At 72.8% G+C, this 112770-nt stretch carries 97 protein-coding genes, 1 tRNA gene and 2 pseudogenes (2 of these 100 cut by a window edge); 47 read left to right on the plus strand and 53 right to left on the minus strand.

All coding sequences use genetic code 11. The features are described 5' to 3' along the window. The 4 genes in view from whiA to uvrC are tightly spaced (each overlapping or abutting the next) and all read right to left on the minus strand, a layout consistent with a single transcriptional unit that may run on beyond the window. Positions 1-919 carry the 5' portion of a DNA-binding protein WhiA gene (gene whiA / locus ACIGAN_RS21115; RefSeq protein ID WP_365089487.1) on the minus strand. The gene continues 71 nt to the left of window position 1, outside the view, so 919 of the gene's 990 nt are visible here — the first part of the coding sequence; its start codon is at positions 917-919; its stop codon lies beyond the left edge, outside the window. Then, complete coding sequence (gene yvcK / locus ACIGAN_RS21120; protein ID WP_365089486.1) at positions 910-1989, minus strand: gluconeogenesis factor YvcK family protein; 1080 nt, start codon at positions 1987-1989, stop codon at positions 910-912. The genes whiA and yvcK overlap by 10 nt, the downstream gene beginning before the upstream one ends. After that, entirely contained in the window at positions 1986-2945 is a 960-nt protein-coding gene (rapZ, locus tag ACIGAN_RS21125; protein ID WP_365089484.1) for an RNase adapter RapZ, read from the minus strand. Before rapZ ends, yvcK begins: the two co-directional genes overlap by 4 nt. Then, positions 2942-5122 carry an excinuclease ABC subunit UvrC gene (gene uvrC / locus ACIGAN_RS21130; protein WP_399859478.1) on the minus strand — a complete coding sequence of 727 codons (2181 nt, stop codon included), beginning with the start codon at positions 5120-5122 and terminating at the stop codon, positions 2942-2944. Before uvrC ends, rapZ begins: the two co-directional genes overlap by 4 nt. A gap of 254 nt (positions 5123-5376) precedes the next feature. On the opposite strand from uvrC, the gene ACIGAN_RS21135 reads away from it, so the two are divergent. The 4 genes from ACIGAN_RS21135 (at position 5377) to ACIGAN_RS21150 (ending at position 8958) form a co-directional block, all read left to right on the plus strand. Continuing rightward, on the plus strand, positions 5377-5538 hold the full coding sequence (locus ACIGAN_RS21135) for a hypothetical protein (RefSeq protein ID WP_365089480.1): 162 nt from the start codon (positions 5377-5379) through the stop codon (positions 5536-5538). Between the two features lie 257 nt (positions 5539-5795). After that, on the plus strand, positions 5796-6752 hold the full coding sequence (locus tag ACIGAN_RS21140) for a hypothetical protein (protein ID WP_365737566.1): 957 nt from the start codon (positions 5796-5798) through the stop codon (positions 6750-6752). 263 nt (positions 6753-7015) lie between these two features. Then, a complete protein-coding gene (locus ACIGAN_RS21145; RefSeq protein WP_399859481.1) occupies positions 7016-8053 on the plus strand; it encodes a LacI family DNA-binding transcriptional regulator in 1038 nt (345 codons plus the stop codon). Then, on the plus strand, positions 8050-8958 hold the full coding sequence (locus ACIGAN_RS21150) for a carbohydrate kinase (RefSeq protein WP_399859484.1): 909 nt from the start codon (positions 8050-8052) through the stop codon (positions 8956-8958). The genes ACIGAN_RS21145 and ACIGAN_RS21150 overlap by 4 nt, the downstream gene beginning before the upstream one ends. A 24-nt stretch (positions 8959-8982) precedes the next feature. Here the strand turns inward: ACIGAN_RS21150 and ACIGAN_RS21155 are convergent, their stop codons facing one another. Next, positions 8983-9846 (minus strand): helix-turn-helix domain-containing protein, encoded by an 864-nt coding sequence (locus tag ACIGAN_RS21155; RefSeq protein WP_365089472.1) that lies wholly within the window; start codon positions 9844-9846, stop codon positions 8983-8985. Positions 9847-9948: 102 nt separating this feature from the next. Here ACIGAN_RS21155 and ACIGAN_RS21160 point away from each other — a divergent pair, with 102 nt between their 5' ends. Then, entirely contained in the window at positions 9949-10500 is a 552-nt protein-coding gene (locus ACIGAN_RS21160; protein ID WP_399859486.1) for a YceI family protein, read from the plus strand. Positions 10501-10640: 140 nt separating this feature from the next. Here the strand turns inward: ACIGAN_RS21160 and uvrA are convergent, their stop codons facing one another. Next, positions 10641-13682, minus strand: a complete 3042-nt coding sequence (uvrA, locus tag ACIGAN_RS21165) for an excinuclease ABC subunit UvrA (protein ID WP_399859488.1) — start codon at positions 13680-13682, stop codon at positions 10641-10643. A 222-nt stretch (positions 13683-13904) separates the two neighbouring features. On the opposite strand from uvrA, the gene ACIGAN_RS21170 reads away from it, so the two are divergent. The 5 genes from ACIGAN_RS21170 to ACIGAN_RS21190 all read left to right on the plus strand — a co-directional run bounded on the left by ACIGAN_RS21170 (position 13905) and on the right by ACIGAN_RS21190 (position 18005). Next, entirely contained in the window at positions 13905-14594 is a 690-nt protein-coding gene (locus ACIGAN_RS21170; RefSeq protein ID WP_399859491.1) for a maleylpyruvate isomerase family mycothiol-dependent enzyme, read from the plus strand. Positions 14595-14630: 36 nt separating this feature from the next. Further along, complete coding sequence (locus ACIGAN_RS21175; protein WP_365737556.1) at positions 14631-15287, plus strand: MBL fold metallo-hydrolase; 657 nt, start codon at positions 14631-14633, stop codon at positions 15285-15287. A gap of 209 nt (positions 15288-15496) precedes the next feature. After that, positions 15497-16369, plus strand: coding sequence for an ABC transporter substrate-binding protein (locus tag ACIGAN_RS21180; RefSeq protein ID WP_399859494.1), 873 nt, complete (start codon positions 15497-15499; stop codon positions 16367-16369). Continuing rightward, on the plus strand, positions 16366-17256 hold the full coding sequence (locus ACIGAN_RS21185; RefSeq protein WP_365737552.1) for an amino acid ABC transporter permease: 891 nt from the start codon (positions 16366-16368) through the stop codon (positions 17254-17256). The genes ACIGAN_RS21180 and ACIGAN_RS21185 overlap by 4 nt, the downstream gene beginning before the upstream one ends. Further along, positions 17253-18005 (plus strand): amino acid ABC transporter ATP-binding protein, encoded by a 753-nt coding sequence (locus tag ACIGAN_RS21190; protein ID WP_365089459.1) that lies wholly within the window; start codon positions 17253-17255, stop codon positions 18003-18005. Before ACIGAN_RS21185 ends, ACIGAN_RS21190 begins: the two co-directional genes overlap by 4 nt. Positions 18006-18031: 26 nt before the next feature. Here the strand turns inward: ACIGAN_RS21190 and aroQ are convergent, their stop codons facing one another. Beyond that, positions 18032-18505, minus strand: coding sequence for a type II 3-dehydroquinate dehydratase (gene aroQ, locus ACIGAN_RS21195; protein WP_365089457.1), 474 nt, complete (start codon positions 18503-18505; stop codon positions 18032-18034). 103 nt (positions 18506-18608) lie between these two features. On the opposite strand from aroQ, the gene ACIGAN_RS21200 reads away from it, so the two are divergent. Beyond that, the gene (locus ACIGAN_RS21200) at positions 18609-19655 is read left to right on the plus strand and encodes a S66 peptidase family protein (protein WP_399859497.1); all 1047 of its coding nucleotides are present in this window, start codon (positions 18609-18611) and stop codon (positions 19653-19655) included. Positions 19656-19757: 102 nt separating this feature from the next. Further along, the gene (locus ACIGAN_RS21205) at positions 19758-21029 is read left to right on the plus strand and encodes an MFS transporter (RefSeq protein ID WP_399859500.1); all 1272 of its coding nucleotides are present in this window, start codon (positions 19758-19760) and stop codon (positions 21027-21029) included. Between the two features lie 212 nt (positions 21030-21241). On the opposite strand, the gene ACIGAN_RS21210 is transcribed toward ACIGAN_RS21205, so the two are convergent. The 7 genes from ACIGAN_RS21210 to ACIGAN_RS21240 all read right to left on the minus strand — a co-directional run bounded on the left by ACIGAN_RS21210 (position 21242) and on the right by ACIGAN_RS21240 (position 29990). After that, complete coding sequence (locus tag ACIGAN_RS21210) at positions 21242-22342, minus strand: calcium:proton antiporter (protein ID WP_399859502.1); 1101 nt, start codon at positions 22340-22342, stop codon at positions 21242-21244. 71 nt (positions 22343-22413) lie between these two features. Next, entirely contained in the window at positions 22414-22716 is a 303-nt protein-coding gene (locus ACIGAN_RS21215) for a hypothetical protein (protein ID WP_399859505.1), read from the minus strand. A gap of 129 nt (positions 22717-22845) precedes the next feature. After that, the gene (locus tag ACIGAN_RS21220; RefSeq protein ID WP_365737540.1) at positions 22846-23847 is read right to left on the minus strand and encodes a TerC family protein; all 1002 of its coding nucleotides are present in this window, start codon (positions 23845-23847) and stop codon (positions 22846-22848) included. 237 nt (positions 23848-24084) lie between these two features. After that, entirely contained in the window at positions 24085-26133 is a 2049-nt protein-coding gene (locus ACIGAN_RS21225) for a TerD family protein (RefSeq protein ID WP_399859507.1), read from the minus strand. An 82-nt stretch (positions 26134-26215) separates the two neighbouring features. Beyond that, positions 26216-26794 (minus strand): TerD family protein, encoded by a 579-nt coding sequence (locus tag ACIGAN_RS21230; RefSeq protein WP_104779480.1) that lies wholly within the window; start codon positions 26792-26794, stop codon positions 26216-26218. A 138-nt stretch (positions 26795-26932) separates the two neighbouring features. After that, positions 26933-29077: an excinuclease ABC subunit UvrB gene (gene uvrB / locus ACIGAN_RS21235; protein ID WP_365737536.1), complete on the minus strand. Its 2145-nt coding sequence runs from the start codon at positions 29075-29077 to the stop codon at positions 26933-26935. A 40-nt stretch (positions 29078-29117) separates the two neighbouring features. Beyond that, on the minus strand, positions 29118-29990 hold the full coding sequence (locus ACIGAN_RS21240) for an MHYT domain-containing protein (RefSeq protein WP_399859510.1): 873 nt from the start codon (positions 29988-29990) through the stop codon (positions 29118-29120). Positions 29991-30281: 291 nt separating this feature from the next. Between ACIGAN_RS21240 and ACIGAN_RS21245 the strand changes: the two genes are divergently transcribed. Both ACIGAN_RS21245 and ACIGAN_RS21250 read left to right on the plus strand, forming a co-directional pair. Then, a complete protein-coding gene (locus ACIGAN_RS21245; RefSeq protein ID WP_399859513.1) occupies positions 30282-31157 on the plus strand; it encodes a glycerophosphodiester phosphodiesterase in 876 nt (291 codons plus the stop codon). Between the two features lie 202 nt (positions 31158-31359). Next, the gene (locus ACIGAN_RS21250) at positions 31360-31914 is read left to right on the plus strand and encodes a methylated-DNA--[protein]-cysteine S-methyltransferase (protein ID WP_399859515.1); all 555 of its coding nucleotides are present in this window, start codon (positions 31360-31362) and stop codon (positions 31912-31914) included. A gap of 119 nt (positions 31915-32033) precedes the next feature. Here ACIGAN_RS21250 and ACIGAN_RS21255 read toward each other — a convergent pair whose 3' ends face one another. Next, positions 32034-32462, minus strand: coding sequence for a VOC family protein (locus tag ACIGAN_RS21255; protein WP_399859517.1), 429 nt, complete (start codon positions 32460-32462; stop codon positions 32034-32036). A gap of 106 nt (positions 32463-32568) precedes the next feature. Here ACIGAN_RS21255 and ACIGAN_RS21260 point away from each other — a divergent pair, with 106 nt between their 5' ends. Next, the gene (locus ACIGAN_RS21260) at positions 32569-33477 is read left to right on the plus strand and encodes a pseudouridine-5'-phosphate glycosidase (RefSeq protein ID WP_399859520.1); all 909 of its coding nucleotides are present in this window, start codon (positions 32569-32571) and stop codon (positions 33475-33477) included. Positions 33478-33521: 44 nt separating this feature from the next. Beyond that, the gene (locus ACIGAN_RS21265; protein ID WP_399859522.1) at positions 33522-34490 is read left to right on the plus strand and encodes a carbohydrate kinase family protein; all 969 of its coding nucleotides are present in this window, start codon (positions 33522-33524) and stop codon (positions 34488-34490) included. A gap of 105 nt (positions 34491-34595) precedes the next feature. On the opposite strand, the gene ACIGAN_RS21270 is transcribed toward ACIGAN_RS21265, so the two are convergent. Next, positions 34596-35387, minus strand: a complete 792-nt coding sequence (locus tag ACIGAN_RS21270; RefSeq protein ID WP_399859525.1) for a methyltransferase — start codon at positions 35385-35387, stop codon at positions 34596-34598. Between the two features lie 405 nt (positions 35388-35792). Here ACIGAN_RS21270 and ACIGAN_RS21275 point away from each other — a divergent pair, with 405 nt between their 5' ends. After that, positions 35793-36920 (plus strand): magnesium and cobalt transport protein CorA, encoded by a 1128-nt coding sequence (locus tag ACIGAN_RS21275; protein ID WP_399859528.1) that lies wholly within the window; start codon positions 35793-35795, stop codon positions 36918-36920. Between the two features lie 33 nt (positions 36921-36953). Here ACIGAN_RS21275 and ACIGAN_RS21280 read toward each other — a convergent pair whose 3' ends face one another. Both ACIGAN_RS21280 and ACIGAN_RS21285 read right to left on the minus strand, forming a co-directional pair. After that, positions 36954-37385 carry a CBS domain-containing protein gene (locus ACIGAN_RS21280; RefSeq protein WP_399859530.1) on the minus strand — a complete coding sequence of 144 codons (432 nt, stop codon included), beginning with the start codon at positions 37383-37385 and terminating at the stop codon, positions 36954-36956. Between the two features lie 336 nt (positions 37386-37721). After that, positions 37722-38363, minus strand: coding sequence for a uridine kinase (locus ACIGAN_RS21285; protein ID WP_365089425.1), 642 nt, complete (start codon positions 38361-38363; stop codon positions 37722-37724). Positions 38364-38497: 134 nt separating this feature from the next. Here ACIGAN_RS21285 and ACIGAN_RS21290 point away from each other — a divergent pair, with 134 nt between their 5' ends. The 3 genes from ACIGAN_RS21290 to ACIGAN_RS21300 all read left to right on the plus strand — a co-directional run bounded on the left by ACIGAN_RS21290 (position 38498) and on the right by ACIGAN_RS21300 (position 41501). Beyond that, on the plus strand, positions 38498-39196 hold the full coding sequence (locus tag ACIGAN_RS21290; RefSeq protein WP_399859532.1) for a DUF2293 domain-containing protein: 699 nt from the start codon (positions 38498-38500) through the stop codon (positions 39194-39196). A gap of 154 nt (positions 39197-39350) precedes the next feature. After that, positions 39351-39830 carry an anthrone oxygenase family protein gene (locus ACIGAN_RS21295; protein ID WP_365737512.1) on the plus strand — a complete coding sequence of 160 codons (480 nt, stop codon included), beginning with the start codon at positions 39351-39353 and terminating at the stop codon, positions 39828-39830. Between the two features lie 180 nt (positions 39831-40010). After that, on the plus strand, positions 40011-41501 hold the full coding sequence (locus ACIGAN_RS21300; protein WP_399859536.1) for a glutamate synthase subunit beta: 1491 nt from the start codon (positions 40011-40013) through the stop codon (positions 41499-41501). Positions 41502-41523: 22 nt separating this feature from the next. On the opposite strand, the gene ACIGAN_RS21305 is transcribed toward ACIGAN_RS21300, so the two are convergent. Then, positions 41524-42009 (minus strand): carboxymuconolactone decarboxylase family protein, encoded by a 486-nt coding sequence (locus ACIGAN_RS21305; RefSeq protein WP_365737508.1) that lies wholly within the window; start codon positions 42007-42009, stop codon positions 41524-41526. Between the two features lie 47 nt (positions 42010-42056). On the opposite strand from ACIGAN_RS21305, the gene ACIGAN_RS21310 reads away from it, so the two are divergent. Continuing rightward, positions 42057-43469 carry a MocR-like pyridoxine biosynthesis transcription factor PdxR gene (locus tag ACIGAN_RS21310; RefSeq protein WP_399859539.1) on the plus strand — a complete coding sequence of 471 codons (1413 nt, stop codon included), beginning with the start codon at positions 42057-42059 and terminating at the stop codon, positions 43467-43469. A gap of 21 nt (positions 43470-43490) precedes the next feature. Here ACIGAN_RS21310 and ACIGAN_RS21315 read toward each other — a convergent pair whose 3' ends face one another. The 3 genes from ACIGAN_RS21315 to ACIGAN_RS21325 all read right to left on the minus strand — a co-directional run bounded on the left by ACIGAN_RS21315 (position 43491) and on the right by ACIGAN_RS21325 (position 45545). Next, entirely contained in the window at positions 43491-44303 is an 813-nt protein-coding gene (locus tag ACIGAN_RS21315) for an SAM-dependent methyltransferase (protein WP_365737504.1), read from the minus strand. Positions 44304-44429: 126 nt separating this feature from the next. Then, positions 44430-44684: a DUF397 domain-containing protein gene (locus ACIGAN_RS21320; protein WP_030246665.1), complete on the minus strand. Its 255-nt coding sequence runs from the start codon at positions 44682-44684 to the stop codon at positions 44430-44432. Continuing rightward, positions 44685-45545 (minus strand): helix-turn-helix domain-containing protein, encoded by an 861-nt coding sequence (locus ACIGAN_RS21325; protein WP_365089412.1) that lies wholly within the window; start codon positions 45543-45545, stop codon positions 44685-44687. It lies immediately after the preceding gene. 254 nt (positions 45546-45799) lie between these two features. On the opposite strand from ACIGAN_RS21325, the gene ACIGAN_RS21330 reads away from it, so the two are divergent. The 3 genes from ACIGAN_RS21330 (at position 45800) to ACIGAN_RS21340 (ending at position 49211) form a co-directional block, all read left to right on the plus strand. After that, positions 45800-46639, plus strand: a complete 840-nt coding sequence (locus tag ACIGAN_RS21330) for an ATP-binding protein (RefSeq protein WP_399859542.1) — start codon at positions 45800-45802, stop codon at positions 46637-46639. Continuing rightward, the gene (locus ACIGAN_RS21335; RefSeq protein WP_365089408.1) at positions 46636-47064 is read left to right on the plus strand and encodes a hypothetical protein; all 429 of its coding nucleotides are present in this window, start codon (positions 46636-46638) and stop codon (positions 47062-47064) included. Before ACIGAN_RS21330 ends, ACIGAN_RS21335 begins: the two co-directional genes overlap by 4 nt. Before the next feature lie 191 nt (positions 47065-47255). Beyond that, positions 47256-49211, plus strand: coding sequence for an ABC transporter ATP-binding protein (locus tag ACIGAN_RS21340; protein ID WP_399859544.1), 1956 nt, complete (start codon positions 47256-47258; stop codon positions 49209-49211). Positions 49212-49295: 84 nt separating this feature from the next. On the opposite strand, the gene ACIGAN_RS21345 is transcribed toward ACIGAN_RS21340, so the two are convergent. The 3 genes from ACIGAN_RS21345 to ACIGAN_RS21355 form a co-directional block, all read right to left on the minus strand. Further along, positions 49296-49478: a hypothetical protein gene (locus ACIGAN_RS21345; RefSeq protein WP_309096974.1), complete on the minus strand. Its 183-nt coding sequence runs from the start codon at positions 49476-49478 to the stop codon at positions 49296-49298. Positions 49479-49636: 158 nt separating this feature from the next. Further along, positions 49637-50326: a DUF899 domain-containing protein gene (locus ACIGAN_RS21350; protein ID WP_399859547.1), complete on the minus strand. Its 690-nt coding sequence runs from the start codon at positions 50324-50326 to the stop codon at positions 49637-49639. A 118-nt stretch (positions 50327-50444) separates the two neighbouring features. Next, positions 50445-51809 carry an amidohydrolase gene (locus ACIGAN_RS21355; protein ID WP_399859549.1) on the minus strand — a complete coding sequence of 455 codons (1365 nt, stop codon included), beginning with the start codon at positions 51807-51809 and terminating at the stop codon, positions 50445-50447. A 134-nt stretch (positions 51810-51943) separates the two neighbouring features. On the opposite strand from ACIGAN_RS21355, the gene ACIGAN_RS21360 reads away from it, so the two are divergent. Further along, positions 51944-52891: an endonuclease/exonuclease/phosphatase family protein gene (locus tag ACIGAN_RS21360; RefSeq protein ID WP_399859552.1), complete on the plus strand. Its 948-nt coding sequence runs from the start codon at positions 51944-51946 to the stop codon at positions 52889-52891. Between the two features lie 30 nt (positions 52892-52921). On the opposite strand, the gene ACIGAN_RS21365 is transcribed toward ACIGAN_RS21360, so the two are convergent. After that, a complete protein-coding gene (locus ACIGAN_RS21365; protein WP_399859555.1) occupies positions 52922-54838 on the minus strand; it encodes an FUSC family protein in 1917 nt (638 codons plus the stop codon). 363 nt (positions 54839-55201) lie between these two features. Here ACIGAN_RS21365 and ACIGAN_RS21370 point away from each other — a divergent pair, with 363 nt between their 5' ends. After that, positions 55202-56164: an expansin EXLX1 family cellulose-binding protein gene (locus ACIGAN_RS21370; protein ID WP_399859558.1), complete on the plus strand. Its 963-nt coding sequence runs from the start codon at positions 55202-55204 to the stop codon at positions 56162-56164. 131 nt (positions 56165-56295) lie between these two features. Beyond that, on the plus strand, positions 56296-56697 hold the full coding sequence (locus ACIGAN_RS21375) for a RidA family protein (RefSeq protein WP_399859561.1): 402 nt from the start codon (positions 56296-56298) through the stop codon (positions 56695-56697). Here ACIGAN_RS21375 and ACIGAN_RS21380 read toward each other — a convergent pair. After that, positions 56694-57617, minus strand: coding sequence for a MerR family transcriptional regulator (locus ACIGAN_RS21380; RefSeq protein WP_399859563.1), 924 nt, complete (start codon positions 57615-57617; stop codon positions 56694-56696). The genes ACIGAN_RS21375 and ACIGAN_RS21380 overlap by 4 nt on opposite strands. A gap of 77 nt (positions 57618-57694) precedes the next feature. Between ACIGAN_RS21380 and ACIGAN_RS21385 the strand changes: the two are divergent. Then, positions 57695-57804: pseudogene (locus ACIGAN_RS21385) on the plus strand (GntR family transcriptional regulator); the annotation flags it as partial. Here the strand turns inward: ACIGAN_RS21385 and ACIGAN_RS21390 are convergent. The 3 genes from ACIGAN_RS21390 to ACIGAN_RS21400 form a co-directional block, all read right to left on the minus strand. Then, positions 57801-58508 carry a uracil-DNA glycosylase gene (locus ACIGAN_RS21390; RefSeq protein ID WP_399859565.1) on the minus strand — a complete coding sequence of 236 codons (708 nt, stop codon included), beginning with the start codon at positions 58506-58508 and terminating at the stop codon, positions 57801-57803. The pseudogene ACIGAN_RS21385 and the gene ACIGAN_RS21390 overlap by 4 nt on opposite strands. Further along, positions 58508-59740, minus strand: a complete 1233-nt coding sequence (locus tag ACIGAN_RS21395) for an MFS transporter (RefSeq protein ID WP_399859567.1) — start codon at positions 59738-59740, stop codon at positions 58508-58510. The genes ACIGAN_RS21390 and ACIGAN_RS21395 overlap by 1 nt, the downstream gene beginning before the upstream one ends. A gap of 347 nt (positions 59741-60087) precedes the next feature. After that, positions 60088-60729, minus strand: a complete 642-nt coding sequence (locus ACIGAN_RS21400) for an ArsR/SmtB family transcription factor (protein WP_399859570.1) — start codon at positions 60727-60729, stop codon at positions 60088-60090. 209 nt (positions 60730-60938) lie between these two features. Here ACIGAN_RS21400 and ACIGAN_RS21405 point away from each other — a divergent pair, with 209 nt between their 5' ends. Then, positions 60939-61583 (plus strand): RNA-binding S4 domain-containing protein, encoded by a 645-nt coding sequence (locus ACIGAN_RS21405; protein WP_399859690.1) that lies wholly within the window; start codon positions 60939-60941, stop codon positions 61581-61583. 87 nt (positions 61584-61670) lie between these two features. Here ACIGAN_RS21405 and ACIGAN_RS21410 read toward each other — a convergent pair whose 3' ends face one another. From ACIGAN_RS21410 to ACIGAN_RS21420, 3 genes are all read right to left on the minus strand, one after another. Next, positions 61671-62240 carry a DoxX family protein gene (locus tag ACIGAN_RS21410; RefSeq protein WP_399859692.1) on the minus strand — a complete coding sequence of 190 codons (570 nt, stop codon included), beginning with the start codon at positions 62238-62240 and terminating at the stop codon, positions 61671-61673. Between the two features lie 122 nt (positions 62241-62362). Beyond that, positions 62363-63037 (minus strand): class I SAM-dependent methyltransferase, encoded by a 675-nt coding sequence (locus tag ACIGAN_RS21415; RefSeq protein ID WP_399859573.1) that lies wholly within the window; start codon positions 63035-63037, stop codon positions 62363-62365. 207 nt (positions 63038-63244) lie between these two features. After that, positions 63245-64156 carry an acyltransferase domain-containing protein gene (locus tag ACIGAN_RS21420; protein ID WP_365737473.1) on the minus strand — a complete coding sequence of 304 codons (912 nt, stop codon included), beginning with the start codon at positions 64154-64156 and terminating at the stop codon, positions 63245-63247. A gap of 75 nt (positions 64157-64231) precedes the next feature. Between ACIGAN_RS21420 and ACIGAN_RS21425 the strand changes: the two are divergent. Continuing rightward, positions 64232-64477: pseudogene (locus ACIGAN_RS21425) on the plus strand (DUF6343 family protein); the annotation flags it as partial. A 210-nt stretch (positions 64478-64687) separates the two neighbouring features. Here the strand turns inward: ACIGAN_RS21425 and ACIGAN_RS21430 are convergent. The 4 genes from ACIGAN_RS21430 to rpsA form a co-directional block, all read right to left on the minus strand. Beyond that, positions 64688-65068: a tetratricopeptide repeat protein gene (locus tag ACIGAN_RS21430; protein ID WP_365089381.1), complete on the minus strand. Its 381-nt coding sequence runs from the start codon at positions 65066-65068 to the stop codon at positions 64688-64690. A gap of 51 nt (positions 65069-65119) precedes the next feature. Continuing rightward, positions 65120-65740 (minus strand): dephospho-CoA kinase, encoded by a 621-nt coding sequence (gene coaE, locus ACIGAN_RS21435; RefSeq protein ID WP_399859577.1) that lies wholly within the window; start codon positions 65738-65740, stop codon positions 65120-65122. Positions 65741-65957: 217 nt separating this feature from the next. Then, on the minus strand, positions 65958-66896 hold the full coding sequence (locus tag ACIGAN_RS21440) for a PAC2 family protein (RefSeq protein ID WP_365089378.1): 939 nt from the start codon (positions 66894-66896) through the stop codon (positions 65958-65960). A gap of 184 nt (positions 66897-67080) precedes the next feature. Continuing rightward, positions 67081-68574 carry a 30S ribosomal protein S1 gene (gene rpsA / locus ACIGAN_RS21445; RefSeq protein ID WP_114251453.1) on the minus strand — a complete coding sequence of 498 codons (1494 nt, stop codon included), beginning with the start codon at positions 68572-68574 and terminating at the stop codon, positions 67081-67083. A gap of 362 nt (positions 68575-68936) precedes the next feature. On the opposite strand from rpsA, the gene ACIGAN_RS21450 reads away from it, so the two are divergent. Together ACIGAN_RS21450 and hrpB are read left to right on the plus strand one after the other, a co-directional pair. Then, positions 68937-69773, plus strand: coding sequence for a class I SAM-dependent methyltransferase (locus ACIGAN_RS21450; RefSeq protein ID WP_399859694.1), 837 nt, complete (start codon positions 68937-68939; stop codon positions 69771-69773). Between the two features lie 94 nt (positions 69774-69867). Then, positions 69868-72384, plus strand: coding sequence for an ATP-dependent helicase HrpB (gene hrpB / locus ACIGAN_RS21455; RefSeq protein WP_399859580.1), 2517 nt, complete (start codon positions 69868-69870; stop codon positions 72382-72384). A gap of 195 nt (positions 72385-72579) precedes the next feature. Here the strand turns inward: hrpB and ACIGAN_RS21460 are convergent, their stop codons facing one another. Beyond that, positions 72580-74322, minus strand: coding sequence for a lytic transglycosylase domain-containing protein (locus ACIGAN_RS21460; protein WP_399859583.1), 1743 nt, complete (start codon positions 74320-74322; stop codon positions 72580-72582). A 318-nt stretch (positions 74323-74640) separates the two neighbouring features. Here ACIGAN_RS21460 and ACIGAN_RS21465 point away from each other — a divergent pair, with 318 nt between their 5' ends. Further along, positions 74641-75495: a DUF4184 family protein gene (locus tag ACIGAN_RS21465; RefSeq protein WP_399859585.1), complete on the plus strand. Its 855-nt coding sequence runs from the start codon at positions 74641-74643 to the stop codon at positions 75493-75495. Between the two features lie 567 nt (positions 75496-76062). On the opposite strand, the gene ACIGAN_RS21470 is transcribed toward ACIGAN_RS21465, so the two are convergent. Next, positions 76063-76230, minus strand: a complete 168-nt coding sequence (locus tag ACIGAN_RS21470) for a hypothetical protein (RefSeq protein WP_399859588.1) — start codon at positions 76228-76230, stop codon at positions 76063-76065. A gap of 169 nt (positions 76231-76399) precedes the next feature. After that, on the minus strand, positions 76400-79126 hold the full coding sequence (gene polA / locus ACIGAN_RS21475; protein WP_365089370.1) for a DNA polymerase I: 2727 nt from the start codon (positions 79124-79126) through the stop codon (positions 76400-76402). Positions 79127-79445: 319 nt separating this feature from the next. Here polA and ACIGAN_RS21480 point away from each other — a divergent pair, with 319 nt between their 5' ends. The 8 genes from ACIGAN_RS21480 (at position 79446) to ACIGAN_RS21515 (ending at position 89513) form a co-directional block, all read left to right on the plus strand. After that, positions 79446-81725 carry an FdhF/YdeP family oxidoreductase gene (locus ACIGAN_RS21480; RefSeq protein ID WP_399859591.1) on the plus strand — a complete coding sequence of 760 codons (2280 nt, stop codon included), beginning with the start codon at positions 79446-79448 and terminating at the stop codon, positions 81723-81725. Between the two features lie 58 nt (positions 81726-81783). Continuing rightward, the gene (locus ACIGAN_RS21485; RefSeq protein WP_365089367.1) at positions 81784-82272 is read left to right on the plus strand and encodes a PaaI family thioesterase; all 489 of its coding nucleotides are present in this window, start codon (positions 81784-81786) and stop codon (positions 82270-82272) included. Between the two features lie 117 nt (positions 82273-82389). Further along, positions 82390-83262 carry a trypsin-like serine protease gene (locus ACIGAN_RS21490; RefSeq protein ID WP_399859594.1) on the plus strand — a complete coding sequence of 291 codons (873 nt, stop codon included), beginning with the start codon at positions 82390-82392 and terminating at the stop codon, positions 83260-83262. 554 nt (positions 83263-83816) lie between these two features. Then, positions 83817-85046: a branched-chain amino acid ABC transporter substrate-binding protein gene (locus ACIGAN_RS21495; protein WP_365089363.1), complete on the plus strand. Its 1230-nt coding sequence runs from the start codon at positions 83817-83819 to the stop codon at positions 85044-85046. 139 nt (positions 85047-85185) lie between these two features. Next, positions 85186-86115 (plus strand): branched-chain amino acid ABC transporter permease, encoded by a 930-nt coding sequence (locus ACIGAN_RS21500; protein WP_333931276.1) that lies wholly within the window; start codon positions 85186-85188, stop codon positions 86113-86115. Between the two features lie 4 nt (positions 86116-86119). Then, positions 86120-87931, plus strand: coding sequence for a branched-chain amino acid ABC transporter permease (locus ACIGAN_RS21505; RefSeq protein WP_399859596.1), 1812 nt, complete (start codon positions 86120-86122; stop codon positions 87929-87931). A gap of 5 nt (positions 87932-87936) precedes the next feature. Continuing rightward, a complete protein-coding gene (locus tag ACIGAN_RS21510; RefSeq protein ID WP_399859598.1) occupies positions 87937-88800 on the plus strand; it encodes an ABC transporter ATP-binding protein in 864 nt (287 codons plus the stop codon). Further along, positions 88797-89513 carry an ABC transporter ATP-binding protein gene (locus ACIGAN_RS21515; RefSeq protein ID WP_365089358.1) on the plus strand — a complete coding sequence of 239 codons (717 nt, stop codon included), beginning with the start codon at positions 88797-88799 and terminating at the stop codon, positions 89511-89513. Before ACIGAN_RS21510 ends, ACIGAN_RS21515 begins: the two co-directional genes overlap by 4 nt. 76 nt (positions 89514-89589) lie before the next feature. Here ACIGAN_RS21515 and ACIGAN_RS21520 read toward each other — a convergent pair whose 3' ends face one another. Beyond that, positions 89590-90246, minus strand: a complete 657-nt coding sequence (locus ACIGAN_RS21520) for an ANTAR domain-containing response regulator (RefSeq protein ID WP_309096690.1) — start codon at positions 90244-90246, stop codon at positions 89590-89592. A gap of 102 nt (positions 90247-90348) precedes the next feature. Between ACIGAN_RS21520 and ACIGAN_RS21525 the strand changes: the two genes are divergently transcribed. Beyond that, positions 90349-90432 (plus strand) — tRNA-Leu (locus ACIGAN_RS21525). An 86-nt stretch (positions 90433-90518) separates the two neighbouring features. Beyond that, positions 90519-91298: a helix-turn-helix domain-containing protein gene (locus ACIGAN_RS21530; protein WP_399859602.1), complete on the plus strand. Its 780-nt coding sequence runs from the start codon at positions 90519-90521 to the stop codon at positions 91296-91298. 10 nt (positions 91299-91308) lie between these two features. On the opposite strand, the gene pyk is transcribed toward ACIGAN_RS21530, so the two are convergent. Beyond that, the gene (gene pyk / locus ACIGAN_RS21535) at positions 91309-92742 is read right to left on the minus strand and encodes a pyruvate kinase (RefSeq protein ID WP_399859605.1); all 1434 of its coding nucleotides are present in this window, start codon (positions 92740-92742) and stop codon (positions 91309-91311) included. 167 nt (positions 92743-92909) lie between these two features. Then, on the minus strand, positions 92910-93629 hold the full coding sequence (locus ACIGAN_RS21540) for an SIMPL domain-containing protein (protein ID WP_365089353.1): 720 nt from the start codon (positions 93627-93629) through the stop codon (positions 92910-92912). Between the two features lie 165 nt (positions 93630-93794). Between ACIGAN_RS21540 and ACIGAN_RS21545 the strand changes: the two genes are divergently transcribed. Next, positions 93795-95603, plus strand: a complete 1809-nt coding sequence (locus tag ACIGAN_RS21545) for a bifunctional metallophosphatase/5'-nucleotidase (RefSeq protein ID WP_399859608.1) — start codon at positions 93795-93797, stop codon at positions 95601-95603. 12 nt (positions 95604-95615) lie between these two features. On the opposite strand, the gene ACIGAN_RS21550 is transcribed toward ACIGAN_RS21545, so the two are convergent. From ACIGAN_RS21550 to ACIGAN_RS21580, 7 genes are all read right to left on the minus strand, one after another. Then, complete coding sequence (locus tag ACIGAN_RS21550; RefSeq protein ID WP_399859611.1) at positions 95616-97028, minus strand: lysine N(6)-hydroxylase/L-ornithine N(5)-oxygenase family protein; 1413 nt, start codon at positions 97026-97028, stop codon at positions 95616-95618. Beyond that, positions 97028-98425: a pyridoxal phosphate-dependent decarboxylase family protein gene (locus tag ACIGAN_RS21555; protein ID WP_399859613.1), complete on the minus strand. Its 1398-nt coding sequence runs from the start codon at positions 98423-98425 to the stop codon at positions 97028-97030. Before ACIGAN_RS21555 ends, ACIGAN_RS21550 begins: the two co-directional genes overlap by 1 nt. Before the next feature lie 340 nt (positions 98426-98765). Beyond that, positions 98766-99599 carry an NAD(P)H-binding protein gene (locus ACIGAN_RS21560; RefSeq protein ID WP_399859615.1) on the minus strand — a complete coding sequence of 278 codons (834 nt, stop codon included), beginning with the start codon at positions 99597-99599 and terminating at the stop codon, positions 98766-98768. Positions 99600-99944: 345 nt separating this feature from the next. Then, positions 99945-102443 carry an aminopeptidase N gene (gene pepN, locus ACIGAN_RS21565; RefSeq protein WP_399859618.1) on the minus strand — a complete coding sequence of 833 codons (2499 nt, stop codon included), beginning with the start codon at positions 102441-102443 and terminating at the stop codon, positions 99945-99947. Between the two features lie 67 nt (positions 102444-102510). Then, positions 102511-103056 carry a response regulator gene (locus ACIGAN_RS21570; protein ID WP_365089342.1) on the minus strand — a complete coding sequence of 182 codons (546 nt, stop codon included), beginning with the start codon at positions 103054-103056 and terminating at the stop codon, positions 102511-102513. Between the two features lie 159 nt (positions 103057-103215). Next, positions 103216-103566 (minus strand): chorismate mutase, encoded by a 351-nt coding sequence (locus ACIGAN_RS21575; protein ID WP_365089340.1) that lies wholly within the window; start codon positions 103564-103566, stop codon positions 103216-103218. 45 nt (positions 103567-103611) lie between these two features. Further along, a complete protein-coding gene (locus ACIGAN_RS21580; RefSeq protein WP_399859621.1) occupies positions 103612-103752 on the minus strand; it encodes a hypothetical protein in 141 nt (46 codons plus the stop codon). A gap of 92 nt (positions 103753-103844) precedes the next feature. Between ACIGAN_RS21580 and ACIGAN_RS21585 the strand changes: the two genes are divergently transcribed. Continuing rightward, positions 103845-104729 carry a hypothetical protein gene (locus ACIGAN_RS21585; protein WP_399859624.1) on the plus strand — a complete coding sequence of 295 codons (885 nt, stop codon included), beginning with the start codon at positions 103845-103847 and terminating at the stop codon, positions 104727-104729. Between the two features lie 129 nt (positions 104730-104858). Here ACIGAN_RS21585 and ACIGAN_RS21590 read toward each other — a convergent pair whose 3' ends face one another. The 3 genes from ACIGAN_RS21590 to ACIGAN_RS21600 form a co-directional block, all read right to left on the minus strand. Next, positions 104859-106514 carry a cytochrome bc1 complex cytochrome b subunit gene (locus ACIGAN_RS21590; RefSeq protein WP_399859627.1) on the minus strand — a complete coding sequence of 552 codons (1656 nt, stop codon included), beginning with the start codon at positions 106512-106514 and terminating at the stop codon, positions 104859-104861. A 101-nt stretch (positions 106515-106615) separates the two neighbouring features. Then, complete coding sequence (locus ACIGAN_RS21595; RefSeq protein ID WP_399859629.1) at positions 106616-107350, minus strand: vWA domain-containing protein; 735 nt, start codon at positions 107348-107350, stop codon at positions 106616-106618. 12 nt (positions 107351-107362) lie between these two features. Further along, a complete protein-coding gene (locus ACIGAN_RS21600; RefSeq protein ID WP_365089332.1) occupies positions 107363-108094 on the minus strand; it encodes an ABC transporter ATP-binding protein in 732 nt (243 codons plus the stop codon). A 138-nt stretch (positions 108095-108232) separates the two neighbouring features. On the opposite strand from ACIGAN_RS21600, the gene ACIGAN_RS21605 reads away from it, so the two are divergent. Both ACIGAN_RS21605 and ACIGAN_RS21610 read left to right on the plus strand, forming a co-directional pair. Then, the gene (locus ACIGAN_RS21605; RefSeq protein ID WP_399859633.1) at positions 108233-111589 is read left to right on the plus strand and encodes an FtsX-like permease family protein; all 3357 of its coding nucleotides are present in this window, start codon (positions 108233-108235) and stop codon (positions 111587-111589) included. Continuing rightward, positions 111582-112770, plus strand: partial view of an ABC transporter permease gene (locus ACIGAN_RS21610; RefSeq protein WP_399859635.1) — the start only. It continues 1553 nt past the right edge of the window; the window shows 1189 of its 2742 coding nt (coding positions 1-1189); it begins with the start codon at positions 111582-111584; its stop codon lies beyond the right edge, outside the window. The genes ACIGAN_RS21605 and ACIGAN_RS21610 overlap by 8 nt, the downstream gene beginning before the upstream one ends.

A 112770-nucleotide genomic window follows, 5' to 3' on the forward strand; every position in this document is an offset into this window, starting at 1 on the left:
CGCGCTTGTCGGCCATGGCCAGCAGGCGGCGGATCCGCCCGGCGACCGCGTCCTTGGTCAGCGGCGGGTCGGCGAGCGCGCCCAGTTCCTCCAGGGAGGCCTGCTTGTGCTCCATGCGCAGCCGGCCGGCCGCGGCGAGGTGCTCGGGCACGTCCTCGCCGAGGATCTCCAGGGCGCGCTGCACCCGGGCTCCCGCGGCGACCGCCGCGCGGGCCGAGCGGCGCAGGTTGGCGTCGTCGAAGTTGGCCAGCCGGTTCGCCGTGGCGCGCACCTCGCGGCGCATCCGGCGCTCCTCCCAGGCCAGCACCGACTCGTGGGCTCCCAGGCGCGTCAGCAGCGCGCCGATCGCGTCACCGTCACGGACGACGACCCGGTCCACGCCGCGCACCTCACGGGCCTTCGCGGCGATCGACAGCCGGCGGGCGGCGCCGACCAGGGCGAGCGCCGCCTCGGGGCCCGGGCAGGTCACCTCCAGGGAGGACGAGCGGCCGGGCTCGGTGAGCGAGCCGTGCGCCAGGAACGCGCCCCGCCAGGCGGCCTCGGCGTCGCAGGTGGCCCCCGAGACCACCTGCGGGGGCAGGCCGCGGATCGGGCGGCCCCGCCCGTCGACCAGGCCGGTCTGGCGGGCCAGCTGATCGCCGCCCGCGACCACCCGCACCACGTACCGCGAGCCCCGGCGCAGTCCGCCCGGGGCCATCACGATCAGCTCGGAGCTGTGGCCGAAGATCTCCAGGATGTCCCGCTTGAGGCGGCGGGCCGCCATCGCGGTGTCCAGCTCCGCCTCGATCACGATCCGACCGCTCACCAGGTGGAGGCCGCCGGCGAACCGCAGGATGGCGGAGACCTCCGCCTTTCTGCAGCAGGTCCGGGTGACGGGGAGCCGGGAGATCTCGTCCTTCACCGCTGCCGTCATCGCCATGGGCCGATCCTTCCATGCATCCGAAAAATACGGTCGTACGCGGCGGCCAACAGCTCCGGGTCGTGCCTCGGGGTGCCGTCGGGCCGGGCCACCGGCGCCAGCTCGACCGCGGCCCCGAACCGCTTGGCGGCATCGGTCAGGGAGTCCCGGTCGGGCACGGCGGCCTCGTCGGCCAGCACCACGTCCAGGGCGAGTTTAGGGGCGTGTCGTCCCAAAACCTCCAAATGACGCTGCGGGGAGAAGCCCTCGGTTTCTCCGGGCTGCGGGGCGAGGTTCAGCGAGAGTACCCGGCGGGCCTTGGTCTGCGTGAGCGCGTCCAGCAGCTCGGGCACCAGCAGGTGCGGGATGACCGAGGAGAACCAGGAGCCGGGGCCGAGCACCACCCAGTCCGCGTCCAGGACGGCCGCGACCGCCTCGGGCACGGCCGGCGGGTCGCACGGCACCAGGTGCACGGACTGCACCTCGCCCGGGGTGAGGGCCACGGTGGCCTGGCCACGGACCGTGTCGATCTCGTCCGGGCGCTCCGGGTCGTGGCCCCTGACCAGGGCCTGGAGCTCCAGCGGCACGGCCGACATGGGCAGCACCCGGCCTTGGGCGCCGAGCAGGCGTCCGACCAGGTCGAGGGCCTGGACATGGTCGCCGAGCTGCTCCCACAGGGCGACGATCAGCAGGTTGCCGACCGCGTGCTCGTGCAGGTCGCCCTGGGACTGGAAGCGGTGCTGGATGACCCGGGCCCAGGTCTGGCCCCAGTCGTCGTCACCGCACAGCGCGGCCAGCGCCTTGCGCAGGTCGCCGGGCGGCAGCACGCCCAGCTCGTCGCGCAGCCGCCCGCTGGAGCCGCCGTCGTCGGCGACGGTGACGACGGCGGTGAGGTCGCCGGTGATCCGGCGCAGTGCGGCGAGCGAGGCGGACAGGCCCATGCCGCCGCCGAGCGCGACGACCTTGGGCTGGGTGCCGCGGCGGCGCGGGCGGGCGCCCCGGGCCTCGGCGGGCCGGGCGCTCCTGCCCGCGGTGTCGCCCTCGGGCACCACCCGGCGCAGCCGGCTCAGCCGCGGAGTACGTCGTGTCATTCGCGTCCCATGTCCCGGTGGACGACCACCGTCTCCACGCCCTCGGCGGAGAGCCGGGCGGCGAGCTTCTCCGACATGGCGACCGAGCGGTGCTTGCCGCCCGTACAGCCCACGGCGATGGTCACGTAGCGCTTGCCCTCGCGGCGGTAGCCGGTGGCGACGAGCTGGAGCAGTTCGGTGTACCGGTCGAGAAACTCCTTGGCGCCGGGCTGGTTGAAGACATAGCCCGACACCTCCTCGTTCAGGCCCGTGTACGGGCGCAGTTCCGGGACCCAGTGCGGGTTCGGCAGGAAGCGGCAGTCGACGACGAGGTCGGCGTCGACCGGCAGGCCGTACTTGTAGCCGAACGACATGACCGTGGCCCGCAGCTCCGGCTCCTCCTCGCCGGCGAACTGGGCGTCCATCTTGGCGCGCAGCTCGTGCACGTTGAGGCTGGAGGTGTCGATCACCAGGTCGGCGTCGCCGCGCAGTTCGCGCAGCAGCTCGCGCTCGGCGTCGATGCCGTCGACGATGCGGCCGTCGCCCTGGAGCGGATGCGGGCGGCGCACCGACTCGAAGCGGCGCACCAGGGCCTCGTCGGAGGACTCCAGGAAGACGATCCGCCGGGTGACGTGCTTGGCCTCCAGGTCGGCGAGGGACTCGCGGAGGTTGTCGAAGAAGCGGCGGCCGCGCACGTCGACGACGACGGCGATACGGGCCACGTTGCCCTGGGAGCGGGCGCCGAGCTCCACCATGGTGGGGATCAGCGCGGGCGGCAGGTTGTCCACGACGAACCAGCCGAGGTCCTCCAGGCACTTCGCGGCCGTCGAGCGGCCCGCCCCGGACATGCCTGAGATGATCACCAGCTCGGGGATGGCCGCGTCCGGAACCGGGGCCTTGTCGTTCGCCATGCCCGTGCTCACCTGTGCTCCCGCTGCCGTGTGTGCTTGCTGCCCGTGGTGCTCGTTCACATTCATGTCTCCTGCCCCCGTCGTTCGTCCGGTGCGCCCGTCCGTACGGGCTCGCCGCCGGAACCCGTGGTGCCGGGTTCCTCTTCCATGATCTCTCCGGTCGCGGTGTTGACGGCGGGTGCGGCCGGGGCCGAGCGGGCCAGGGCCACGACGATCGTCTCCGCCGTCTTGCGGCCTATCCCGGGGACCTCGCAGATCTGGTCGATGGTGGCGGATCGCAGTCTCTTCAACGAACCGAAGTGCTTCAGGAGTGCCTGCTTGCGCGTGTCGCCGAGGCCCGGGACGTCGTCCAGGGGGCTGGAGCGGAAGCGCTTGGACCGCTTGGCGCGCTGGTAGGTGATCGCGAAGCGGTGGGCCTCGTCACGGACCCGCTGGAGCATGTACAGGCCCTCGCTGGTGCGGGGCAGGACGACCGGGTCGTCGTCGCCGGGCAGCCAGACCTCCTCCAGGCGTTTGGCGAGGCCGCACACGGCGATGTCGTCGATGCCCAGCTCGTCCAGGGCCCGGCGGGCCGCCGCGACCTGCGGGGCGCCGCCGTCGACCACCACGAGCTGGGGCGGGTAGGCGAACTTCCTGGGGCGGCCGTCGTCCTCGGTGAGCCCGCCCGGGCCGACCGGGGCGCCCGAGGCCGTGATGACGTCCGGGCCGGCCGGTGCCGCCGTGCCGGCCGGGGCGTCCGGGCCGGCCGGTGTCTGCGCGCCGGTCAGGGCGTCCGGGCCGGCGAGGGTGCCGTCGCCGCCCTCGGTGCCGCCGTTGTCGCCGTCGGTCCACTCGCCCGTCCTCTCCTTCTCGGCGAGGTAGCGCCGGAAGCGGCGGGTGATCACCTCGTGCATGGAGCGGACGTCGTCCTGCCCGGCGAAGCCCTTGATCTGGAAGCGGCGGTACTCGCTCTTGCGGGCGAGCCCGTCCTCGAAGACGACCATGGAGGCCACGACGTCGTCGCCCTGGAGGTGGGAGATGTCGTAGCACTCGATCCGCAGCGGGGCGCTGTCCAGGTCGAGGGCGTCGGCGATCTCCTCCAGGGCGCGCGAGCGGGTGGTGAGGTCGGAGGCGCGCTTGGTCTTGTGCAGCACGAGCGCCTGCTGGGCGTTGCGCTGCACGGTCTCCATCAGCGCCTTCTTGTCGCCGCGCTGCGGGATCCGCAGGGAGACGCCGGAGCCGCGCCGACCGGCGAGCCACTCCTGGACCGGCTCGACCGGGTCGGGCAGGGCGGGGACGAGGACCTCCTTGGGGACGGCGTCCCCGGTCTCCTCCCCGTACAGCTGCTGCAGGGCGTGCTCGACGAGGGCACCGGTGGTGATCTCCTCCACCTTGTCGGTGACCCAGCCGCGCTGGCCGCGCACGCGTCCGCCGCGCACGTGGAAGATCTGGACGGCCGCCTCCAGCTCGTCCTCGGCGACCGCGATCAGGTCGGCGTCGGTCGCGTCCGCGAGCACGACCGCGTTCTTCTCCATGGCCTTCTTCAGGGCCCCGATGTCGTCGCGCAGGCGGGCCGCCCGCTCGTACTCCATCTCCTCGGCCGCCTCGGTCATCTGCCGCTCCAGGCGGCGGATGTACGTGTGCGTGCGGCCGGTCATGAAGTCGCAGAACTCGTCGGCCAGTTCCCGGTGCTCCTCGGCGGAGACGCGGTCCACGCAGGGGGCCGAGCACTTGCCGATGTAGCCGAGGAGGCAGGGGCGGCCCGTGCGGGCGGCGTTCTTGAACACGCCCGCCGAGCACGTGCGCACGGGGAAGACGCGCAGGAGCAGGTCGACCGTGTCACGGATCGCCCACGCGTGCGCGTACGGCCCGAAGTAGCGCACGCCCTTCTTCTTGTGACCGCGCATCACCTGCACGCGCGGATACTCCTCGTTCATCGTCACCGCGAGGTACGGATAGCTCTTGTCGTCGCGGTACTTGACGTTGAACCGGGGGTCGTACTCCTTGATCCAGGAGTACTCCAGCTGGAGCGCCTCGACCTCCGTGGACACCACCGTCCACTCCACGGACGCGGCCGTGGTGACCATGGAGCGGGTGCGCGGGTGCAGGCCCGCCAGGTCCTGGAAGTAGTTCGCCAGGCGCTGGCGCAGGCTCTTCGCCTTGCCGACGTAGATCACCCGGCGGTGCTCGTCACGGAACCTGTAGACCCCCGGCGAGTCGGGGATCTCACCCGGTTTGGGGCGGTAGCTGGAGGGGTCGGCCATGTCTCACACCCTACTGGCGGGCACCGACAGCCGAGCGCCCGGCGGGACGTGATCACGGTCCCGGCGCGGGGGCGCTTTTCCACGGCATGTGCCGCCCCGGGGTTACGGGGGGCCGGGAGCGGGAATGCAGGCTTCCCACGGGCACGGCGACATCCGCAGGACGGAGGCCGTGCCGGTGCGGGCACGGATTGTCGGTGCGGACCGGCCGTCTCCCACGCGGAGCGGCCCGGGCCACGGGTCGGAGGGCTGTGCAGATGAAGCGGATGCGGATCGAGAAGAACCGGCGGACGGTCCGTGCCCGCCGGCACACGGACGAGACGTTCGGGCTGCGCGACCTCCTGGACCCGCGTGACGCCGACATAGTGCGGGCCAAGCGCCTGTCGCTCCAGGAACGCGACGGCGGCGACCGCTCCTAGCGGCCGTCGTCCACCAAGGACGCCCGGGGCTCACCGCCCCGGGCGTTCGTGTGTCCGGACCCGGGCGTCCGGGCGTATATCACTGTCCGGCATCAGGTGTTGTCGGGACCAGGTCAACACGCTTCAATGCGGGGGAACTCGGGACCCTGAACGACGGCGTACGGATGTGAAGACCCGCCCGGCGCCGGCGGGACGGCCCCGGGCGGCCCGTGCGAACGGTCTGACCAGCCGTCGCCGACTCACAGAGAGGCCCCTGCATGCCGCACGCCCCCCAGCACGCGGACGCCGTCACCGCCGAGCTCGACTCGGCCCTGCGAGGCGGCCCCTTCCACGTCGCCCTGCGTGCCGCGATCGCCGCCCGCGGGCTGCCGCTGCAGCGGGTGCAGCACCATCTGTCGCGCCACGGGGTGAAGGTGGGCGTGACGAGCCTCAGTTACTGGCAGCAGGGGGCCCGGCGTCCCCAGCGGCCCGAGTCCCTGCGGGCCGTCCGCGCGCTGGAGGAGATCCTGCAGCTGCCCGAGGAGTCGCTGCTCCGGCTGCTCGCCGCGTCCGGCGACGGCCCCTCCGGACAGCGGTCCGCGGCCCGGTCCTACCGTTCCCTGGTCGAGGCCTCCGGGGTGCTGGACCAGTTGCTGGCGGAGCTGGGATGCCCGCCGGACGGGGGCCTGCACACCCTCGGGCACCACGAGCGGCTGCGGATCGGTGCGCGGCGCGAGCTGGCCGACCGCGAGTCGCACCACATCGTGCGGGCCCACCGCGACGGCGTCGACCGCTTCGTCGCCGTCCACCACGGCGAGCGCGGGGCCGTGCCGGAGCGCATGCGGGTGCACGCCCTGGAGAACTGCCGTACCGGACGCGTCCGTTGGCACGGTGACACGGGGGTGCTCGCGGCGGAGCTGCTCTTCGACACCCGGCTGCGGGCCGGGGACACGTTCCTGTTCCGCTACGGCGTGGAGGACGGCACCGCGGGCGTCTCGCGCGAGTACGTGCGCGGCTTCGACTCCCCCGGTGGCCAGTACGCGCTCCAGGTCTCCTTCGATCCGGCGGCCCTACCGCTGCGCTGCCACCGGTTCGCCCAGCACTCGGCGGCCGCGCCCCGGAGCGGGTGCCAGGAGCTGACGCTGAGCGGACGGCACCGGTCCGTGCATCTGGTCGAGCCCCGGGTGCGGGCGGGGTTCCTGGGGATCGGCTGGGACTGGGAACCGGGGGTGTGAGGGCGGCTCCCCTGAATCGCGGTGCCGGCGTGGCCGTCACCGGCGGCTGTCGGTGGGCTTGCCGGCGGGGTTGTCCGGCGGGCTGTCCGCCGGCTGTCCGGCGGGCTTGCCGGCTCCCTTCGTGCCTGTAGGAGCCCCGCGAATGAGCGCATGCGGAGGCGCACGCGACGCTCGGTGGCTGACGTAAACGCTTGCGCAAGCGTTTACGTCAGCCGCCGGATGCGGTACGTTCCCCGCCGGGACCCGACGGAGGAGGCGAGGGCATGGCGACGATGGCCGACGTGGCGCGGAGCGCCGGCGTCTCCGTGGCGACCGTCTCGCACGTGCTGAACGGCACCCGGCCGGTGCTGCCGCACACCCGCCAGGCGGTCCTGGACGCCGTCGAGGAGCTCGGCTACACCACGAACACGCTGGCCCGGGCCCTGGTGACGTCCCGCACCCGGTCCATCGGACTGGCGGTGTCGGCGATCAGCAACCCGTACTTCACGGAGATCCTCCAGGGCGTCGAGGCCGCCGCTCTGGAGGCCGGTTACAGCCTGCTGATCGCCGATCCGCACGACGACCCCGAGCACGAGCGCACGGTGGTGCGGCTGCTGCACGAGCGCCGGGTGGACGGCATGATCGTCGCGCCCTCCGCCGATCCGCGCGGGCTGCTCGCCTACCTGGAGCGGCACGACGTGCCGGCCGTGTTCCTCGACCGGCTGGTGGACGCCCCGGAGGCGGACGGCCCCCCGCGGTTCGACCAGGTGTGCGCGGACAGTGCCGAACCCACGTCCCGGCTCGTCGGCCATCTCGCCGGACTCGGGCACCGGCGGATCGGGATGGTGGCGGGGCTGCCGGGGCTCAGCACCACGACCGAGCGGATCATGGGCTACCGCACCGGCCTCGCCTTCGCGGGGCTGCCCTACGACGAACGGCTCCTCGTGCACGGCGACTCGGCGTCGGCCGGTGCCGAGGAGGCCGTGGCCGCCCTGCTGTCGCTCGCCGTGCCGCCCACCGCACTGGTCACCGGCAACAACGCCATGACCATCGGCGCGCTGCGCGCCCTGCGCGCCCACGGTCTGTCCGTGCCGGACGACATCGCGCTGTGCTGCTTCGACGACTTCGCCTGGGCGGATCTGTTCTCGCCCCGGCTCACCGCGATCGCCCAGCCCAGCAGGGACATCGGCGCCCGGGCGGTGGGCGTGCTCCTGGAGCGGCTCGCCGAGCCGGACCGGCCCGCCCGGACCCTGCGACTTCCCTGCACCTTCGTCCACCGCACGTCGTGCGGCTGCCCGTCCGAGGAAGGAACCCCGTCGTGATCGTCGTCGCCGGTGAGGCATTGATCGACCTGGTACCGCAGGGCACGGGTGCCCTCGCGGCGCTGCAGCCGGCGCTCGGCGGCGGCCCCTACAACACGGCGGTGGCCCTGGGCCGCCTCGGCTCCCCCGCCGCCTTCTGCTCCCGGGTCTCGTCCGACGCGTTCGGGCAGGCCCTGCTGGACCGGCTGCGCGAGACCGGGGTGGACGTGTCGGCGGTGCAGCGCGGCACCGAGCCCACGACCCTGGCCGTCGCCACGGTCGGCGCGGACGGCTCGGCGGCGTACTCGTTCTACGTCGACGGGACGGCGGACCGGCTGTTCACGGCGCCCGCCGCGCTGCCGGACGGCACCCGCGCGATCTCCTTCGGCACCTGCTCGCTGGTGCTGGAGCCGGGGGCGAGCGCGTACGAGGAGCTGATGCGGGCGGCGGCCGCCCGGGGCGTCTTCACCGCGCTCGACCCGAACATCCGGGCCGGGCTGATCCCGGACGCGGACGCCTACCGGGCACGGTTCAAGAGCTGGCTGCCCGCGGTGACACTGCTGAAGCTGTCCGAGGAGGACGCCCGGTGGCTCGGCGGCACCCCCCAGGAGTGGCTCGCGGCCGGTCCGGCGGCGGTCGTGGTCACCCGGGGCGGGGAGGGGCTGACCGCGTTCACCGCCGACGGCGGCACGTACTCCGTGCCCGGCGAGCGGGTGGAGGTCGTGGACACGATCGGTGCGGGCGACACGGTGAACGCGGCCCTGCTGCACGGACTCGCGGTGCGTGACGCGCTCAGCGGGCCGGCCCTGACCGCACTGGGACCGGACGGCTGGTCGGAGCTGCTGGGCTTCGCGGCGCGGGCGGCGGCCGTGACGTGCTCGCGCGCGGGCGCGGAGCCGCCCTACGCGCACGAGCTGGCGGGCTGACGGGCCCCGGGCCGGGCCGGTCGCTCAGGCCGTCTCCCCCACCGCCCGCAGCGCGCCGGGGCGGCGGCCGTCGAGGCGGTCCAGGGCCGCGGCCGTGGCGTCGTCGGCGGGCAGGTGGATGATGACGCGCTGTCCCTCGTCGAGAAGCACGAGCGTCTCGTGCAGCAGCCGCAGGGAGCCGGCCTCCGGGTGGTCGAGGTGCTGCGAGCCGGTCGGCCGCGGTGTCATGGTCAGGTCGGCGAACCGGTCGGCGAAGTCCGCCCCGGCCGTCACGGTCAGTTCGTCGGCCAGCTCGGCGAGGTGGGGGTCCCTGAGGGGGACGCCGTGCCGCAGCCGGGCGACGAGGTCGTCGGCCACCCGGTCCCAGTCCCGGTACGCGCTGCGGGCCCGCTCGTCGGTGAAGTGGTACCGCACCAGGTTGGGCGGCTCGCCGTCGAGCAGGCCGAGGGGGCCGACCAGCCGTTCGTAGCCGGCGGTGTGGGCGAGGACGTCGCCGATCGAGTTGACCACCAGCGCCGGGGCGGGCTCCAGGCGGTCCAGGACGGCCCGGACGGTGGGGCGGGCCGTGCGGCTGAGGTCCGGGGCGGCCGCGCAGACCAGGGGGTCGCCGCCGTCGGCCTCCTTGGTCAGGCGGCGCAGCAGCATCCGGTCGGCCAGGGAGAGGTTCAGGGCGTCGGCGAGGGCGCCGAGCACCTGGGCGGACGGGTTGCGGTCGCGGCCCTGTTCCAGGCGGGTGAGGTACTCGACGCTGATGTCGGCGAGCATGGCCAGCTCGGCGCGCCGCAGGCCCGGGGTGCGGCGCCGCGGGCCTGTGGGGAGCCCGGCCTCGGCGGGGGTGACGGCTTCGCGCCAGGTGCGCAGATAGGTGCCCAACTCGTTGTCGCTCACCCGTCCGAACGTACCCTCCGGGCGGGCGCCGAGGATGGCCCTGTCACTACCAGCCTCGGGCCGGTCTCCCTGGCGGGCCGCGCGGGCCGCAGGGTGGAGGGCATGACGAATGAGACCGCCACCACCACCCTGCCGCTGGCCCCGGGGCTCTGGGCCCTGGACCCGTTCCACTCCTCCGTGAACTTCACCATCCGCCATCTGGGCATCGCCAAGGTGCGGGGCCGTTTCGAGCGGCTGGAGGCCGATCTGTTCGTCGGGGAGCGGATCGAGGACGTGCGGGTCTCCGCCACCGTCGATCTGGCCTCGATCGACACGGGCAACGCCGACCGGGACGCCCATGTGCGCGCCTCCGACCTGCTCGACGTCGCGAAGCGCCCGACGATGACGTACCGCTCGACCCGGGTGTCGGGTGCGGGCGAGGACTGGACGATGGACGGCGAGCTGACGATCGGCGGCGTGACCCGCCCGGTGACGCTCGCCGTGGAGTTCGGCGGGCTGGTCGACGTGCCGATGGACGGCAGCCGGCATGCCGGGTTCGAGGCGACGGGCGAGATCCGGCGCAGCGAGTTCGGGCTGGACTTCGCCCCGGGGCTGCTCGGCGAGGTGGTGAAGATCCAGCTCGACATGCAGTTCGTGGAGCCGAAGGGCGACTGACCCCCGGCACACCGACGCGCCGTGCACCGCGGGGGTCACCCGCGGGGCACGGCGCGTCCGTCGTGCACCGTCGGCTCCTGGCAGCCGTCAGCCCTTGCCGCCCCTCGGCTCTCGGTCACCCGTCAGGCCTTGGTCGTCCGTCAGCCCTTGGTCGTCCGCGTGGTCTTCTTCGCGGTCGTCGCCTTCGTGGTCCTGGCGGTGGTGGCGGTCTGGGCGGCCGCCTTCTTGGTGGCGGTGCCGGCGACCCGCTTGGTGGCGGTCTTCTTGGCCGTGGCCTGGGCCGGGACGCTCTTCTTCGCCGCCCGGCGCGGTGCCCGGACCGAGGAGGCGTCGCTGATGCGGTCGGCGCCGAGGATCTCCCGCAGGAACTTGCCGGTGTGGCTGGCCGGGACGGCGGCGACCTCCTCGGGCGTGCCCTCGGCGACGACCAGACCGCCGCCGGCGCCGCCCTCGGGACCCATGTCGATGATCCAGTCGGCAGTCTTGATCACGTCGAGGTTGTGCTCGATGACGATGACCGTGTTGCCCTTGTCGACCAGGCCGGACAGGACCGTCAGCAGCTTGCTGATGTCCTCGAAGTGCAGACCGGTCGTCGGCTCGTCCAGGACGTAGACCGTGCGGCCGGTGGAGCGCTTCTGCAGTTCGCTGGCGAGCTTCACGCGCTGCGCCTCGCCGCCGGACAGGGTCGTCGCGGCCTGGCCGAGGCGGACGTAGCCGAGGCCGACGTCCTTGAGCGTGTTGAGGTGCCGGGCGATGGCGGGGACGGCCTCGAAGAACTCGGTGGCCCCCTCGATCGGCATGTTCAGGACCTCGGCGATGGACTTGCCCTTGTAGTGGACCTCCAGGGTCTCCCGGTTGTACCGGGCGCCATGGCAGACCTCGCACGGGACGTAGACGTCCGGGAGGAAGTTCATCTCGATCTTGATGGTGCCGTCGCCGGCGCAGTTCTCGCAGCGGCCGCCCTTGACGTTGAAGGAGAAGCGGCCGGGCATGTAGCCGCGGACCTTCGCCTCGGTGGTCTCGGCGAACAGCTTGCGGATGTGGTCGAAGACGCCCGTGTAGGTGGCCGGGTTGGAGCGCGGGGTGCGGCCGATGGGCGACTGGTCGACGTGGACGACCTTGTCGACGAGGTCGTCGCCCTCCACGCGCGTGTGCCGCCCGGGCACGCTCCTCGCGCCGTTCAGCTCGCGGGCCAGGTGCGTGTACAGGATGTCGTTGACCAGGGTCGACTTGCCGGAGCCGGAGACGCCGGTGACCGCCGTGAACACGCCCAGCGGGAAGGACACGTCGATGTCCTGGAGGTTGTTCTCCCGGGCGCCGTGGACCGTGAGCTGCCGGGACGGGTCCAGCGGGCGCCGGACGTCGGGCAGCGGGATGGCCTTCCTGCCGGACAGGTACTGCCCGGTCTGCGACTCCTCGTTGGCGAGGAGCTCCTTCAGGGAGCCGCTGTGCACGACCTTGCCGCCGTGCTCACCGGCGCCGGGGCCGATGTCGACGACCCAGTCGGCCATCTTGATCGTGTCCTCGTCGTGCTCCACGACGATGAGCGTGTTGCCCATGTCGCGCAGCCGGACCAGGGTCTCGATCAGCCGGTGGTTGTCGCGCTGGTGCAGGCCGATGGACGGCTCGTCCAGGACGTACAGCACGCCGACCAGGCCGGAGCCGATCTGGGTGGCCAGCCGGATGCGCTGGGCCTCGCCGCCGGAGAGCGTGCCGGCCGCGCGGTTGAGGGAGAGGTAGTCCAGGCCGACGTCGACCAGGAACCGCAGCCGCTCGTTGACCTCCTTCAGCACGCGCTCGGCGATCTTCTTGTCGCGGGCGGTGAGCTTCAGCTCGCCCAGGAAGTCCGCGCAGTCGCTGATCGACATGGCGGAGACCTCGGCGATGGACTTGCCCATGATCGTGACCGCGAGGACGATCGGCTTCAGTCGCGTGCCCTCACAGGTGGGGCAGGGGACTTCGCGCATGTAGCCCTCGAAGCGCTCGCGGCTGGAGTCGCTCTCGGCCTCGCTGTGCCGGCGCTTGACGAAGGGGACGGCGCCCTCGAAGGCCGTGGTGTAACGGCGCTCGCGTCCGTAGCGGTTGCGGTAGCGGACCTCGACCTGGGTCTTGTGGCCGTGCAGCAGGGCCTTCTTGGCGCGCTGCGGCAGCCCGGCGAAGGGGATGTCCGTACGGAAGCCCAGCGCGTCCGCGAGGGCGCCGATCAGGCGGCCGAAGTAGTCCTTGGTGTGGCCGTGCGACCAGGGGTGGATGGCGCCCTCGTCGAGGCTCTTGTCCGGGTCCGGGACGATCAGCTCCGGGTCGACCTCCATGCGCGTGCCGATGCCGGTGCAGTCCGGGCAGGCGCCGAAGGGCGAGTTGAAGGAGAAGGAGCGCGGCTCCAGTTCCTCGAAGGACAGGTCGTCGTACGGGCAGTACAGGTGCTCCGAGAACATGCGCTCGCGCTCGGGGTCGTCCTCGGGGAGGTCGACGAAGTCGAGCACGACCATGCCGCCGGACAGGCCGAGGGCGGTCTCGACGGAGTCGGTGAGGCGGCGCTTGGCACCGTCCTTGACCGTGAGGCGGTCGACGACCACCTCGATGGTGTGCTTCTCCTGCTTCTTCAGCGTCGGCGGGTTCGACAGCTGGACCGTCTCGCCGTCGACCCGAGCGCGGGAGTAGCCCTTGGTCTGCAGGTCGGCGAAGAGGTCGACGAACTCGCCCTTGCGCTCGCGCACCAGCGGCGACAGCACCTGGAAGCGGCTGCCCTCGGGCAGCTCCAGGACCCGGTCGACGATCGCCTGCGGGGACTGGCGCGAGATCGGGCGGTGGCACTCGGGACAGTGGGGCTTGCCGATGCGCGCGAAGAGCAGGCGCAGGTAGTCGTAGACCTCGGTGATCGTGCCGACCGTGGAGCGCGGGTTGCGCGAGGTCGATTTCTGGTCGATCGAGACGGCCGGGGAGAGGCCCTCGATGAAGTCGACGTCCGGCTTGTCCATCTGGCCGAGGAACTGCCGGGCGTAGGAGGAGAGGGACTCGACGTAGCGCCGCTGCCCCTCGGCGAAGATGGTGTCGAAGGCCAGCGAGGACTTGCCCGACCCCGACAGGCCCGTGAAGACGATGAGCGAGTCGCGCGGGAGGTCGAGCGAGACGTTCTTCAGGTTGTGCTCGCGCGCTCCACGAACGATGAGACGGTCGGCCACGCCGGTCCGCACCTTTCTTGAGAGAAGTGACAGGGGCGGGGCCCCCGTCTTTCCCAGACTAGGGGGAGCCACTGACAACGCCGGTCGGATTCACGGGTTGCCAACAAACCCCGGCTCTCCAGCATGCCCGACGCCACGTCCGACCATATAGCACGTGCTTTCGAATTACGGCACTCCTTCACCACCTTCACCCGAAGGAGTGGCGAGGCTAGGGTCAGCACCATGATTGATCACGCTCATGACCTGGCGTCTGTACGTGACGCGACCGAGCGGCTGCTGACCGCAGTCGGCACCCTGGACAACGCCGCTGTGACGCAGCCGTCACGGCTGCCCGGCTGGACCCGGGGCCACGTCCTGGCCCACCTCGCCCGGAACGCGGACGCCCTCGTGAACGTCCTGGAGGGCCGCCCCATGTACGTCTCCGCCGAGGCCCGGGACGCCGACATCGAGCGGGACGCCCCGCGCGCCCTGGATGTCCAGCTCACCGACCTGCGGGAGAGCGCGGCCCGCTTCCAGGAGGCCGGAGAGGCTCCGGCGGACTGGTCGCGCACGGTGGAGCTGCGCAACGGGGTGAAGGACACCGCGGCCCGGGTGCCGTTCCGGCGATGGGTGGAGGTGGAGCTGCACCACGTGGACCTGGGCATCGGATACGAGCTGGAGGACCTGCCGGCGGAGTTCACCCAGCGGGAGATCGACTTCCTCGCGGACCGGTTCGCCGGGCATCCCGACGTGCCGTCCACCCGTGTGACGGACGGCACGCGCGCGTGGAGCACGGGACGCCGGGCGGACGATGGACCCGAGGTGACCGTCACGGGTTCGCCGGCGGACCTCCTGGGGTGGCTCGCGGGACGCCGCGACGGAGCCGCGCTGACGGTGGACGGCGGTCCCCTCCCGGCGCTGCCCCCGTTGTAGGACCCGGGCCCCCTCCCCCGCTATAGGCTGGCGGGCATGACGTACAGCGGACAGGTGACGGTCGGCGGGCCTGCCGACGTGCACGAGCTCAAGGACCTGATGATCACGAAGATCGCGGTGGGTCCGATGAACAACAACGCCTATCTGCTGCGCTGCCGGGCCACGGACGAGCAGCTGCTGATCGACGCCGCCAGCGAGGCGGGCACGCTGCTCGGCATGATCGGCGACGACGGGATCGCGTCGGTCGTCACGACCCACCGGCACGGCGACCACTGGCAGGCGCTCGCCGAGGTCGTGGCGGCCACCGGCGCCCGCACGTACGCGGGCCGGGACGACGCCGACGGCATCCCCGTACGGACCGACGTGCCCCTCGACGACGGCGACACGATCCGGGTGGGGCAGGTGGAACTCACCGCGCGCCACCTGGTCGGGCACACCCCGGGCTCGATCGTCCTGGTCTACGACGACCCGCACGGGCATCCCCATGTGTTCACCGGGGACTGCCTGTTCCCCGGCGGTGTGGGCAACACCCATGACGATCCCGAGGCGTTCGCCAGCCTCATCCACGACGTCGAGACCAAGATCTTCGACGTCCTCCCGGACGAGACGTGGGTCTACCCCGGGCACGGCAACGACACGACCCTGGGCGCGGAGCGCCCGCACCTGCCGGAGTGGCACGCGCGCGGGTGGTGACGGGCGCGGGTGGTGACGCGCCCGGGTGGTGACGGGCGCACGGCGGGTGAGCGCTCGGGGGGTGACCGGCCGCGGGGGGTGAGCGCGCGCGACCGCCGAACACGGCGTGCGCGGAAGCAGTTCACACAGCCGCAACACCCGTTCCCACTATCCGGACACTTGTTGCCGTGACCTCGACAAACGGGACCGTCGGCTGTCAATCTCCCGCCATGCGCCCTGCCCAGCGAGCCCTGCGCCGCACCGCCGCCTCCGTCGTTCTCCTAGCCGCCGCCGTGAGCTGCGCTCCGCAGCCGGAGAGCTCCGGCAAGCCGTCGGCGTCGGCCTCCAGCGCCTGCGCCCAAGGCAAGCTGGCCACCGAGACCCCGGGCAAGCTCACGATCGCGACCGACGAGCCCGCCTACGAGCCCTGGTTCAAGGACGACGATCCGGCCAACGGCAAGGGCTTCGAGTCGGCGGTGGCCTACGCCGTGGCCGAGCGTCTCGGCTACGGCAAGGACAAAGTCGTCTGGCAGACCGTGCCCTTTAACAAGGCCTTCGCGCCCGGCGAGAAGACCTTCGACTTCGACATCAACCAGGTGTCCGTCAGCGACGAGCGCAAGAAGGCCGTGGACTTCTCGTCCGGCTACTACGACGTGCGCCAGGCCGTCGTCGCGCTGAAGAACTCCCGGGCGGCGAAGGCGAAGAGCGTCGCCGACCTGAAGGACGTGAAGCTGGGCGCCCAGGTCGGGACCACCAGCCTCGACTACATCAACGACGTGGTGCGGCCCACGCGGGCGCCCGCCGCGTACGCCAAGAACGACCAGGCCAAGTCCGCCCTGAAGAACGGCCAGGTCGACGCGATCGTCGTGGACCTGCCGACCGCCTTCTACATCACCGGGGCCGAGGTGACGGACGCGAAGATCGTCGGCCAGTTCGAGCACCGGGGCGGCACGCCGGAGCAGTTCGGTCTGGTGCTCGACAAGGGCAGCGCGCTCACCTCCTGCGTCTCGCGGGCCGTGGACGCGCTGCGCGAGGACGGCACGCTCGGGAGCATCGAGAAGCAGTGGCTGTCGGACGCCGTCGACGCGCCGGTGCTCAAGTGACGGTGCACGAAAAGGAGTTCAGCGCGGGCTCCGCGCACGACGGTTATGTCCCCTCCGCACGGCGTCTGGAGCGTGAGCGTCACCGGCGCCGCCGTGCCCGGCGTGCCACGGCCATCGGCGCGGTGTCGACCCTGGTCACCGGGGCCGTCCTCTACCTGGTCGTCGTCAACGCGCCCGGCTGGCCGCGCACCAGGGAGACCTTCTTCGACCGGGGGTACGCGCGCGAGGCGTTCCCGAAGGTCCTCGAAGGGCTGTGGCTGAACGTCCGGCTGCTGCTGGTCTGCGGGGCCGCGGTGCTCGTCCTCGGCATGCTGATCGCCGTCGCCCGCACGCTGCGCGGCCCGGTGTTCTTCCCGCTGCGGTTCCTGGCCGCCGCGTACACCGACTTCTTCCGGGGGCTGCCGCTCATCATCAACCTGATGATCGTCGTCCTCGGCGTCCCGGCGCTGCGGCTCCAGGGGGTGACCGTCGACCCGGTGGTGCTCGGCGGGACCGCGCTCACGCTGACCTACTCGGCGTACGTCGCCGAGGTGTTCCGGGCCGGCATCGAGTCCGTGCACCCCTCGCAGCGCGCCGCGGCCCGTTCGCTCGGGCTCAGCAACCGGCAGGCGCTGCGGTACGTGGTGCTGCCGCAGGCGGTGCGCCGCCAGGTGCCGCCGCTGCTCAACGACCTGGTGTCGCTGCAGAAGGACACCGGGCTGGTCTCGATCGGCGGGGCGGTGGACGCGGTGCGGGCCGCCGACATCATCGTCGGGCGCAGCCTCAATTACACGCCGTACATCGTCGCCGGCCTGGTCTTCGTCGCGCTGACCATTCCCATGACCCGCTTCACGGACTGGGTGACGGCGCGCATGGACCGCCGGCGGGCGCAGGGAGGAGTCGCATGAGCGGAACGCCCGTGCTGCGGATGGAGTCGGTCCGCAAGAGCTTCGGCGGTTCGGTCGTCCTGCGGGACGTCGACCTGGAGGTCGCCCCGCACACGGTGACCGCGCTGATCGGCGCCTCCGGCTCCGGCAAGTCCACGCTGCTGCGGTGCGCCAACCTGCTGGAGGAGATCGACGACGGGGCGATCTGGCTGGACGGCGAGGAGATCACCGATCCGCGCGCCGACCAGGACGCCGTCCGCCGCCGGATCGGCGTGGTCTTCCAGGCGTACAACCTGTTTCCGCACATGACCGTCCTGGAGAACATCACGCTCGCTCCCCGCCGGGTGCACGGGGCGTCTCGCGCCGAGGCCGAGGCACACGCGCGTGAGCTGCTGGAGCGGTTGGGGCTGGGCGGGAAGGCGGGCGAGTACCCGGACCGGCTGAGCGGTGGCCAGCAGCAGCGCGTGGCGATCGTGCGCGCCCTGGCCGTACGCCCCCGGCTGCTGCTCCTCGACGAGATCACCGCTGCCCTCGACCCCGAGCTGGTGGGCGAGGTGCTCACCGTCGTGCGGGGTCTGAAGGACGAGGGCATGACCATGGTGCTGGCCACGCACGAGATGGGCTTCGCCCGGGAGGTCGCCGACCAGGTGTGCTTCCTGGAGGGTGGTGTGGTGCTGGAACGCGGCACCGCCGAGCAGGTCTTCGAAGCGCCCCGGCAGGAACGCACCCGGCAGTTCCTGCGGCGGATCGTGGAATCGGGTCGGTTGTAAGGACCGCGCGTCCAGGAGGCCGGTCCTTACGCCTCGGCCCGGCCCGCCCCGGCCAGTGCCGCGACGCGCTCCACGCCGAACACGTATCCCTGGACTCCGCATCCGGCGATGACGCCGTCGGCGCGCAGCGAGACGTAGGAGTGGTGGCGGAACGACTCGCGCCGGTGGATGTTGGAGATGTGGACCTCGATCACGGGCATGCCGTCACAGGCGTTGAGGGCGTCCAGGAGGGCGACCGAGGTGTGCGAGTAGGCGCCCGGGTTGATCACGATCCCGCAGTGGTTCAGCCTGGCCTCGTGGATCCAGTCCACCAGCTCGCCCTCGTGGTTGGACTGCCTCAGGTCCACCGTGCCGCCGTGCGCGGCCGCCGCCTTGGCGCACAGGGCCTCGACGTCGGCGAGGGTGTCGGAGCCGTAGATCTCCGGCTGGCGCTGGCCGAGCAGGTTCAGGTTGGGGCCGTTGAGGATCATGATCGGGGCGTGGGCCAGGGTGCGGGGCACGGTTCCTCCGGTCCGTTCGGGGTCGGGCGGCCCGGGACGGACCGCTGCTCACAGCCGGTTTATCACGGTGCGCCGACAGCCCGCCGGGCCTTAGCCTCCGGGCATGAGGAGCCCCGTCTACCCGCCCAAGCCGTCGCCCGGTGACCGCATCGCCGTGCTCTCGCCCTCCTCCGGTCTGCCGGGCGTCTTCCCGCTCCCCTACGCGTTGGGGCTGCAGCGGCTGCGCGAGGAGTTCGGGCTGGAGCCGGTCGAGTACCCGACGACCCGCGAGGCGGGGGCCACGCCCCGGGAGCGGGCGGCCGACCTCCACGCCGCGTTCGCCGACCCGGACATCAAGGCGGTCATCGCGTCGATCGGCGGGGACGACCAGATCACCGTGCTGCCGCATCTGGACCGTGAGGTGTTCCGGGCGAACCCGAAGCCGTTCTTTGGGATGAGCGACAACACCAACCTGCTCGCGTTCCTGCGCAACAGCGGCCTCGTCGGCTACCACGGCGGCAGCGTCATGTGCGAGCTGGGCCGCCCCGGGGCCATGCATCCGCAGACCGCCGAGTCCCTGCGAGCGGCCCTGTTCACGTCGGGTCCGTACGAGGTGAGGCCCGCCGAGCGGTGGCGGGACGTCGACCGCGACTGGGCCGACCCGGCGACCTTCGACGCCGAGCCGGAGACCCGTCCCGGCGCCGGCTGGACCTGGGTGAACCCCGACCGGGTGGTGGAGGGGCGCAGTTGGGGCGGTTGCCTGGAGATCCTCGGATGGCTGCTGATGGCCGACCGGGAGGTCTCGCACGACCTGTCCGTGTACGACGGCGGTGTCCTGCTGCTGGAGACCTCCGAGGACATGCCGAGCGCCACGGAGGTGTACCGCACGATCCGGAACATGGGCGAGCGCGGGCTGCTCCAGCGCTTCCCGGCCCTGCTGATGGGCCGTGCGAAGACCTGGTCCCTGGAGCGCCGCAACAACCTGCCGGAAGCGGCCCGTTACGCCGCCGAACAGCGCGAGGCCGTCCTGCGCGCCATGCGGACCTACGCGCCCGACACCACGATCGTCTTCGACGTGGACTTCGGGCACACGGATCCGCAGGTGGTGATCCCGTACGGAGGCATCGTGCGCGTGGACGGACCGGCCCGGCGCATCACGGTCGGCTACTGAGGCTTCCGAGCCCTGCGCGCCCTCCGCGCGCCCCCGTAACCGCCCGTCACCGTGGGTAGTTGACGCGGCATGCACGACGTACGCACCGTAAGGGCACCCTCCATGCCGCGCCTCGCGGCCGCCTCACTCGCCGGAACGGCCATCGAGTTCTACGACTTCTTCGTCTACGGCACGGCGGCGGCCCTGGTCCTGGGGCCGCTGTTCTTCCCGACCTTCTCGCCGGTGGCCGGGACGCTGGCCGCCTTCGCCACCTTCGGCGTGGGCTTCGTGGCCCGGCCGCTCGGGTCGGTGCTGTTCGGGCACATCGGCGACCGGCGCGGGCGGCGGCCGGTGCTCGTCGCCTCCCTGCTGCTGACCGGCGCGTCCACGGTCGCGGTGGGCTGCGTGCCGACCTACGACACGATCGGCGTGGCCGCTCCCCTGCTGCTGCTGGTGCTGCGGTTCCTGCAAGGGCTGGGGCTCGGCGGGGAGTGGGGCGGGGCGGTGCTGCTGACGGTGGAGCACGCGCCGGCCGGGCGGCGCGGGCTGTGGTCGAGCTTCCCGCAGGTCGGGCCGGCAGTGGGCTTCCTGCTCGCCAACGGGGTGGTGCTGGGCCTGTCCTCGGCCCTGTCCGAGGCGCAGTTCACCGCGTGGGGGTGGCGGGTGCCGTTCTGGGCGGCGGGCGTGCTGGCCCTGGTGGGGCTGTGGCTGCGCTCCTCGCTGCCGGAGAGTCCGAGCTTCCTGGAACTCGACGACCACGCGCGCGTACCGCTCGTCGAGGTCGTACGCCACCACTGGCGCCTCCTGCTGCTGACCGGCGGCGCCCTCGCCATCGGCTACGCCATCTTCTACGCCGTCACGACCTGGTCCCTCGCCTACGGCACGGAGCGGCTCGGTGTCAGCCGCAGTGTCATGCTGACCTGCATCATGGGCGCGGTGGTCGTGAAGGGCGCGCTCACGCCCCTGGTGGCGCTGCTCGGGGACCGCTACGGACGGCGGCCCTTGTGCCTGATCGGGTGCGCGGCCGCGGCCCTGTGGATGTTCCCGATGGTGGCGCTGCTCGCCACCGGCGCGCCGCTGCCGATGTTCCTCGGCTTCCTCGGCGCCATGCTCTCGTTCATCACGATGTTCGCCGTCATCGCCGCCTACCTGCCGGAGCTCTACGAGCCGCGCGTGCGCTGCACCGGCGCCGCCGTCGGCTACAACCTCGGCGGGGTCCTCGGGGGCGCGCTCACCCCGATCGTCGCCACGGCCCTCGCCGAGCAGGGCGGACGCGTGCCCTGGGGGGTGGCCGCGTACCTGACGGTGATCGCGCTGTGCAGCCTGGCGTGCTTCGCCATGCTTCCGGAGACCAGGCCCGCGCCGGCGGGGGCGGCTGCCGCGGAGGCGGCCTGAGCCGGGGTGGCCGTGGGAACGGTGGTGCGAGGCCGGCCGGGCCCGCGTGGGTGAACGCGGCCGGCCGGGCCCGCCTGGGTGAACGCGGCCGGCCGGGTCCGCGTGGGTATGCACGGGCCGGCCGGGCCCGCCTGGGTAAACGCGGGTCGGCCGGCCCGCCTGCGTAAACGCTTGCGCAATCGCTCGCGCAAGCGTTTACGCGCCGCGCCCGCTCACGGATTGATCGCCAGCTCCAGATACGCCGCGAACAGCACCAGGTGGACACCGCCCTGCAGAGGTGTGGCCCGGCCGGGTACGACCGTCAGCGACGCGACCACCACCGTCAGGGCGAGCAGCACCATGTGCGTGGAGCCGAGGCCGAGGACCAGCGGTCCGGAGAGCCAGAGCGAGGCGAGGGCCACGGCGGGGATGGTCAGGCCGATGCTGGCCATCGCCGAACCGAGGGCGAGGTTCAGACTGGTCTGGACGCGGTCGCGGCGGGAGGAGCGCAGGGCCGCGATGGTCTCCGGCAGGAGGACCAGCAGCGCGATGATCACACCGACCACGGCGTGGTGCAGCCCGGCGGCCTCCACCCCGGACTCGATGGCGGGCGACACCCCCTTGGCCAGGCCCACCACGCCGATGAGCGCCAAGGCCAGCAGTCCCAGGCTGATCGAGGCGGTGCGGGCGGTCGGCGCCTCGGCGTGCTCCTCAGCGGTGATCACCTCGCCGTGCCGGGTGATCGGCAGGAAGTAGTCCCGGTGCCGCACGGTCTGCGTCGCGACGAAGAGGCCGTACAGCACCAGCGAGGACAGCGCCGCGAAGGTCAGCTGGACCGTGGAGAACTCCGGGCCCGGCTTGCTGGTGGTGAACGTCGGCAGGACCAGGCTGAGCGTGGCCAGGGTGGCGACGGTCGCCAGGGCGGCACCGGTGCCCTCGGGATTGAAGACGGCCGTGCCGTGCCGCAGCGAGGCCACCATGAGACAGAGTCCGACGATGCCGTTGCAGGTGATCATGACGGCCGCGAAGACCGTGTCGCGGGCCAGCGTCGAGCTCTTGTCCCCGCCATCGGCCATCAGGGTGACGATGAGGGCGACCTCGATGATCGTGACGGCGATGGCGAGGACGAGGGAACCGAACGGTTCACCGACCCGGTGGGCCACCACCTCGGCGTGGTGCACGGCGGCCAGGACGGCTCCCGCGAGGACCAGCGTCACGAGCGCGACGACCGGGCCGGGCAGGTCGCGCCCCCAGGTGAACACCAGCAGCACGGCGGCGAGCAGGGGCACCAGGGTCGTCCACTGTGCCACGAGCGGCCGGCGCCGAGCGATCATGCAGCGATCGTCCCAGAGGTGACGGAGCCCCGCACGCCGGTTGTGCGGGGCCTCGTCACCCGTGGGGCGCCCTACGTGAGTTCACGCGCGTCCACGAGGTCGCAGTTGGTGTAGACGCGTTCGCCGATACAGAGCGCGCCCACCTGCTCCGCCAACCTGCTGGTCTCGGGGTCGTCGCTGTTGCGCATGGCCTCCTCGTACGAGTCGAACTCGATGAGGGCGAGGTAGCGGCGCGGGTTGTCGCGGTCTCTGAGGAGCATCCGGTGGGTGGGGCCGCCCGACCGGCCGGCGAAGCGCTGCCCCGCCTCTGCGAAGAGCTGCTCCATCTCGTCCAAGCGCTCGGTCTCGAAGTCGATGATCTGAACGAACTTCATGGCACCTCCAGCCGGCCACGGCGCCCCCGGGCCGGGGAACGCGCTCAGGACCAAGCAAGCACCGGGACCGGTGCTCGGCAATTCGCCGAGCACCGGTCCGGGTGAGGGTCGTTCCCGCGTCCGGCGCGGTCAGACGTCGATGCTGTCCTTCGAGGCGCTTCCGCCCTGCCCCTGCGCCGCCTCGGCGGCCGCCTGCTTCTTGGACGCCATCAGGCTGGTGATCGTGGTGACGATCAGGACGGCGCAGATCACACCGAGGGAGACCGGAATGCTGATCTCGGGGACGTGCACCCCGGACTCGTGCAGCGCGTGCAGCACGAGCTTCACGCCGATGAAGCCCAGGATGATCGACAGGCCGTAGCTCAGGTGGACCAGCTTCTTGAGCAGGCCACCGATGAGGAAGTACAGCTGGCGCAGACCCATCAGGGCGAACGCGTTGGCGGTGAAGACGATGTACGGGTCCTGCGTCAGGCCGAAGATCGCGGGGATGGAGTCGAGGGCGAACAGCACGTCCGTCATGCCGATCGCGAGCATCACGACCAGCATCGGGGTCATGACCCGCTTGCCGTTCTCCTGGATCCACAGCTTGGTGCCGTGGTAGCGGTCGGCCACGCCGAAGCGGCGCTCGGCGGCCTTGAGGAGCTTGTTCTCCTCCCACTCCTCGTCCTCCTCGTCCGCGCGGGCCTCCTGGATGAGCTTCCAGGCGGTCCAGATGAGGAAGGCGCCGAAGAGGTAGAACACCCACGAGAAGCTGGCGAGGATCGCGGCGCCGGCGGCGATGAAGATCGCACGCAGGACCAGGGCGATGAGCACGCCGACCAGCAGAACGCGCTGCTGGTACTGCGTGGGGACCGAGAACTTCGCCATGATCAGGACGAAGACGAAGAGGTTGTCGACACTCAGCGACTTCTCGGTGATGAAGCCCGCGAAGAACTCACCGGCCGGCTGGCCGCCGGCGAACACCAGCAGGCCGAGGCCGAAGAGCACGGCGAGGACGATCCAGACGACCGTCCAGATTCCGGCTTCCTTGATCGACACGTCGTGCGGCTTGCGGCCGATGAAGAAGTCGACCGCGATGAGGGCGGCCAGGCCCACGATCGTCAGGACCCATAGGGTCATGGAAACATCCACTGCGCCTCCGGCAGTCGTCACGGCAAATGTCAGCGTCGTAGCTGCCGGAGGTCTCTTCCACCCAAAGATGGGCCGACGCCCCGGGCCCAGGTCCGATCTTCACCGACCTGTTCCGTATTGACGGGTACGCCGCAGCAGACAGGGAGTACTCCCCTCCGTGCCCTCAACAGTACCCAATCACCAAGAACAGGTAAAGCGCTTGGCAAAAGAAAGACCAAAAACCCTGGTCATCGGGCTTTACGTGAACTTAGTGCGGGCGGCCGCGACCTGGGTGAGCACCTGGTGGAGGACCTGGCTGCCGGGCGGCACGAGCGATGGCTCGTACGTCCAGGCGTGGCCGACCCACGGGTCGGCGAGGTGGTCGTCGGCCACCGGTGTCAGTCGCAGCAGGGAACGCCACAACGGGTCGAGCAACGGCCCGTACGCGGAGGACTGCTCACGGTCGGCCACCATCATCAGATGGACGCCGAAGGCGGGACCCTCGTCCGCGAGGTAGCGCAGCTGGTTCACGGCCCGGTCGTCGAAACCGTGCGGGAAGTCGTTGACGATCAGCAGCTGCTGGGCGGTGTCGAAACCGGGCGGGAGGGCGTCCGCTGCGCCGCCGCGCACCGCCATCTGCACCAGGTCGACCCGCTGGGTGAGCCGCGTCAGCACGTCCGTCACGCCCGCCGCGCCGAGGGCGGGCGGGGCCGCGAGCACACCGGTCTGCACCAGCGGCGCCAGCGGCTGCGCTCCGGACCCGGCCGGGTCGATGACGTGCACGGTGAACTCGCCCGCCGGGTACACGGCCAGCAGCCGGGCCGCGTGCGCGACCGCCGTCTCCATGGCGAGACGTCCCAGGGAGTGGGCGTCGGCGAACGATCCGTCGGACGACACGGTGCGGCCGCTGTCGATCCACAGGCCGCGCTCCAGGGGCAGCCGGACCAGCATGGGGATGCGGATCCGCTCGGCCTCGGGCAGGTGCAGGTCGCCCAGGCGCAGGGCCATGGGGATCTCCATCGGCCCCCGGTAGGCGTGCCACACCGGGTTGTCCCACCGCGCGTACGCCGGCGGCAGGGCCGGCTCGACGACGTCGGCCTCGGCCTGCAGCTGGACGAGGTCGCGGTCGAGGGCCTCCCTGGCCTGCTCGACGAGCTGGGCGTACCGGGCGCGAGCCGCCTCGCGGGCGGCGTCGCCCTGACCGCCGATCCGGCTGCGCGGGTCGGACAGGACCTGTTCCAGCTCCTTGTCCATGCGGGACTCGGCGAAGTCGACCGCGCTGCGGTAGGCGGCCGTGGTGCGGGCGAGGTCCTCGAACATGCCCCACACCTGGTTGTAGAGCCGCTCCTCCATGGACCAGCCGGTGGCGTCGCCCGCGACGGGCCGGGCGGGCTGCCCCGGCGCGGCGGGGGGCGCGGTGGGCGGCGGCGGGGGCGGCGCGGCGTTCTGCCGGCGCGGGTGGCTGTAGTCGACCGGCCCGCCCGCGGTGGGGGCGGAGGTGGACGCGGACGGCTGGGTGACGGCGCTCGGGTCCGGCGTGGCGCCGGGATAGGTCGGCGGCTGCGGGGCCGTCTGCCCCGGCCCCCCGGAGGTCTGGCCGCCGTACGGGGACACCGGTGGGACGGGACCGGGCTGAGGGGCGGTGCCGGGCTGAGGGGCGGTCGCGCCCTGGTCCGGGCCGAGGGCCGGAGCCGCGGCCTGCCGGGAGCGGTCACCGTCCGCCGTGCGCGGGGGAGGTGCCTGCACCGAGCGGGCCAGCCCTCGGGACACCGCCTCGTCGACGGCGCCGGCGAGTTGCCCGGCCTGTGCCAGGCCCTGATCGGCGAGGAGTTCGGCGAGGCCGCCCGCGTAGCCCTGGCCGACGGCGCGCACCTTCCAGGCGCCCTGGCGGCGGTAGAGCTCCAGGGCGACGACGGCCGACTCGGCGTCCAGGCCATGGATGGTGTAGCTGGCGATCTCGGCGCCGTCGAGGCCGGTGACGGCGACGAACGGGGCGGCCACGGAGCCGAAGCGGACCGGGCCCGCCCCGCCGGTGGGCAGGGCGAGCAGCACACCGACCCGGTGGACGGGCTCGGGCATGGCGTCCAGATCCACCGCGAGGCGGTGGTCCGCGGCGGCCTGCCGGGAGACCTCGAGACCCGGCTGGGTGGGCGCGCCCGGATGGGCGACCCACTCCACGCCGTGGATCCGGCCGTTCTCGTCGCTGAGCGCGGCCGCGGCCACGATCGGCGTGCCGGCCGAGATCCGTATCTCGAGACGGGCCTGGGAGAGCGGGTGGTTCTGCCCCCGCACCAGCTCGGCCGTCATCGCCTTCGTCCCCCTGTGTCGTTGTGTGGTGTCGGGTGCCGCCCCCGGGCCCGGCCGGTCCCCCCGCCGGCCCGGGGTGCGCTCAGAGCACCGGCAGGATCGCCGGCATCAGGTCCTGGAAGGTGCGGCCGTTGGCCGGGTTGCCCAGGGCCGTCATCGTCCAGCCCTGGCCCGAGCGGTGCACCTTGGCCATGATCTGGGCTGTGTACTGACCGCCGCCGGCCAGTGTGTAGCGGGCGAGCTCCTGGCCGTTGGTCTCGTCGACGAGGCGGCAGAACGCGTTCTGCACCTCCTGGAACGTCTGGCCCGTGAAGGAGTTCACGGTGAAGACGATCTGGTCGATGTGGACCGGGACCCGCGCGAGGTCGACGAGGATCGCCTCGTCGTCGCCGCCCTGCCCGACACCGCCGACGAGGTTGTCACCGGTGTGGCGGACCGAGCCGTCGTCGCTCACCAGGTGGCGGAAGAAGACCACGTCGACCGGCTGCTTGTCGGCGAACAGCACGGCGGAGGCGTCGAGGTCGATCTCTCGCGTGCGCGAGCCGAACAGGCCGCGCCGGGGAGCCGCCTGCCAGCCGAGACCCATGCGCACCGCGGTCAGGCTGCCCCCGTCGTTCTTCTGCAGACTGATGGCCTGACCCTTGGTCATGTTGACGGTCACGCGCCGATTCCCCTCTCGAACGTCCCCTGTTGCCGCGCATCGCGGTTGATCAGCACCTTACGCAGGGGCACTGACAGCGACCCACCCCGGTCCGCACTTTGTGTCGGTCTTGCAACACAGCGCGTGCGCGGTGCGCTGTCAGGCCAGGCCGGCCTCCTTCATCTGGCGCAGTTCCTTCTTCATCTCGGAGACCTCGTCGCGCAGCCGGGCCGCGATCTCGAACTGCAGGTCCGCGGCGGCGGCCCGCATCCGGGTGGTGAGTTCCTCGATCTGCTCGGCGAGTTCGGCCGCGGGACGGTCGGTGGGCACCGTCTCCTTGGCCTTGCCCCTGCCCCTGGCGGGTTTGGCCAGCTCGGCCGCCTTGCCGAGGGAGGGCACGGGCGCCTTGGTGCCGCCGCCGTCCTTCCTGGACTTGCGGTAGCCCGAGCCGAGCAGCTGCTCGGTGTCGATGTCCTCGCGGGCGATCTGGGCGACGATGTCGTTGATCTTCTTGCGGAGGGGCTGGGGGTCGATGCCCTTCTCCTTGTTGTACGCGATCTGCTTCTCGCGGCGCCGGTTGGTCTCGTCGATGGCTTTCTCCATCGCCGGGGTGATCTTGTCGGCGTACATGTGGACCTGGCCGGAGACGTTGCGCGCGGCGCGGCCGATGGTCTGGATCAGGGACGTGCCGGAGCGCAGGAAGCCCTCCTTGTCGGCGTCCAGGATCGCCACCAGGGACACCTCGGGCAGGTCCAGACCCTCACGCAGGAGGTTGATGCCCACCAGCACGTCGTACTCGCCGGCGCGCAGCTCGCGCAGGAGCTCGACGCGGCGGAGGGTGTCGACGTCGCTGTGCAGGTAGCGCACCTGGATGCCGAGCTCCAGGAAGTAGTCCGTGAGGTCCTCGGCCATCTTCTTGGTGAGCGTGGTGACCAGGACGCGCTCGTCCCGCTCGGTGCGCTGCCGGATCTCGTGCACCAGGTCGTCGATCTGGCCCTCGGTGGGCTTGACGACGACCTCCGGGTCGACGAGGCCGGTGGGGCGGATGATCTGCTCGACGTAGCCGTCCGCGCGGGACATCTCGTAGGTGCCCGGGGTGGCCGACAGGTAGACCGTCTGGCCGATGCGCTCCTGGAACTCCTCCCACTTCAGGGGGCGGTTGTCCAGGGCGGAGGGCAGCCGGAAGCCGTGGTCGACGAGGGTGCGCTTGCGGGAGGCGTCGCCCTCGTACATGGCGCCGATCTGCGGCACGGTGACGTGCGACTCGTCGATCACCAGGAGGAAGTCGTCCGGGAAATAGTCCAGCAGGGTGTTGGGCGGGGAGCCGGGCAGGCGGCCGTCGAAGTGCATCGAGTAGTTCTCCACGCCGGAGCAGGTGCCGATCTGGCGGAGCATCTCGATGTCGTAGGTGGTGCGCATGCGCAGCCGCTGGGCCTCCAGGAGCTTGCCCTGCTTCTCCAGCTCCGCCAGGCGCTCGCCCAGCTCCTTCTCGATGTCGTTGACGGCCCGCTCCAGGCGCTCGGGGCCGGCGACGTAGTGGGAGGCGGGGAAGACGTACAGCTGCTGGTCGTCGCTGATGATCTCGCCGGTGAGCGGGTGCAGGGTGGAGAGCGCCTCGATCTCGTCGCCGAACATCTCGATGCGGACGGCGAGCTCCTCGTAGACCGGGAAGATCTCGATGGTGTCGCCGCGGACGCGGAAGGTGCCGCGGGTGAAGGCCATGTCGTTGCGCGTGTACTGGATGTCCACGAAGCGGCGCAGCAGGTCGTCCCGGTCGATCTCCTCGCCGACCCGGAGAGGGACCATGCGGTCCACGTACTCCTGCGGGGTGCCGAGGCCGTAGATGCAGGAGACCGAGGCGACCACGACGACGTCGCGGCGGGTGAGGAGCGAGTTGGTCGCGGAGTGCCGCAGGCGCTCCACCTCCTCGTTGATCGAGGAGTCCTTCTCGATGTAGGTGTCCGACTGCGGGACGTAGGCCTCGGGCTGGTAGTAGTCGTAGTACGAGACGAAGTACTCGACGGCGTTGTTCGGCAGCAGTTCGCGGAACTCGTTCGCCAGCTGGGCGGCCAGCGTCTTGTTCGGCGCCATGACGAGCGTCGGGCGCTGGAGCTTTTCGATCATCCACGCGGTGGTGGCGGACTTGCCGGTGCCGGTCGCGCCGAGCAGGACGACGTCCTTCTCGCCCGCCTGGATGCGCCGGGCGAGCTCGGCGATGGCGGCCGGCTGGTCGCCGCTGGGCTGGTAGGGGCTGACGACCTCGAAGGGCGCCACCGTGCGTTCGATCTGGGAAACGGGCCGCATGGGTTCCACCGTACGACCTCCCACTGACAACCGGCTCTGATCAGCGGTTCTGCGGGGTGCGGGAGCCCTGGTGCCGCACCGGGCGGCGGGGGCGGAACCGCAGGCGGTCCGGGTTGTGGTGCACGGTGTGGTGCGTGCGGGCGGGGATGCCGGGCTTGTGCTCGACGGGGGCCACGGCGGGCTTTCCCATGACCATCAGCGGGTCGAACATCACCACGACGCCCGCGAGCAGGAGGAAGGCGAGGGGGCCGATCAGCATGGGGGCGAGCAGGGTCGCGGGCGACTCCCCCGTGGTGGGGTCGGCCGTGCCGTGGAGGTGGACGTCGAGGGCGGCCATCCCGGTGTAGTGCATGCCGCTGACGGCGAGCCCCATGACGAGGCTGGCGCCGACGCTCCACAGCAGGCCCCGGACCTGGCCGGCCGCCCACAGGGCCGCGGTGGCGGCGCACATGGCGATCACGACGGAGGCGCCGACGGTGAGCGTGTTGTACTCGAACGTCCCGTCCAGGCTCATACTCGCCATGCCGAGGTAGTGCATCGAGGCGATGCCCAGGCCGGTGATGGTGCCCCCGGTGAACAGGGCCGTTCCGCGGGCGCCCTTGTAGCCGACGATGAAGATCCCGACGCCCACCATCACGATCGCGACGGCCAGGCTCGCGAAGGTCATCGCCTTGTCGTAGTGGATCTGCGTGCCGCGGACCGTGAAACCGATCATGGCGATGAAGTGCATGGTCCATATGCCGGAGCCGATGGCGGCCGAGCCGAGGGCGAGCCAGCCGGGGCGCCAGGACTGGGCGACGAGCATGGATCTGGTGGTGCAGCGCAGCCCCAGGGCGCCGCCGAGGCAGGCCATGAGGTAGGCGACCAGGGGTGTGACCAGGCCGTAGCTGAATCCGTCGACCGTGCCCTGCATGCGCGGCTGCCCTTCCCGCCCTTTGCGTCCCGGAATACCTGATGTGCGCCCCCTCCCAGGACCGCACGAGCGGTCAGGGTCGACGCAGAGAGTATGACCCCCACCGGAATGGTCGAACGACTTTCCGGCAAAGAAACACGGCCCCGCCTCAGTTGTGCGGTACCAGTGAGCGGAGTTGGGTCACCTCCATTCAACCTGTGGCCATCTTGCACCCCTCTCGCGTTGACCCTCTGCTGTCACAGTTGAACTGTCCGTGATGACGCCGACGATCGTTCGACGCGAGGAGTACGCATGCACGCGCGCGCTGTTGCCGCCTCGACCACCGCACTCCTGGGGACCGCCGCCCTCCTCTTCCCCATCTCCCCCGCGCGGGCCGCCACCGACGCTGGCGGCCCGCCGCGTGTCATCGCCCACCGGGGTGCCTCCGCGTACGCCCCCGAGAACACGCTGGCCGCGGTGGACAAGGCGGCGGAGCTGGGCATCCGCTGGGTGGAGAACGACGTCCAGCGGACCAGGGACGGCGAGCTGGTCGTCCTGCACGACGACACCCTGCGGCGTACCACCGACGTCGAGGAGGTCTTCCCCGGCCGGGCTCCCTGGAAGGTGAGCGACTTCACGGCCGCGGAGATCGCCCGGCTGGACGCGGGCAGCTGGTTCGGCCCCGCCTACGCGGGCGTGCGCGTGCCGACGCTGGAGCAGTTCGTGCGCCGCGTCGAGCGCCATCAGCAGAGGTTGCTGCTGGAGATCAAGAACCCGGAGCTGTACCCGGGTATCGAGCGGCAGGCCCTGAAGGTCCTCAGCAACGAGGGCTGGCTCGACCGTCCGCATCGCGCGGGCCGGCTGATCGTGCAGAGCTTCAGCGCGGACAGCGTGCGCACGGTGCACGCGCTGAAGCCGGGAGTGAAGACGGCGCTGCTCGGGACGCCGCCCGTGTCGGATCTGCCGGGCCTGGCCGGGTTCACCGACCAGATCAATCCCTCCCACGGTTCGCTCTCGCTGGCGTACGTCTCGTCCGTCCAGGCGTTCACGGGACCGCACGGCAGGCCGCTTCAGGTCTTCACCTGGACGGTCGACGACGCGGCGACGGCCCGGCGGGTCGCCTCCTACGGCGTCGACGGGATCATCACGAACAGGCCGGACGTGGTCCGGAAGGCCGTCGGGGGGTGAGCGGCCGGCCGGGCGGGTGAGCAAGCCGGAGAACACGGGTGGGCAGCCGGACCAACGGGTGACAGCCGGCTGCGCGGCTGGAGGGGGTGGCTGATCGGCCGTGTCGACGGGCGATGCGGGCGCGCGGCGGGCGGGCGGTACCTGGCGGGCGATCGGTGCCCGACCGGACGGCGGTGTCAGTGGTGGGTCGTACCGTGGGCGCATGGACAGTCAGGAGCAGGTCGAGCAGCGGGTGGTGTGGGCCGTGGTCGGCACCGCCATCGGTCCGCTGCTGCTCGCCGCGACGCAGGACGGCCTGGTCAACGTCGTCTTCCACGCCACGGACGCGGTGCGCGACCGGGCGGTCGGGCGGCTGGCGTCGCGGTTCGGCACCGAGCCCGTCGAGGCACCCGGTTCCCCGCTGCTGGCCGAGGCGATACGCCAGGTGCAGGCGTACTTCGCAGGTGAGCGCCGGGACTTCGACCTGCCGCTGGACTGGTCGCTGATCTCCGGCTTCAACCGGCAGGTCCTGCGGGAACTCGCCGCCGGCGTGCCGTACGGCTCGGTCGTGGGGTACGGCGATCTCGCCGGGCGGGTCGGTCAGCCGGGCGCCGCCCAGGCCGTGGGCATGGCGATGGGGGCCAATCCGCTGCCCGTGGTGGTGCCGTGCCACCGGGTCGTCGAGAGCGGCGGCGGCATCGGCGGGTTCGGGGGCGGGCTGGAGGCCAAGCGGCGGCTGCTCGCCCTGGAAGGGGTGCTGCCGGAACCGCTGTTCTGAGGCGGACCGGCGGACCGGCGCTGACCGGTGGACCGGCGGATCGGCGGACCGGCCGACCGGCGGATCGGGCCGGGCCGTGGGGCGACCGACCCGGTGGGCCGTACGGGAGGGCGTCCCGGTCAGTCGTAGTGCCGCGCCTCGAACACGTTGCCGTCCGGGTCGCGGAAGTAGAAGCTGCGCGTGGCCTTGCCCCGCGCCCCGAAGGAGTCGTACGAGAGGTCGGACACCGGCACGGAGCGTTCCTGGAGGCGGCTGAGGAGGGCGTCGAAGTCGCCGCGGGCCAGGGAAAGGCAGACGTGGTTCACGGGGTGGCCGGCGCTGTCCGCGGCGCCGGGCAGCATCGTCATGCGTGCGGCGAAGGTCAGCGGCATGAGGTCGAGGATCGTCTCGTCGTTGACGCGGACGGAGGGAAAGGGCACCTCACCGGCGGCGAACTCGGTGAGCCGGAGCGGTGCCATGCCGACGGCCTTTTCGTACCAGCCGGCGGCGGCGAGCGGGTCGCGCACCCAGAGGACGACGTGGTCGAGACGTGCGGTGTGATCCGTCATGACCCCAGGCTGGTGAGGGGTCCGACGGCCCGCAAGGGTTTGGCCCGGTGCGCCGCCCGCCAGAGATGAGGGAAGACCGACTGGCCGGCTGACAGGAGGCAGGCGCGTGGTGCTGGTGGTGTCCGAAGAGGTGCGGGAGGCGCTCGACACAGGTCGGCCCGTGGTGGCGTTGGAGTCCACGATCATCGCTCACGGGCTGCCGCAGCCTCGCAACCTGCAGGTGGCGATGGAGCTGGAGTCGGCCGTGCGGCAGGAGGGCGCGGTGCCCGCGACGATCGCCGTACTCGACGGGCGGCCCCGTGTCGGGCTGGACAAGGAGCAGCTGGAGCGGGTCGCCAATGAGGAGGGCATCCGCAAGCTGGGCCATCGCGACCTGCCTCTGGCGGTGGCCTCCCGGTCCGCCGGGGCGACGACGGTGTCGGCGACGGCGCTGCTGGCGGCGCGGGCCGGGGTGCGGGTGTTCGCGACGGGTGGGCTCGGTGGGGTGCACCGGGAGTGGTCGGTGACGCAGGACGAGTCGGCCGACCTGGGCCTGCTCGCCCGGACACGGATCACGGTGGTGTGTGCCGGGGTGAAGTCGATCCTGGACGTGCCGGCGACCCTGCAGCGGCTGGAGACGCTCGGGGTGGCGGTGGCCGGGTACGGCACGGACCGGTTCCCGGGCTTCTACCTGGCCGACTCGGGGCATCCGGTGGACTGGACGCTGGACACGCCCGAGCAGGTGGCGGACGTCATGCGCGCCCAGGACGCGCTCGCCGGTCCCGAGTCGGCGCTGATCGTCGCCAACCCCGTCCCCGAGGCGGAACAGCTCGATCCCGACTTGCACGCGCGCGTGCTCGCGGACGCGTTGCAGGCGTGCGAGGCGGAGAGGATCACCGGCCAGGCCGTCACGCCGTTCCTGCTCGACTATCTGGTACGGCACACGGACGGAGCTTCCTTGAGTGCCAACTTGGCGGCGGTCCGCGGCAATGTCCGCCTGGCGGCGCGGATCGCGGCGGCCTGGGCCCGGGGATGAGCGGGGACGGGGGCGACCGCGGGGACGGGGAGGGTGAGTTGTCGATGGGCAGGGCCGCAGCGGGCCCCGCGTCCGCCGGGGCTCGCGCGCCGGAAGACGCGGGCCCGGTGGAGGGCCGGGCGTTGCTCGTCGTCGGGGACGTCGTGACGGATATCGTCGCGCGGCACCGGGTGCCGCTGGCCCCCGGTACGGACACGGCCGCCGTCATCCGTACGGTGCCGGGCGGGGCGGGCGCGAACGTGGCGTGCTGGGCCGCGTACCAGGGCGCTGCGGAGGTACGGCTGCTCGGGCGGGTCGGGGTGGAGGCGGCTGCCTGGCATGAGCGGGAACTGGCAGCGCAGGGCGTGCGTCCGCGCCTCGTCGTGGATCCGCGGGCATCGACCGGCACGGTGATCTGCCTGGTCGACGAGGGTGCTGCGGCGGAGCGGACGTTCCTCACCGACAGCGGCGCGTCCCTGCGGCTTGAACCCGCTGACTGGTCGGACACGCTGCTCGACGGCGTGGCCCGGCTCCACCTGTCGGGCTACCTCCTGTTCGCGGAGTCGAGTAGCGCACTGGCGACTGTGGCCCTGGAGGCAGCACGCGCGCGTGGCGTGCCGGTGAGTCTGGACCCGGCCTCGGCCGGGTTCCTGGAACAGCTCGGCGCCGAGCGGTTCCTGGAGCTTGTCGAGGGTGTGGACGTACTGCTGCCCAGCCGGGACGAGGCCCGGCTGCTGACGGGGGTCGCCGACGCCGCCGACGCGGCGGCCGTGCTGAGCCGGCGCGTACCGCTGGTGGTCGCGAAGCAAGGGTGTGAGGGAGCGCTGGTGGCACGTGCGGGGAGGGTGTGCGCCCGCGTTCCGGCCGTGCCGGCGAAGCCGCGGGACACCACGGGCGCCGGTGACGCCTTCACCGGCGCGTTCCTCGCCGCCCTGCTCGCCGGCGCCGATCCTGAGGCCGCGGCGGCGGAGGGCTGCCGGGCCGGTGCGCGGGCGGTGGAGCGGGTGGGTGGACGGCCGCCTGCGCCTGAGTGACGGTGCACGGTGTGCGCTGATCCGCCCCTCTGCCCTGGGCCCGGGAACCCTGGGCCCGGGACGCGCTGGACCCGGGACTGTGGCCCGGCCTCGCGTCCTTGAGGGCTACGCCTTGCGCCCCCACGCCGAGATCATGGGCGGGGTCGTCAGATCGAGCGCGCCGGACGTGACGTTCGCGAGGTGCCGGTCGATCTCCTGGTCCGTGGCGAGCCCGGCCGCGACCAGCTGGTCGCGGATCTGGCGGATCGTGACGGTCTCCAGGGCCGCGCAGGCCGCTGAGGCGAGGGGGAAGTAGGCGTCGGCGTGCACGCGGGTCAGGCCGGCGTCACGCAACAGGCGCGGCAGGGTGCGGCCGCAGGGCAGTTCGGTGCCGCGGTCTGCGAGCAGCTTGCGGAAACCGCTGCGCAGCCGGTTCGCGAGCTGCTGCTCGGGGCCGTACTCGTCGGGGCACAGCAAAGGCTGGAGAGCGGGGTCGGCGTCCTCGACGAGGAGGCGGCCGCCCGGCCGCAGGGCCCGGACCATGGACCGCAAGGCCTGCTCCCGGTCGGTGACGTGGACGAGGGCCAGCCGGGCGTGCACCAGGTCGAACCCTTCCCCGGGCGGCTCGTCGGACCCGAGCTCGTGGGCGCGCACCTCGACGGGTGGCCGGGCCGTGGAGGCCAGCCGCGCGGTGTCGGTGTCGGTCGCGACGACGCGTCCGGTCGGGCCGACCTTCTTCGCCAGCCAGGACACCACGGTCGTGCCGGCCCCGACCTCCCAGCAGCGCCAGCCGGATCCGACGCCGAGCGTTTCGAGATGCCGGAACGTCGTCGGGTCGAAGAGGGCGGCGAAGGCGCTGAAGTGTTCGGCCGCACCGGTCTGCCGGGTGTCGAGGAGGTCCCCATCGGTTCGCGTCATGCGCCGATCATCCCAGTTGTCCGACTTATCCGTAACGGTCGACGCTCCCGTGGACGGCGAAGACCACGCCGACGCCCCGCCGCGCCCCGGCACCGACCCCCTCCGCGCACTGACACTTGCCGCGCACCGATACCAAGACCGACGCCGCGCCGGAACGAGCACCGGCACCGGCACCGGCACCGGCTACCCGGTCTCCACATCTCTCTCCCCCCGGCCCCGCAGAACCACCCGTCGTCGGCAGGCGTCGATGTGTCGGGGCGTCAGCTCCCGCGTGCCGTCGTCCACAGCCGGGAACCAAGCGGAACGGACCGTTTCCACAGGCTTACCCGCAGCTCACCCGGGCCTGGCAGACTGGCGGGCCAGGGCGCAGGGACGGCGCGAGGAGTTCCACGCAAGGAGATCCGGATGTCCATGGCAGGGAATCTGCGGAAGGTCACGAGCCTCGGCGGGGTCGGCGGCCTGCGCAAGGTGGCTCGGCTGGCCCGGCGGCGTCCGCGCGTCGACCTGAGCCACCCCGCCCGTTCCCCGCTGGGTTCCTCGGTGGTGAACTGCGTGGCGTACCGGGACGGTGTCCGCACCCCCACGCGCGGTGAGCTGGTGGACGTGGTGGAGCGGGTGCGCAAGCACCGGGAGGGCTTCGTCTGGCTCGGCCTGCACGAGCCGACGGAGCGGGAGTTCGCGGGCATCGCCGAGCTCTTCGACCTGCACCCGCTGGCCGTCGAGGACGCCGTCGAGGCCCACCAGCGCCCCAAGCTGGAGCGCTACGGCGAGACCCTGTTCGCGGTGTTCAAGACGGTCTGCTACGTCGAGCACGAGGAGCTCACGGCCACCAGCGAGGTGGTGAACACCGGCGAGATCATGGTGTTCGTCGGCCATGATTTCGTGATCACGGTGCGGCACGGCCGGCACGGCTCCCTCGGTCCGCTGCGCGAGGAGCTGGAGTCCGACCCGCAGCAGCTCGCCAAGGGCCCTTCCGCGGTGCTGCACGCGATCGCGGACCACGTGGTCGACGACTATCTGACCGTCACGGATTCGGTGCACCTGGACATCGACCAGGTCGAGACGGACGTGTTCGCGCAGGACGGCGCTCGGGCCGACCCGGGCCGCATCTACCAGCTCAAGCGGGAACTGCTCGAACTGAAGCGGGCGGTGGTGCCGCTCAGCCGGCCGCTCGAGGATCTCGCCACACGGCCGATCCGCGCGGTGGACCCCGAGATACAGGCGTACTTCCGCGACGTCTCGGACCACCTGCTGCGGGCCAAGGAGCAGATCGCCGCGTTCGACGAGCTGCTCAACTCCATCCTGCAGGCGCACCTCGCGCAGGTCACCGTCGCGCAGAACGAGGACATGCGGAAGATCACCGCGTGGGCAGCGATCATCGCCGTACCGACGATGGTCTGCGGGGTGTACGGCATGAACTTCGACCACATGCCGGAGCTGCACTGGAGGTACGGCTACGGCATGGTCATCGGCGTCATATCCGTGGCGTGTGTGTCGCTGTACCGGATGTTCCGGCGCAGCGGCTGGCTCTGACGCGGCCGTGTCTCGGCGAAGGGGCGGGCGGGGTCAGGCCGTGGTGGTGTCCCTGGCGTAGACGCCCTCGGCGAAGGAGGCGATCTGGTCGTCGGCCAGGCGCCGGGCCAGGTCGGCTTCGCTGATCATGCCGACCAGGCGCTTGTCCTGGATCACGGGGAGACGGCGGATCCGGTGCTCGCGCATCTCGTGCAGCACCTCGCTGACATCGGCGTCCGCGTCGATCCAGCGGGGCGTGCCCTTGGCCATCTCGCCCGCGGTGACCCTGGCGGGGTCGTGGCCCTCGGCGACACAGCCGACGACGATGTCGCGGTCGGTGAGGATGCCGCAGAGCCGCTCGTTCTCGTCGCTGATGGGCAGGGCGCCGACGTTCAGCTCGCGCATGAGCTCGGCGGCGCGGTCGAGGGTTTCGTGGGCGGGGATCCACTGGACGCCGCGGTGCATGATGTCTCCGGCGGTGGTCATGAAGTACCTCCCTGTGCCGGACGGCCGGCGCGGCACGGGGACGCACCGCGAGTCCCGGCGTCCTTCATTCTCGCCGCGCCACCGGACGCCCGCACACGGAGACCGCGGTCCTGCGTGGACCGCCCACGCCCAGCCGCGCACCCTGTCCAGCCGCCCAACCGCCCATCCTCACGGCCGGGCGGCCGTCCGCGCCCGGCCGCCCGGCCTCGCAGCCGTCCAAGCCGTCCAAGCCGTCCAGCCTCACAGTCCTCAACCGCCCAGCCGCCGAACCGCCCAGCCTCACAGCCTTCAACCTCTCAACCGCCCGGCCGCCCACCACCCGGCGGGGGAAGCCACTCATCCGCTCCACGCCGGATGACGCGGGTCGTCGGCCCGGACGAGTACGTCGGCCGTGGCCGCCGGGTCCGTCTCCCGCTCGTAGCGTTCGAAGGCCGGCAGGGTCCAGTGCTCGTCCTCGGGGGTGCGGCGGCGCAGGGCGCCCGGGGACAGGAGGACGTGGACGCTCAGATCGAAGGGGAACCAGTGCCGGAGGAGGAAAGGACCGTGCAGCAACAGAAGCCCGTCCGGCGGGAGTCGGACGTAGGGACTGCGGGTGGCCCGGTCGGCGGCCGGGTCCCAGAGATCCGGCAGGACGCGGCCGTCACCGCCCGCTTCGAGGGGGCCGAAGACCTCGCGCCACAGGGCGCCGGTGTCGTACCAGCCGTTGTAGTAGGCCTCCACGTCCCGGTGGCCGTATTCCAGCCGGACGGAGGCGGGCCGCAGGAAGCCCTCCGTGCCGACGACGAGCGAGGAGCGGCCGCGCACGCGCAGCGCTTCACGGACGCGGTGGGCGAGATCGCCCGGGTGAGCGGCCGGGGCGCCGTCGAAGGCGATACGTGGCCAGGGACTGCCGTCGGCGGGCTTCAGGTCGAGCAGACGCTCGGCGAGCAGGTCGCCGAGCCGGTCCCAGGTGATCGCTTCCAGTCGCACACGGCCCATGATGCGTCAGGTCGCGGCACGACGTCTGCGAGGTCGCGGCACGACGTCCGCGAGGTCGTGGCACGGCGTCCGCGAGGTCGCGCCACCCGCGGGCCCGCGCGGTGCGCCCTGCCGCCGGGGGGAATGAAACCGGTATGGCCGCTCGCGCAACGCTCCCGCCCCACTGCGGACTTCTCGTCTTCCAGCCCCTCAGACGGCGGCAGTGCGCCGAGTGCCGGCGGGGACCGTTGCCCTTGCTCGTCCTGGAGGACGGTGCCCCGCGCTGCCTCGACTGCGCGGACCTGGGGCATCTGGTGTTCCTGCCGCGCGGTGACACGGCGCTGACGCGCAGAGCGCGGGAGGAGAGCGCGCTGTCGGCGGTGGTGGTGCGATTCAACCGGCGCAAGAGCCGTTATGAGCGGCAGGGCGTCCTGGTCGAGGAGGCGGCCCTGGTCAGGGCGGAGCGGCGGTGTCTCGCGGACGCCGAGGCGCGACGGCGGCGCCGGGCCCGGGACGCGCGGCGCCGTGAGGCTGAGGACGCTTCGTTCGCGCAGGCGTTCGCCGCGGAGATACGCCGGCTGCTTCCGGGGTGTCCGCCCGACCGGGCGTGGGCCATCGCCGCGCACGCCTCGGAGCGGGGCAGCGGACGGGTGGGCCGCAGTGCGGCGGGGCGGGCGCTGACGGAGGGTGCGGTGATGGCGGCGGTGGTGGCGTCCGTACGGCATCTGGACACGCCCTACGACCGGCTGCTGATGAGCGGTGTGCCGCGGCACGAGGCGCGCAGGCGGATCGCGGCGGCGGTGGAGACGGTGCTCAGGGGGTGGACCCGTACGGGGCTGGGTTCCACGGGGTGACAGGGGACGGACGCGGCCGGGCGAGGACCCCTGGACGTTCGCGTATGCGCCCGCGCCGCTCGGCCATGGTCGTGGTGCCGGTACGGATCTTCACTTGTGGTGGTGGTAGCGGGTGCCGGGCCGGATCCCGGCTCGGCGGAGGGAAGAGGCGGACATGATCGACGGACCGTTGTTCTGGCCGACCGTGCTGGGGGTGCTCGGGACCGGGCTGGTGGCCGGGGTGTTCTGTGGCTTCTCGACCTTCGTGATGCGGGGCCTCGCCGCGCTGCCGCCCGCGCAGGGAGCCGCCGCGATGCAGGCGATCAACGTGGCGGCGGTGACGCCGCCCTTCATGGCCGTGTTCCTCGGGTCGGCCGTGCTGTGCGCGGGGATCGCCGTGGTGACGTTCGTGCTGTGGCCGGACGAGGGGACGGTGGAGCTGCTGGTGGGCAGCGCGCTGTACCTGTTCGGCTCGTTCGGGGTCACGATGGCCGCCAACGTGCCGCGCAACGACGCGCTGGCCGGGCTGGAGCCGGGCACGTCGGAGGCGGCGGCGTACTGGCCGGCGTACATACGCCAATGGACGCTGTGGAACCACGTCCGCACGGTGGCCTCGGCCGGGGCCGCCCTGGCCTACGTCCTGGCACTCACCTGACGCCCGCCGCCGTCTCCGCTCCGGGCCCACCCCCGTTCCGCACCGCCCCGGACCACGCGCCCCGGCGGCAGGCGGCGACGGGCGGCGACAGGCAGGGGCGGGCAGGCGGACGTATCGTGACGGGAGGAGTGCCGCCCGACGAGGCACGGCCTGTCACCCGCGCACGCAAGGAACACGGCCATGGCCGATCCCAAGGGTTTCCTGACCACGCCCCGCCAGGACTGGCCGCGCCGGCCGGTCGAGGAGCGGGTGCGGGACTGGGACGAGGTCTACGTCCCCGGGGCGCTGCTGCCGATCATCGGCGGGCAGGCGGACCGCTGCATGGACTGCGGCATCCCCTTCTGCCACGAGGCCTGCCCGCTGGGGAACCTGATCCCGGAGTGGAACGACCTGGTGTCGCGGGAGGACTGGCGGGCGGCCGCGGACCGGCTGCACGCCACGAACAACTTCCCGGAGTTCACGGGCCGGTTGTGCCCGGCGCCCTGTGAGGCGGGGTGTGTGCTGGCGATCAACCAGCCGGCCGTGACCATCAAGAACGTCGAGTGCGCGATCGCCGACCGGGCCTGGGAGGAGGGCTTCGCGCCGCCGCGGCCGCCGGATCGGCTGTCGGGCAGGACGGTCGCCGTGATCGGTTCGGGGCCGACCGGGCTGGCCGCCGCCCAACAGCTGACCCGGGCCGGGCACACGGTGGTGGTGTACGAGCGGGACGACCGGCTCGGCGGCCTGATGCGGTACGGCATCCCCGCGTTCAAGCTGGAGAAGCACCGTCTGGAGCGGCGGCTGGAGCAGATGCGGGCCGAGGGGACCAGGTTCCGCACGTCGACGGCGGTCGGGCGGGACATCGGGGCCGACGAGCTGCGCGCCCGCTACGACGCCGTGGTGGTCGCGACGGGCGCCACGGCCTGGCGGGAACTGCCGGTGCCGGGGCGTGAGCTGACGGGTGTTCACCAGGCGATGGAGTACCTCCCGCTGTCGAACCGGGTGGGCGAGGGTGATCTGGAGACGTCGCCGCTGTCGGCCGCCGGGAAGCACGTCGTCATCGTCGGCGGCGGCGACACCGGCGCGGACTGCCTGGGCACGGCCGTGCGGGAGGGCGCCGCGTCCGTGACGCAGCTGGACATCTACGCGCTGCCGGAGGCGGAGCGCGACGAGGACACCGAGCCGTGGCCGACCTACCCGGTGCGGGTCTACCGGCTGTCCGCCGCGCACGAGGAGGCCCGTGACCTGCGGACCGCCCCCGTCGCGGACGCGGACGCGCGGCTGTTCGCGGCGTCCACCCTGCGCTTCGACGGCGACGCGCGGGGGCATGTCCGCTCGCTGCACCTGGTGGAGGTGGACGAGCGGCGCCGCCCGGTGGACGGCACCGGGCGGACGCTGCCGGCCGACCTGGTGCTGCTCGCCCTCGGTTTCTCGGGGCCGGACCGGCAGGACGGGCTCGTCGGCGGGCTGGGGCTCGCGCTGGAGCCCCGGGGCACGATCGCGCGGGACGCCGGGTTCGCCACCGGCGTGCCCGGTGTCTTCGCGGCGGGCGACGCCGCCCGGGGGCAGTCGCTCATCGTCTGGGCGATCGCCGAGGGGCGGGCGGTGGCGGCGGCCGTCGACCGTCACCTGACGGGCCGTTCGACGCTGCCGGCGCCGATCGGGCCGTACGACCGGCCGATGGCGGTGTGACCGCCCGGCTCCGGGGCCGTGCTCAGCGCTCGTCCGTGCCCGCCACCTTGCCCGTGGACAGCGCCACGCGGTTCCACGTGTTGATGGTGAGGATCAGGGCGAGCACCTGGGCCAGTTCCCGCTCGTCGAACCGCGCGGCGGCCTCGGCGTAGACGTCGTCCGGGACGCCCGCGCCGGCCACCAGGGTCACGGCCTCCGTGAGGGCGAGGGCCGCCTGCTCCCGCTCGGTGAAGAAGTGCCGGGCCTCGCGCCACACGGCGACCATGTGCAGCCGGTCCTCGCTCTCACCGGCCTTGCGGGCGTCGTTGGTGTGCATGTGCAGGCAGTACGCGCAGTGGTTGAGGTGGGAGGCGCGGATCTGGATCAGTTCGACGAGGGCCGGGTCGAGGCCCTCGCGGGCGGCGGCGTCGAAGGCGATCAGGGCCCGGAAGGCCTTCGGGGCGGCCTTGGCGAACTCCAGCCTGGGCGCCTTCACGGGGGTGCTGGTCGTGCTCGTGTTCGTCGTCATGCCGTTCAACCTACGGGCCGGAAAGACCCACGGTAGGGTGCATTTCCGTGGCGGATTCCTGGGTCAATGCGGCGGAGCGGATCGGGTCCGACCTGTATCTGGAGCTGACGGGTCCGGGCGGCCGGCGGGCGGCGCTGATCCGGGCCCTGCGGGAGGCCGTGCGCAGCGGGCGGCTGGCTCCGGGCACCCGGTTGCCGCCGTACCGGTCGCTCGCTGCGGACCTCGGTGTGGCCCGCAACACGGTGGCGGACGCGTACGCCGAGCTCGTCGCGGAGGGCTGGCTGACCGCACGGCAGGGCTCGGGAACGAGGGTCGCGGAGCGCGCCGCGCCGCTGCGGCCGGCCGCCCGCGTGCCCGTGCGGGCGCCCGCACGCGCGCGTGGCCCGCGGCACGACCTGCGGCAGGGCGCCCCGGACGTCTCGGCCTTTCCGCGCGCGGCCTGGCTGGCCTCGTACCGGCGGGCCCTCCAGCGGGCACCCCACGAGGTGTTCGGACCGGGGGACCCGGCGGGCCGGGCCGAGCTGCGGGAGGCGCTGACGGAGTACCTCGCACGCGCGCGTGGCGTACGGACCGAGCCGGGCAGGATCGTGATCTGCTCCGGCTTCGCGCACGCGCTGCGGCTGCTGTTCGGCGGCGGCGTCCTGCGCGGGCCGCTGGCGGTGGAGGCGTACGGGCTGGGGTTCCACCGCGAGGTCCTCGCGGCGGCCGGGGTGCGGACGGTGCCGCTCCCCCTCGACGCACACGGCGCCCGGGTGGACCGGCTGGGGCGCGAGCGGGCCGTGCTGCTCACGCCGGCGCACCAGTTCCCGACCGGTGGCCCCCTGCACCCGGCGCGCCGGACGGCGGTGATCGACTGGGCCCGCGCGCGGGACGGGCTGGTCCTGGAGAACGACTACGACGGCGAGTTCCGCTACGACCGCAAGCCGGTCGGCGCCGTTCAGGGGCTGGACCCGGAGCGGGTGATCCACATCGGCTCGGTCAGCAAGAGCCTGTCCCCGGCGGTGCGGCTGGGCTGGATGGTGCTGCCGGAGCGGTACGTCGAGGCCGTGCGGGCCGCCAAGGGGGACCGGGAGGCGTGGGCGAGCGTCCTCGACCAGCTGTGCCTGGCGGACTTCATCGCGTCGGGGTCGTACGACCGGCACGTGCGGCGGATGCGGCAGCGGTACCGCGGCCGCCGGGACCGGCTGGTGGCGGCGCTCGCCGCGCACGCGCCGCACGTCGAGGTCACCGGTGTCGCGGCGGGGCTGCACGCGGTGCTGCGGCTGCCGCCCGGCACCGAGGCGTCCGCGGTCAAGGCCGCCGCCTGGCAGGGCATCGCGCTCGACGGCCTCGCGGCGTTCCGGCACCCGGAGACGGACATGCCGGTGGGCGACGGGCTCGTGGTGGGGTACGCGACCCCCTCCGAGCACGCCTACGGGCCGGCCCTGGAGGCGCTGTGCGGTGCGCTGCCGCCGCCCTGACCGGCCCGTGGACGCGGACGGCTACGGCTTGCGGGCCACCGCCCCGTACCCCGGGATCACCCCGTCGTCCTGCCCGGGCACCGGCTCGCCCAGCTCGGGATGCCAGTGGTGCGGCACCTGCACGCCGGGCTCGACCAGCTCCAGGCCGTCGAAGAAGCGGGTGAACTCCGCACGGGAGCGCAGGGCCAGGGTGACCCCGGCGGCGCGGAGCTTGGCGGTGGCCGCCTCGGACTCCTCCGGGGTGAAGTCGGAGGTGGCGTGGGTGATCGACAGGTAGCTGCCGGAGGGCAGTTCGGCGAGCAGCCGGGCGACCAGGTCGTGCGCGCCGTCCTCGTCGGAGACGAAGTGCAGCAGCGCGATGAGGGACAGCGCGACGGGCCGGCTGAAGTCCAGTACCTTCCGCGCGCCCTCCAGGATGGCGTCCGGGTCGCGCACGTCGGCCTGGAGGTACTCGGTCACCCCCTCGTCCGTGCCGCGCAGCAGGGCCGCCGCGTGGGCCAGCACGATGGGGTCGTTGTCGCAGTAGACGACCCGGGCGTCGGGTGCGATCCCCTGGGCGACCTGGTGGAGGTTGGGTTCGGTCGGTATGCCGGTGCCGATGTCGAGGAACTGGCGTACGCCGTTCTGGGCCAGCCAGCGCGTGGCCCGGTGCATGAACGCGCGGTTGACGCGCGCCATCACCGGCACCCTCGGGTCGAGGGTGAGCATCTGCCGGCCCATCTCCTCGTCGACCGGGTAGTTGTCCTTGCCGCCGAGGTACCAGTCGTACATCCGCGCGGGGTGGGGTCTGGTCGTGTCGATCCTGACGGCCGACGTGGGGTCCTGCCCGGTCATGAGGCGCTCCATAAGGCACAGAGGGGGGTGGTCACTTCAGCACCAGCGATTCAGTATCAGCATCATCAGTCGGCGTCGCCGTCGGGTGGCCGATGCGCGTCGGCCGTCCGGCGTGGGCCGTTCACGTCAGGACAGCAGGAAGTCCGCCTCTCCCGCCTTGGCCCCTTCGATGAAGGCGGTCATCTCGGCGGTGGTGTAGATCAGCGCCGGCCCGTCCGGGTCGGTGGACTGACGGACGGCGATCCGGCCGTCGGCGAGCTTCATCGCCTCCAGGCAGTTGCCTCCGTTGCCGCCGCTCCACGGCTTGTGCCAGCCTTCGCTGCCCAAGTCGCGCGCGGGCATGCCGTTGTAGACGTGTTTGCGCGGCTTGATGCGATCCATTCACAGCTCCTTGCGGAGATCCCGGAGGATCTCCTTCGTGCGATGTGCCGTGGCGGCCTGCGCCGCCATGCGGTCCATGACCTCCAGGTGGGTCGCCACCTCGGCGCGCGCGTCCAGGTAGACCGCGCCGGTCAGGTACTCGCTGTAGACCATGTCCGGCAGTTCGGGCATGGCGAATCGGAACAGCACGAACGGTCCGTACGTGCCCGGGTGCGGCCCGGCCGCGAACGGGGCGATCTGCAGCGTCACGTTGGGCAGCGCGGTCGCCTCCAGCAGCCGGTCGATCTGGGCGCGCATCACCTCCGGGCCGCCGACCGGGCGCCGCAGCGCGGTCTCGTCCATGACGACCCACAGCCGGGGCGCGTCCTCGCGGGTGAGCAGCTTCTGGCGCTGCATGCGCAGGGCGACGTGGCGCTCGATGTCCTCCGGCCGGGTCTGGCCGATGGCGCCCGAGCGGAGCACCCCGCGCGCGTAGTCCTCGGTCTGCAGCAGCCCGGGGACGAAATGGGGTTCGTAGCTGCGGATGACGCCGGCCGCGCCCTCAAGGCTCACGTACATCGAGAACCAGCCGGGCAGGATGTCGTGGAAGCGCTGCCACCAGCCGGGCTTGTTCGCCTCCTCGGCCAGCTGGACGAAGGCCTCGGCCTCCTCGTCGGAGATCCCGTAGGCCTTGAGGAGCAGCTGCAGGTACGGGATCTTCAGCCCGACCTCGGCCATCTCCATGCGGCGGACCGTGGCGGGGGCGACGCGCAGGATGCGGGCGGCCTCCTCGCGCCGCATCCCGGCGCGTTCGCGCAGGTCCAGCAGGCGCCGGCCGAGAACGACCTGGCCGACCGTCGGCGCGGACCGCGGTTCACTCACGCTCCACCTCCACGAAGAATCCTGACGAGCCGGCCACAGAAGAACGCTGACAGCCCTGCGGCGCCATGCGGAGACCTGCCCGAAGGGCGATTCGAACGAACGACGGGAACGCAATGTCGAACGAATCTTCGACGGTCTCAACTGGCGCCGCGCGGGGTGCTGTTGCGAGCAGTGTGCCACGCCCTTCCAGACCGTCACACCGCACTCTGCAATTTTCAGAGTGACACTTGCCAAGTGTTCACGGCGGGGCGATAGTGGCAAGCGTGATTCCGTCCGCGCCCTTAGGAACAGACGCCGCCGCAGGCCCCCTCGGGCCTGGCGCCGCCGTGGGAGCAGGCCCCCTCGGGCCGGCTGCCGGGCGCCGGTTCCGTTTCGAGCTGGCCGCACATCCGGCTTCACCCGCCCAGGCCAGACGCCTGACGCGGGCCCGGCTGACCGGCTGGTCGGTGTGCGAGGACACGTGCGACAGCGCGGCCCTGGTGGTCTCCGAGCTGGTCACCAACGCCATCGTGCACACGGCGAGCACGCACATAGTGTGCGAGCTGCACGACGGCGACGACCTGGTGCGCATAGCCGTGCGGGACGAGGGCTGCGCCCCGGGCCGGCCCCACCCCGCCGGCCGGACGCGGCCCGAGGAGGAGCACGGGAGGGGACTGCTCCTCGTCGACGCCCTCTGCCACGCCTGGGGCGCCCATGAGCACGGGCCCGGGCTGCTGGTCTGGGCCGAACTGCCGCGCACGACCGACACCCCGCAGGATCCCGCCGCGGCCTTCGACGACCCCGGCTGGGGCGGCGTCCCGGACGATCCGCAGCTCGAGGGCCCCGGCACGAGCCGCCCCGCCGGCGCGGACCCGGGCGAGCCCCGCGGCGACCTCGGCTGGGGCGCCCGCCCCAAGCGCGGCCCGTCCGGCGACCCGGGGGACGAACCGGACGGCGGCGAGGACACCCGCCAGGCCCGGCACCGGGCACGACCGCACACCCGCCACCAGGCCCCGCGCCCGGCACGGCACTCGGCCCCGCACGCGGCCCGTCCCGCCGACGCCGCCGCGGAGGTTCCCCCGCAGGAGCGACGCCGAGAGCGGGGAACGGCATGAGGCCCGGCGGCCGGGTGCTGCACCTGGACACCCTGGCCCGCCTCCGGCGCGCACAGCGCGCACCGCTGCCGGCCCTGCGCCTGCCCGTGCCCGAGGGCATGACCACCCCGCTGGGCTGCGACGCCGTGGCGATGCCCGCCCACTACGGCCCGTCGATCATGTCCCGCCTGCCCCGCCAGGGCTGCGTCTACGCCGACGCCGCGCACTGGTGGTGGCTGGTGCCGTCCGACTCCGACCACGCCCTGGAGTGGCCGGCCCCCGCGTGGTACGCCGCCGGAGCGGTCGTCCCGGACCTCCCGCGCCTGCCCGAACTGATCCACCGGCCGGACGGCACCCTGCCGTACACCCCGCCGATCCCGCTGTACCTGACCCTGTGCCGCGTGACGGGAACGGCCCCGGCCTGGTCGCGGCCGGTCAGCGCGTAGGCACGCCCCGCGCGCGGTGCCCCTGCCCGCTCCCCGCGCCGTATCAGGCCTCCCCTCCTCCCGCCATGCGCCCGCGCGCATCCGGCGCCCCGGGCTGCGCCCTGCCCCGGCCGGCTGCGTCCCCGCGATAGTGGCCGCTCACGAGCCGGGACGAACCGGGACGGCGGGACGAGCGGGGAGGTCGGTCGACGGTGGCGAAGAAGCGGACCGCGCCGGAGGTGTCCGAGTCGGAGCGGCTGCTCTTCGGCGGGCCGCTCCGCTACGACATGGGCTGGAACCAGCACGCCGACGCGTTCCTCGAACTGAACTTCCGCGCCATGATCACCCGGCTGCCGTCCCTGCTGGCGTCCAGCCTCCGGCTCGCCCGGCAGGCCGACCGGAACGCCGCGCGGATCGTGCTGGCCGCCGAGGCGGGACGGGGTGTGGCGCAGGCCGTGAGCCTGCTCGCCGTCAACAGCGTGCTGGCCCGGCTGATGGGCGGCGGCCCCATCGAGGAGCGGCTGCGCGGCGCCGTCCCGGCACTGGTCACGGTGGCCGTCGTGATGATGCTGGCGGCCCTGCTGCGGGCCGCCAGCACGTACGCCACCGGCCGCCTGGAGCCCAAGGTGGAGCGGGTCGCCACCGAGCGCTATCTGGAGCGGGCCGCCGCCGTGGAACTGGCCGCCATCGAGGACCACGCCTTCCACAAGCTGCTGGACACCGCGCAGTACGGGGCCGCCTCGGCCCGGCGGATGATCTCGTACGGGACGCGGGTGATCAACGCGATGATCTCGCTGGTCGCCGCCGCCGGCGTGCTGACCGTGCTGCACCCGGCCCTGCTGCCGCTGCTGATCACGATGGTGCTGCCGAGCGCCTGGAGCGCCCTGACCGTCGCCCGGCGGCGCTACGAGTCCTTCCACGCCTGGGTGCAGCACGCGCGGGCCGGCCGGCTGCTGGGCAACCTGCTGATCGAACCGGAGGCGGCCCCCGAGATCCGGGTGCACGGGGTGGGCGCGTTCCTGCTGCGGCACTTCCGGGCGATGTCGGAGACGGCGGAGGCCGAGCAGGCCCGGCTCGCCCGGCTCGCCGCCCGTACCGGCCTGATCGCGGCGGCCTGGACCGGCCTCGCGACGGTGGCGACGTACGCGACGCTGGGCGCGCTGCTGCTCGCCGGGGCGATGGCCCTGTCCGTGGCGGGCACGGCCGTGATCGCCATCCGCACCGGCTCGCAGAGCCTCGACACGCTGGTGGTGGAGGTCAACGCGCTGCACGAGGAGGCGCTCTTCGTCGGCGACCTGCACCGGCTGTACGCGGAGGCGGCGCAGCGGGAGATCCCGGCGGGGGGCCGGGCGCTGCCGGAGGACCCGCGCGAGATCCGCTTCGAGAACGTCACCTTCCGCTACCCGGGCGACTCGGCGCGCCCCGCCCTCGACGACGTCACGCTCACCCTGCCGCTGGGCCGGATCGTGGCACTGGTCGGGGAGAACGGCTCCGGCAAGACCACCCTGGTGAAGCTGCTCGCCGGGCTGTACACGCCGCAGAAGGGGCGGATCCTGTGGGACGACGTGGACGCGGCGACCGCCGACCGGCACCGGCTGGCCGAGCGGATCGCGATGGTCGCGCAGGACTTCAAGCGGTGGCCCTTCACGGCCCGGGTGAACGTCGCCCTGGGGCGGCCCTCGGCGCCCGTCTGCGAGGAGCGGCTGGCGGAGGCGGTCGCCGAGGCCGGGGCCGAGGCGGTGATCGCGGATCTGCCGCGCGGGCTGGACACGCTGCTGGCCCGCAACTTCTCCGGCGGGCACGAGCTGTCCGGCGGCCAGTGGCAGCGGCTGGGCATCGCCCGGGCGGCCTATCGCAGGGGCCGCATCCTGATCGTGGACGAGCCGACGGCGGCCCTGGACGCCCGGGCCGAGCTGGAGGTCTTCGAGCGGATCCGCGCCCTGGCCGACAGCGGCCAGACGGTCGTGCTGATCACCCACCGGCTGGCGTCCGTACGGCACGCGGATCTGGTGCACGTCCTGGACCAGGGGCGGCTCGTGGAATCCGGGACGCCGGACGAGCTGCTGGCGACCGGCGGGCTCTACGCCGAGCTGTACGCGCTCCAGGCGGAGCAGTTCGCCCCGTCACCGCCGCCGGCCGGGAAGGTACCGGCACCGAAGGCGGGCTGACGGTGCGCCCACGGCGCACCGTCCGCGGGCTGCGGGCTGCGGGCTGCGGGCTGCGGGCTGCCGGCTGTAAGCCCGTGGCGCCGCTCAGGCCGTGGCGTCGGCGCCGTCCCCGCTGCGCACGATGACCAGGAACATGTCCGAGGCCAGATCCATCACGACCTCGGCGGGCAGGCCTTCCAGACGCCGCGCCTGCGCGAACTCCTCCGCAGGCCAGGAGCCACGCGGCCCGCCGGCGGGAAAGCTCTCGAGCACCGTTCGCCCGTTCACCACCCTGCACCTCCATGTAGCGCTGTACTCGTAGAGTTAAACGCCAACCATGGGGTGAACGGCTCGCGAAGTGACGGATCTGAGACGTAGTTGACACGCGTTCACCGTCAAGTGTGAGCAAACTCTCAGCCGCTTGGCTGATTTCCTCACTGCGGGTGTCAGTCGTCGTACTCGTCGTGATACCTGACGCGCTCACTTCCCGCAGGCGCCCCGAAGGCCGACGCGCGCCCCTTGGGCTCCTCCCACTCCTCCTGCCGGCCCAGTGCGGTCAGGTCCAGCAGGCTGGTGGTCGACCCGAGGCCGTCGAGCCCGCGTTCGTACGTCGAGTACGTGTGGAACACGCGGTCGCGGTCCCGCAGGAAGCAGCTCAGCCCGGGCCGCTCGACGAGTTCGCCGTCGCGTTCGAGCGTCACCTCGAAGTCCCGGTTGAAGTCGGTGCCGTACGAGGAGTACCAGGGCAGCGTCCAGCCCATGCGCGCCTTGAAGGGCAGGAGCTTCGGGTAGGGCGCCCGGGAGACGGCCGCGAACGACGTGCCACGTGCCGCGAGATGGGCGAGATGCCCTATTTGATCCATGAATCCGGAGCAGCTGCGGCACCCGGCGTCCCACTCGGGCGCGAACATGAAGTGGTAGACGACCAGCTGGTGCCGGCCCTCGAACAGGTCGAGCAGCGTGGCCTTCCCGTCGCCGCCCTCGAAGACGTACTCCTCGTCGACCTCCACCATGGGCAGTCCGCGCCGCTCGGCGTTGAGCGCGTCCCGCGCGCGGGTGGCGGCCTTCTCCTTGACCAGCAGCTCCGCGCGCGCCGCGCGCCACTGCTCGCGCGAGACGATCTCCGGAAGTGACATGAGCCCTCCTGTGGCAACGGTCCGTCCGGGTGGTGACCGGCGGGAGGAGCGGAACTCATCGCCGCCCGGGAAAGATTCCCGGAACGCGTGTCCCGGCAAGCTTCCCGGCGCCCCGGGCTCAGGTGTCGTACTCCTGGATGCGCCGTCCGTGGCCGCGGTCGACGAGCGCGGGCAGCCGCTCCTCCAGTTCCTGTACGACCCGCGGCACGTCGATGCTCAGCAGCTCGCGGTCGCGCATCAGGATCCGCCCGTCGACGATCGTGGTGCGCACGTCGGCGGAGCGGGCGCTGTGCACGAGGGTGGCGGCGAGGTCGTGGACCGGCCGGGTGTGCGGCCCGGTGAGGTCGACCAGGACGATGTCGGCCCGGCGGCCGGGCGCGATGGCCCCCACCTCCTCCCCCAGCCCCACGGCCCGGGCGCTCTGCAGGGTGGCGTGGTGCAGCGCCTGCCGGGAGGTCAGCCAGCGCGGGTCGCCCTCGGCCGACTTCTGCACCAGCGAGGTGAGCGCCATGGACTCCCACACGTCGAGGGAGTTGTTGGAGGCGGCGCCGTCCGTGGCGAGTCCCACGTCGACGCCGACACCGCGCAGGGCGCGCACGGGTGTGGTGTCGGGCCAGGCGAACTCGAGGTACCCGCGGGGCGCGCAGGCGACGGCCGTACGACCGCCCGCCCGTTCCAGCAGGGGCAGGTCGCGGTCGATGATGCCGGTGCCGTGGGCGAGGAGCAGGTCCGTGTCGAGGACGCCGGTGCGGTGCAGGACCTCGATCGGGGTGACGCCGTGGCGGGCGAGGCTGGCCTCGGTCTGGGCGCGGTTCTCGGCGGCGTGCAGATGCACCGGCAGGCCGTGCTCGCGCGCGAGGCCGGCGGTGGCGGCGAGGTCGGTGTCGTCGACCGTGTAGGGGGCGTGGGGCGCGAGGGCGGTGGTGACGCGTCCGCCGGCCGAGCCGCGCCGGCGCAGCGCGAAGTCCAGGGAGCGCTCGCGGCCTTCGGGCCCCTGGGAGGAGAAGAAGGCCTGGCCCAGCAGCGCCCGCATGCCGCACTCGGCGACCACGTCCGCCACCGCGTCCATCGCGAAGTAGTGGTCGGCGAAGCAGGTGACGCCGGCGCGGATCATCTCGGCGCAGGCGAGCCGCGCCCCCAACTCGACGTCCCGGTCGGTGAGGTTGGACTCCACCGGCCAGACGACGTCGTTGAACCACGCCTCGGTGGGCAGGTCCTCGGCGAGGCCGCGCAGCGCGACCATCGGCGCGTGCGTGTGACAGTTGATCAGACCCGGTAAGGCCACCTGGCCGCGGGCGTCGACGCGCTCGGCGGCGGGCAGGCCGGCCGCGGCCTCGGTCCCGGTGACGGCCTCGACGATCCCGTCCCGGACGACGATCGCGGCGTCCTCCCGGAACCCGATCCGCTCTTGATCGTCGTGCACGAGGACCGTACATGCGCTGATGATGAGCTCGGCGGGACTGTCCGCGGCAGAAGGCGTCATCACGCCAACGTACGACGGGGTCGTAGGGCGGTATGAACCGAACCGCACATCCTGCCGCGGCTCTGTCGCGGGGCGGGCCGGGCGAGCACCCTGGCCCCACCACCCCGCCTGTCGGCTTCGGAAAGGAGCCCGGCATGCTCCTCGGCACCTGGAACCTGGAGAACCTCTACCGGCCCGGCGGCCCGTACGGCCCGCGCGACGAGGCCGCTTACGCGACGAAGCTCGCCTCCCTCGCCGCCGTGATCACGGAACTCGACCCGTTCCTGCTCGGCGTGCAGGAGGTCGGGGATCCCGAGGCGCTGAAGGACCTGGCCGGGATGCTCGGCGACGACTGGCACACCGTCCTGTCCGAACACGCGGACGGCCGGGGCATACGGGTCGGGTTCCTCAGCCGCGCGGAGCCGGTGGTGCTGGCCGACACGGCCGGGTTCCCGGCGGGACTGCGGCCCGTCCAGGTGGACGACTCGGGGGCGACGGCGGCCGCGGCGGGGCGCGGCGTGCTCGCGGTGGAGGTCGGGGACGAGCCCTTGCGGGTGGCCGTCTGCCACCTGAAGTCGAAGCTGCTGGCGTATCCGGACGGCCGGTTCCACCCCCGTGACGAGGGCGAGCGCGCCCGCTACGGCGCCTACGCGCTGTACCGGCGGGCCGCGGAGGCGACCGCTCTGCGCACGCTGGCCGACGAACTGCTCGACGGCGACGGGCAGGGCAGGGACGTGGCGATACTGGGCGATCTGAACGACGAGACGCAGGCCGCGACCACGCAGATCCTGCTGGGCCCGCCCGGCTCGGAGATCGGCACGGCGGGCTACGACCGGCCGGACCGGGGTGACGCGGCCCGCCTGTGGGACGTGGCCCCGCTCATCCCGGCCGGGCAGCGCTGGTCCCGGGTCAACGCCGGGCGCCGGGAGCTGATCGACCACGTGCTGCTCAGCCACCGCCTGGTGCGCCGGGTGTCGGCGGCGGGCACGGGCCTGCCCGGTGAAGGCCCGCCGGCTCTGCCCTCGGTCGGCCCCGACCCCGGGGAGCGGCGGGACGCACCGGGCTCAGATCACGCCCCGGTGTGGGTGCGGATCGACGGCTGAACCGGCTGGGGGCCCCGGGGCCGGGGTCCGCTACCCGGCGAGGGGCGTGCGGGGCGGGCGCAGTCCCAGGCGTTCGGCCGGTGCGGCGAGTTCGGTGAGGACGGCGGCCAGTCGCTCCCGGTGCCGGGGCCCGATCCGGCCCGTGTCGTCGAGATGCACGGCGCAGGCGGTGGTCGTGTCGACGAGGCGTTCGAGGAGAGCGGCCACCTCGTCCGCGCCCTCGGTGTACCGGGCGAGGGCGGGCAGTTCGTGGGCGGCCAGGGAGACGGCCGTGCGGGCCTCGGCGAGGGTGCGGTAGGCCTCACGGCGCAGGGTCCAGCGGGTGGCGCGGTGGCCGGAGGGGGCTCCGGCACCGCCGATGCGCGGGGCGCCGGCACCGCCGATGCGCGGGGCGTCGGCCTCGTCGAGGACGTGCGCGAGGTAGGCGTACGCGGCCTCGCTCGCCGCCGCGAGCCGGGCGCGCACTCCCCCGCCGCGCTGCCCGGGCATCGGCAGATGGCCGACGATCAGCACGATCGCGCAGGCCAGCAGCGTCTCGCCGATCCGGCCGGCGGAGGCCTGCGGTTCGCCGCCGACCATGACGAGGGCCAGGACGAGCACGGTGACGACGGCCGTCTGGGCGGCGAAGTGCCGGGTGGCGACGGGGATCAGGGCACCGCTGAGGGCGACGAGCGCGATCAGTCCCTCCGGCCGGGGCAGGACGGCGGCGAGCCCGGCGAACAGGAGCGCGCCGAGCACGGTACCGGCGGCCCGGTTCAGCACGCGCGAGGCCAGCGGCCCCAGGTCGGGCTTGACGAGGAAGACGGCGGTGGCGGGCAGCCAGTACCAGTGCTCGTGCTGCCCGTACCACCGGCTGTGGTGCAGGGCCTGCGCGACGGCCGCGGCGGCCCCGAAGCAGAGGGCGACGCGCAGCCCGTACTCGCGCCCGGCGCCTCCGAAGGCGGCGCGCAGCCGGTCCCCGGCGGTACGGCGCCGGGTGTGCAGGTCCCCGCCCCGGCCCTGGTCGAACACCTCGGCGGCGTGCAGCAGGGCGTCGTCGAGGGCGCGCAGGGCGGGCGCCGAGCGGGAGGGGGCGGGCAGGGGGCCGGTGTGGGTGTTGCCGCGCACGGCGGCGGCGAGTCGCCTGGGGCCTTCCGAGGCCCGCCCGGACACGGTCTCCTCCGCCCAGGCCAGCGCGGTGGCGGCCTCGGCGAGGGGCAGGGCGGCGGCGTACTGCGCGTGCAGCCGCCGCTCGGCGGAGGAGGAGGCGTAGCGCCGCAGCCGGGGTCCGGCCAGGGCGTCCTGGGCGTGGTCGAGGGCGGCGGTGAGCGCGGCCCGGCAGCGGATGGCGTCGGGGCCGCCGGCGGCGTCGAGGAGTGCGGAGACGGCGTCGTAGACCCCGGCCACCGCTTCCCGCTCCCCGTCGAAGCGGAAGTCCCCGGCGAGTGATCCGGGCGTGGGCAGCGCCAGCCGCAGGAGCAGCAGCCAGCCGGCGCCGGCGAGGAAGGCCAGCGCGCGCTCCCAGCCCGGCTCGGGCAGCGGCATGCCGGCCCCGACCGCCGTGCCGACGAGCACCTGTGTGCCGGTGGCGGACGCGACGGGACCCACCGCGCTGACGCCCCCGGCGATCAGGCCTACGGCGGTGAACAGGACGGTGAGCACGGCCGCGCCGGTCTCCTGCCCGGCGTACGTGCCGACGACCAGTCCCAGGGCGCCGCCGAGCGCGGGCACGCCGAGCCGTTTGACCGAGGCGCGCCGGCTGCCGGGGCGGTCGTTGATCCCCGCGAGCATGGCGGCGATGGCCGCGACGACGCCGACGGAGGTGTGCCCGGTGGCGACGGCCACCAGGAGCAGCGGCCCGGCCGACAGGAGCCCCCGCGTGACCGCGCTCCAGGGAACCGGGCCCCGCTGAGCGCGCAGGGCGTGCGCGAGCCAGGGCGGAAGGTGCGGGGCGGGGCGGCGGGACACGGGGCTCCTGTCGTGTGGCCGGAGGCAGGGGTGGGCCTTCGGGCGACGGTGGCCGGGGGGTGTGGTCCTCCACGGTAGGCGGGGTTCCTGGAGGGAAGGTTTCCGGAACGTGACGGAGTGCCCCGGAAGCGGCGTTCTTTATGTACGAAATCGGCGGGCCGGCGTGTACGCGGTCGATGGGCCGCACGGACGCGATTGGCGGGCCGGCCTGTGCGCGGTCGACGGGGGCCGCACGTACGTGATCGGCGGGCCGGCCTGTGCGGTCTGCGGGCCGTCGGCGGCAACCTTTGCGGGCCCGGCGGCCACTGACGGGACGGAAGCGCGCGTTCTCCCGAACCACGCAAGGACTCGAAGGACTCATCCGTGGCATCCGCATCGCACCGCCGTCCCCGTGCTCCGCGCAAGCGGCGCACGGCACTGGTCTCCGCTGTCGTCGTGGCAGCCGTGGGGCTCCTCCTCTCCCTCGTGTTCGCGCTGCGCCCCGGCGGCGCGCCGGACACCGTGCGCACGGCGGCCGGCCCCGGCGACCACGGCGGCCCGCGCACCGCCCCCACGGCCGCGAAGAGGACCCCGGCCCCGAAGGCGAAGCCGGAACCCTCCCACGCGTCACCCGGCCCGACCCGCACGCCGACCGCCGCACCGGCGCGTCCCTCACCCGCCCCCACGCCCCGGACCTCGGCACGGCCGGCGTCCGGCGCGGCGCCGCTCGCGGGCCGCGTGAAGCCCGGGGTCACCTACCGGGGCATCGCCACGCACTACGACGCCGCGGACGGTGACGGCGCCTGCTCGTACGGCCCGAGCCCCGACCTGATGGTCGCGGCGATGAACCACACCGACTACGAGACGTCCGCCGCGTGCGGGGCGTACCTCCTGGTCCGCGCGGCGAACGGCGCGTCCGTCACGGTCCGGGTCACCAACGAGTGCCCGCTGCCCTGCGCCCCCGGGCAGCTGGACCTGAGCAAGGAGGCGTTCGCGAAGCTCGCCGGCCTGTCCGCGGGCCGGATACCGGTCAGCTGGAGCCTGTTGAGCCCCGCCACGTCCGACACCGTCTCGATCCGCTACAAGACCGGCTCCAGCCGCCACTGGTGCGGCATCCAGGCCCTCGGGCACCGCAACCCGCTGGCCCGCCTGGAGGTCCGCGCCGGCGGCGGCTGGCAGCGGCTGACCCGCACCGGGTACAACTACTTCCTCTCCCCGGACGGCACCGGCTGCGGCGGCTCGCTGCGGCTCACCGACATCCACGGCGAACGACTCACCGTCGACGGCGTCCCCGTACGCCCGGGCGTGGTGCAGCCGACCCGGGTCCAGTTCGCGCGGGTCATGTGACGGTGCCGTCCGCTCCCGCGGAGGCGCGGTGGACCGAAATGCGGGTGCGCGGGGGCGGCCGGGCCGCGCATGATCGGCGGGTTGTCCGGTTGCCGTCCGCAGTGCGCTCGTGCGCAGATCGGAGCCCCCGCATGATCCGCCGTGTCACCGTCCCGAGTCTCTTCCCGCCGCCCACCTACTCCCATGTCTCCGTCGTCGAGGCCGGCACACGGCTGGCCTTCCTCGCCGGGTCCGTCCCCCTGGACGCCCAGGGGGAACTGGTCGGCCCGGGGGACCCCGTCCGGCAGGCCGAGCAGGTGGTCGCCAATCTGCGCGAGCAGCTGCGGGCGGTCGGGAGCGATCTGGAGCACGTCGTGGCGACCGACGTGTACGTGGTGAGCGGCGAGCCCGCCGTGCTGTCCGCCGTCTGGGCCGTCGTCGAGGCCTCGGGGCTCAGCGCCGGCCCGCACTCCTCGACGCTGCTCGGCGTGGCGTGCCTCGGGTACTCGGGACAGCTGGTGGAGATCACGGCGACAGCTGTCGTACCCGGCTAGGCCGTGTTCCAGGGAGCGGGTGGTTCCTGGGCGGACAGTTCCCCGGCCAGTTCCATGCAGCGCAGGCGGGCCGGGGAGAAGTCGTAGGGCATCTTGCGGGTGGCTGCGAGCACGCTCATGGAGTCAGCCTCCCGCCTGCCGGAGCGGAAATCGGCCTCGTCCTCGCCGTCATCGGCGGTGGCAGGGGGTGAAGTGTCCCAGGCGTCGAAGAGGGCGTCCTCGTCCTTTTCCAGGCCGGACTCCTCGATGACGGCCTGCAGGGCGCTTTCGAAGGCGTGCCGCTCGACGGCCACGTGAGCCACCCGTGGATCATCGACGGCGACGCTGTCATCGAGTGCCTCCTCGGCATCGTCGATGCGGTCGGACTCCGCCCGCAGAGCGGGATGCGTGGCCAGGACGACGAAGCGGGTGGCCTGGACGGCCGCGCCGAGCGGGCCGAAGATCCGCTCGGTGACCAGCAGGCTGTCCAGGTCCGCCTGACGCAGGGAGCCCTCGGGCAGGCCCTTGAGGCGTTCGGTGACGAAGCCGGAGAGCAGGCCCATCCGGCTGCCCTCGGTGCGCATCCGCCGCACGGCGGTCCGCTGCCGCCGCACTTCCGCCTCCTGCTCGGCGAGGCTTTCCTCCAGCCGCTCCAGGATGCCCGCGATACCGTCTCCGCTGTCCGCTCCGGCGGAAGCCGTGCCGGTGGCGAAGGCGTCACGGATGTCGTCCAGGGCGATCCCGGCGTCGGCCATCCTGCGAATCCACAGCAGGCGGATCATGTCCTCGTACCCGTAGCGGCGGCGGCCATCGCCGCCCCGCTCAGGCTCGGGCAGCAGGCCTGTCTCGTGGTAGTGGCGAATCGCCCGCGGCGTGGTGCCGGCGAACGCGGCCGCGTCACCGATCTTGACCTGGCGAGGTGGCGTGAACGGCGCGTGCATGAGCAACAACCTCTCTTCAAGGGACCGGGACGCAGGTCCACCGGACCACATGCCGCTACGGAAGGTGCAACCCGGCGGAGGCCGTCGCCTCGGGGGACCCGGACCGGGCCGCGCCCACGCGCCGACGCACGTGCGGACCAGCTACCGCTCCACCCTGCGGCACCTGTTCGGCGAGGAGGCTTCCTAGACCTCTTCGGCCGGGTCGAGTCCCGCCGCCCGCGCCGCCGTCCGCAGCACGTCACGCAGCATCACGGGGGTGAGCCGGCCCGTGAAGGTGTTGCGCTGGCTGACGTGGAAGCAGCCGAAGAGGTGCAGGTCGTCGAGCAGGTACCGGGCCCCGTGGGCGAAGGCGGGCCGGGGCCGGGGCACGGTCCAGCCCGCCTCGGCGAACGCGGGCAGCGCGGCCTGCCAGCCGAAGCCGCCGAGCACCACGACGGCCCGCAGCGTCGGGCGCAGCAGCCGGAGTTCCTGCACGAGCCAGGGCCGGCAGGTGTCCCGCTCCCCGGGCGTGGGCTTGTTCGAGGGCGGGGCACAGTGCACGGGCGAGGTGACCCGCACGCCGTACAGCTCCAGTCCGTCGCCGACGTGCACGGCGGTGGGCCGCGAGGCGAGCCCGACGTCGTGGAGCGCCTGGTAGAGGACGTCCCCGGAGCGGTCGCCGGTGAACATCCGGCCGGTGCGGTTGCCGCCGTGGGCGGCGGGGGCCAGCCCCACGATCAGCAGCCGTGCGTCCGCCGGCCCGAAGCCGGGCACCGGCCGGCCCCAGTACGTCCAGTCCGCGTACGCCGCGCGCTTGGTACGGGCCACCTCCTCACGCCAGGCGACCAGGCGGGGGCAGGCCCGGCAGTCGGCGATGCGCCGGTCGAGAAGGGAAAGGGCGCTGTCGTCCATCACTCCACGGTAGGCGCGGGTGACGGACGTGAGGGACACGGGGTCCGGGACGGCTGGACACGCCGGAGCCAGAGGAGGGCCCCGGCCAGCAGGGCGGCACCGGTCAGCAGCCAGGGCAGCGGACCCGGCCGGAGGGCTCCGACGGCCAGACCGGTGAGCGCGCCCACGAGCTGCTGCGCGAGGGACTGCACGGACAGGGCGGTGGCACGGCCGGCACTGGTCACGCGCCGGTGCAGCAGGTCGTTCTCGTTCGGGGACGCCGCGCCCAAGCCGAGATACACCAGCCCGAAACCGGCTACCGCCAGCACCGTCGCCGGCGGGTGGGCGCTGGACGCGGTCACGCCGAGCAGCAGCAGTCCGGCCGCCCCGGCCGCGAGACAGCCCAGCACGGCCCGCTCGCCACTGCCCGCGACCCGGGCGGCGAGGGGCGCGAGATGGCTGCCGACCCCGGAGCAGACGAAGCCCGCACAGGCGAGCGCCGCGTAGACCAGCGCCCCCGAGCCGGTCCCGCCCGTCAGCTCGACGGTACGGCCCGGCACGAGCAGTTCGACCGCGGCCAGGGCGCTGCCGACGGCCGCGGCGGTGAGCAGCACCCGCCGCACCAGCGCGTCCCGCCCGCCCAGCCGCAACCCGCCGAGGACGGTGACCGGGACACCGCGCAGCACCGAACGCACCGTGGCCGCGGGCCGCGGCGGCTCCCGCAGGGCCGTCAGCACATAGCCGACGAACACGATCCGGAGCACGGCCCCCAGCAGCAGCGGGACGGACAGCGGCAGCACCGCCCCGGAGGTCGCCTCGCTCAACCGGGCTCCCGGATCGTGCCCCAGGCTCAGCAGCCAGGGCAGGCCCCCGCCGATCAGCAGACCGGCCGCGAGCGCCGCGGAGGTGGCGGAACCGCCCCGGGCCAGCCCCGTCCGCAACTCCGCACCGGGGCCGGAAGACGCCTGGACGGTGTCGACGTACCAGGCCTCCGCCGTCCCGCTGGCCAGGGCACGGGCGGCGCCCATGAGCACCATGCCCGCGGTGAGCACCCAGGCGGTGGTGCCGAGGCCGAGCAGGGTGAAGGCGACCACGTTGAGGGCTCCGGCCAGGGCCAGGACCGGTCGCCTCCCGAGCACGTCGGAGAGCCCGCCCGTGGGCAGCTCCAGCACGGCCACGGTCAGCGAATGAGCGGCCAGGAGACCCGCGACGGCGGCGAGGGACATCCCGCGCTCGGTGAACAGGAGCACCATCGACGCCATCCCCAGCCCCGGCGGCAGCCAGAGGAGCGCGCAGACGGTGACGTAACGGCGGCGAGCGGCTCGAATCCCGAACGGCCCGGCCGGCCCGGGCACCTCGGCCGACCCGGGCGACCCGGTCGGCCCGGGCGGCCCAGGCGGCCCGGGCGGCCCAGGCGGCCCGGGCACCTCGGTCGGCCCGGGCGACCCGGCTGCGCCGGAGGCGCTGCTCAGACCCCCCGGCGCCTCGCAGGTCTCGGATGCCTCAGAGGTCTCGGTTGTCTCAGGAGTCCCGGCGGCCTGCGATATCTCGGGTATCTCAGGCCTCCGGGGCCTCTCAGACGTGTCTCTCGGGCGGTCCGTCACGAGGAGGCCCCGCCGGGCGTGTCCGGCGACGGGCCCGTCTCGTCCTCGCTCCGCCGCGGCACGGCCAGCGGCAGTCCGGCGGTGAGGAGCATGACGTGCTCGGCGCGCGGGTCGTCCGCGTCCCGCGCGGTCAGTTCCTCCAGCTTCCCGGCGATCGTCTCCCACAGTTCCGTGAGCGACTCGGCCGTCAGCCGGGGCATGAGATCACTGATCCCGGACGGCTCCACCCATTCCGGCCCGAACCGCCCCGCGGCCATGTCCGCCTCATGCCGGCCGAGTGACCACTCCAGGTGCTCGACCTGCCGTCGCCGCGCCAGCCCCACGAAGGCACGGCCCGCCGCGGAGGACTCCATCGACTCGTTGCTCCAGGAAGTCACGGTGTGCAGGGCGCGCCACCGCCGTTCCCGCCCGTCCCGGTGCTCGGCCTCCCCGATGAACGCGTACTTCGCCAGCACCCGCAGGTGGTAACTGGTCGACGCCGACGACTCCCCCGTCCGCGCGGCGAGCTCACTGGCCGTGGCGGGCCCGTCCTGCCGCAGCAGCCCGAGCAGCCGGATCCGCAGGGGGTGGGTGAGGGCCTTGAGGGCGGCGGTGTCGTGCTCGGGGTCGAGTACGCGCCGGTGCTCGTCGCTGTCCATGCCCGGGAGATTAGAGCGGCGGAGCACTTCTGCAGAAGACTTTTTGCAAAACTAGCTTGGGAAAGTTGTTCGAGCGCCCTCCCCGCCACCGGAAATCCACACCCGATCGGCCGAGCCGGAGGACTAAGGTCGGACCCATGGCTTCTCGCAGTGCGGAGTACGGCAGGACGAACGGAACCGGACACACGGCGTCGCAGGTCACGGCGTCCATGGAGACGGCGTCGGGGCGCGCCTCGTCCGCGGGGACCGCGTCGCAGGACACACCGTCCCGGCGCCCGGAGCCGTCGGGGACACCGTCCGCCGAGGCCACGCCCGCGGCCGGTGAGGCTGGTGTTCCCGGTGAGGCCCCGGGCGCGGAGACCCTGGATCCGAAGGTCGCCGCCGCCATCGCCGCAGCCGAGGCCGCCGGTCCGCAGGGCGGCCAGACCGTCCGCGTCGACAGCTGGATCTGGTCCGTACGCCTCGTGAAGACGCGCTCCATGGGTGCCACCGCCTGCCGAGGTGGTCACGTACGGGTCAACGGTGAGCGCGTGAAGCCGGCCCACGGCGTACGCGTCGGTGACGAGGTCCGTCTGCGACACGAGGGCCGGGAGCGGATCGTCGTCGTCACCCAGCTGATCCGCAAGCGGGTCGGCGCCCCCGTGGCCGCGCAGTGCTACATCGACAACTCCCCGCCTCCTCCGCCCCGCGAGGCCGTCGCCCCCGCCGGCATCCGTGACCGCGGCGCGGGCCGTCCGACCAAGCGGGACCGACGGGAGCTGGAACGCCTGCGCGGCATGCCCGGGTTCGGGCTCGGGGCCGGACCAGCCGGCGGCATCGGCCCCGGCAGCGGGTCGGGCAAGCCGAGGCCCTGACCGGGATCCGGCCCGTCCCGGCTCGCCCCGTCAGCCAAGCCGGGCGGGCTGGTAAGGGCTGGGCAGGGCGGGCAGGGCCGGGTCACGTCACGCGCCCCGTCGCAGCAGCCGCACGAGATCCGCGTTGTGCCCTCGTCGCGCCCAGGCGATGAGGGCGAGCGGCACGATCAGGATGAGCGGTGTCGCCGCGTACTCCCCGTCGAAGACGGCTATCTGCACCACGAACGCGCCCACCATCAACAGGCTCAGCGCGATCGCCGCCACCGACTGCAGCACCGGGATCAACAGGGCCACCGCTCCGGCCAGTTCGAGCACGCCGATGGTGTACATCCCCGCGCTGCCCCAGCCGAGTTCGTCGAAGGACTGGGCGGCCGACTCGTGTCCGATCAGTTTGGGCAGGGCGCTCGCGAGCGCGTAGAAGAGGGCGAGCAGCACTTGGAGGCCGCGCAGCGCGATCCGGGCACGCCTGCCGCGCGGGGTCGCGGACTCGCCGATGACGACACCGGCCGGGGTGGCGAAAGCGGCGGCCGCGGAGGCAGGAGGCGCTGAGGCAGGGGCCGCGGAGGCAGCGGGTGCGGAGGCAAGGGCCGCGGAGGCAGGGAGTGCGGAGGACGTGGCCGCGGAGGACGTGGCCGCCGAAGCGGTGGTCTCGGACATGGAGGTCTCCTGGGGGAAGCGGTCGGTGCGGTTCATGCGGCCGGATACAGGCCGTGTCGGTATCGCAGGGGTAGACCGCGTCTCGCCTCGGAACTCATCGCAGCCCGCGAAGGCGCTCCGTCCTACACCACTGCCTTCACCCATATCCGGTCGTCCGTCAGATACCGGTCCACCCGCAGGCCCGCCTCCGCCAGGGCCTCCTCGAACTGCTCCCTGCTGAGGGGCCGCGCCCGGAACGTCTGGGTCCAGACGGCGTCGGGGAACTCGTACTCCGCGCGCACCGAGTGGACTCCGTCGCCGACCGGCTCGGAGGAGACGATCCGTACGGTGAAGCCGCTGGGGTCCACGCGCTCGCGCGGCACGTTCGCGTGGTAGTCCTCGCCCTCCCGCTGGATCAGCACGCAGCCGCCCTCGGCGACATGGCGCACGCAGGTGCGCAGCAGGCCTCGGCGCACCTCGACGTCTCCCGCGTGGACCAGGAACGACGCGAGCAGCACCACGTCGAACGTCTCGCCCAGGTCCAGCTCCTCGATGGGGCTGCATATCGTCCGCGCGCCGCGCACACGCTCCAGCATCTCGGCGGACTCGTCCACCGCCGTGACCGCGAACCCTCGCTCCAGCAGCGGGTGCGTGATGCGCCCGACTCCGCTGCCCAGCTCCAGGATGCGCGCGCCTTGGGGCACCGCGTGGGCGATGATGTCCGGCTCGTCCCCGACGGGCAGGCGCGCGTACAGCTCCACCGCGCAGCCGTCCGGGGTGATGGTCCCGGGTCCCGTCCCCTCATAACCTTCACGCATTTTCAGCTCCATGCCCGTCCAACGGGCGCTCCCCGCACGCCCGTTCCCCTCCCCGCCTGCTTCACCCGACCGAGTGAAGGCGACCAGGACGGGAACCCACGAGTCACCACGATCGGAGCCCTCCGATCGGACGGCTCACGACCGGAGGGTCACGATCGGAGGCTCACAAGCGGAGGGCTCACGAGCGGAGGGCTCGCGATCGGACGGCTACAGAGGAAACCAGCCGTGTCCCAGGTACCAGTGACCGCCCGCCCGCAGATGGTCCCCCACCGCCCGCTCGACCGACGTGCGCCCCGGCAGGCTCGCCACCGGCAGATCCGGATCTCCGAAGACGAACCGGACCGGCTCGGTGTCGGCCCGGTCCGGCTCCGCACCCGGCTCGCGGGCGTTCCTGAAACGCTCCTGGAAGCGGACGATGTTGGAATCCGCGTTCAGGTACCGCTTCAACTGGGGGTCGAGCAGCCAGGAATGGCAGACCGCGAGCCGGTACCGCTCGTGCGGGAAGTGCCGGGCGAAGAAGCCCCGCGCCAGCTCCAGGGAGCGGTCGCAGGCCTCGGGCGACAGCGGCCCGTAGAAGCCCGGGATGTGCAGGTTCAGGCAGGGCTCCCCCGGCGTCGCGTCCGTCCCGGCCGCCGCCACCGCCCGCGCCGTCCGCCCTCCGAGCCTCGCCCGCTCGAACTGGAGTCGTCCCAGCTGATACAGCTCGCCCCGGAAGTGCAGCGTCAGCCACTGCGGCGTCAGTACCCCTCCCGTGCCGTGCTGCCGCCGGTGGAAGGCCATGTTCCGTCCGAAGTCGGCAAGGGTGTGGCGGCTGATGTCGTCGGGGACACCGCGCTCGCGGTGGAAGGCCCGGATGTGCGGCAGCGCCGCGACGAACACGTACGCCGCGAAGCAGCGGCCCAGCGCCGCCGGGGCCTCGGCGAAACGCTCACCGAGCGGCACCCCGGCCCCGACCTCCCCGACGTCCCGCGCCAGGTCCTCGACGCACTGCTCCAGCAGCCGCATGGCCGCGGCGTCCGCGGCGAGCGTCCGGCGCAACGCGACCAGGTCGTTGATGTCCTCGTGCGGCACCGCCAGGTCGAGCAGGATCCCGGGCAACGCGTCGGCGTCCGGCAGCATCGCTGCTCTCCCTGTCAGACCTTGGTGAACCCTCGCCACGAAGAGTACGTTGCCCTCAGGAGTGGTGATCGAACGATGCGTACGGGCAGTGAACCGAGAACGGCGCGCAGTGCGCTGCGGGCCCGCTTCTGGCTGAGCCTGTGGGGGCTGGTCTGGGCGGTCGTCGGGACGGTCGCGTTCATGCTCGCCGGGCGGCCCGGCTGGGCCGTCGCCTGCGGCGTGCTGTTGCTGGTCGTCACGATCGACCTCGTCGTCGTCCTCCGGCACATCCGGCAGGGTCCGCACTATCAGCCGGGCCCCGACATCCCGCCCTACCGGCCGGTCGACGATCCCCTGACGGACGGACGGCCTGCGGACGCCCGCTCACCAGGCCGCCGCTCACCGGGCCGCCGCTCACCGGGCCACGGGTCGACGGGCCACCGGTCCACGGACCACGGGTCGACGGACGGCAGGCCGCCTGCACCCCCGCCGCCGGACGACCACCCCTGAGGCGACGCCGCGGCCGGGTCGCCTCACGAATCGAAGCGCGCCTCACGAATCGAAGCGCGCCGCCCTCAGGAACTCCGGGTTCGGATCGAGCGCGGCCGCCAGCCGGAAATGGCGCTTGGCCTGGTCGGGGCGTCCCTGCCGCTCGAAGGTGCGGGCGAGCGCGAAATGCGCGAAGGCGTTGTCCGGCTCGCGCTCCAGGACGATCGAGAACTCCAGCTCCGCCGGCCGCAGCTGCGCCGCCGCGAAGAAGGCACGCGCCCGCAGCAGCCGCGCGGCGGTGTTCTCGGGGTGGGCGGCGACGACCTCGTCGAGCAGCTTCACCGCGCCCCGCGGGTCCCGCGCGGCGAGCAGCTGCTCGGCGGCGCGGAAGTCGATGACGTGCGTCTCCGGGGTACGTCCGGTCGAACCGCTGGTCTCGGGCACGGCAGAGTCCTTCCCTCACTCCCCCGTGTCCAACGCCCCTTGCGGGTGCCGCTATTCCTGCGGGGACTGCCGCGACGCCTGGGACCTGTGCGCGAGCTCGGCCCACACGTCCTTCACGCGGCGCTCCAGTTCCTCCAGCGGAACGTCGTTGTCGATGACGATGTCGGCGATCTCGCGGCGCTGCTCGCGCGAGGCCTGGGCGGCCATCCGCGCGCGGGCGTCCTCCTCGCTCATGCCCCGCCGCCGCACGAGCCGGTCCAGCTGGGTCTCGGGAGCCGCGTCGACGACGATGACCAGGTCGTACAGCGGTGCCAGCCCGTTCTCCGTGAGCAGCGGGACGTCGTGGACGACGACCGCGTCCTCGGCGGCGGCCTCCTCCAGCTCGCGGGAGCGGGCGCCCACCAGCGGGTGCACGATCGAGTTGAGGGTGGCGAGCTTCGCCGGATCGGCGAAGACGATGGAGCCGAGCCGGGGCCGGTCCAGGCTGCCGTCCTCGGCGAGGATCTCCTCGCCGAAGGCCTCCACGACCGCGGCGAGGCCCGGCGTCCCCGGTGCGACGACCTCCCGGGCGATGCGGTCCGCGTCGATCAGCACGGCTCCGCACTCGACGAGCAGCCGTGACACCTCACTCTTGCCGGCGCCGATGCCACCGGTCAGGCCCACCTTCAGCATGGCCGCAGCCTAGACGCTCCGCTGGGGGCGCCGGGTGGAGGGGCGGCCCACTCGGACGGGGGCCCGGCCCCGTGCGTGCGTCCCTACCGCACGCCACGGCCCACGGTTACGGCGCGCCCGTTCCTGGCCGTCGCGTGCAGCGTGCGGCGTGCAGCGCCGTGAGGGCCGGTCGCGCAGTCCCCCACATCCCTGGGGCGCCAAGCCCGAGGGGCACCCGTCAGGTGTCGCCTTCTCGTTCCGCCAGGAACTTCTCGAACTCCCGGCCGATCTCGTCCGCCGACGGGATGTCCACCGGCTCGGCGAGCATGTTGCCGCGGGTCTCGGCACCGGCCACGGCGTCGTACTGGTGCTCCAGGCCCTCGACGAGGGCGGTGAGGTCCTCGTCGCCCTCGCGGATCTGCCGGTCGATCTCCGTCTGGGTGCGGTGGGCGTCCGAGCGCAGGGCGTGGGCGATGCCGGGCAGGACCAGTCCGGTCGCCGCCGTGATGGCCTCCAGGACCGTCAGGGCCGCGTCGGGGTAAGGCGAGCGGGCGATGTAGTGCGGGACGTGCGCGGCGACGCCCAGGACGTCATGGCCGGCCTGGAGCAGGCGGTACTCGACGAGGGACTCGGCGCTGCCGGGCACCTGCGCCTCCTCGAACGGGCTGCGGTGGCCCGGGACGAGGTCGGTGCGGTTGCCGTGCGGGGTGAGGCCGACCGGTCGGGTGTGCGGGACGCCCATGGGGATGCCGTGGAAGTTGACCGAGAGGCGGACGCCGAGCCGCTCGACGATCTGCCGCACGGCCGCGGCGAAGCGCTCCCACTCCACGTCCGGCTCGGGGCCGGACAGCAGCAGGAAGGGGGCGCCGGTGGCGTCCTGGACGAGCCGGACCTCGATGGCGGGGTCCTCGTAGTCGCTCCAGCGGTCGCGCTTGAAGGTCAGCAGCGGACGGCGGGCGCGGTAGTCGACGAGCCGGTCGTGGTCGAAGCGGGCCACGACCTGGTGGGGCAGCGAGTCGAGCAGCCGGTCGACGATCTGGTCGCCCGTCTCGCCCGCGTCGATGTAACCGTCGAAGTGGTAGAGCATGACAAGTCCGGCCGACTCCTGGGCGAGCGCCATGTCGACGACGGCCAGCCCCTTCGGCTCCCATGCGTACAAATCCTGCGGATCAAGCACAGTGACCGCTCCTCCTCGTGTCCGTACGTGACAACGCCCTTGCGGCCGTGGCCATTCCCCGAGGAGGAGAAATTCGATCTTGGCAGCGGGGTCGACGGCCCTTTCCCGAGGGGCCGGGCAACGCCAAGGGGCCGCACCCGGGAAGGTACGGCCCCTCGGTCAGGAGCTACTGCTCAGTGAGCGTTCAGCTCTGGCCGCCGGCCAGCTTCTCGCGAAGCGCGGCGAGCGCCTCGTCCGAGGCCAGCGCGCCGGAGTTGTCCGGGCCCTCGGAGGAGTACGAACCGCCACCGGACGCGGCCGGAGCGGCGGCCTCGCCACCCTCGGCAGCGGCCTTCTCGTCCGCCTCGCGGGACTTGATGACCTGCGCCTGGTGCTGCTCGAAGCGCTGCTGCGCCTCGGCGTACTGGCGCTCCCACTCCTCGCGCTGCTTCTCGTAGCCCTCGAGCCAGTCGTTGGTCTCGGGGTCGAAGCCCTCGGGGTAGATGTAGTTGCCCTGGTCGTCGTAGGACGCGGCCATGCCGTACAGGGTCGGGTCGAACTCGACCGCCGACGGGTCGGCACCGAAGGACTCGTTGGCCTGCTTCAGCGAGAGGCTGATGCGACGGCGCTCGAGGTCGATGTCGATGACCTTGACGAAGATCTCGTCGTTGACCTGGACGACCTGCTCCGGGATCTCCACGTGGCGCTCGGCCAGCTCGGAGATGTGGACCAGACCCTCGATGCCCTCGTCCACGCGGACGAACGCACCGAACGGAACCAGCTTCGTGACCTTGCCGGGCACGACCTGGCCGATCTGGTGGGTGCGGGCGAACTGCTGCCACGGGTCTTCCTGGGTCGCCTTCAGCGACAGGGAGACACGCTCGCGGTCCATGTCCACGTCGAGGACCTCGACGGTGACTTCCTGGCCGACCTCGACAACCTCGGACGGGTGGTCGATGTGCTTCCAGGACAGCTCGGAGACGTGGACCAGACCGTCGACGCCACCCAGGTCCACGAAGGCACCGAAGTTGACGATCGAGGAGACGACGCCGGAACGGACCTGACCCTTCTGGAGGGTCGTGAGGAACGTCTGGCGGACCTCGGACTGGGTCTGCTCCAGCCAGGCACGGCGGGACAGGACCACGTTGTTGCGGTTCTTGTCCAGCTCGATGATCTTGGCCTCGAGCTCCTTGCCCACGTAGGGCTGGAGGTCGCGGACGCGGCGCATCTCGACCAGGGAGGCCGGGAGGAAGCCACGGAGGCCGATGTCGAGGATGAGACCACCCTTGACGACCTCGATGACGGTACCGGTGACGATCCCGTCCTCTTCCTTGATCTTCTCGATGGTGCCCCAGGCACGCTCGTACTGGGCGCGCTTCTTCGAGAGGATCAGGCGGCCTTCCTTGTCCTCCTTCTGGAGGACGAGGGCCTCGATCTCGTCACCGACGGCGACGACCTCGTTCGGGTCGACGTCGTGCTTGATCGAGAGCTCGCGGCTCGGGATCACGCCTTCGGTCTTGTAACCGATGTCGAGCAGGACCTCGTCCCGGTCGACCTTCACGATGACGCCGTCGACGATGTCGCCGTCGTTGAAGTACTTGATCGTCTCGTCGATCGCGGCGAGGAAGGCTTCCTCGTTACCGATGTCGTTGACCGCTACCTGCGGGGTGGTGGCGGTGGTCTCGGTGCTGCTCGTCATGTGGGAAAGGGCTCCGGTACGGACATTGAAGTCGTAGGTACTGCTACGCCGGAGCCCGTTTCGCTCTGCAGAAGCCGGACAGCCAAGGAAGCGCCACACAACAACGGTGGCGCCTCGACAACCGAGGGGACATACATACAGATGCGAGCGCAGCCTGCTACGTCTGAGGTGCGCAGGCCCGCAGCGCAACTTGTAGCATACGGGGGCAGCCGGGCAGGGTCAATGCGCGAAGCCGCCCACGCGGGGCGGAACACCGCATACCCGGCACAAGTCGTGTCGTTCGAGGCCACGCGGGCCCTGCGACGACCCCTTCGTGACCTCCGGGACCGGCTGGACGGAAGAGTACGACGAGGGAGCCGATCATCCAAGAGCCCGAAGCGTCCGAACCCGAGGCCACCCGGCGCACCGCCGGGGTCACGGAGAGCTCCCGCGCCAACCGTGGCTGGTGGGACCGCAACGCGGACGAGTACCAGACCGAGCACGGCACGTTCCTCGGCGACGACCGCTTCGTGTGGGGCCCCGAGGGCCTGGACGAGGTGGAGGCGGAGCTGCTCGGCCCGCCGGAGGAGCTGAAGGGCCGGGACGTGCTGGAGATCGGCGCCGGCGCCGCCCAGTGCTCGCGCTGGCTGGCCGCCCAGGGGGCGCGTCCGGTGGCCCTGGACATCTCGCACCGGCAGCTGCAGCACGCGCTGCGGATCGGCGGAACGTTCCCGCTGGTGTGCGCCGACGCCGGCGCGCTGCCCTTCGCGGACGGCTCCTTCGACCTGGCCTGCTCCGCGTACGGGGCGCTGCCGTTCGTCGCCGATCCGCGGCTGGTGCTGCGCGAGGTGCGCCGGGTGCTGCGCCCCGGGGGGCGACTCGTCTTCTCGGTGACGCACCCGATCCGCTGGGCCTTCCCCGACGAGCCGGGCCCCGAGGGCCTGTCGGTGTCGGGCTCGTACTTCGACCGCACGCCCTACGTCGAGCAGGACGAGGAGGGCCGCGCGGTCTACGTGGAGCACCACCGCACCCTGGGGGACCGCGTCCGGGACGTCGTCGCCTCGGGCTTCCGGCTGGTGGACCTGGTGGAGCCGGAGTGGCCGGCCTGGAACACCTCCGAGTGGGGCGGCTGGTCGCCGCTGCGCGGCAACCTGATCCCGGGCACGGCGATCTTCGTGTGCGAGCGGAGCGAGGCGGGGGTGCCCCCGGCTGAGGGCTGAGGGCTGAGGGCTGAGGGAGGGAACGATCCGCGCGCGCGTGCGGGATGCACCCGCGCGTGCGGGGCGGCCGCGCCGCCGTACGACACTGAGGTACGTGATCCGTTACGACGCCCTGGACGCCCTGCCCGTACGCGACGCCCTGCCCGGTCTGACCGGCGCCCTGGACGCGCGCGGCACCGCGGTGCTCGTCGCGCCGCCCGGCACCGGAAAGACCACCCTGGTGCCCCTGGCGCTGGCGGGGCTGCTCGGGGAGGGGCGGCCGGGGCGGCGGGTGGTCGTGGCCGAGCCGCGGCGGATCGCGGCCCGGGCGGCGGCGCGGCGGATGGCCTGGCTGCTGGGTGAGCGGGTCGGCGAGAGCGTCGGCTACACCGTGCGCGGGGAGCGGGTCGTCGGGCGGCACACGCGCGTGGAGGTCGTGACGACCGGGGTGCTGCTGCAGCGGCTGCAGCGCAACCAGGAGCTGGCCGGCGTGGACGTGGTGGTGCTCGACGAGTGCCATGAGCGGCATCTGGACGCGGACACCGTGGCGGCGTTCCTGTGGGACGTGCGCGAGACCCTGCGTCCGGAGCTGCGGCTGGTGGCCGCCTCGGCGACGACGGACGCGCAGGGGTGGGCGGAGCTGCTGGGCGGTGCGCCCGTGGTGGAGGCGCGCGGGACGGCCCACCCGGTCGAGGTGGTGTGGGCGCCGCCGGCCCGTCCCGTGCGGCCGCCGCACGGGACGCGGGTCGATCCGGCGCTGCTGACGCACGTGGCGTCGGTGGTGCGGCGGGCGCTGGCCGAGCGGGACGGGGACGTGCTGTGCTTCCTGCCGGGCGTCGGCGAGATCGCCCGGGTGGCGGGGCAGCTCGGGGAGCCGGCCGGGGTGGACGTGCTGCAGGTGCACGGGCGGGCCCCGGCGGCCGTGCAGGACGCCGTGCTGGCCCCCGGGGAGCGGCGGCGGGTGGTGCTGTCGACGTCGGTCGCGGAGTCGTCGCTGACGGTGCCGGGGGTGCGGGTCGTCGTGGACTCGGGGCTGGCGCGTGAGCCGCGGGTGGACCACGCGCGCGGGCTGAGCGCGCTGACGACCGTGCGGGCGTCGCGGGCGGCGGGGCGGCAGCGGGCGGGGCGGGCCGGGCGTGAGGCGCCGGGGGTGGTGTACCGGTGCTGGGCGGAGGCCGAGGACGCGCGTCTGCCGCGGTACCCGTCGCCGGAGATCAAGGTGGCCGATCTGACGGCGTTCGCGTTGCAGGTGGCGTGCTGGGGTGATCCGGACGCGTCCGGGCTGGCCCTGCTGGACGCGCCGCCCTCCGGGGGCATGGCGGCGGCCCGGGAGGTGCTGGGCGCCGTGGGGGCGGTGGACTCCGCGGGGCGGGCCACCGAGCGGGGTGTCGTCCTGGCCCGGCTGGGGCTGCATCCGCGGCTGGGGCGGGCCCTGGTGGATTCGGTGCCGCTGGTGGGAGCGGAGCGCGCCGCGGAGATCGTCGCCCTGCTGAGCGAGGAGGCTCCCCGGGAGTACGGGGACGATCTGGCGGGCGCGTTGCGGCGGGCCCGGCGCGGGGGTGACGCCTACTCCTCGCGGTGGCGCGGCGAGGTGCGGCGGCTGCGGGGTGCCGTGCCCGGAGCGTCGCGTCCTCCGGTGCCTTCCCTGGCGGACTCGCCGGAGGAGCGGCAGGCCGGGGTCGTCGCCGCTCTCGCCTTTCCCGAGCGCGTCGCCAGGAGCGACGGCGGGTCGTACCTGATGGTCTCCGGGACCCGTGCCGAGGTCGGTGACGGGAGCGCGCTGCGGGGCGCCCCCTGGATCGCGGTCGCCGTCGCCGACCGGCCCGTCGGGAAGGGGCACGCGCGGGTGCGGCTCGGGGCGGCGGTCGACGAGGACGTGGCACGGCTCGCGGCCGGGGCGCTGCTGGCCGAGCGGGACGAGGTCGGGTGGGACGGCGGGGACGTCGTGGCGCGCCGGGTGGAGCGGCTGGGGGCCGTGGAGCTGACCGTGCGGGCGCTGCGGGACGCCGATCCGCAGCTGGTGCGCGGTGCGCTGCTGGAAGGGCTGCGGCGGGAGGGGTTCGGGCTGCTGCGATGGTCGCCGGAGGCCCTGGTGCTGCGGCAGCGGCTGGCGTTCCTGCGGCTGCGTCTCGGTGAGCCCTGGCCGGACGTCGGTAACGATTCCCTCCACGCGCGCGTGGAGGAGTGGCTGGAGCCGGAGCTGAGCCGGGCCCGGCGGCGGGCGGATCTGGCGCGGATCGACGCCGGGGAGGCGCTCGCCCGGTTGCTGCCGTGGGCGTCCGGTGAGGCCGCGCGGCTCGACGAACTCGCTCCGGAGCGGATGACCGTGCCGAGCGGGTCGCGGATCCGGATCGACTACGCGCGGCCCGAGCAGCCTGTGCTCGCGGTGAAGCTGCAGGAGATGTTCGGGCTCCAGGAGTCGCCCCGGGTCGCCGGCGTGCCCCTGCTCGTGCATCTGCTCTCCCCGGCCGGGCGGCCGGTGGCCGTCACCGCCGATCTCGCCTCGTTCTGGCGGGACGGCTACCAGGGCGTACGGGCGGAGCTGCGGGGGCGCTACCCGAAGCATCCGTGGCCGGAGGACCCGGCCGGGGCCGAGCCGACGCGGCACACCAACGCGCGGCTGAGGCGGTGACCGGCGAGGGGTCCGCCGACTCCGTGGCCGCGGGACGGCGCCGGCGGCGGCTCGGGGCCTCCCTGTACAGCGCCAGGGAACGGGTACACCGGCGGGGCCTGATACACCGTCAGGTTTCCCGTGCGGAACGGCGCCCCCCCCCGGAGGCGAACGGCGCCCCTCTGGAGGAAGGGCGCCGTGCGTCGTACCTGAGGGTTACGCGCTCGGACTGGCCGAAGGGCTCGGCGCGGACGTCTCCGCGGCCGCCACGGTCAGTTCGACGGTGAGGGTCGCTCCGCCCGCGGTGGTGATGCGCAGCAGGAACGTGCCGGTCGTGTCGTCCGCGTACAGCTTGGGCAGCGTCAGCAGGCCCTTCGCGTCGGTCTTCAGGCCCGCCAGGGTGCGCACGGGCTTGCCCGCGGCGTCCTTGAAGTAGGGGCCCTTGTCGTTGGCGGTGGCGTCGGCGGCCGACTTGACGAGGGTGGCGGTGGCCGCGACACCGTCGGCGACGGCGCCCTGGTACGTCGCCTTCACCTGCACCGGGGCGGCGAACTCGCCGCCGGCCACGCAGGTCAGCGCCGCGTCGGAGGTGCGGGCGAGCTTGTCGGCGGCGCGTTCGGTGACGGTGGCCGTGTAGTCGAGGCCCGCGACCGTCCGGCCGACGACCGTGGCCCGGATGGTGACGGCGCCGGTCTTCTCCCCCGCCTGCAGGGCGGGCGCGACGGCCACGCCCGAGCTGTTGGTGGCGACCGTGGCCACGCTCTCGCCGCCGGTGAAGGTGGTGTCCGTGTCGCCGAGGATCGTGAACCGGACGCGGACCTTGGCGACGGCCTTGCCCGCCTTCGTCTCGGCGCGGGTGCTGATGCGCTGGGCGAACGCGTCGCCCGCCATGGCGGTGAGCTTCGCCGGTCCCGCGTTCTCCAGGTGGTCCACCGTGTCGGTGGGCGTGGGGGACGTCGAGGGCGGTGGGGTCGAGCCGGGCGGGGTGGAGGGCGGCTTGGGGGTCGCGTTGCCACCGCCGGGCTTCTCCGGCTTGGGGCTGGGCTTCGGCTTGGAGGCGCCCTGGCCGGGCGTGCTCGGCGCGGCCGGGCCGGCCGGCGTGGACCGGTCGCTGCTCGCGCCGGAGCCGCCGTCGCTGCGGTTGCCCGGCAGCGTGCCCGTGCCGTCGGGGACCTCGTGCGTGCCCTTGCGGTAGAAGTCCAGCCACCTCATGACGAGGTTGAGGTACTCGCGCGAGTTGTTGTAGCTGAGGATCGCCTTGTCGAGGTCGTCCTGGTCGGACAGGTCCCAGTTGTTGCGGCACAGGTAGTGGCCGGCGGCGAGGGCGGCGTCGTAGATGTTGTTGGGGTCCTTCTTGCCGTCCGCGTTGCCGTCGCGGCCCGCCCACGCCCAGGTGGACGGAATGAACTGCATGGGACCGACGGCCTGGTCGTACGCGCTGTTGCCGTCGTACGCGCCGTTGTCGGTGTCCTTGATGAGGGCGAAGCCGTTGCCGTCGAGCTGCGGTCCGAGGATCTTCCCGATCGTGGTGCCCTCGGCGTCGACCCGGCCGCCGCGGGCCTGGCCGGACTCCACCCGGCCGATGGCCGCGAGGAGTTGCCAGGGCAGGTTGCAGCCGGGCTTGGACTCGCGCAGCGAGGCCTCGGCCTTCTTGTACGCGTCGAGGACGGTGGCGGGAATGCCCGCCTCGGTCTCGCCCTTGCCGCTGGGGGACGGTCCGGTGGACGGGGAGGGGTTGGGGCTCTTCAGCGGCGGCAGGTCCGTGTAGTACGGCGAGTTGCCGGTGGCGCTGCCGTCGGAGGCGCTGACGTCGGGCGACGGGGTGGCGTCGGCGGCGGTCTGTCTGCCGTGGTCGTTCACGCCCGGGGCCTGGGAGGCGGACAGGGCCGCCACCGCCACCGCGGCCACGGCGGTCGTCGCCGCCCCCTTGCGCAGCCTCCTGCCGAATTGCGCCGCCATAGAGTGAACCCCTCCCGTGGACGCCCGAGCGCCCGTCTCTGTCTGTTGCGCTCCGTGTGGTGCGTTCGCGTACTGCTGTTGCGTTCGCTCTGTTGTGACGATCGACCGGCCCGAGTGGTTGCCCTCCACGGGGACATCTCTCCACCCCGGCACGGTGACCCTGGCGACCCTACGACAACTTGCTTTGCTCAGACACCCGTTCGTGCCCGGTTTTCACCGGTTGGCCATGTGGAGGGCACCGCGAGGTTCCCCTCCACGGCGTCCCCCATACTGAGGACCCTGTGATCCCCCCGCCGAACACCGTCGCGAGGAGCCGAGTTGCCGTTCACGCTGAGCCATGCGGCAGCCGTCCTGCCCGCCGTGCGGACCGATGGGAGCGGGCGGGGCCGGCTGGTGCCGGCGGTGCTGGTGGCGGGTTCGTTCGCGCCCGACATGACCTACTACGCGGCGAGTGTCCTGCCCGGGGCGATGGAGTTCGGGGACGTGACGCACTCCTTTCCCGGTGTGTTCACGCTCGATGTGCTGGTCGCCTGGGCGCTGGTGGGGCTGTGGCTGCTGCTGCGTGAGCCCGCGGTGGCGCTGCTCCCGCGGGCCCGGCAGGGGCGGGTGGCCGCGCTGGTGCGGTGCGGGGCACCCCGCGCGCGGATACGGCCGTCGCTGGTGGCGTGGTGGTACGGCTCCGCGGTGCTCGGGGCGCTGACGCATGTCGTGTGGGACGCGTTCACGCATCTCGACCGGTGGGGGATGCGGATGTTCCCCGTGCTGGGGCGGGAGGTCGCGGGCTCGCCGCTGTACTGGTACCTGCAGTACGGCGGTTCGGCGGTGGCCGCGGTCGTGATCGCCGTGTTCGTGGCGCGGGCGCTGCGGCGGATGCCGGGGGGCGAGCCGGTGGGCGTTCCGGTGCTGTCGGCCGGGGACCGCTGGGCGGCCGTGGCCGTGATCGGCGGTCTCGCCCTGGTGGGGGCGGTTCAGCGGGCCCTGCGGTGGTGGGCCTACTGGGGGTCGGCGGCCAAGCCGTGGGAGATCATCCCGACGGTGTGCTTCGGCGCGGGCGCGGGACTCGTCCCGGGGCTGCTGCTGTACGCCGTGGCCGTCAGGGTGTGGCGTCCGGACCCGGTGCGCGAGGTTCCCGGACCCCTCGGCGAGGAACCGAGCCGCTCGACGGTCCGCTGAGCGTGCCGGGGCGTCGGCTGCGGTGGTGCCGTGGACTGGGTCGATCGATGCGGCAGAGGCCGTCCGTGCCCGCCGGGGCGGTGCGCCGCCCACGCCCGGGCGTTGTCAGGCGCCGCCGGAGATCCGCGGTGCGCGGCGCACGGCCGTGGGCTTCGAGCCGGGTGTCAGGCGCCGCCGCACGTCTGTCGCCGCGCGACGCAAGGCCGTGGGCTTCGGACCGGGTGTCAGGCGCCGCCGGACATCCGTCACCGCGCGGCGCAAAACCGTCGGCCTCCGACCGGGCGCCAATCGCCGCCGGACATGAGCCGTCGGCCCCGGGCCCTGCGCCAGGCGCCGCCGCACATCCGTCACCGCGCGGCGCAAAGCCGTCGGCCTCCGACCGGGCGCCAAACGCCGCCGGACAAAAACCGTCGGCCCCGGGCCCTGCGCCAGGCGCCGCCGCACATCCGTTGCCGCGCGGCGCACGGCCGTGCGCTTCGGACCGGGTGCCAGGCGCCGCCGGACATCCTCCGCCGCGCGGCCGAGAACCCTGGGCTTCCAGGTGGGCGGCAGGCGCCGGCGGAAGCGTTACGTGTCGACGGTCAGGGTCGTGGACGGGGCGGTCGGGATGCGCATCGTGCTGGCGGTGACCGCGACGGCCGGGGTCGGCGGGAGCACCGCGCGCAGTCCCCCGCGCACTCTGACGCGCGGTGTCACGCCTGGGGCCGGGCGGCTGATGAGCGTGCGTATACCCATGCCCGCATCCTTGCGACGGCCGGGGGACGGGGCGTCTTCTCGGCGGCCACGTGAGTGACGGGCCTGACGGGCCGGTGAGGCCGCCGGGGGGCCTGGGACGGCAGGTGCTCCAGGGCGTCGGGAGCCGCGGCCCCGTTCGGAGTCGCCCCCCGGCGCCCTGGTGCATTCGCTAGTGCGCCGCCGACTCCCAGTCCGGTCCCGCGCCCACCGAGACGCCCAGCGGCACCCGGAGCCGCACCGCGTTCGCCATCTCCCGGCGGACCAGTTCCTCCGCGGCCGGCCGCTCGCCCGGGGCGACTTCGAGGACGATTTCGTCGTGCACCTGCAGGAGCATGCGGGAGGACAGACCCGCCTCCTTCAGCGCGCCGTCCACCTTGAGCATGGCGATCTTGACGATGTCGGCCGCCGTGCCCTGGATCGGCGCGTTCAGGGCCATCCGCTCGGCGGCCTCGCGGCGCTGGCGGTTGTCGCTGTTGAGGTCGGGCAGGTAGCGCCGGCGTCCGAAGAGCGTCGCCGTGTAACCCGTCGCCCGGGCCTCGTCGACCGCCCGGCGCAGATAGTCCCGCACGCCGCCGAACCGCTCGAAGTACGCGTCCATCAGGGCGCGCGCCTCCGCCGCCTCGATGTTCAGCTGCTGGGACAGGCCGAAGGCGGACAGTCCGTAGGCCAGGCCGTACGACATGGCCTTGATCTTGCGGCGCATCTCGGCGTCCACCGCGTCCGGCTCGACCGCGAAGACCTGGGAGGCGGCCGTGGTGTGCAGGTCCTCTCCCGAGGTGAACGCCTCGATCAGGCCCTCGTCCTCGGAGAGGTGGGCCATCACGCGCAGCTCGATCTGGCTGTAGTCGGCCGTCATCAGCGACTCGAAGCCCTCGCCGACGACGAAGCCGCGGCGGATCGCCCGGCCCTCGTCCGTACGGACCGGGATGTTCTGGAGGTTGGGGTCCGTCGAGGAGAGGCGGCCGGTGGCGGCGACCGTCTGGTTGAACGTGGTGTGGATCCGGCCGTCCGCGGCGATGGTCTTGATCAGACCCTCGACGGTGACGCGCAGCTTGGCCTGCTCGCGGTGGCGGAGCATGATCACCGGCAGTTCGTTGTCCGTCTGGCCGGCCAGCCAGGCCAGTGCGTCGGCGTCCGTGGTGTAGCCGGTCTTGGTGCGCTTGGTCTTGGGCAGGGCCAGCTCGCCGAAGAGGACCTCCTGGAGCTGCTTGGGCGAGCCCAGGTTGAACTCGTGGCCCGCCGCCGCGTGGGCCTCCTTCACCGCCTGCTGGACGGCGCCCGCGAACATCTGCTCCATGGCCTCCAGGTGCGACCGGTCGGCCGCGATGCCGTGCCGCTCCATGCGGGCGAGCAGCGCGGACGTGGGCAGCTCCATGTCGCGCAGCAGGTCCGCGGCGCCGACCTCCTCCAGGCGGCTCTCGAAGGCCTGGCCCAGATCGAGGACGGTACGCGCCTGGATCATCAGGGCCTCGGCCTCGGCGGCGTCGTCCGCGCCGAAGGCGAGCTGGCCGTCGGCCGCGGCGGCGGGGGCGAGCTCGCGGTGCAGGTACTCCAGGGACAGCGCGTCCAGGTCGAAGGAGCGGCGGCCGGGCTTGACCAGGTAGGCCGCGAGAGCGGTGTCCATGGTGACGCCCTCGACGCTCCAGCCGTGCTCGGCGAAGACGCGCATGGCGCCCTTGGCGTCGTGGAGGACCTTGGGCCGCTCGGCGTCGGCGAGCCAGGCCGCGAAGGCCGTCTCGTCGGCCTCGTCCAGCTGGGAGGGGTCGAACCAGGCGGCCGGACCGCCGGGCGCGGCCAGGGCGACCTCGGCGACGGAGCCGCTGCCCAGCGCCCAGGTGTCGACCGTGGCGATGCCGACGGGTCCGGTGGCGTGCTCCGTGAGCCAGGCCGTGAGCTCGCCGGTGGCGAGCACCGTGCCGTCCAGCTGCACGCCTTCCGTGCTGATCGGGGTGGTCTCGGCTTCCTCCGCGCCGGGGTCGACGGCGAAGAGCCGCTCGCGCAGCGAGGGGTTGCGGATCTCCAGGGTGTCCAGGACCATCGCGACGGCCTTGCGGTCGTACGGGGCCCGCTCCAGCTCCCTGACTCCCTTGGGGAGCTCCACCCGGCGCTCCAGCTCGGTGAGGCGGCGGTTGAGCTTGACCGCTTCGAGGTGGTCCCGGAGGTTCTGCCCGGCCTTGCCCTTGACCTCGTCGACGCGCTCGACCAGCTCGGCGAACGAACCGAACTGGTTGATCCACTTCGCGGCGGTCTTCTCTCCGACGCCGGGGATGCCCGGGAGGTTGTCGGAGGGGTCGCCGCGCAGGGCCGCGAAGTCGGGGTACTGCGCGGGCGTCAACCCGTACTTCTCGAACACCTTCTCCGGGGTGAAGCGGGTCAGCTCGGAGACGCCCTTGGTCGGGTACAGGACGGTCGTGTGCTCGCTGACCAGCTGGAACGAGTCCCGGTCGCCGGTGACGATCAGCACGTCGAAGCCCTCGGCCTCGGCCTGCGTGGCGAGCGTGGCGATGACGTCGTCCGCCTCGAAGCCGTCCACGGCGAAGCGGGCGGCGCCCATCGCGTCGAGGAGCTCGCAGATCAGCTCGACCTGGCCCTTGAACTCGTCCGGGGTCTTGGAGCGGTTCGCCTTGTACTCCGTGAACTCCTGGGAGCGCCAGGTCTTGCGGGAGACGTCGAAGGCGACCGCGAAGTGCGTGGGCGCCTCGTCGCGCAGCGTGTTCGCCAGCATCGACGCGAAGCCGTAGATCGCGTTCGTCGGCTGGCCCGTCGCGGTCGTGAAGTTCTCCGCGGGCAGCGCGAAGAACGCGCGGTAGGCCAGCGAGTGCCCGTCCATGAGCATCAGTCGCGGACGGCTGCCGCCGGAGGTCGTGTCGGTCGTCTTCGATGCTGTCTCTGCCACGCCCCCGATCCTGCCACGCCCCACTGACACTCGACCCCGCCCCCGGCCGTGCCGGGCCGTGCCGAGCGTCGCCGCGCCCTCCGGACCCCCGACCCGTGCCCTGCCCTGCAGCCCCCTGCCCTGCCGTGGCCCGCCGTGCCTGGCCGGACAGCGACACGGACGACGGCAAGGGCACCGCGGGCACAGATCCCTCAAAGAGGGCGCCGCGCGACCACGCGCCTTCATGCCCCCGCCCCGTCCCCACCGCCCTCACGCCGTGTCACCGCCCCGTGCGAGGATCGGAGACGTACCTCACAGCGCAGTCGAAGGGGAGCGTGCGATGGCGTCGAAGCCGCCCAAGAGTGATCCGGTCCAGGACGCGCCGCGGGTCGCCGGGCCGCAGCACGCGGCAGCGGGGCTCCCCGCCATCGGCCACACCCTGCGCGTCGCCCAGCGGCAGATGGGCGTCAAGCGCACGGCGCTGACGCTGCTGAGCGTGAACCAGAAGGACGGCTTCGACTGCCCGGGCTGCGCCTGGCCGGAGCCGGAGCACCGGCACAAGGCGGAGTTCTGCGAGAACGGCGCGAAGGCGGTCGCGGAGGAGGCCACGCTGCGCCGGGTCACGCCGGAGTTCTTCGCGGCCCATCCGGTCGCCGACCTGGCCGGCCGCAGCGGTTACTGGCTCGGTCAGCAGGGCCGCCTCACCCACCCCATGTACCTCCCGGAGGGCGGCACGCACTACGAGCCGGTCACCTGGGAGCGCGCCTTCGACATCATCGCGGAGGAGATCGCGGCCCTCGGCTCCCCGGACGAGGCCGTCTTCTACACCTCGGGCCGCACCAGCAACGAGGCCGCGTTCCTCTACCAGCTCTTCGCCCGCGAGCTCGGCACGAACAACCTCCCCGACTGCTCGAACATGTGCCACGAGTCGTCCGGCTCGGCCCTGTCGGAGACCATCGGCATCGGCAAGGGCAGTGTCCTGCTGGAGGATCTGTACCAGGCGGACCTGATCATCGTCGCCGGCCAGAATCCCGGCACGAACCACCCGCGGATGCTCTCCGCCCTGGAGAAGGCCAAGGCCGGCGGGGCGCGGATCATCAGCGTCAATCCGCTGCCCGAGGCGGGCCTGGAGCGCTTCAAGAACCCGCAGACCGCGCAGGGCATGCTCAAGGGGGCCGCGCTCACGGACCTGTTCCTGCAGATCCGCATCGGCGGCGACCAGGCGCTGTTCCGCCTCCTGAACAAGCTGATCCTGGAGCGGGAGGGCGCGGTCGACGAGGCGTTCGTGCGGGAACACACGCACGGCTTCGAGGAGTTCGCCGAGGCCGCCCGGGCCGCCGACTGGGACGAGACGCTCAGGGCGACGGGCCTGACCCGCGAGGACATCGACAAGGCCCTCGCCCTGGTCCTGTCCTCCGAGCGGACCATCGTGTGCTGGGCGATGGGCCTGACCCAGCACAAGCACTCCGTGCCCACCATCCGAGAGGTCGTCAACTTCCTGCTGCTGCGCGGCAACATCGGCCGCCCGGGTGCGGGCGTGTGCCCGGTGCGCGGGCATTCGAACGTGCAGGGCGACCGCACGATGGGCATCTTCGAGCGCCCCGCCCCGGCCTTCCTGGACGCCCTGGAGCGGGAGTTCGGCTTCGCGCCCCCGCGCGAGCACGGCTACGACGTCGTACGGGCGATCCGCGCGCTGCGCGACGGCGAGGCGAAGGTGTTCTTCGCGATGGGCGGCAACTTCGTCTCGGCGTCGCCGGACACGGAGGTCACGGAGGCGGCCGTGCGGCGGGCCCGGCTGACGGTGCACGTGTCGACGAAGCTGAACCGCTCGCACGTGGTCACCGGCGCGCGGGCGCTGATCCTGCCGACGCTCGGCCGCACGGAGCGCGATCTGCAGGGCGGCGGCGAGCAGTTCGTGACGGTGGAGGACTCGATGGGCATGGTGCACGCCTCCCGGGGCCGTCTGGAGCCCGCGAGCGAGCACCTGCTGTCGGAGCCGGCCATCGTGTGCCGGCTGGCCCGCCGGGTGCTGGGCGAGACCAGCCGCACGCCGTGGGAGGAGTTCGAGAAGGACTACGCGACGATCCGGGACCGCATCGCGCGCGTGATCCCCGGCTTCGAGGACTTCAACGCGCGCGTGGCACGCCCGGGCGGTTTCGCGCTCCCCCACGCCCCGCGCGACGAGCGCCGCTTCCCGACCGCCACCGGCAAGGCCAACTTCACGGCGGCTCCCGTGGAGTACCCGGAGCTGCCCGAGGGCCGCCTGCTGCTGCAGACGCTGCGCTCGCACGACCAGTACAACACCACGATCTACGGCCTGGACGACCGCTACCGGGGCATCCGGGGCGGCCGCCGGGTGGTGCTGGTCAACCCCGAGGACGCCGGGGCCCTGAAGCTGGCGGACGGGGCGTACGTGGACCTGGTGAGCGAGTGGAGGGACGGCGTGGAGCGCAGGGCGCCGGGCTTCCGGGTCGTGCACTACCCGACGGCCCGGGGCTGTGCGGCCGCCTACTACCCGGAGACCAACGTGCTGGTGCCGCTGGACGCGACCGCGGACACCAGCAACACCCCGGCCAGCAAGTCGGTCGTGGTGCGTCTGGAACAATCGGCGACCGACTGAGCGTTCGCTCAGGCACCGAAGGAAGCCGCAGCGATCAGGACGAACGGAGCCCGGCCCCATGGGTGAGCAGCAGCATGTGAAGTTCCCGCAAGAGGTCATCGACGAGTACGCCGCGCTCGGCGTGGACCTCCCGGCCCTGTTCTCCGCGGGCCACCTCGGCACCCGGATGGGCGTCCAGATCGTCGAGGCCTCGGCGGAGCGGGTCGTCGGGACGATGCCGGTGGAGGGCAACACCCAGCCCTACGGGCTGCTGCACGGCGGGGCCTCCGCGGTGCTGGCCGAGACGCTCGGCTCGGTCGGCTCGATGCTGCACGGCGGCAGCTCCAAGATCGCCGTGGGCGTCGACCTGAACTGCACGCACCACCGCGGGGCCCGCTCCGGCGTGGTCACGGGCGTGGCCACCCCCGTGCACCGGGGCCGCACGACCGCCACCTACGAGATCGTCATCACCGACGAGAACGACAAGCGGGTGTGCACGGCCCGGCTGACCTGCCTGCTGCGCGACGTCAAGCCGGGCGACGAGGAGTTCGTCCGCTCCGCGAGCTGACCGACGTAGGGAAAACCCTGGAGGGGCGGCCGCGCTCTTGCCGCGGCCGCCGCCGGGCGCTTCACTGACGCTCCCCCCCACAGGAGAAGGCCCGTCCCACCCCCAGAAGGGTTTCTCTTGAGCTCCGTACGCGCCATCGCCGTCATCGCCGCGGCCAGTGCCGCCGTGCTCGCCACCGCGCTGCCGTCCTCCGCCATCAACTCCTACAACGCCACGCCCGCCCCCGAGCGCACCGAGGTCGGCGCGCTCGTGGCCACGTGGGACGACGACGGCACCCCGGCGACGCCCGACCGGATCGACTGGGTCTGCTCCGGCACCATGATCGACCGGGACACCTTCCTGACCGCCGCGCACTGCACCACCGACTGGCCCGAGAACGTGCGGTTCTACGTCTCCCTCGACCAGGACGTGCAGGCCGGGCTCGACGCGGCCGCGAAGAAGCACCCCGGCGACCCCGCCGCGCAGGCCGCAGCCGTCGCCGTGCCGGGCACCGCCCACTCGCACCCCGGCTATCCCGGACCCGCCTCCGACACCCACGACATCTCGGTGATCCAGCTGTCCGCGGCCACCGTGCAGGCCCGCTGGAGCTTCACCCCGGCCGCCCTGCCCACCGCGAACCAGCTCGGCGGGCTGGGGCCGCAGGGCCTGAGCGCCGCCGACTGGGTCGTCGCCGGCTACGGCACCCAGGAGGCCGCCAACGGCCCCGGCGGCCACACCCACTCCGGCGGCGGCGTCCGCATGAAGGCACCCGTCACCTTCAACGCCCTCAACGACTCCTGGGCCCGGCTCGCGATGACCGCGCCGCAGGGCAACGGCGGTGCCTGCTACGGCGATTCGGGCGGGCCGAACTTCGCGACGATCGGCGGCAAGCGCATCCTGGCTTCCACCACCATCACCGGTGACACGCCCTGCTACGCGACCAATGTGACGTACCGTCTGGACACTCCCGGCGCCCGCGCGTTCCTCGCGCCCTTCACGCGGCTGCCGTAGCCGGTACCGGCCGCACCACCGCCGAAACGCCCCGCCGCACCGGGTCCCGTCCCGGTGCGGCGGGGCGTTCGGCATCCCGCTTCCCGCATCCGCAGGAGTGGGAAAAAGCCGTTTTCGCCGGTATGGCAGTCGGCGATCTCGCCGCCCTACCATTTCTCTACGTAACGCTCCGTAACGCGCGCGCAATACAACACCCGCGTTTTCCTCTTCGGCCGCGTCCACATCCGGAACCTTTCCGATCTTGTGCGTGCGGCCCGCGGCCCGGGCGGCACACGATCTCAGCCACGGCCAACCGGAAGTGCGTGTTCTCAGAATGCGGACTTCGGAGAAAATCCACCAAACCCGCCGAGAGGGTCCCTCGCCCAGACCGGGCATCCACGCCGTCATAACAAGAAAGTCACAAGCGAGCCCGCACCACTGACCCTGCCCTTACCCCGGGCTTAGAGTCACGGCCAGTCACCGCTCCACATCGGGAGTTCGGTACCAGCGCGGCACTCACCCCCCGACCAGGGCGGGGCCTGCCTGTGAAAGGACTGATTGTGCGACAGCGTTCCTTGGTGATTCTTACCTCCGTTCTCACGACCGGAGCTCTGACTCTCACCGCCTGCGGTTCCCGAGACGACAGCGGTGACAAGGGCGGAGACAGCGGGAGCAGCACGACGCTGACCATCGGCGTCGACGCCCCCCTCTCCGGTGAGAACTCGACCACCGGCCTCGGCATCCAGTACGGCGCCCAGATAGCCGTCGACGACGCCAACAAGAACAACTGGGTCCCGGGCGTGAAGTTCCAGCTCAAGGCCCTCGACGACAAGGCGCAGCCCGCGACGGGCCAGTCCAACGCCACCAACATCGTCGGCGACAAGACGGCCGTCGGCGCCGTCGGCCCGCTGAACTCCGGCGTCGCCCAGACGATGCAGCAGGTCTTCGCCTCGGCCAACATGGTCCAGATCTCCCCGGCGAACACCAACCCGGAGCTGACCCAGGGCAAGAACTGGCAGACGGACAAGAAGCGCCCGTTCAAGACCTACTTCCGCACCGCCACCACCGACGAGCTGCAGGGCAGCTTCGCCGCCGGCTACGCGTTCAACGGCCTCAAGAAGAAGAAGGCCTTCGTCGTCGACGACAAGCAGACCTACGGCGCCGGCCTCGCCAAGATCTTCGCCGAGCAATACAAGAAGCTCGGCGGCAAGGTCGTCGGCACCGACCACGTCAACACCGGCGACAAGGACTTCGGCTCCCTCGTCACCAAGATCAAGAACTCCGGTGCCGACCTGCTCTACTACGGCGGCCAGTACGACGAGTCCGCGCTGATCACCAAGCAGCTCAAGGACGCCGGCGTCAAGATCCCGCTGTTCGGCGGCGACGGCATGTTCGCCTCCACCTACATCGAGGCCGCCGGCAAGTCCTCCGAGGGCGACCTCGCCACGGCGATCGGTGTCCCCGCCGACACCCTGCCCGCCGCCAAGCAGTTCATCCAGACCTACAAGGACAAGGGCTACAAGGGCGACTACGGCGCCTACGGTGCCTACGCCTACGATGCCACCACCGCCATCATCAAGGCCGTGAAGGCCGCGGCCGACGCCAACGGCGGCAAGGTGCCCAGCGACATCAACGACCTGCGCTCCAAGGTCGTCGACGGTGTCCAGAAGTCCGACTTCGAGGGCCTCACCGGCAAGATCGCCTTCGACCAGTACGGCGACACCACCAACAAGCAGCTCACGGTCTACCAGGTCGAGAAGGGCGCCTGGAAGGCCGTCGAGACCGGCACCGCCGACCTGCAGTAATACCGGCCCCCCCATAGCCGCACCACGGGCCGCGCGGGAGGACGACCCCGACCGCGCGGCCCGTTTTCACACCCCCACACAGCACGCGACCACGCACGCATCCAGTGCACACGACCACCAGCGACATGGAGGCCATGCGGTGAACACCCTGCCGCAGCAGCTGGCCAACGGGCTGCTTCTCGGCTCGATGTACGGGCTGATCGCCATCGGCTACACGATGGTGTACGGCATCGTCCAGCTCATCAACTTCGCGCACGGCGAGATCTTCATGACCGGGGCGTTCGGCGCCCTCACGGTCTACTTCTACATCCTGCCCGACGGCACCTCGATGGCTCTCGCCGTACCCCTGATGCTCCTCGGCGGCGCCCTCGTGGCCATCCTCATAGCCGTCGGGGCGGAACGGTTCGCCTACCGGCCCCTGCGCGGAGCACCACGCCTGGCACCGCTCATCACGGCCATCGGTCTCTCCCTGGCCCTCCAGGAGGTCGTGCGCAACTTCTACCCCGGCGCCGACCGCGCCCGCGCCTTCCCCGGCCTCGACGCCACCCACGAGATCGGCTCCGTCACCATCAAGGACGCCGACATCTTCCTCATCCTCGCCGCCGTCATCTGCATGGCCGCCCTCGCCTTCTTCGTGCGCCGCAGCCGCACCGGCCGCGCCATGCAGGCCACCGCGCAGGACCCCGACACCGCGCAGCTGATGGGCATCGACACCAACCGCATCATCGTCATCGCCTTCGCCATCGGCGGCTTCTTCGCCGCCGTCGCCGCCGTCGCCTACGGACTCAAGTACGGCAACGTCGACTACCGCATGGGCTTCCTGATGGGCCTCAAGGCCTTCACCGCGGCCGTCCTCGGCGGCATCGGCAACATCTACGGCGCCATGCTCGGCGGCATCGTCCTCGGCATCGCCGAAACCCTCGCCTCCGCCTACATCGACGAGATCCCCGGCATGCAGCAGCTCGGCGGCCAGAGCTGGGCCAACGTGTGGGCCTTCTGCCTCCTCATCCTCGTGCTCCTCCTCAGGCCACAGGGCCTGCTCGGCGAGCGCGTCGCGGACAGGGCGTGATCACATGACCGAGACGACCAAGACCGAAGTGCCGGACGCCGCCCCCACCCCGACGCCCGCACCGCGCGGCCTCGTCCCGCTGCCCCTGGCGGCCGCCCGCGCCCTGCTGCTCGGCGGCGGCATCGCCACCGCGGCCTCCGCGTTCCTCGCCTGGACTTGGACCGACGAGTTCCCCGGCGACCTCACCATCAACGGCTACCCCGGCGGCCTGCAGTGGCTCACCTTCACCGCCGGGCTGCTCACCGCGCTGTACGCGCTCGCCGCCTACGGCATCCGCGGCCTCGGCTGGCTGCTGCCCGCCCGCAACAACGCCCCGCTCGTCCTCACCGCGCTCGGCGGATTCGCCGTCACCTGGTTCACCGTCATCGCCATCAGCGCCGAGCTCGGCGGTGTCGTCAACCTCGAACCCGGCGGCTGGATCGCGGCCGTCGCCTCCCTCCTGCCGGTCCTCGGCGCCTTCGCCCTGCCCCAGGAGCACACCGGCGAGGGCACCAAGGAAGCCCTCAAGGCCTACCTCGCCAAGCCCGAGCGGATCACCGCCCCCCAGGCCGCCGCGCCCTGGGTCCAGCGCGCCGTCATCACGATCGTGACGATCATCGGCCTCGGCGTCTTCACCTACGGCATCGACACCGAGTACGGCGAACTCTTCGTCGGTTACCTCTTCGTCGTCGTCTTCGCCATCTGGGCGCTGCACACCGCCGGCCTCCTCGACCGCTTCTCCGCGCTCGTCGCCGCCAACCGCAGCTTCACCCTCGCCATGGGCTTCGCCGCGGCCATCGCCTTCCCCTTCACCCAGACCGACGACCACTACGCCAACATCGGCGTCAACATCCTGATCTTCGGGACCGTGGCCCTCGGCCTGAACATCGTCGTCGGCCTCGCCGGCCTGCTCGACCTCGGATACGTCGCCTTCCTCGGCGTCGGCGCCTACACCGCCGCCCTGGTCTCCGGCTCCGAGTTCTCCACCATCTCCGGCGTCCACCTGCCCTTCTGGGCCTCCGCCCTGGCCGGCGCCGCCGCCTCCCTGGTCTTCGGCGTCCTCATCGGCGCCCCGACCCTGCGGCTGCGCGGCGACTACCTCGCCATCGTCACCCTCGGCTTCGGTGAGATCTTCCGCATCGCCGTCAACAACATGGACGGCCAGTCCGGACCCGACGTCACCAACGGCCCCAACGGCATCCCCTCCATCCCCGACCTGAACCTGTTCGGGTTCAACTTCGGACAGGCCCACGACATCGGCGGGTTCACCCTCGGCCGGTTCGCCAACTACTACCTGCTGATGGTCCTGATCATGGCCATCGTGGTCCTGGTCTACACGCGCGCCGCGGACTCCCGCATCGGCCGCTCCTGGATCGCCATCCGCGAGGACGAGACCGCCGCCACCGCCATGGGCATCAACGGCTTCCGCGTCAAGCTCATCGCCTTCGCCCTCGGCGCCGCCCTCGCCGGCCTCGCCGGCACCGTCAGCGCCCACGTCACCTACAGCGTGGTCCCCACGCCGTACCAGTTCGCCGGCTCCACCCCGCCCAACTCCGCGTTCCTCCTGGCCGCGGTCGTCCTCGGCGGCATGGGCACGGTCGCCGGACCGCTCCTCGGCGCGGCCCTGCTCTACCTCCTCCCCGAGAAGCTCGTCTTCCTCCAGGAGAAGTCGCTCCTCGCCTTCGGCATCGCGCTCATCCTGCTGATGCGCTTCCGCCCCGAGGGCATCATCGCCAACCGCCGGCGCCAGCTCGAATTCCACGAGACCGGCCAACTCGACGTACCGAAACAGACCACGCTGACCGACGAACCGGCCGTCACCAAGGCGGGGGCGTAACCATCATGACGACACCAGTACTCGAAGCCCGCGACGTCACGATGCGCTTCGGCGGCCTCACCGCCGTCCGCTCCGTCGACTTCACGGTCAACGCCGGCGAGATCGTCGGCCTCATCGGCCCCAACGGCGCGGGGAAGACCACCTTCTTCAACTGCCTCACCGGCCTGTACGTCCCCACCGAGGGCACCGTCTCCTACAAGGGCACCGTGCTCCCGCCCAAGCCGCACCTGGTCACCCAGGCCGGCATCGCCCGCACCTTCCAGAACATCCGCCTGTTCGCCAACATGACGGTCCTGGAGAACGTCCTCGTCGGCCGCCACACGCGGACCAAGGAAGGCCTCTGGTCGGCCCTCCTGCGCGGCCCCGGCTTCAAGAAGGCCGAACGCGCCAGCGAGGAACGCGCCATGGAACTCCTGGAGTTCATCGGCCTCGCCCACAAGCGCGACCACCTCGCCCGCAACCTCCCCTACGGCGAGCAGCGCAAACTGGAGATCGCCCGCGCCATGGCCTCCGAGCCCGGCCTGCTCCTCCTCGACGAGCCCACCGCCGGCATGAACCCGCAGGAGACCCGGGCCACCGAGGAACTCGTCTTCGCCATCCGCGACAAGGGCATCGCCGTGCTGCTCATCGAGCACGACATGCGCTTCGTCTTCAACCTCTCCGACCGCGTCGCCGTCCTCGTCCAGGGCGAGAAGCTCGTCGAAGGCACCCCCGACGTCGTGCAGGCCGACGAACGCGTCGTCGCCGCCTACCTCGGAGAGCCCTTCGAAGGCGACCCCGGCGAGGCCGAAGCCGCCGAGGTCGAGGCCGCCGAAGCCGCCGCGGAAGCGCCCAGCACCGCCAGCAGCACCAAGGGAGAAGCCAAGTGACCGCACTCCTCGAGGTCGAGGACCTCCGGGTCTCCTACGGCAAGATCGAAGCCGTCAAGGGCATCTCCTTCAGCGTCGACGCCGGACAGGTCGTCACCCTCATCGGCACCAACGGCGCCGGCAAGACGACCACCCTGCGCACCCTGTCGGGCCTGCTCAAGCCGACGTCCGGGAAGATCCTCTTCGACGGCAAGCCCCTCAACGGGATCCCCGCCCACAAGATCGTCTCCCTCGGCCTGGCCCACTCCCCCGAGGGCCGGCACATCTTCCCGCGCCTGACGATCTTCGAGAACCTCCAGCTCGGCGCCTTCCTCCGCAAGGACAAGGAAGGCATCGAGAAGGACATCCAGAAGGCGTACGACCTCTTCCCCATCCTCGGCGAACGCCGCAACCAGGCCGCCGGAACCCTCTCCGGCGGCGAGCAGCAGATGCTCGCCATGGGCCGGGCCCTGATGTCCCAGCCCAAGCTGCTCATGCTCGACGAGCCCTCCATGGGCCTCTCCCCGATCATGATGCAGAAGATCATGGCGACCATCTCGGAGCTGAAGTCCCAGGGCACGACGATCCTCCTGGTCGAGCAGAACGCCCAGGCGGCGCTCTCCCTGGCCGACCAGGGCCACGTCATGGAGGTCGGCAACATCGTCCTGTCCGGCACGGGCCAGGACCTGCTGCACGACGAGTCGGTGCGCAAGGCGTACCTGGGCGAGGACTGAGGTCCCGGCCGTACACGAAAGCGGCCTGTTCCCTTCCGGGCGGAAGGGAACAGGCCGCTTTCCTCGTACTGCCGGATCAGCCCTTGCCGGCCTTCTTCTCCTCGGCGTCCTGGATGACCGCCTCCGCGACCTGCTGCATCGACATGCGGCGGTCCATCGACGTCTTCTGGATCCACCGGAACGCGGCCGGCTCGGTCAGCCCGTACTCCGTCTGCAGGATCGACTTCGCCCGGTCCACCAGCTTGCGTGTCTCCAGCCGCAGCGTGAGGTCGGCGACCTCCTTCTCCAGCTCCTTCAGCTCCGTGAAGCGGGAGACGGCCATCTCGATCGCCGGCACCACGTCGGTCTTGCTGAACGGCTTCACGAGGTACGCCATGGCACCGGCGTCCCGGGCCCGCTCGACGAGGTCCCGCTGGGAGAACGCGGTCAGCATCAGCACCGGCGCGATGCTCTCCTCGGCGATCTTCTCGGCCGCGGAGATGCCGTCCAGCTTGGGCATCTTCACGTCCAGGATCACCAGGTCGGGGCGGTGCTCACGGGCCAGCTCCACGGCCTGCTCCCCGTCACCGGCCTCGCCGACGACGGTGTACCCCTCCTCCTCCAGCATCTCTTTGAGGTCGAGCCGGATCAGGGCCTCGTCCTCGGCGATGACGACCCGGGTCGTCATCGGAGGCACGTGCGACTTGTCCTCATCAGGCACGTCAACAGGCTGGGGCGACTCGGGGGCGCTCACGTGGGCTCCTTGGTACGGGGCAGGCCGGTACTGCTCCCAAGAGCGTACCTAGCAGCAGGGCCGCGCAGTGAACCGGTACACTGCTGACCGGTCTCCTGACTTGCCCGGTTGGAGGAACTGGTCAGACTCGCGGCACTCAAAATGCCGTGCCCTTTGGGCATGTGGGTTCGAATCCCACACCGGGCACCGGAAGCCGGAAGCGGAGGATCACGTTCGCGTGGTTCTCCGCTTTTTGCTGCGTTGGGTCACCATCGGTGTCCAGAGTGATCCTCATGGAGCAGCACAGTCCTTCGATTCGAGCTCAAGCCGTCGCACTGATGCGCCAGGGTGTACCGAACCGCACCGTCGCGGAACGCCTCAACGTCCCGCGCGGCACGGTCGGCTGGTGGCGTAGCGAAGATCGCAAAGCGCGCGGCGAGACCTACGAACGGCCGACCGACTGCCCCCGGTGCACAGGCCGAGAGTTCGACAGGGTCGCCTACGCTTACCTACTCGGCCTCTACCTCGGCGACGGCCACATCATCTCGAAGCGCAAGCAGCACCACCTGTCCGTGTTCTGCAATGCCGAACAGATCGGGCTGATCGCTGCAGCCGAAGACGCCATGCGCAAGGTGATGCCCTCGCCCGGCGTCGAACAGCGCCACAGGGCCGGCTGTGTGGAAGTGAAGTCATACACGAAGCACTGGACCTGCATGTTCCCTCAGCACGGCCCCGGCAAGAAGCACCAGCGTCGGATCGACCTCGAACCCTGGCAGCAGGACATCGTCGACGCTCACCCGTGGGAGTTCATCCGCGGGCTCGTCCACTCCGACGGCTGCCGCATCACCAACTGGACGACCCGTATGGTCGCCGGCGAGCGCAAGCGCTACGAATATCCTCGCTACGTCTTCACCAACGTCTCGGATGACATCCGGCGGCTCTGCACCGACACCCTGGACAAGCTGGGCGTCGAGTGGACGCACTGCACCCGCCACGGCAACCCGTACAACATCTCCATCGCCCGCAAAGCCTCCGTCGCCCTCATGGACGCCCACGTCGGGCCCAAGTACTGAGGGCGGTGTCCTAGGCCGTGTCCGTCTCGGCGATGTGGTGGACGCGGACCATGTTCGTCGAGCCCGAGACGCCGGGTGGGGAGCCGGCCGTGATGACGACGGTGTCGCCCGGGCGGCAGCGGCCGTACTTGAGCAGCAGTTCGTCGACCTGGTCGACCATCGCGTCCGTGGAGTCCACGCGCGGCCCGAGGAACGTCTCCACGCCCCAGCTGAGGCTGAGCTGGGAGCGGGTCGCCTGGTCGGGGGTGAAGGCGAGGAGGGGGATCGGGGAGCGGTAGCGGGACAGGCGGCGGGCCGTGTCGCCGGACTGGGTGAAGGCGACCAGGAACGTCGCGCCCAGGAAGTCGCCCATCTCCGCGGCGGCCCGGGCGACGGCGCCGCCCTGGGTGCGGGGCTTGGTGCGTTCGGTCAGCGGCGGCAGGCCCTGGGCGAGGATGTCCTCCTCCGCCGCCTCGACGATGCGGGCCATCGTGCGGACCGTCTCGATCGGGTGCTTGCCCACGCTGGTCTCGCCGGACAGCATCACCGCGTCCGTGCCGTCGATGATCGCGTTGGCGACGTCGGAGGCCTCGGCGCGCGTCGGGCGGGCGTTGTCGATCATCGAGTCGAGCATCTGCGTGGCGACGATGACCGGCTTCGCGTTGCGCCTGGCCAGGGTGATCGCGCGCTTCTGGACGATCGGGACCTGCTCCAGCGGCATCTCGACGCCGAGGTCGCCGCGGGCCACCATGATGCCGTCGAACGCGGCGACGATGTCGTCGATGTTCTCCACGGCCTGGGGTTTCTCGACCTTGGCGATGACGGGGAGGCGGCGGCCCTCCTCGTCCATGATGCGGTGGACGTCCTGGATGTCGCGGCCGCTGCGGACGAAGGACAGGGCGATGACGTCGAAGCCGGTGCGCAGGGCCCAGCGCAGGTCGTCCTCGTCCTTCTTGGACAGGGCGGGGACGGAGACGGCGACGCCGGGCAGGTTCAGGCCCTTGTGGTCGGAGATGACACCGCCCTCGACGACCGTGGTGTGCACCCGGGGGCCGTCGACCTCGGTGACTTCGAGGCAGACCTTGCCGTCGTCGACGAGGATGCGTTCGCCGGGGGTGACGTCGGCGGCGAGTCCGGCGTAGGTGGTGCCGCACATGTGGCCGTCGCCCTCGGCGCCGTCCTCGACGGTGATGGTGAAGGTGTCGCCGCGTTCAAGGAGTACGGGGCCTTCGGTGAAGCGGCCGAGCCGGATTTTCGGGCCTTGAAGGTCGGCGAGGAGGCCGACGCTGCGGCCGGTCTCGTCGGCGGCCTTGCGCACCCGGTGGTAGCGCTCCTCGTGCTCGGCGTGTCCGCCGTGGCTGAGGTTGAATCGGGCCACGTCCATTCCGGCGTCGACCAGGCGTTTGATCTGGTCGTACGAGTCGGTGGCGGGCCCAAGGGTACAGACGATCTTTGCTCGGCGCATGGTCCGAGCCTATGAGTTACCGACCGGTAGAGAATTGGCCGGGCGTGACCACTCGACAGACGTCGCGTGAAGCGTTATGGACAAGTATTGAATTGTGCGGCGGGGCGCTCCGATGAGCACGTCGGGGAAATGCGTTCGCGTATTCGGAATTCGATTCTCCGCAGGACTCACAGCCGCGGCGGCACCATCGTGAAGCGGGCGTTGATCTGCGCGTGGACGTGCTGGCGCTGGGGTTCGAGGTCGAGGGGTGGGGCCGGGGCGCTCTCGGCGGCGCCGGCGTAGGCGGCGGAGCGCATGCGGCCCGGGGCCTGGGGATACGCCGGCGGGCTGTTCTCGGCGCCGATGTCGGCGAGTTCGACCAGGGCGGCGAGGGTGGTGCCGAGGGCCTCGGCGTACTCGCGGGCACGCTGGACGGCTTCCGTGACGGCCTTCTTGCGGGCCTCGCGGTGGGCGGGCGAGTCGGGGCGCAGCGCCCACCAGGGGCCGTCGACGCGGGTGAGGTCGAGGTCGGCGAGGCGGGTGGTGAGTTCGCCGAGGGCGGTGAAGTCGGTGAGTTCGGCGGTGACGTGGACGCTGCCGTGGTAGGTGCGTACGCGTTCGCCGCGGCCGTGCTTGGTGAGTTCAGGCGTGATGGAGAAGGCGCCGGTCTCCAGGCGCTCGACGGCGTCGCCGTAGGACTTGACCAGGTCGAGGACGCCGGCGTTGCGGCGGGTGAGGTCGTCCAGGGCGGAGCGGCGGTCGCGGCCGCGGGCGGCGACGGTGATGCCGATACGGGCGATCTCCGGGTCGACTTCGAGGCGGGCCTCGCCGCGCACGGCGATGCGCGGGGCGTCGGGCGTGCCGTAGGGGACGGCGGGCTGGGAGGCGTCTGCCGTGGGCGCGGTCATACGCCCTACTGTGTCACGGTGTGACAGGCGGGCGGCGGGGAGTCGACGCAACCGAGTCACCAGATCGCAACCTGGCGGGTCTGTTGCGGCCGGTCATGACCGGGTCAGAATCTACGCGCGTTATCTACGCGCGTCATTCCACAGATTCCGCGAGGAGAGCCCGAGATGCCGTTGAACCGCCGGAAGTTCCTGGAGAAGTCCGCCGTGACCGGGGCGGGGGTGGCGCTGGCCGGTGCGGTCGCGGCGCCGGGCGCCGAGGCGGCCGAGGCCGGGGAGGGCGCGCGGGGGCGTGCGAAGCGGTACGCGTTCACCGTGATGGGGACGACGGACCTGCACGGCAACGTCTTCAACTGGGACTACTTCACGGACGCCGAGTTCGACGACAAGGCCCACAACGACATCGGCCTGGCGAAGGTCTCCACCCTGGTGAACCAGGTCCGCGCGGAGAAGGGCCGCCGCAACACCCTGCTCATCGACGCGGGCGACACCATCCAGGGCACGCAGCTGTCGTACTACTACGCGAAGGTGGACCCGATCACCGCCGAGGGCGGGCCGGTGCACCCGATGGCGCAGGCGATGAACGCGATGGACTACGACGCGGCGGCGCTCGGCAACCACGAGTTCAACTACGGCATCCCGGTGCTGCGCAAGTTCGAGGAGCAGTGCCGTTTCCCGCTGCTGGGCGCCAACGCGCTGGACGCGAAGACGCTGCGGCCGGCGTTCGCGCCGTACAGCATGCACCGGCTGCGCACGCCGTTCGGGCGGGACGTGGAGGTGGCGGTGCTGGGGCTGACCAATCCGGGCATCGCGATCTGGGACAAGGCGAACGTGCAGGGCAAGATGACCTTCCCGGGGCTGGAGGAGCAGGCCGCGAAGTGGGTGCCGAAGCTGCGGTCGATGGGCGCGGACGTCGTCATCGTCTCGGCGCACAGCGGCTCGTCGGGCACGTCGTCCTACGGTGACCAGCTGCCGTACATCGAGAACGCGGCCGGTCTGGTGGCGGAGCAGGTGCCGGGCATCGACGCGATCCTGGTCGGGCACGCGCACACGGAGATCCCCGAGTACTTCGTGACGAACAAGAAGACCGGCAAGCAGGTCGTGCTGTCCGAACCGCTGAAGTGGGGGCAGCGGCTGACGCTGTTCGACTTCGAGCTGGTGTGGGAGAAGGGCTGCTGGAAGGTCGAGAAGGTGGGCGCGCAGGTCCTGAACTCCAACACCGTTCAGGAGGACCCGGAGATCGTGCGGCTGCTGTCCGACGAGCACGAGAAGGTCGTGGCGTACGTCAACCAGGTCATCGGCACGAACGCGGCGGAGATGACGTCGGCCGAGGCGCCGTACAAGGACGTGCCGATCATCGACCTGATCAACCACATCCAGGCGGACACGGTGAAGCAGGCGCTGGCGGGCACGGAGCACGCGGCGCTGCCGGTGCTGTCGCAGGCGGCGTGCTTCTCGCGCAGTGCCCGGATCCCGGCGGGCGAGGTGACGATCCGGGACGTGGCGGGCCTGTACGTCTTCGAGAACACGCTGGAGGCGCGGCTGATGACGGGTGCGCAGCTGAAGGCGTACCTGGAGTTCTCGGCGAACTACTTCACGCAGACGGCGCCGGGCGAGCCGGTGGACCCGGCGAAGCTGACCAACGCGAACGGCACGCCGGACTACAACTACGACGTGGTGAGCGGCCTGTCGTACGAGATCGACATCGCGAAGCCGGCCGGGTCGCGGGTGACGAACGTGCGGTTCGGCGGGCAGCCGCTCGCGGACGACGCGCGGTTCGTGTTCGCGGTGAACAACTACCGGGCCAACGGCGGCGGGAACTTCCCGCACGTGGCCGCCGCGCCGCTGCTGTGGTCGAACTCGGACGAGATCCGCAACACCATGATCGCCTGGGTGAAGGCGAAGGGGTCGATCGACCCGGCCGAGTTCGCCGCGGTGGACTGGCGGCTCACGCGGAACGGCACGCCCGTCTTCTGAGCCGGGTCCCGCTCACCTCCGGTCGTCGACGAGCGGGGTCAGGGCCGGTGCTTCGCGGGGCGGCGGCACCTGCTGCCGCTGGGTGAGGCCGAAGGTGGTGAAGGCGGTGCGGCGCGGGAGTCCGTAAGCCTCCCTGCCCGTCAGGGAGTTGAGGACGATCGCGCCGCGCCAGGCGACGAGGCCCAGGTCGGGTGTGCCGACGCCGTGGGTGTGGGTGCCGGCGTTCTGGACGTACACCGAGCCGGAGACGGACGGGTCCAGGACGAGCCGGTGGTCCTCGTCGACGCGCGGCCGCTCCTGGCTGTCGCGGCGCATGTAGGGGTCGAGTCCGGCCAGGATTCGGTCGAGGGGGCGTTCGCGGTAGCCGGTGGCGAGGACGACGGCGTCGGTGGTGAGGCGGGAGCGGCTCGCCTGCCGGTCGTGCTCCAGGTGCAGTTCCACCTGGGTCGTCGCGATCCGCCCGGCGGTGCGCACGCGCACGCCGGGGGTGAGGACGGCGTCGGGCCAGCCGCCGTGCAGGGTGCGGCGGTACAGCTCGTCGTGGATGGCGGCGACGGTGCCGGCGTCGATGCCCTTGTGGAGCTGCCACTGCCCGGCGAGGAGCCGGTCGCGGGCGGACTCGGGCAGGGCGTGGAAGTAGCGGGTGTGGTCGGGGGTGAAGTGCTCCAGGCCGAGCTTGGAGTACTCCATGGGCGCGAAGGCCTCGGTGCGGCCGAGCCAGTGGAGTCGCTCGCGCCCGGCGGGCCGGCTGCGGAGCAGGTCGAGGAAGATCTCGGCGCCGGACTGGCCGGTGCCGACGACGGTGACGTGTCCGGCGGCGAGCAGGGCGTCGCGGTGGTCGAGGTAGTCGGCGGCGTGCACGACGGGCACGCCGGGGGCCTCGGTGAGGGGCTTGAGGGGTTCGGGGACGTAGGGCTCGGTGCCGATGCCGAGGACGACGTTGCGGGTGTACGTCCGGCCGAGGGCCTCCGCCTCGCCGTCGCCGTCGAGCTGGGTGAAGTCGACCTCGAACAGGTCGCGTTCGGGGTTCCAGCGGACGGCGTCGACCTGGTGGCCGAAGCGCAGGCCGGGGAGGCTCTCGGAGACCCAGCGGCAGTAGGCGTCGTACTCGGCGCGGTGGATGTGGAAGCGCTCGGCGAAGTAGAAGGGGAAGAGCCGTTCACGGGACCTGAGCCAGTTGAGGAAGGTCCAGGGGCTGGTGGGGTCGACGAGGGTGACGAGGTCGGCGAGGAACGGGACCTGGATGGTGGCGCCCTCGATGAGCAGGCCGGGGTGCCAGGTGAAGGCGGGGCGCTGCTCGTAGAAGACGGCGTCGAGGTCGGGCAGGGGCTGGGCGAGCGCGGCGAGGGAGAGATTGGCGGGGCCGATGCCGATGCCGACCAGGTCGCGGGGGGCGTCGGGTTCCGGGTGCTCAGGGGAGTTCATCAGGGGGTGTGTCCTTCCACGAGTGTCGCTCGGCTCTCTGCCACGAGCTGCAGCAGGGCGGCCAGGTCGTCGGGCCCGGTGGCGGGGTTGAGGAGGGTGGCCTTGAGCCAGAGCCGGCCGTCGAGGCGGGCCCGTCCGAGGACGGCCGTGCCGTCGGTGAGCAGCGCGCGGCGTACGGCGGCGACGGTGGCGTCGGGGGTGTCCGCGGGCCGGAACAGGACCGTGCTGAGGACGGGCGGGGCGTGCAGTTCGAAGCCGGGGTGGGCGTCGACCAGGGCGGCGAACTCACGGGCGTGGGCGCACACCCGGTCGACGAGGCCCGCGAGGCCGGCGCGGCCGAGGGTTTTGAGGGTGACGGCGAGTTTGAGGACGTCGGGGCGGCGGGTGGTGCGCAGGGAGCGGCCGAGCAGGTCGGGCAGGCCGGCCTCGGTGTCGTCGGTGGCGTTGAGGTAGTCGGCGCGGTGGCGCAGGGCGGTGAGGTCGCGGGCGTCGCGGACGGCGAGGAATCCCGCCGCGACCGGTTGCCAGCCGAGCTTGTGCAGGTCGAGGGTGACGGTGTCGGCGGCGTCGAGGCCGTCCAGCAGGCCGCGGTGCCGGGTGCTGAGGAGCAGGCCCGCGCCGTAGGCGGCGTCGATGTGCAGCCGGGCGCCGTGGGTGGCGCAGTGGGCGGCGATCTCGGGCAGCGGGTCGATGAGCCCGGCGTCGGTGGTGCCGGCGGTGGCGGCGACGAGCAGCGGTCCGGTCAGGCGGGTGAGGGTCTCGGCGAGTGCGGTGGGGTCGAGCGTGCCGGCCGGGGCGGGGACGACGACGGGGTCGGGGAGCCCGAGCAGCCAGGCGGCGCGGGGCAGCGAGTGGTGGGCGTTGGCGCCGGTCACCAGCCGGACGGAGCCGCCGTGCGCCTCGCGGGCGAGGAGGAGGGCGAGCTGGTTGGACTCGGTGCCGCCGGTGGTGACGACGGAGTCGGGGGTGCGGGCCGGGTCGGTGCCGTAGACCTGGGTGGCCGCGAGCCGGACGACCATCGCCTCCAGTTCGGAGGCCGCCGGGGCCTGGTCCCAGGAGTCCAGGGACGGGTTGAGGGCGGAGGCGGCCAGGTCGGCGGCCGCGGCGACGGCGAGGGGCGGGCAGTGCAGGTGGGCGGCGCACAGGGGGTGGGCGGGGTCGGCGGCGCCCTCGGCGAAGGCCCGGACCAGCGTGTGGACGGCGTGCGGATCGCCCCGCTCGGGGAGGATCTCCCCCACCGCCTCCCGGAACCGCGCGGCGACGGCGTCCGGCCCACCGGCGGGCAGCGGTCCGCCGCGCGCCCGGGCACCGGCGTCCAGGGCGTCGAGCACGGTGGCGAGCAACGGCCGCAGGGCGTGGGGGCCTTCGGGACCCGAGGCGAGGGGCGGGCTGCTCATGGGCTGACCTCCGGGGCGCGGGACATCACTGCCCGAAGAGCCCAACGACCGGAGGGGGGCGGGGGGTACGTCCGCCCGGGCAAAACCCGCAGGGCCGCCGACACCGGCGCCCCTGGAGAGGCCTCCGGCCCGGGCACCGGCACCCCGCGGACTCACCTACGGGCCTGCCCTCACCCCAGCCGCCCGACCAGGCCCGACTTGGCAACGCCCGCGACTCCCCTGCGGGCCTGCCCACACCACCCGCCACCCCACCAGGCCGGCCTGGCAACGCCCGCCACTCCCCCGGAGCCTCGGCCAGGGCGGTGGCCCAGAGGCCGGGCGGGGGCACCGCGGGGAGGGCTCAGGGCTGGAAGGCCGTCGTGTGCTCCTGCGCCCACGTCGTGAAGGGGCGGGCCGGGCTGCCGGTGACGGTGTGGACCGTGTCGGTGATCTCCGGCGGCGTGCCGACCGTCGCGGCGAGGGACTCCAGCAGGGCCGGCAGCATGCCCGGCGGGACGTGCGGGAACAGGTCGGGGCCCGCCTCGGCGGGCGGTACCTCGACGAAGCGCAGGTCGCGGCCGAGGGCCCGGCCGATCGCGGTGACCTGCTCGGCGTTGCTGAGCGCCGCGGGCCCGGTGAGGCGGTGCGCGGCGCCCTCGTGGCCGCCGTCGAGCAGGGCGCGTTCGGCGACGGCGGCGATGTCGTCCTCGTGGACGGGCGCGGTCCGCCCCTCGGCGTAGACGCCGCGGACGGTGTCGCCGGACCGGATCTGCGGCGCCCACTGGAAGGCGTTGGTGGCGAAAGCCCCGGGCCGCAGGAACGTCCACGTCAGCCCGCTGTCGCGGACGTGCCGCTCGGCGGTGGCGTGCATGACGTGGATCGGGTGGGCCGGGTCGGCGCCGGAGTCGATGATCGACGAGGACAGCAGGACCACGTGGCGCACCCCCGCCGCACGGGCCGCCGCGAGCAGGGCGGGGGTGCGATCGCCGCCCGCCTGGACGTACAGGAAGAGTCCGGTGACGCCCCGGAACAGGGCGGCCGGATCGTCCGGCCGGAGCCGTACCGCCTCGGCGCCGGCGGGCAGCCGGGCCCGCTGCGGGTCGCGGGTCAGCGCCCGCACGGGCCTCCCGGCGGCGACGAGGCGTTCGACCAGGGCGCGGCCGACGTTACCGGTGGGACCGGTCACTGCGATCACAAGGGCTCCTCGGGGCTTGATCGGCTGTCTCGCCCGAGGCTAGGAACGACGCCCCTCCGGCCGCATCGGCGAAAGGAACCAGTCGCCACCGCCCGCGCCCTACGCCACCGGTCCTAGGGCCTGTCGTTTGGATCACGCCGCAGACGCGCGGTCTGGCACGCACATCTGCGGCGTTGTCGTCGGTCGCCGACGCTCCGCGTCGACTCCCTCCTCCGCCTTGCAGCTGCACGCACCAGGCCACGCTCCCCGGCGCTGAACAGCACCGTCACTTTCCTGCGACCTGATCCAAACGACAGGCCCTTGGCCCCGCTCACCCGGGACGGGGCGGGGCGCCGCTCCTCGTGCTCAGGCGGGCCGCCCGCTCTCGCGGACCCGCAACGCGCGTGCGAGGTCGTCCAGTTGGTCCACCAGTGCGCGGCGCAGCGCCGGGGTCGGGGCGGCGTCGCGCAGGCACTCCTCGCCGAGGCGCAGGGTGTCCGCGTCGACGGCGTGGGCGGGGAAGGCGTCCCGGCCGACGGCCGCGGCGATGGCGGGGCCGCGGCGCTCGGCGACCGGGATCGCGTCGGCGTAGTAGCGCGGCACGTATTCGCGCACCAGGTCGGCCTGTTCCGGCTGCCAGAAGCCGCGGGCGGTGGCCGCGAAGAGGTAGTTCGACAGCTCGTCGGAGCCGAACATCGCCTCCCAGGCGCGGGCCTTGGCCTCCGGGTCGGGCAGCGCCGCCCGGCAGCGGGCGGCGCCCTCCTGGCCGGTGGCGCTCGGGTCGCGTTCCAGTTCGGCGGCGATGGCGGCCTCGTCGGTCGCGCCGAGCACGGCGAGCCGGGCCAGGACGCGCCAGCGCAGCTCGGGGTCGAGCTCCGGGCCGCCGGGGACGGTGCCGTCGGCGAGCCAGGCGGCGATGGTGTCCGGGTGGGCGGCCACGCCGATGCGGTGGCGTACGGCGATCAGGCGCAGGCCGGGGTTGTCGCCGTCCTCGGTGCGGCGGATGAGGTCGCGGCACAGCTCGGACAGCGTGGCGAGGGCGGCGGGCCGCTCCTCGGGGGTGAGGTAGCGGTCGGTGATGTGCGTGGCGGCGAAGGCCAGCACGCCCTGGACGATGGCGAGGTCGGTCTCCAGGGGGAGGTGGGCCCGGGCGGTCTCCAGGTAGGCGCCGGGGGCGAGTTCACCGTCGCGGACGGCGTCCCGCAGGGCGTTCCAGACGACGGCGCGGCTGAGCGGGGCGGGCAGGCCGGACAGGTCCTTGCGGACGGTCTCGAAGGACTCCGGGTCGAAGCGGACCTTGGCGTAGGTGAGGTCGCCGTCGTTGAGGAGGAGCAGGGCCGGGCGCTTGCCGACGGGGTGGGCGCCGTCCTGCGGGAGGTCCAGGTGGAGGCGTTCACGCAGGACGAGCTGTCCGCCGTCGTCGCCGAGGTCACGGTCGTACAGGCCGACGGCGATGCGGTGCGGGCGGCCGCCGGCCCGGTCGACGGTGAGGGCGCAGGTGCCGTGGTCGCCGGGGGCGATGTGCGGGGTGAGGGTGTCGACGCCGGTGGTGCGCAGCCAGGCGTCGGCCCAGGCGTGGACGTCGCGTTCGGTGGCGCCGGCGAGGGAGTCGATGAAGTCGGCGAGGGTGGCGTTGGCGAACCTGTGCCGGGCGAAGTGGGTGTTGATGCCGGCGAGGAAGTCCTTCTCGCCGAGCCAGGCGACGAGTTGCCGCAGGGCGCCGGCGCCCTTGGCGTAGGAGATGCCGTCGAAGTTGAGCAGGGCGGAGGCGGTGTCGTCGACGGCCTCGGGGGCGACGGGGTGGGTGGAGGGGCGCTGGTCGGCGTCGTAGCCCCAGGCCTTGCGGGTGACGCCGAAGTCGGTCCAGGTGTCGGTGAAGCGGGTGGCCTCGGTGAGGGTCTGGTAGCCCATGTACTCGGCGAACGACTCGTTCAGCCAGATGTCGTCCCACCACTTGAGGGTGACGAGGTCGCCGAACCACATGTGGGCCATCTCGTGGGCGACGACCATGGCGCGGGTCTGGCGCTCGGTGTCGGTGACGGCGGAGCGGTAGACGAACTCGTCGCGGAAGGTGACCAGTCCGGGGTTCTCCATGGCGCCCGCGTTGAACTCGGGGACGAAGGCCTGGTCGTAGGAGTCGAACGGGTAGGGCTCGTCGAACTTCTCGTGGTAGCGGTCGTAGCACGCGCGGGTGATGTCGAGGAGTTCGTCGGCGTCGGCGTCCAGGTAGGGGGCGAGGGAGCGCCGGCAGTGCAGGCCGAAGGGCAGGCCGCGGTGTTCGGTGCGCACCGAGTGCCAGGGGCCCGCGGCGACCGCGACGAGGTAGGTGGAGATCGGCGGGGTGGTGGCGGCCCGCCAGTGGCCGTCGCCGGTGTGCTCGGTGATGCCGTTGGCGAGGACGGTCCACTCCTGCGGGGCCCGCACCGACAGCTCGAAGACGGCCTTGAGGTCGGGCTGGTCGAAGGCGGCGAAGACGCGCTGGACGTCGTCCAGGAACAGCTGTGTGTAGACGTAGGTCGCGCCGTCGGTGGGGTCGGTGAAGCGGTGCATGCCCTCGCCGGTGCGGGAGTAGCGCATGGCCGCGTGCACGCGCAGTTCGTGCTCGCCGGCGGTGAGGTTCTTCAGCGGCAGCCGGTTGCCGTCCAGGTCCCGCGGGTCCAGGGGGTGTCCGTCGAGGGTGACGGAGCGCAGCTCGGCGGGCTTGATCTCGACGAAGGTGTCACCGTCCGTGCGGGCGCTGAACGCGATCCGGGTGTGGGAGTCGAAGGTGTCGTCCCCGCCGGTCAGGTCCAGTTCGATGGTGTAGCGGTGGACGTCGAGGAGCTCTGCTCGGGTCTGCGCTTCGTCGCGCGTCAGTACGGACATGCGTGCCATGCTGCCTGATGGCACCGGCAAGGCACAGAGGCGGATCGGTACGTGCGCAATGTCCGTTCTAGGTGCGGTCTTTTTCGAGCTCCCCGGCGTGCGCCCCCATGGGGCGCTGGGACGGCACGCGCGCGTCGGGGTGCGGCAGGCGCGCAGGGCGCGGGGTGGCGTCGGTGTGCTCCCGGACGAGGGTGCGCAGCCGGTGCACCTCGCGTTGCAGGGCGAGGTGGCGCCGGTGGGTGTCGTAGAGGTAGCGGACCTTGGTGCGCAGGGCCCAGGGGTCGACGGGTTTCAGGACGAGGTCGGCGACGCCGAGGGCGAAGGCGGCGGTGGTCAGTTCCTGGTCGGCGCCGAAGCCGGTGAGCAGGATGACCGGGATGTGCTGGGTCTGTTCGACGCGTCGCATGTAGCGCACCACCTCCAGGCCGCTGACGCCGGGCATGCGCACGTCGAGCAGCATGAGGCCGACCTGGCCGCGCAGTACCTGCTTGAGCGCCTCGTCGCCGCTGGTGGCCCGGCCGAGCTCGTAGCCCAGCGGGGCCAGGGCGCTCTCCAGCGCGTACAGCGTGTCCTCGTGGTCGTCGACGATGAGGATCCTGGTATCCGACGGCATGGCCCGACGCCCCTCCCTCGTGGAGGACCAGAGTAGTGCGGGACGCTGACGGGCCGTGCTCGTCAGCTGACATGCAGTGCACAGCGCAGCATGCCCCGTGCGGGCCGCCCTGTCACTCCCCCGTGGCCGGTTGCCGACGGTCGCGGTGCGGTGGCCCGGTCAGTCCGCGGTGGCGGCCGCGCCGTTGAGGGCCTCGTCCGCGATGCGCTCGTGGTGGCGGATGACCTCGGCGACGATGAAGTTGAGGAACTTCTCGGCGAAGGCCGGGTCCAGCTTGGCGCTCTCGGCGAGGGCGCGCAGCCGGGCGATCTGGCGGGCCTCGCGCGCCGGGTCGGCGGGCGGCAGCTGGTGCTCGGCCTTGAGGTGGCCGACCTGCTGGGTGCACTTGAAGCGCTCGGCGAGCATGTGGACGACGGCCGCGTCGATGTTGTCGATGCTGTCGCGCAGCCGGGCGAGCTCCTCGCGGACGGCCGGGTCGACGTCGCCGGTACGGGTGTTGCTGGTGGTCATGGGGGGTCAGCCTACGGGGATCGGCCGGTACGGCAGCGGGCCGTCTCACACCTCGGCCACGGGGAGCCGCTTGTGGAAGGACACGTCCTCGTTGCCTCCGGGCACGCCCTCGATCCGGCCCCGTTCCCGGTAGCCGAGGCGGGGGTGGAAGCCGGGGGCCCGGAAGCTGTAGGTGGAGACGATCATGTCGGTGCAGCCGCGCCGGGCGGCCTCCGCCTCCGCCGCGCGCCCGGTCCTCGTACAGTGGAACCGGGTTCCGGGCGTCTTGGGGGTGAGGCGTGGCGAACGACGGGCCGGTCGAGCACGGCTACCCGCATCTGGAGACGGTGCGGGCCGCCATCACGGCGCTGTACCGGCGCCTGTCCTACGACACGATCCAGACGTTCGGGACCAGTGTGCTCCCCGCCGACGTGGCGTTCTGCGACACCGACGACCTGTATCTGGGGGCGCAGCGGGTCGCGCACGAGCTGGTGCGGCACTACCGGCTGCCGGACGCGCGGCTGGTCGTGAGCTTCCGGGAGATGCGGCACGCGGCGAACGTCGAGCTGGCGGCGGGGCCGGAGTACTTCGTGGAGCTGAACGACCGGTTCCGTACGCATCGGCGGGACATCGGGGCGGCCCTGGCGCACGAGGTGACGCACGTGTACCTGCACCGCCTGGACTTGTCCTTCCCGGGTGTGCGGGACAACGAGATCCTCACGGACACGGCGACGACGTACCTGGGCGCGGGGTGGCTGCTGCTGGACGCCTACCGGGAGGACGGGGCGTCGTCGCAGAAGCTGGGGTACCTGACGCCGGAGGAGTTCGGGTACGTGCTGGCCAAGCGTGCGCTGGTCTTCGGGGAGGACCCGTCGGTGTGGTTCACCAGTCCGCAGGCGTACCGGGCGTACGAGCGGGGCAGGGAGCTGGCCCGGCGGGACGAGCAGCAGCCGCCGCTGACCGCGGCGGGGTGGGCGGGGCGGCGGCGGTACGCCCGGGACCGGCGGCACGCGCCGGAGGGTCCGCAGCCGGGGGTGCGGTACGCGTTCTCACCCGACGCGGGCGGACGGCTGCGGGTGTCGTTCCCCTGTCCCACCTGTCACCAGCGGATCAGGGTGCCGGTGAGGGGACGGGTCCGCGCGCGGTGCGCGCTGTGCAGGAGCGTGCTGGAGTGCGACACGTAGGCCCTCGCCGGCCCGCGGGCACGTGGGGGCGGCCCGGGGTGGTCCCCGCGGGCGGGCGGCCCAGGGCGACCGCCTCCGGGTGGGCGGCCCGAGGTGATCGTCCGCGGGCGGCGCGGGGCTCAGGGCTGATCAATGCCCGTGATCGCCGCTGGTGATCTCCCGGTACTCCTCCACCGTCGGCTTCTCGATGCGCGCGTCCGGCCCGAACATGGCGTGCGCGAGCCGGGCCCGCACCCGCTGGGACCGCTTGACCCGGCGCCGCACTCCCCCGGCGTCGACCTCGGGTCCGATCGTGTACGGCGGGTGCTGCTCGTGCTGGGTGAGGGTGAACAGGTCCGCCTGCGTGAGCGGTTCGTGCACCTCGACGTACTCACCGGTCGGCAGCCGCTTGATGGTGCCGGTCTCCCTGCCGTGCAGGACCTTGGCGCGGTCGCGGCGCTGCAGGCCCATGCAGATCTTCTTCGTGACGAGGAAGGCGACGACCGGCAGCACGAAGACGCCGATCCGTACGAACCAGGTGATGGCGTTGATGGACAGGTGCAGATGCGTGGCGACGATGTCGTTGCCGCCGCCGATCAGCAGCACGGCGTACAGGGTCAGCCAGGCCACGCCCAGGCCGGTGCGGACGGGCACGTTGCGCGGCCGGTCCAGGATGTGGTGCTCGCGCTTGTCGCCGGTGATCCACGCCTCGACGAACGGGTAGACCCCGAGGGCGAGCAGGATCAGCGGGAACAGCGTGAAGGGGATGAACACGCCGAGGACGAGCGTGTGGCCCCAGAGGTCGATCTCCCATCCCGGCATCACCCGGATCAGGCCCTCGGAGAAGCCGAGGTACCAGTCGGGCTGGGCGCCGGTGGTGACCAGGTCGGGCCGGTAGGGGCCGAAGGCCCACACGGGGTTGATCTGGGCGATGGCGCCCATCACCGTCAGCACGCCGAAGACGAGGAAGAAGAAGCCGCCCGCCTTGGCCATGTAGACCGGCAGGAAGGGCATTCCGACGACCGACCGCTCCTGGCGTCCGGGCCCCGGGAACTGGGTGTGCTTGTGGTAGAAGACCAGGATCAGATGGGCGGCCACCAAGCCCAGCATGATCCCCGGCAGCAGCAGCACATGGACCGGGAAGAGGCGGGAGATGATGTCGTCGCCCGGGAACTCCCCGCCGAAGAGGAAGAACGCCACGTACGTCCCGACGATCGGGATCGACAGGATCGCCCCGTGCGCGAAGCGCAGGCCGGTGCCGGACAGCAGGTCGTCGGGGAGGGAGTAGCCGGTCAGGCCGGTGATGATGCCGAGCATCAGCAGGGTCCAGCCGAAGACCCAGTTGAGTTCGCGGGGCTTGCGGAAGGCGCCCGTGAAGAACACCCGCATCATGTGCACCAGCATGCCGGTGATGAAGACCAGCGCCGCCCAGTGGTGGATTTGCCGGATCAGCAGCCCGCCGCGCACGTCGAAGCTGATGTCCAGGGTGGACTCGAAGGCCCTGCTCATCAGCACGCCGTTGAGTTCGGTGTAGGAGCCCTGGTAGACGACCTCCTGCATGCTGGGCTCGAAGAACAGGGTGAGGTAGACGCCGGTGAGGATCAGCACGACGAAGCTGTAGAGGGTGACCTCGCCGAGCATGAAGGACCAGTGGTCCGGGAACACCTTGCGCATGTTGGCCTTGGCCAGCGCGTAGAGGCCCAGCCGGCCGTCCGCCCAGTCGGCGAGCCGCTCGCCCTTTCCCGCGGGGGGCCTCCTGCGGGCGGAGGCCGTCCCGTACACCCGTCGTGCGCCGTCGTCGCTCATGCGTCGTCGCCTCCCCGTCGGATCCTTCCCAGCGTGGCACGGCTTCCGGAAGGCGCCAACGGGGCGAGGGGGCGGCTGGGCCAAGGGGGCGAGCGCGCCGGTCAGCGCCCGCCGGGCTCCCGCACGACGCCCGCGGCCCGGGCGGCCACCAGCCACTTCGGGAACTCCCCCACCAGCCGGTCGTACAGCTCGCCGTCCGGCATCCCGCGGGGGTCCTCGCTCGCGGGGAAGAAGCCCGCGTTGTCCACCACCCGCTTGCCGGGCACGGCCAGCTCGTCGAGCCTGCGCAGGAAGTCGAACTGCTTGCTGCGCGGGTCGCCGAAGCCGATGAACTGCCAGAACAGCGGGAGCCTGGCCGCCTTGCACAGACAGCGCTCCGCGGCGAGCTTGTCGACCGGCCCGCCGTCGGTCTGGAAGACGACCAGGGCGGGCTCGGCGCTCCCGCTGTCGAGGTAGTGGTCGATGACGGCGTCCATGGCCAGGTGGTAGCTGGTCTGGCCCATGTGCCCGAGCCCGGCCACGATCTGCTCGATCCGCCCCTGGTGACCGGCCAGGGCGATCTCCGTCTCGGCGTCGACGTCGGTGGAGAAGAACACCACGGGCACGGTGCCGTCGTCGTCGAGGTGGGCCGACAGCCCGAGCACCCGGTCGGCCAGCGCCTGCACGCTGCCGTCCTTGTAGTAGGGCCTCATCGAGCCGGAGTGGTCGACCACGAGGTAGACCGCGGCGCGCAGTCCGTCCAGTCCGTGCTTCGTCAGGGAGACCCCGGCGCTCTTGTACAGGTTCACCAGCGCCGGAGCGGTCTCCTGCACCTTGCTCAGACTGATCGCGGTCATGGCCTCACTCTCTCACTCCTCGACGACCACTCCGTCGCTCAGCTCCAGCACCCGGTCGGCCAGGCCCAGGAGTTGGGGGTCGTGGGTGGCGACGAGGGCCGTGACGCCCTCGCTGCGCACCACCGCCCGCAGCAGTTCCATCACCGCCAGGCCCGTGGCGGCGTCGAGCTGCCCGGTCGGCTCGTCGGCGAGCAGCAGCGCCGGCCGGTTGGCCAGGGCCCGGGCGATGGCGACCCGCTGCTGCTGACCGCCGGACAGTTCGGCGGGCCGCTGAGCCTCGTGGCCGGTCAGACCCACCAGCGCCAGCAGCAGCGCCACCCGTTCCTCGCGCTCGCGGGGTTCGGCCCGGCGCAGTCGCAGCGGTACGCCCACGTTCTCGGCGGCGGTGAGGATCGGGATGAGCCCGAAAGACTGGAAGACGAAACCGATCCGGTCGCGGCGCAGCCGCAGCAGGTCGCTCTCGCCCAGCGTCGACAGGTCGGTGCCGTCCAGGACGACGCGGCCGCGCTGCGGGGCGTCGAGGCCGCCGATCACGTGCAGCAGCGTCGACTTGCCGGAGCCGGAGCGGCCCTTGAGGGCGACCAGTTCACCGCGCCGGACGGCGAAGGAGGCGCCGCGCAGCGCGTGCACGGCCGCGGCACCGGTGCCGTAGGAGTGGTGCAGGTCCTCCACCCGCAGCATCGGCTCGCCGGAGGAGTCGCCGGCGAGCGCGGCGGTGGACCCCGGGCTGGTGTTCTCGGTCATCACCGCATCCCATACGCAACCGGTCGGGACGGTCAAGAGCTGAACAACCCGGCTTCGAACGCATGTGCTCGGCTGTCACCTCCGTGATATGCATGCCGAGTTGGGGTGACGACGGCTCGGCCATGGGGTGGGGGAAGCGTGACGGGCTTGCTGCTGCTGCGCCTGCGGGCGCACCGGCTGCTTCTCATGGCCGCCCTGCTCGCGGTGGTGCTGACCGCCTCGGTCCTCGCCTCCCTCACGGCCTTCTCCGACGCCGTCGGGGACGCGGCGCTGCGCGGCACCCTGGGCGGCCGGTCCGCGGCCTCCGCCTCCCTCGTCGTGGAGGCGGACGTCCCCCGCCAGCGGCGCGAGGCGGCGCAGCGGGCCGTGGTGCGCGGGGCGCGGGAGGCGTTCGGCGGGCTGCCGGTGACCGTGCGGAGGCTGGAGCGGTCGGGTCCGTACGCGCTGCCCCGCTCCCTCCAGGACGCCGACACGCGCTCCGGGGATCCCGACCTGACGCTTCTCGCCGCCCTGGACCGGTCACGGATCAGGCTGGTGTCGGGCGCTTTCCCGGGCCCGGCGCCCGCCTCCCGCGGCGCCGCCGTCCCCGTCGCCCTGCCGGCGGCGGCCGCCGAGCGGCTGGGGCTGCGGGCCGGTGCGCGGCTCACGCTCACCGACCGGCTGGGCGGCGCGCCGCTGCGGATCCGGGTGACCGGCGTGTACCGGCCGGCCGACGGCTCGGATCCGTACTGGCAGGTGGACACGCTCGGCGGGCAGGGCGTGCGCACCGTCGCCTTCACGACCTTCGGGCCGCTGCTCGCGGACGCGTCGGTGCTCGTCTCCGGCCGCACCTCCGCGGACGGCACCGGCTGGGTGGCGACGGCCGACTACCGGGGCCTGACCACCGACGGCATCGGCGCGCTGCGCGCGGCGACCGTCCGCGGGGCCGCCGCGCTCCGCACGGAGCCGGCGCTCGGGGGCCGGGCGGACGTGCGCACCGAACTGCCCGAGGTGCTCGACCGGACCGAACGGGCGCTGCTGGTGTCCCGCTCCACCCTGCTGATCGTCTCCGTGCAGCTGGTGCTGCTGGCCGGGTACGCGCTGCTGCTGGTGGCGCGGCTGCTGGGCGGTGAACGGGCGGGCGAGACCGAGCTGCTGCGGGCCAGGGGCGCCTCGCGCGGCCGGATCGCGGCGCTGGCCGCGCTGGAGGCGCTGCTGCTGGCGGTGCCCGCCGCGGTCTGTGCCGCGCTGGTGTCCGGACCGCTGGCCCGGCTGCTGGCCCGGTGGTCCGCGCTCGACGGGATCGGGCTGCGGCTGGGCACCGCCCCGTCGGGCGGGGTGTGGCTGGTCGCGGGCGCGGTGGCCCTGGCCTGCGCGGCGGCGGTCGTGGCGCCCGCGCTGGCGGCGACGGCCGCAACGGCGGTACGGCTGCGGCGGGTCCGTGCCGCGGCGACGGCCGCACCCGTGCGGGCGGGAGCCGACGTGGGGCTGCTGCTGATCGCCGGGGTGGCGTACTGGCAGCTGGAGCGGCAGACCGACGCGAGCGGCGGTGGGGTGCTCAGCCGGGACCGCGCCGGCGAGCTGGGCATCGATCCGCTGCTCGTGGCGGCGCCCGCGCTGGCGCTGCTGGCGGGCACCGTGCTGACGCTGCGTCTGCTGCCGCTCGCGGCCCGGCTGGCGGAGCGGCGGTCCGCCCGGGGGCGCGGGCTGCCGGCGGCGCTGGCGGGCTGGCAGTTCAGCCGGCGGCCGCTGCGCGGGGCGGGTCCGGTGCTGCTGCTGGTCGTCGCCGTGGCGACCGGCATGCTGGCGATCGGGCACGGCGCCTCCTGGGACCGCTCGCAGGACGACCAGGCCGACTTCCGCACGGGTGCCGACCTGCGTGTCCTCGACCACCGGCCGGGCAGTCCCGGCCAGACCGGCCTGTACGCCGCGCTGCCCGGGGCCCGGGCCGCGGCTCCCGCGCACCGCGCCGCCCTGTCCCTGTCCGGCGACCGGGAGGCGACCGTCCTCGTCCTGGACACCGCGCACGCCAGGGACGGGATGCTGATGCGCGGCGACCTCACCGACGAGACGCCCGAGCGGCTGCTGCGCCACCTGGCGCCGCCCGCGCCGCGGGAGGAGCGGGCCGTGCGGCTTCCCGACGGCACCCGGCGGCTCGCCCTCGACGTGCGGATCGGCGACGCACGGGCCCGGGCGGGGCGCTCCCCGTCGCAGCGGGCGCCCGCGCTCACGGCGGTCGTCGAGGACCGGTACGGCATCGGATACCGGCTGGGCGCCGGGACCGTCCCGGTGGACGGCCGGGTGCACCGGCTCACGCTGGAGCTGGACGGGACGGCGGCGGGCCGGCGTGCCGCCCCGGCCGGACCGCTGCGGCTCACCGGGGTGCAGCTCGACGACACCGCGCCCGCCGGCCGCCCCGAGACCCACCGGCTCACCGTCGAACGGCTGCTGGCCACCGGCCCCGACGGCCCCGCGCGGACCGTCCCGGTGGCCGCCGGGACCCGCTGGCGCGGCGACCGGTCCGTCACGCAGAACGGCGAGGTCCTCGCCCGGTCGGCGGTGCGGCCCGCCGGGCCGGGGGCAGCGGGGCCGGGAACCGCGCCGCTTACGGTGTCGTACGGCACCGGGTCCGCCGCTGACGCCGACGACACCGCCGGCGATCCGCCGGTGTACACCGTCCGTCTCTCGACCGCCGGACAGGCGGCGCCGCCGCGCCTGTCCGCCGTCGCCACCGAGGACTTCCTGCGGGCGGCGGGGGCCGCGCCCGGCGACACCGTCGACGTGCCGCTGGCCGGGGAGCGGCTGCGCGTGCGGATCGTCCGGTCGGTCGAGGCGCTGCCGACCACGGCCACCGGCCTGGACGGGGACGACACGGACGGCGGGGCGCTGCTGCTCGATCTGCGGGCCGTCGACGCCGCGCTGGCGCACCGGGCCAGTGCGCCGCTCGTCCCCACCGAGTGGTGGGTGAGCACCGCTGACGGCAGGGCCGCCGAGGTCGCCGCCGGGCTGCGGGCCCGTCCCGACCTCACGGCCCGGCAGGTGCTGGTGCGGGACGAGACGGCGGCCGAGCTGCTGCGCGATCCGCTGGGCGCCGGGCCGCGCTCGGCGCTGACGGCGGTGGCGGTGGCCGCCGTGGTCCTCGCCGCCGGGGGTTTCGCGGTGAGTGCCGCCGGGGCGCGGCGCGAGCGGTCCGCGGAGTTCGCGGTGCTGCGCGCCCTGGGCACGCCACGCCGTGACCTGGCCCGGCTCGTCGCCGCGGAGCAGAGCCTGCTGGTCGGCGCCGGCCTGCTCGCCGGGCTCGGCCTCGGTGCCGTGCTGACCCGGGCCGTCGTGCCGCTGATCGTGCTGACCTCCGGCGCCGCCCGCCCGGTGCCGCCGGTGCTCGTCGAACTGCCGGCGGCCCGCCTGGCCCTGCTCCTCGCGGGGGTGGCCTTGCCGCTGCTGCTGATCACCGCCGCGTCGGCGCTGCGCCGGGCCGAACCGGCGGTCGTGCTCCGCCACCAGGGGGATGACTGAGATGCCGTCGCACGCGCGGGGGGCGTCCTGGGTGCGGACCCGGTTGCGGAGCGCGCCCTGGTCCGCCGTCGCGCTCGGGATGCTGGTGCTGGTCACGGCGTTCCTCGCGGCCGTACTGCCCCGGGCGGTCGAGGTGTACGAGACGGACGGGCTGCGCACGGCCGTCGCCGGGGCCCCGCCCGAGTCGACCGTGCTGGAGCTCAAGACGCCCCAGCCCGGGTTCGAACGGTCGGAAGGGGCCCGTGCGGACGCGGTCCGCCCGGAGGCGCTCGCGGCGGTCGGAGCCCGGGCCCGGGCCCTGCTGCCCGAGCCGCTGCGGGCGGACCCGGCGCAGTCGGCGTACGGGGTGCGGACCGCGAAGAGCCTGCAGGCGCTGGACCGCTGGCTGCCCCGGCCGGACGGGCTGCCGCCCCGCTTCACCCTGCTCGCGCAGTCGGGGGCGGCTGCTCACGCCACCGTCCGGGAGGGCCGGCTGCCCGCGGCCGGCCGGGTGGGGGTGGACACCGGGGCGGTGGAGGGTGCCGTGACCCGCGAGACCGCCCGCGCGCTGCGGCTGCGGGTCGGTTCCACGCTCACTCTGGCCGAGTACCCGGACCGGCCGCTGACCGTGCGGATCACCGGTGTCCTCGAACCCCGGCAGCCGCAGCGCAGCTACTGGTCGGCGGAGCCGGTCCTGCGCAGCCCGGCCCTGGTCGTCAGCTCGGGCCGTCCGCCGCAGTTCTACTGGGAGGCGGGTGTCCTGCTCGCCCCCGGGGCGGCGCCCGCGCTGCTCGGCGGGCAGGGCGAGCCGGAGCGGTACTGGCGGTTCGCGCCGGCCACCGGGCGGCTCACCGGCTCGGACGCGCCGGCGCTGGTCGCGGCGGTCGCGTCCCTGGAGGACGGGCCCGCTCTGGTGCGGATGCGCGGGGCGGCCGGCCCGACCGCTCAGCTGTCCACCGGTCTTGAGCAGGTGATCGGCGCCCACACGCGGACCCGGGAGGCGATCACGCCCGTGGTCGGCGTGGCGGTCTTCGGGATCGCCGCGGTCGCCGTCGTCGTGCTGCTGATGAGCGGGGGCCTGGCCGCCGCCCGCCGGGACGCCGAGCTGGCCCTGCTGCGCGCCCGGGGCGCCTCGCTGCGCGGCATCGCCGGGCGGCTGCTGGCCGAGACCGCGGTGCCGGTGGTGCCCGCGGCGGTGTGCG

Origin of the sequence: Streptomyces sp. NPDC085931, assembly GCF_044540565.1 — a bacterium.
Lineage (GTDB): Bacteria > Actinomycetota > Actinomycetes > Streptomycetales > Streptomycetaceae > Streptomyces.

Bases quoted from the DNA above. Each gene is read 5' to 3' on its own strand.
- yvcK (WP_365089486.1), bottom strand. From the start codon at position 1,989: ATGACACGACGTACTCCGCGGCTGAGCCGGCTGCGCCGGGTGGTGCCC.
- rapZ (WP_365089484.1), bottom strand. From the start codon at position 2,945: ATGAATGTGAACGAGCACCACGGGCAGCAAGCACACACGGCAGCGGGA.
- uvrC (WP_399859478.1), bottom strand. From the start codon at position 5,122: ATGGCCGACCCCTCCAGCTACCGCCCCAAACCGGGTGAGATCCCCGAC.
- ACIGAN_RS21135 (WP_365089480.1), top strand. From the start codon at position 5,377: ATGAAGCGGATGCGGATCGAGAAGAACCGGCGGACGGTCCGTGCCCGC.
- ACIGAN_RS21140 (WP_365737566.1), top strand. From the start codon at position 5,796: ATGCCGCACGCCCCCCAGCACGCGGACGCCGTCACCGCCGAGCTCGAC.
- ACIGAN_RS21145 (WP_399859481.1), top strand. From the start codon at position 7,016: ATGGCGACGATGGCCGACGTGGCGCGGAGCGCCGGCGTCTCCGTGGCG.
- ACIGAN_RS21160 (WP_399859486.1), top strand. From the start codon at position 9,949: ATGACGAATGAGACCGCCACCACCACCCTGCCGCTGGCCCCGGGGCTC.
- ACIGAN_RS21170 (WP_399859491.1), top strand. From the start codon at position 13,905: ATGATTGATCACGCTCATGACCTGGCGTCTGTACGTGACGCGACCGAG.
- ACIGAN_RS21175 (WP_365737556.1), top strand. From the start codon at position 14,631: ATGACGTACAGCGGACAGGTGACGGTCGGCGGGCCTGCCGACGTGCAC.
- ACIGAN_RS21180 (WP_399859494.1), top strand. From the start codon at position 15,497: ATGCGCCCTGCCCAGCGAGCCCTGCGCCGCACCGCCGCCTCCGTCGTT.
- ACIGAN_RS21190 (WP_365089459.1), top strand. From the start codon at position 17,253: ATGAGCGGAACGCCCGTGCTGCGGATGGAGTCGGTCCGCAAGAGCTTC.
- ACIGAN_RS21200 (WP_399859497.1), top strand. From the start codon at position 18,609: ATGAGGAGCCCCGTCTACCCGCCCAAGCCGTCGCCCGGTGACCGCATC.
- ACIGAN_RS21205 (WP_399859500.1), top strand. From the start codon at position 19,758: ATGCCGCGCCTCGCGGCCGCCTCACTCGCCGGAACGGCCATCGAGTTC.
- ACIGAN_RS21210 (WP_399859502.1), bottom strand. From the start codon at position 22,342: ATGATCGCTCGGCGCCGGCCGCTCGTGGCACAGTGGACGACCCTGGTG.
- ACIGAN_RS21215 (WP_399859505.1), bottom strand. From the start codon at position 22,716: ATGAAGTTCGTTCAGATCATCGACTTCGAGACCGAGCGCTTGGACGAG.
- ACIGAN_RS21225 (WP_399859507.1), bottom strand. From the start codon at position 26,133: ATGACGGCCGAGCTGGTGCGGGGGCAGAACCACCCGCTCTCCCAGGCC.
- uvrB (WP_365737536.1), bottom strand. From the start codon at position 29,077: ATGCGGCCCGTTTCCCAGATCGAACGCACGGTGGCGCCCTTCGAGGTC.
- ACIGAN_RS21240 (WP_399859510.1), bottom strand. From the start codon at position 29,990: ATGCAGGGCACGGTCGACGGATTCAGCTACGGCCTGGTCACACCCCTG.
- ACIGAN_RS21245 (WP_399859513.1), top strand. From the start codon at position 30,282: ATGCACGCGCGCGCTGTTGCCGCCTCGACCACCGCACTCCTGGGGACC.
- ACIGAN_RS21250 (WP_399859515.1), top strand. From the start codon at position 31,360: ATGGACAGTCAGGAGCAGGTCGAGCAGCGGGTGGTGTGGGCCGTGGTC.
- ACIGAN_RS21255 (WP_399859517.1), bottom strand. From the start codon at position 32,462: ATGACGGATCACACCGCACGTCTCGACCACGTCGTCCTCTGGGTGCGC.
- ACIGAN_RS21265 (WP_399859522.1), top strand. From the start codon at position 33,522: ATGGGCAGGGCCGCAGCGGGCCCCGCGTCCGCCGGGGCTCGCGCGCCG.
- ACIGAN_RS21270 (WP_399859525.1), bottom strand. From the start codon at position 35,387: ATGACGCGAACCGATGGGGACCTCCTCGACACCCGGCAGACCGGTGCG.
- ACIGAN_RS21275 (WP_399859528.1), top strand. From the start codon at position 35,793: ATGTCCATGGCAGGGAATCTGCGGAAGGTCACGAGCCTCGGCGGGGTC.
- ACIGAN_RS21280 (WP_399859530.1), bottom strand. From the start codon at position 37,385: ATGACCACCGCCGGAGACATCATGCACCGCGGCGTCCAGTGGATCCCC.
- ACIGAN_RS21285 (WP_365089425.1), bottom strand. From the start codon at position 38,363: ATGGGCCGTGTGCGACTGGAAGCGATCACCTGGGACCGGCTCGGCGAC.
- ACIGAN_RS21290 (WP_399859532.1), top strand. From the start codon at position 38,498: ATGGCCGCTCGCGCAACGCTCCCGCCCCACTGCGGACTTCTCGTCTTC.
- ACIGAN_RS21295 (WP_365737512.1), top strand. From the start codon at position 39,351: ATGATCGACGGACCGTTGTTCTGGCCGACCGTGCTGGGGGTGCTCGGG.
- ACIGAN_RS21300 (WP_399859536.1), top strand. From the start codon at position 40,011: ATGGCCGATCCCAAGGGTTTCCTGACCACGCCCCGCCAGGACTGGCCG.
- ACIGAN_RS21305 (WP_365737508.1), bottom strand. From the start codon at position 42,009: ATGACGACGAACACGAGCACGACCAGCACCCCCGTGAAGGCGCCCAGG.
- ACIGAN_RS21315 (WP_365737504.1), bottom strand. From the start codon at position 44,303: ATGACCGGGCAGGACCCCACGTCGGCCGTCAGGATCGACACGACCAGA.
- ACIGAN_RS21320 (WP_030246665.1), bottom strand. From the start codon at position 44,684: ATGGATCGCATCAAGCCGCGCAAACACGTCTACAACGGCATGCCCGCG.
- ACIGAN_RS21335 (WP_365089408.1), top strand. From the start codon at position 46,636: ATGAGGCCCGGCGGCCGGGTGCTGCACCTGGACACCCTGGCCCGCCTC.
- ACIGAN_RS21350 (WP_399859547.1), bottom strand. From the start codon at position 50,326: ATGTCACTTCCGGAGATCGTCTCGCGCGAGCAGTGGCGCGCGGCGCGC.
- ACIGAN_RS21355 (WP_399859549.1), bottom strand. From the start codon at position 51,809: ATGACGCCTTCTGCCGCGGACAGTCCCGCCGAGCTCATCATCAGCGCA.
- ACIGAN_RS21360 (WP_399859552.1), top strand. From the start codon at position 51,944: ATGCTCCTCGGCACCTGGAACCTGGAGAACCTCTACCGGCCCGGCGGC.
- ACIGAN_RS21375 (WP_399859561.1), top strand. From the start codon at position 56,296: ATGATCCGCCGTGTCACCGTCCCGAGTCTCTTCCCGCCGCCCACCTAC.
- ACIGAN_RS21380 (WP_399859563.1), bottom strand. From the start codon at position 57,617: ATGCACGCGCCGTTCACGCCACCTCGCCAGGTCAAGATCGGTGACGCG.
- ACIGAN_RS21390 (WP_399859565.1), bottom strand. From the start codon at position 58,508: ATGGACGACAGCGCCCTTTCCCTTCTCGACCGGCGCATCGCCGACTGC.
- ACIGAN_RS21395 (WP_399859567.1), bottom strand. From the start codon at position 59,740: ATGGTGCTCCTGTTCACCGAGCGCGGGATGTCCCTCGCCGCCGTCGCG.
- ACIGAN_RS21400 (WP_399859570.1), bottom strand. From the start codon at position 60,729: ATGGACAGCGACGAGCACCGGCGCGTACTCGACCCCGAGCACGACACC.
- ACIGAN_RS21405 (WP_399859690.1), top strand. From the start codon at position 60,939: ATGGAGACGGCGTCGGGGCGCGCCTCGTCCGCGGGGACCGCGTCGCAG.
- ACIGAN_RS21410 (WP_399859692.1), bottom strand. From the start codon at position 62,240: ATGTCCGAGACCACCGCTTCGGCGGCCACGTCCTCCGCGGCCACGTCC.
- ACIGAN_RS21415 (WP_399859573.1), bottom strand. From the start codon at position 63,037: ATGCGTGAAGGTTATGAGGGGACGGGACCCGGGACCATCACCCCGGAC.
- ACIGAN_RS21420 (WP_365737473.1), bottom strand. From the start codon at position 64,156: ATGCTGCCGGACGCCGACGCGTTGCCCGGGATCCTGCTCGACCTGGCG.
- coaE (WP_399859577.1), bottom strand. From the start codon at position 65,740: ATGCTGAAGGTGGGCCTGACCGGTGGCATCGGCGCCGGCAAGAGTGAG.
- rpsA (WP_114251453.1), bottom strand. From the start codon at position 68,574: ATGACGAGCAGCACCGAGACCACCGCCACCACCCCGCAGGTAGCGGTC.
- ACIGAN_RS21460 (WP_399859583.1), bottom strand. From the start codon at position 74,322: ATGGCGGCGCAATTCGGCAGGAGGCTGCGCAAGGGGGCGGCGACGACC.
- ACIGAN_RS21470 (WP_399859588.1), bottom strand. From the start codon at position 76,230: ATGGGTATACGCACGCTCATCAGCCGCCCGGCCCCAGGCGTGACACCG.
- ACIGAN_RS21480 (WP_399859591.1), top strand. From the start codon at position 79,446: ATGGCGTCGAAGCCGCCCAAGAGTGATCCGGTCCAGGACGCGCCGCGG.
- ACIGAN_RS21485 (WP_365089367.1), top strand. From the start codon at position 81,784: ATGGGTGAGCAGCAGCATGTGAAGTTCCCGCAAGAGGTCATCGACGAG.
- ACIGAN_RS21505 (WP_399859596.1), top strand. From the start codon at position 86,120: ATGACCGAGACGACCAAGACCGAAGTGCCGGACGCCGCCCCCACCCCG.
- ACIGAN_RS21510 (WP_399859598.1), top strand. From the start codon at position 87,937: ATGACGACACCAGTACTCGAAGCCCGCGACGTCACGATGCGCTTCGGC.
- ACIGAN_RS21530 (WP_399859602.1), top strand. From the start codon at position 90,519: ATGGAGCAGCACAGTCCTTCGATTCGAGCTCAAGCCGTCGCACTGATG.
- pyk (WP_399859605.1), bottom strand. From the start codon at position 92,742: ATGCGCCGAGCAAAGATCGTCTGTACCCTTGGGCCCGCCACCGACTCG.
- ACIGAN_RS21540 (WP_365089353.1), bottom strand. From the start codon at position 93,629: ATGACCGCGCCCACGGCAGACGCCTCCCAGCCCGCCGTCCCCTACGGC.
- ACIGAN_RS21545 (WP_399859608.1), top strand. From the start codon at position 93,795: ATGCCGTTGAACCGCCGGAAGTTCCTGGAGAAGTCCGCCGTGACCGGG.
- ACIGAN_RS21550 (WP_399859611.1), bottom strand. From the start codon at position 97,028: ATGAACTCCCCTGAGCACCCGGAACCCGACGCCCCCCGCGACCTGGTC.
- ACIGAN_RS21555 (WP_399859613.1), bottom strand. From the start codon at position 98,425: ATGAGCAGCCCGCCCCTCGCCTCGGGTCCCGAAGGCCCCCACGCCCTG.
- pepN (WP_399859618.1), bottom strand. From the start codon at position 102,443: ATGTCCGTACTGACGCGCGACGAAGCGCAGACCCGAGCAGAGCTCCTC.
- ACIGAN_RS21570 (WP_365089342.1), bottom strand. From the start codon at position 103,056: ATGCCGTCGGATACCAGGATCCTCATCGTCGACGACCACGAGGACACG.
- ACIGAN_RS21575 (WP_365089340.1), bottom strand. From the start codon at position 103,566: ATGACCACCAGCAACACCCGTACCGGCGACGTCGACCCGGCCGTCCGC.
- ACIGAN_RS21580 (WP_399859621.1), bottom strand. From the start codon at position 103,752: ATGATCGTCTCCACCTACAGCTTCCGGGCCCCCGGCTTCCACCCCCGC.
- ACIGAN_RS21590 (WP_399859627.1), bottom strand. From the start codon at position 106,514: ATGAGCGACGACGGCGCACGACGGGTGTACGGGACGGCCTCCGCCCGC.
- ACIGAN_RS21595 (WP_399859629.1), bottom strand. From the start codon at position 107,350: ATGACCGCGATCAGTCTGAGCAAGGTGCAGGAGACCGCTCCGGCGCTG.
- ACIGAN_RS21600 (WP_365089332.1), bottom strand. From the start codon at position 108,094: ATGACCGAGAACACCAGCCCGGGGTCCACCGCCGCGCTCGCCGGCGAC.